The 115,343-nt window shown below is 40.6% G+C and carries 117 protein-coding genes, 2 tRNA genes and 1 pseudogene (2 of these 120 cut by a window edge); 11 read left to right on the top strand and 109 right to left on the bottom strand.

Annotated features, from left to right (window positions below; genetic code table 11):
• The 5 genes from DXB43_RS06340 to DXB43_RS06320 form a co-directional block, all read right to left on the bottom strand.
• Nucleotides 1-174 carry the start of a type IA DNA topoisomerase gene (locus DXB43_RS06340; RefSeq protein WP_117947092.1) on the bottom strand. Its footprint begins 3,021 nt before the window's first position, so 174 of the gene's 3,195 nt are visible here — the first part of the coding sequence; the start codon lies at nt 172-174; its stop codon lies beyond the left edge, outside the window.
• An 89-nt stretch (nt 175-263) separates the two neighbouring features.
• The gene (locus DXB43_RS06335; protein WP_117947091.1) at nt 264-1,625 is read right to left on the bottom strand and encodes an ATP-binding protein; all 1,362 of its coding nucleotides are present in this window, start codon (nt 1,623-1,625) and stop codon (nt 264-266) included.
• Nucleotides 1,626-1,781: 156 nt separating this feature from the next.
• Nucleotides 1,782-2,867, bottom strand: a complete 1,086-nt coding sequence (gene asd, locus DXB43_RS06330) for an aspartate-semialdehyde dehydrogenase (RefSeq protein WP_117698564.1) — start codon at nt 2,865-2,867, stop codon at nt 1,782-1,784.
• A gap of 172 nt (nt 2,868-3,039) precedes the next feature.
• Nucleotides 3,040-4,452 (bottom strand): argininosuccinate lyase, encoded by a 1,413-nt coding sequence (gene argH, locus DXB43_RS06325; protein WP_117698565.1) that lies wholly within the window; start codon nt 4,450-4,452, stop codon nt 3,040-3,042.
• A 109-nt stretch (nt 4,453-4,561) separates the two neighbouring features.
• On the bottom strand, nt 4,562-5,245 hold the full coding sequence (locus tag DXB43_RS06320; protein ID WP_117698566.1) for an epoxyqueuosine reductase QueH: 684 nt from the start codon (nt 5,243-5,245) through the stop codon (nt 4,562-4,564).
• A 117-nt stretch (nt 5,246-5,362) separates the two neighbouring features.
• Here DXB43_RS06320 and DXB43_RS06315 point away from each other — a divergent pair, with 117 nt between their 5' ends.
• Nucleotides 5,363-6,130, top strand: a complete 768-nt coding sequence (locus DXB43_RS06315; RefSeq protein ID WP_117947090.1) for an ABC transporter ATP-binding protein — start codon at nt 5,363-5,365, stop codon at nt 6,128-6,130.
• Nucleotides 6,123-6,920, top strand: coding sequence for an ABC transporter permease (locus DXB43_RS06310; protein WP_117947089.1), 798 nt, complete (start codon nt 6,123-6,125; stop codon nt 6,918-6,920). The genes DXB43_RS06315 and DXB43_RS06310 overlap by 8 nt, the downstream gene beginning before the upstream one ends.
• Before the next feature lie 78 nt (nt 6,921-6,998).
• On the opposite strand, the gene DXB43_RS06305 is transcribed toward DXB43_RS06310, so the two are convergent.
• Genes DXB43_RS06305 through DXB43_RS06295 form a run of 3 tightly spaced genes read right to left on the bottom strand, consistent with a single transcriptional unit; the run spans nt 6,999 to nt 8,854 of the window.
• Nucleotides 6,999-7,406: a hypothetical protein gene (locus DXB43_RS06305; protein ID WP_022243212.1), complete on the bottom strand. Its 408-nt coding sequence runs from the start codon at nt 7,404-7,406 to the stop codon at nt 6,999-7,001.
• Between the two features lie 6 nt (nt 7,407-7,412).
• On the bottom strand, nt 7,413-8,387 hold the full coding sequence (locus tag DXB43_RS06300; RefSeq protein ID WP_117698569.1) for a DHH family phosphoesterase: 975 nt from the start codon (nt 8,385-8,387) through the stop codon (nt 7,413-7,415).
• A 26-nt stretch (nt 8,388-8,413) separates the two neighbouring features.
• Entirely contained in the window at nt 8,414-8,854 is a 441-nt protein-coding gene (locus DXB43_RS06295) for a hypothetical protein (RefSeq protein WP_117947088.1), read from the bottom strand.
• Nucleotides 8,855-9,082: 228 nt separating this feature from the next.
• Between DXB43_RS06295 and DXB43_RS06290 the strand changes: the two genes are divergently transcribed.
• The 7 genes from DXB43_RS06290 (at nt 9,083) to DXB43_RS06260 (ending at nt 14,659) form a co-directional block, all read left to right on the top strand.
• Nucleotides 9,083-9,155: transfer RNA gene (locus DXB43_RS06290), tRNA-Thr, on the top strand.
• Between the two features lie 162 nt (nt 9,156-9,317).
• Nucleotides 9,318-9,857 carry a helix-turn-helix domain-containing protein gene (locus DXB43_RS06285; RefSeq protein ID WP_022243215.1) on the top strand — a complete coding sequence of 180 codons (540 nt, stop codon included), beginning with the start codon at nt 9,318-9,320 and terminating at the stop codon, nt 9,855-9,857.
• 9 nt (nt 9,858-9,866) lie between these two features.
• Nucleotides 9,867-10,940, top strand: coding sequence for a spermidine/putrescine ABC transporter ATP-binding protein (gene potA / locus DXB43_RS06280; RefSeq protein ID WP_117698571.1), 1,074 nt, complete (start codon nt 9,867-9,869; stop codon nt 10,938-10,940).
• On the top strand, nt 10,933-11,754 hold the full coding sequence (locus DXB43_RS06275; RefSeq protein WP_117841121.1) for an ABC transporter permease: 822 nt from the start codon (nt 10,933-10,935) through the stop codon (nt 11,752-11,754). The genes potA and DXB43_RS06275 overlap by 8 nt, the downstream gene beginning before the upstream one ends.
• The gene (locus DXB43_RS06270; protein ID WP_117698573.1) at nt 11,748-12,527 is read left to right on the top strand and encodes an ABC transporter permease; all 780 of its coding nucleotides are present in this window, start codon (nt 11,748-11,750) and stop codon (nt 12,525-12,527) included. The genes DXB43_RS06275 and DXB43_RS06270 overlap by 7 nt, the downstream gene beginning before the upstream one ends.
• A gap of 3 nt (nt 12,528-12,530) precedes the next feature.
• Nucleotides 12,531-13,580, top strand: coding sequence for an ABC transporter substrate-binding protein (locus tag DXB43_RS06265; protein ID WP_022243219.1), 1,050 nt, complete (start codon nt 12,531-12,533; stop codon nt 13,578-13,580).
• Nucleotides 13,581-13,741: 161 nt separating this feature from the next.
• Nucleotides 13,742-14,659, top strand: a complete 918-nt coding sequence (locus DXB43_RS06260) for a DUF5688 family protein (RefSeq protein ID WP_117947087.1) — start codon at nt 13,742-13,744, stop codon at nt 14,657-14,659.
• On the opposite strand, the gene glgA is transcribed toward DXB43_RS06260, so the two are convergent.
• The 23 genes from glgA to DXB43_RS06145 form a co-directional block, all read right to left on the bottom strand.
• The gene (gene glgA / locus DXB43_RS06255) at nt 14,649-16,088 is read right to left on the bottom strand and encodes a glycogen synthase GlgA (protein WP_117841123.1); all 1,440 of its coding nucleotides are present in this window, start codon (nt 16,086-16,088) and stop codon (nt 14,649-14,651) included. The genes DXB43_RS06260 and glgA overlap by 11 nt on opposite strands.
• Nucleotides 16,089-16,408: 320 nt before the next feature.
• Nucleotides 16,409-17,206, bottom strand: coding sequence for a sporulation transcription factor Spo0A (spo0A, locus tag DXB43_RS06250; protein WP_117698575.1), 798 nt, complete (start codon nt 17,204-17,206; stop codon nt 16,409-16,411).
• A gap of 221 nt (nt 17,207-17,427) precedes the next feature.
• Nucleotides 17,428-18,717, bottom strand: a complete 1,290-nt coding sequence (gene spoIVB / locus DXB43_RS06245) for a SpoIVB peptidase (RefSeq protein WP_158567198.1) — start codon at nt 18,715-18,717, stop codon at nt 17,428-17,430.
• Nucleotides 18,718-18,852: 135 nt separating this feature from the next.
• Entirely contained in the window at nt 18,853-20,529 is a 1,677-nt protein-coding gene (gene recN / locus DXB43_RS06240) for a DNA repair protein RecN (RefSeq protein ID WP_117947085.1), read from the bottom strand.
• A 33-nt stretch (nt 20,530-20,562) separates the two neighbouring features.
• Nucleotides 20,563-21,015, bottom strand: a complete 453-nt coding sequence (gene argR, locus DXB43_RS06235; RefSeq protein ID WP_022243225.1) for an arginine repressor — start codon at nt 21,013-21,015, stop codon at nt 20,563-20,565.
• Between the two features lie 14 nt (nt 21,016-21,029).
• Nucleotides 21,030-21,884 (bottom strand): NAD(+)/NADH kinase, encoded by an 855-nt coding sequence (locus DXB43_RS06230; protein WP_117698578.1) that lies wholly within the window; start codon nt 21,882-21,884, stop codon nt 21,030-21,032.
• A gap of 4 nt (nt 21,885-21,888) precedes the next feature.
• Nucleotides 21,889-22,689, bottom strand: coding sequence for a TlyA family RNA methyltransferase (locus DXB43_RS06225; RefSeq protein ID WP_117947084.1), 801 nt, complete (start codon nt 22,687-22,689; stop codon nt 21,889-21,891).
• A gap of 5 nt (nt 22,690-22,694) precedes the next feature.
• Nucleotides 22,695-24,560 (bottom strand): 1-deoxy-D-xylulose-5-phosphate synthase, encoded by a 1,866-nt coding sequence (dxs, locus tag DXB43_RS06220; RefSeq protein WP_117841130.1) that lies wholly within the window; start codon nt 24,558-24,560, stop codon nt 22,695-22,697.
• A 30-nt stretch (nt 24,561-24,590) separates the two neighbouring features.
• Nucleotides 24,591-25,478 (bottom strand): polyprenyl synthetase family protein, encoded by an 888-nt coding sequence (locus DXB43_RS06215; RefSeq protein WP_022243229.1) that lies wholly within the window; start codon nt 25,476-25,478, stop codon nt 24,591-24,593.
• Entirely contained in the window at nt 25,478-25,729 is a 252-nt protein-coding gene (gene xseB / locus DXB43_RS06210; RefSeq protein WP_117841131.1) for an exodeoxyribonuclease VII small subunit, read from the bottom strand. Before xseB ends, DXB43_RS06215 begins: the two co-directional genes overlap by 1 nt.
• On the bottom strand, nt 25,726-26,943 hold the full coding sequence (gene xseA, locus DXB43_RS06205; protein WP_117947083.1) for an exodeoxyribonuclease VII large subunit: 1,218 nt from the start codon (nt 26,941-26,943) through the stop codon (nt 25,726-25,728). The genes xseB and xseA overlap by 4 nt, the downstream gene beginning before the upstream one ends.
• Nucleotides 26,940-27,335, bottom strand: coding sequence for a transcription antitermination factor NusB (gene nusB, locus DXB43_RS06200; RefSeq protein ID WP_197420811.1), 396 nt, complete (start codon nt 27,333-27,335; stop codon nt 26,940-26,942). Before nusB ends, xseA begins: the two co-directional genes overlap by 4 nt.
• A 97-nt stretch (nt 27,336-27,432) precedes the next feature.
• Nucleotides 27,433-27,810: an Asp23/Gls24 family envelope stress response protein gene (locus DXB43_RS06195; RefSeq protein ID WP_022243233.1), complete on the bottom strand. Its 378-nt coding sequence runs from the start codon at nt 27,808-27,810 to the stop codon at nt 27,433-27,435.
• Nucleotides 27,811-27,832: 22 nt separating this feature from the next.
• Nucleotides 27,833-29,797 (bottom strand): EAL domain-containing protein, encoded by a 1,965-nt coding sequence (locus DXB43_RS06190; RefSeq protein ID WP_117947082.1) that lies wholly within the window; start codon nt 29,795-29,797, stop codon nt 27,833-27,835.
• Nucleotides 29,798-29,799: 2 nt separating this feature from the next.
• Nucleotides 29,800-30,279 (bottom strand): hypothetical protein, encoded by a 480-nt coding sequence (locus tag DXB43_RS06185; RefSeq protein WP_117947081.1) that lies wholly within the window; start codon nt 30,277-30,279, stop codon nt 29,800-29,802.
• Nucleotides 30,280-30,325: 46 nt separating this feature from the next.
• Nucleotides 30,326-31,258, bottom strand: a complete 933-nt coding sequence (metA, locus tag DXB43_RS06180) for a homoserine O-acetyltransferase MetA (RefSeq protein ID WP_022243236.1) — start codon at nt 31,256-31,258, stop codon at nt 30,326-30,328.
• Between the two features lie 78 nt (nt 31,259-31,336).
• Complete coding sequence (gene ligA / locus DXB43_RS06175) at nt 31,337-33,310, bottom strand: NAD-dependent DNA ligase LigA (RefSeq protein WP_117841135.1); 1,974 nt, start codon at nt 33,308-33,310, stop codon at nt 31,337-31,339.
• A gap of 22 nt (nt 33,311-33,332) precedes the next feature.
• The gene (locus DXB43_RS06170; RefSeq protein ID WP_117947080.1) at nt 33,333-34,073 is read right to left on the bottom strand and encodes a pseudouridine synthase; all 741 of its coding nucleotides are present in this window, start codon (nt 34,071-34,073) and stop codon (nt 33,333-33,335) included.
• Between the two features lie 148 nt (nt 34,074-34,221).
• Entirely contained in the window at nt 34,222-35,499 is a 1,278-nt protein-coding gene (locus DXB43_RS06165; protein ID WP_117841137.1) for an SH3 domain-containing protein, read from the bottom strand.
• A 138-nt stretch (nt 35,500-35,637) separates the two neighbouring features.
• A tRNA-Arg gene (locus tag DXB43_RS06160) sits at nt 35,638-35,709 on the bottom strand.
• Between the two features lie 47 nt (nt 35,710-35,756).
• A complete protein-coding gene (locus tag DXB43_RS06155) occupies nt 35,757-37,610 on the bottom strand; it encodes an ABC transporter ATP-binding protein (RefSeq protein WP_022243240.1) in 1,854 nt (617 codons plus the stop codon).
• 1 nt (nt 37,611) lies between these two features.
• Nucleotides 37,612-39,930 (bottom strand): ABC transporter ATP-binding protein, encoded by a 2,319-nt coding sequence (locus DXB43_RS06150; protein ID WP_117947079.1) that lies wholly within the window; start codon nt 39,928-39,930, stop codon nt 37,612-37,614.
• Between the two features lie 42 nt (nt 39,931-39,972).
• On the bottom strand, nt 39,973-40,491 hold the full coding sequence (locus tag DXB43_RS06145; RefSeq protein WP_117947078.1) for a MarR family winged helix-turn-helix transcriptional regulator: 519 nt from the start codon (nt 40,489-40,491) through the stop codon (nt 39,973-39,975).
• Between the two features lie 204 nt (nt 40,492-40,695).
• Here DXB43_RS06145 and DXB43_RS06140 point away from each other — a divergent pair, with 204 nt between their 5' ends.
• Nucleotides 40,696-41,727, top strand: a complete 1,032-nt coding sequence (locus tag DXB43_RS06140; RefSeq protein ID WP_022243243.1) for a 3-deoxy-7-phosphoheptulonate synthase — start codon at nt 40,696-40,698, stop codon at nt 41,725-41,727.
• A 157-nt stretch (nt 41,728-41,884) separates the two neighbouring features.
• Here the strand turns inward: DXB43_RS06140 and xerD are convergent, their stop codons facing one another.
• The 7 genes from xerD to DXB43_RS06105 form a co-directional block, all read right to left on the bottom strand.
• Entirely contained in the window at nt 41,885-42,769 is an 885-nt protein-coding gene (gene xerD / locus DXB43_RS06135) for a site-specific tyrosine recombinase XerD (RefSeq protein WP_117947077.1), read from the bottom strand.
• Nucleotides 42,770-42,970: 201 nt separating this feature from the next.
• Nucleotides 42,971-43,546, bottom strand: coding sequence for a stage II sporulation protein M (locus DXB43_RS06130; RefSeq protein ID WP_117947076.1), 576 nt, complete (start codon nt 43,544-43,546; stop codon nt 42,971-42,973).
• A 22-nt stretch (nt 43,547-43,568) separates the two neighbouring features.
• Nucleotides 43,569-44,138 carry an NUDIX hydrolase gene (locus DXB43_RS06125; RefSeq protein ID WP_117841141.1) on the bottom strand — a complete coding sequence of 190 codons (570 nt, stop codon included), beginning with the start codon at nt 44,136-44,138 and terminating at the stop codon, nt 43,569-43,571.
• 144 nt (nt 44,139-44,282) lie between these two features.
• Complete coding sequence (gene rny / locus DXB43_RS06120; protein ID WP_416390266.1) at nt 44,283-45,803, bottom strand: ribonuclease Y; 1,521 nt, start codon at nt 45,801-45,803, stop codon at nt 44,283-44,285.
• Between the two features lie 126 nt (nt 45,804-45,929).
• Complete coding sequence (locus DXB43_RS06115) at nt 45,930-46,547, bottom strand: regulatory protein RecX (RefSeq protein ID WP_117698725.1); 618 nt, start codon at nt 46,545-46,547, stop codon at nt 45,930-45,932.
• Complete coding sequence (gene recA / locus DXB43_RS06110) at nt 46,547-47,635, bottom strand: recombinase RecA (protein ID WP_117698724.1); 1,089 nt, start codon at nt 47,633-47,635, stop codon at nt 46,547-46,549. Before recA ends, DXB43_RS06115 begins: the two co-directional genes overlap by 1 nt.
• 299 nt (nt 47,636-47,934) lie before the next feature.
• Entirely contained in the window at nt 47,935-48,141 is a 207-nt protein-coding gene (locus DXB43_RS06105; protein ID WP_117698723.1) for a helix-turn-helix transcriptional regulator, read from the bottom strand.
• Between the two features lie 183 nt (nt 48,142-48,324).
• On the opposite strand from DXB43_RS06105, the gene DXB43_RS06100 reads away from it, so the two are divergent.
• The gene (locus DXB43_RS06100; protein WP_022243251.1) at nt 48,325-48,681 is read left to right on the top strand and encodes a helix-turn-helix domain-containing protein; all 357 of its coding nucleotides are present in this window, start codon (nt 48,325-48,327) and stop codon (nt 48,679-48,681) included.
• A gap of 139 nt (nt 48,682-48,820) precedes the next feature.
• Here DXB43_RS06100 and trxA read toward each other — a convergent pair whose 3' ends face one another.
• From trxA to topA, 71 genes and pseudogenes are all read right to left on the bottom strand, one after another.
• Entirely contained in the window at nt 48,821-49,132 is a 312-nt protein-coding gene (trxA, locus tag DXB43_RS06095; protein ID WP_022243252.1) for a thioredoxin, read from the bottom strand.
• An 84-nt stretch (nt 49,133-49,216) separates the two neighbouring features.
• Complete coding sequence (locus DXB43_RS06090) at nt 49,217-50,806, bottom strand: peptide chain release factor 3 (RefSeq protein WP_117698721.1); 1,590 nt, start codon at nt 50,804-50,806, stop codon at nt 49,217-49,219.
• An 11-nt stretch (nt 50,807-50,817) separates the two neighbouring features.
• On the bottom strand, nt 50,818-51,972 hold the full coding sequence (locus DXB43_RS06085) for a phosphopentomutase (protein ID WP_117947075.1): 1,155 nt from the start codon (nt 51,970-51,972) through the stop codon (nt 50,818-50,820).
• A 104-nt stretch (nt 51,973-52,076) separates the two neighbouring features.
• On the bottom strand, nt 52,077-52,787 hold the full coding sequence (locus DXB43_RS06080; RefSeq protein WP_117947074.1) for a SpoIIIAH-like family protein: 711 nt from the start codon (nt 52,785-52,787) through the stop codon (nt 52,077-52,079).
• Nucleotides 52,784-53,377 carry a stage III sporulation protein AG gene (locus DXB43_RS06075; RefSeq protein ID WP_147343670.1) on the bottom strand — a complete coding sequence of 198 codons (594 nt, stop codon included), beginning with the start codon at nt 53,375-53,377 and terminating at the stop codon, nt 52,784-52,786. The genes DXB43_RS06080 and DXB43_RS06075 overlap by 4 nt, the downstream gene beginning before the upstream one ends.
• The gene (locus DXB43_RS06070; protein WP_117947072.1) at nt 53,374-53,964 is read right to left on the bottom strand and encodes a stage III sporulation protein AF; all 591 of its coding nucleotides are present in this window, start codon (nt 53,962-53,964) and stop codon (nt 53,374-53,376) included. Before DXB43_RS06070 ends, DXB43_RS06075 begins: the two co-directional genes overlap by 4 nt.
• Before the next feature lie 42 nt (nt 53,965-54,006).
• The gene (locus tag DXB43_RS06065) at nt 54,007-55,224 is read right to left on the bottom strand and encodes a stage III sporulation protein AE (RefSeq protein WP_117947071.1); all 1,218 of its coding nucleotides are present in this window, start codon (nt 55,222-55,224) and stop codon (nt 54,007-54,009) included.
• Nucleotides 55,221-55,604 (bottom strand): SpoIIIAC/SpoIIIAD family protein, encoded by a 384-nt coding sequence (locus DXB43_RS06060; protein WP_117947070.1) that lies wholly within the window; start codon nt 55,602-55,604, stop codon nt 55,221-55,223. Before DXB43_RS06060 ends, DXB43_RS06065 begins: the two co-directional genes overlap by 4 nt.
• A gap of 9 nt (nt 55,605-55,613) precedes the next feature.
• A complete protein-coding gene (gene spoIIIAC / locus DXB43_RS06055) occupies nt 55,614-55,808 on the bottom strand; it encodes a stage III sporulation protein AC (RefSeq protein WP_022243260.1) in 195 nt (64 codons plus the stop codon).
• Between the two features lie 11 nt (nt 55,809-55,819).
• Complete coding sequence (locus tag DXB43_RS06050) at nt 55,820-56,338, bottom strand: stage III sporulation protein AB (protein WP_158567197.1); 519 nt, start codon at nt 56,336-56,338, stop codon at nt 55,820-55,822.
• Nucleotides 56,326-57,273, bottom strand: a complete 948-nt coding sequence (spoIIIAA, locus tag DXB43_RS06045; RefSeq protein ID WP_117841149.1) for a stage III sporulation protein AA — start codon at nt 57,271-57,273, stop codon at nt 56,326-56,328. Before spoIIIAA ends, DXB43_RS06050 begins: the two co-directional genes overlap by 13 nt.
• Before the next feature lie 61 nt (nt 57,274-57,334).
• Entirely contained in the window at nt 57,335-57,580 is a 246-nt protein-coding gene (locus DXB43_RS06040) for a hypothetical protein (protein WP_117947068.1), read from the bottom strand.
• A gap of 493 nt (nt 57,581-58,073) precedes the next feature.
• The gene (gene rpsU / locus DXB43_RS06035; RefSeq protein ID WP_021737899.1) at nt 58,074-58,250 is read right to left on the bottom strand and encodes a 30S ribosomal protein S21; all 177 of its coding nucleotides are present in this window, start codon (nt 58,248-58,250) and stop codon (nt 58,074-58,076) included.
• 160 nt (nt 58,251-58,410) lie between these two features.
• Nucleotides 58,411-61,074, bottom strand: coding sequence for an alanine--tRNA ligase (alaS, locus tag DXB43_RS06030; protein ID WP_330417865.1), 2,664 nt, complete (start codon nt 61,072-61,074; stop codon nt 58,411-58,413).
• Between the two features lie 18 nt (nt 61,075-61,092).
• Nucleotides 61,093-61,257 (bottom strand): vanadium nitrogenase, encoded by a 165-nt coding sequence (locus DXB43_RS06025; RefSeq protein ID WP_117698712.1) that lies wholly within the window; start codon nt 61,255-61,257, stop codon nt 61,093-61,095.
• A gap of 128 nt (nt 61,258-61,385) precedes the next feature.
• Nucleotides 61,386-62,144 (bottom strand): MBL fold metallo-hydrolase, encoded by a 759-nt coding sequence (locus DXB43_RS06020; protein WP_117947066.1) that lies wholly within the window; start codon nt 62,142-62,144, stop codon nt 61,386-61,388.
• Nucleotides 62,145-62,154: 10 nt separating this feature from the next.
• Nucleotides 62,155-63,459, bottom strand: coding sequence for an amidohydrolase (locus DXB43_RS06015; protein ID WP_022243266.1), 1,305 nt, complete (start codon nt 63,457-63,459; stop codon nt 62,155-62,157).
• A 91-nt stretch (nt 63,460-63,550) separates the two neighbouring features.
• Nucleotides 63,551-64,387, bottom strand: a complete 837-nt coding sequence (locus DXB43_RS06010) for a purine-nucleoside phosphorylase (RefSeq protein WP_117947065.1) — start codon at nt 64,385-64,387, stop codon at nt 63,551-63,553.
• Nucleotides 64,388-64,425: 38 nt separating this feature from the next.
• Nucleotides 64,426-68,946, bottom strand: a complete 4,521-nt coding sequence (locus DXB43_RS06005; RefSeq protein WP_117947064.1) for a PolC-type DNA polymerase III — start codon at nt 68,944-68,946, stop codon at nt 64,426-64,428.
• A gap of 8 nt (nt 68,947-68,954) precedes the next feature.
• Nucleotides 68,955-70,013 carry a flavodoxin-dependent (E)-4-hydroxy-3-methylbut-2-enyl-diphosphate synthase gene (ispG, locus tag DXB43_RS06000; protein ID WP_117841154.1) on the bottom strand — a complete coding sequence of 353 codons (1,059 nt, stop codon included), beginning with the start codon at nt 70,011-70,013 and terminating at the stop codon, nt 68,955-68,957.
• 28 nt (nt 70,014-70,041) lie between these two features.
• On the bottom strand, nt 70,042-71,073 hold the full coding sequence (gene rseP / locus DXB43_RS05995; RefSeq protein ID WP_022243270.1) for an RIP metalloprotease RseP: 1,032 nt from the start codon (nt 71,071-71,073) through the stop codon (nt 70,042-70,044).
• Nucleotide 71,074: 1 nt separating this feature from the next.
• Nucleotides 71,075-72,217 (bottom strand): 1-deoxy-D-xylulose-5-phosphate reductoisomerase, encoded by a 1,143-nt coding sequence (dxr, locus tag DXB43_RS05990; RefSeq protein WP_022243271.1) that lies wholly within the window; start codon nt 72,215-72,217, stop codon nt 71,075-71,077.
• 8 nt (nt 72,218-72,225) lie between these two features.
• On the bottom strand, nt 72,226-73,032 hold the full coding sequence (locus tag DXB43_RS05985) for a phosphatidate cytidylyltransferase (protein WP_117841155.1): 807 nt from the start codon (nt 73,030-73,032) through the stop codon (nt 72,226-72,228).
• A 1-nt stretch (nt 73,033) separates the two neighbouring features.
• Nucleotides 73,034-73,735, bottom strand: a pseudogene (locus DXB43_RS05980) (isoprenyl transferase); the annotation flags it as partial.
• A gap of 82 nt (nt 73,736-73,817) precedes the next feature.
• Nucleotides 73,818-74,372 carry a ribosome recycling factor gene (gene frr, locus DXB43_RS05975; RefSeq protein WP_117947063.1) on the bottom strand — a complete coding sequence of 185 codons (555 nt, stop codon included), beginning with the start codon at nt 74,370-74,372 and terminating at the stop codon, nt 73,818-73,820.
• A 15-nt stretch (nt 74,373-74,387) separates the two neighbouring features.
• Complete coding sequence (pyrH, locus tag DXB43_RS05970; protein WP_022243275.1) at nt 74,388-75,083, bottom strand: UMP kinase; 696 nt, start codon at nt 75,081-75,083, stop codon at nt 74,388-74,390.
• Nucleotides 75,083-75,940, bottom strand: coding sequence for a polymer-forming cytoskeletal protein (locus tag DXB43_RS05965; RefSeq protein ID WP_022243276.1), 858 nt, complete (start codon nt 75,938-75,940; stop codon nt 75,083-75,085). Before DXB43_RS05965 ends, pyrH begins: the two co-directional genes overlap by 1 nt.
• 21 nt (nt 75,941-75,961) lie before the next feature.
• The gene (locus DXB43_RS05960) at nt 75,962-76,945 is read right to left on the bottom strand and encodes a polysaccharide deacetylase family protein (protein ID WP_117947062.1); all 984 of its coding nucleotides are present in this window, start codon (nt 76,943-76,945) and stop codon (nt 75,962-75,964) included.
• A 186-nt stretch (nt 76,946-77,131) separates the two neighbouring features.
• Complete coding sequence (gene tsf, locus DXB43_RS05955) at nt 77,132-78,070, bottom strand: translation elongation factor Ts (RefSeq protein WP_022243278.1); 939 nt, start codon at nt 78,068-78,070, stop codon at nt 77,132-77,134.
• Nucleotides 78,071-78,175: 105 nt separating this feature from the next.
• A complete protein-coding gene (gene rpsB / locus DXB43_RS05950; RefSeq protein WP_022243279.1) occupies nt 78,176-78,913 on the bottom strand; it encodes a 30S ribosomal protein S2 in 738 nt (245 codons plus the stop codon).
• A gap of 142 nt (nt 78,914-79,055) precedes the next feature.
• Entirely contained in the window at nt 79,056-79,610 is a 555-nt protein-coding gene (locus DXB43_RS05945) for a hypothetical protein (RefSeq protein ID WP_117947061.1), read from the bottom strand.
• Nucleotides 79,600-80,265 (bottom strand): DUF6115 domain-containing protein, encoded by a 666-nt coding sequence (locus tag DXB43_RS05940; protein ID WP_117698702.1) that lies wholly within the window; start codon nt 80,263-80,265, stop codon nt 79,600-79,602. The genes DXB43_RS05945 and DXB43_RS05940 overlap by 11 nt, the downstream gene beginning before the upstream one ends.
• A gap of 19 nt (nt 80,266-80,284) precedes the next feature.
• On the bottom strand, nt 80,285-80,593 hold the full coding sequence (locus DXB43_RS05935; protein ID WP_117698701.1) for a hypothetical protein: 309 nt from the start codon (nt 80,591-80,593) through the stop codon (nt 80,285-80,287).
• A gap of 36 nt (nt 80,594-80,629) precedes the next feature.
• Nucleotides 80,630-82,225, bottom strand: a complete 1,596-nt coding sequence (locus DXB43_RS05930) for a FapA family protein (protein ID WP_158567196.1) — start codon at nt 82,223-82,225, stop codon at nt 80,630-80,632.
• A gap of 13 nt (nt 82,226-82,238) precedes the next feature.
• Nucleotides 82,239-83,009 (bottom strand): sigma-70 family RNA polymerase sigma factor, encoded by a 771-nt coding sequence (locus DXB43_RS05925; RefSeq protein ID WP_117841159.1) that lies wholly within the window; start codon nt 83,007-83,009, stop codon nt 82,239-82,241.
• 24 nt (nt 83,010-83,033) lie between these two features.
• Nucleotides 83,034-83,342: a hypothetical protein gene (locus DXB43_RS05920; protein WP_117699038.1), complete on the bottom strand. Its 309-nt coding sequence runs from the start codon at nt 83,340-83,342 to the stop codon at nt 83,034-83,036.
• Nucleotides 83,343-83,357: 15 nt separating this feature from the next.
• Nucleotides 83,358-83,843, bottom strand: coding sequence for a chemotaxis protein CheD (locus tag DXB43_RS05915; protein ID WP_022243286.1), 486 nt, complete (start codon nt 83,841-83,843; stop codon nt 83,358-83,360).
• A gap of 14 nt (nt 83,844-83,857) precedes the next feature.
• Nucleotides 83,858-84,478 carry a chemotaxis protein CheC gene (locus DXB43_RS05910; RefSeq protein ID WP_022243287.1) on the bottom strand — a complete coding sequence of 207 codons (621 nt, stop codon included), beginning with the start codon at nt 84,476-84,478 and terminating at the stop codon, nt 83,858-83,860.
• Nucleotides 84,479-84,548: 70 nt separating this feature from the next.
• A complete protein-coding gene (locus DXB43_RS05905; protein ID WP_022243288.1) occupies nt 84,549-85,013 on the bottom strand; it encodes a chemotaxis protein CheW in 465 nt (154 codons plus the stop codon).
• A 15-nt stretch (nt 85,014-85,028) separates the two neighbouring features.
• Nucleotides 85,029-87,116: a chemotaxis protein CheA gene (locus DXB43_RS05900; RefSeq protein WP_117947059.1), complete on the bottom strand. Its 2,088-nt coding sequence runs from the start codon at nt 87,114-87,116 to the stop codon at nt 85,029-85,031.
• A gap of 2 nt (nt 87,117-87,118) precedes the next feature.
• Nucleotides 87,119-88,186, bottom strand: a complete 1,068-nt coding sequence (locus DXB43_RS05895; RefSeq protein WP_117699041.1) for a protein-glutamate methylesterase/protein-glutamine glutaminase — start codon at nt 88,184-88,186, stop codon at nt 87,119-87,121.
• Between the two features lie 15 nt (nt 88,187-88,201).
• The gene (locus DXB43_RS05890) at nt 88,202-88,942 is read right to left on the bottom strand and encodes a flagellar brake protein (RefSeq protein WP_117947058.1); all 741 of its coding nucleotides are present in this window, start codon (nt 88,940-88,942) and stop codon (nt 88,202-88,204) included.
• An 8-nt stretch (nt 88,943-88,950) separates the two neighbouring features.
• Nucleotides 88,951-89,826: a MinD/ParA family protein gene (locus DXB43_RS05885; protein ID WP_117699044.1), complete on the bottom strand. Its 876-nt coding sequence runs from the start codon at nt 89,824-89,826 to the stop codon at nt 88,951-88,953.
• A gap of 4 nt (nt 89,827-89,830) precedes the next feature.
• Nucleotides 89,831-91,066 (bottom strand): flagellar biosynthesis protein FlhF, encoded by a 1,236-nt coding sequence (gene flhF / locus DXB43_RS05880; RefSeq protein ID WP_117947057.1) that lies wholly within the window; start codon nt 91,064-91,066, stop codon nt 89,831-89,833.
• 1 nt (nt 91,067) lies between these two features.
• Nucleotides 91,068-93,101: a flagellar biosynthesis protein FlhA gene (gene flhA, locus DXB43_RS05875; protein WP_022243294.1), complete on the bottom strand. Its 2,034-nt coding sequence runs from the start codon at nt 93,099-93,101 to the stop codon at nt 91,068-91,070.
• A 30-nt stretch (nt 93,102-93,131) separates the two neighbouring features.
• The gene (gene flhB, locus DXB43_RS05870; RefSeq protein ID WP_117947056.1) at nt 93,132-94,259 is read right to left on the bottom strand and encodes a flagellar biosynthesis protein FlhB; all 1,128 of its coding nucleotides are present in this window, start codon (nt 94,257-94,259) and stop codon (nt 93,132-93,134) included.
• Between the two features lie 25 nt (nt 94,260-94,284).
• Nucleotides 94,285-95,067 (bottom strand): flagellar biosynthetic protein FliR, encoded by a 783-nt coding sequence (fliR, locus tag DXB43_RS05865; RefSeq protein ID WP_117699047.1) that lies wholly within the window; start codon nt 95,065-95,067, stop codon nt 94,285-94,287.
• Between the two features lie 20 nt (nt 95,068-95,087).
• Nucleotides 95,088-95,357: a flagellar biosynthesis protein FliQ gene (gene fliQ, locus DXB43_RS05860; protein WP_197420812.1), complete on the bottom strand. Its 270-nt coding sequence runs from the start codon at nt 95,355-95,357 to the stop codon at nt 95,088-95,090.
• A gap of 20 nt (nt 95,358-95,377) precedes the next feature.
• Entirely contained in the window at nt 95,378-96,235 is an 858-nt protein-coding gene (fliP, locus tag DXB43_RS05855; RefSeq protein WP_117841165.1) for a flagellar type III secretion system pore protein FliP, read from the bottom strand.
• Complete coding sequence (locus tag DXB43_RS05850) at nt 96,228-96,626, bottom strand: flagellar biosynthetic protein FliO (protein ID WP_022243299.1); 399 nt, start codon at nt 96,624-96,626, stop codon at nt 96,228-96,230. The genes fliP and DXB43_RS05850 overlap by 8 nt, the downstream gene beginning before the upstream one ends.
• Nucleotide 96,627: 1 nt before the next feature.
• Nucleotides 96,628-96,990: a response regulator gene (locus DXB43_RS05845; protein WP_022243300.1), complete on the bottom strand. Its 363-nt coding sequence runs from the start codon at nt 96,988-96,990 to the stop codon at nt 96,628-96,630.
• Between the two features lie 20 nt (nt 96,991-97,010).
• Nucleotides 97,011-98,165, bottom strand: coding sequence for a flagellar motor switch phosphatase FliY (gene fliY / locus DXB43_RS05840; protein ID WP_117699051.1), 1,155 nt, complete (start codon nt 98,163-98,165; stop codon nt 97,011-97,013).
• Nucleotides 98,166-98,168: 3 nt separating this feature from the next.
• The gene (gene fliM, locus DXB43_RS05835; protein WP_117699052.1) at nt 98,169-99,149 is read right to left on the bottom strand and encodes a flagellar motor switch protein FliM; all 981 of its coding nucleotides are present in this window, start codon (nt 99,147-99,149) and stop codon (nt 98,169-98,171) included.
• 42 nt (nt 99,150-99,191) lie between these two features.
• Nucleotides 99,192-99,704: a flagellar basal body-associated FliL family protein gene (locus DXB43_RS05830; protein ID WP_117699053.1), complete on the bottom strand. Its 513-nt coding sequence runs from the start codon at nt 99,702-99,704 to the stop codon at nt 99,192-99,194.
• A gap of 11 nt (nt 99,705-99,715) precedes the next feature.
• A complete protein-coding gene (locus DXB43_RS05825; RefSeq protein WP_022243304.1) occupies nt 99,716-100,549 on the bottom strand; it encodes an OmpA/MotB family protein in 834 nt (277 codons plus the stop codon).
• Entirely contained in the window at nt 100,549-101,349 is an 801-nt protein-coding gene (locus DXB43_RS05820) for a motility protein A (protein ID WP_117841168.1), read from the bottom strand. The genes DXB43_RS05825 and DXB43_RS05820 overlap by 1 nt, the downstream gene beginning before the upstream one ends.
• Nucleotides 101,350-101,603: 254 nt before the next feature.
• Nucleotides 101,604-103,310 (bottom strand): flagellar hook protein FlgE, encoded by a 1,707-nt coding sequence (locus tag DXB43_RS05815; RefSeq protein WP_117947055.1) that lies wholly within the window; start codon nt 103,308-103,310, stop codon nt 101,604-101,606.
• Between the two features lie 81 nt (nt 103,311-103,391).
• Nucleotides 103,392-103,790, bottom strand: a complete 399-nt coding sequence (locus DXB43_RS05810; RefSeq protein ID WP_022243307.1) for a TIGR02530 family flagellar biosynthesis protein — start codon at nt 103,788-103,790, stop codon at nt 103,392-103,394.
• Between the two features lie 30 nt (nt 103,791-103,820).
• Nucleotides 103,821-104,543 carry a flagellar hook capping FlgD N-terminal domain-containing protein gene (locus DXB43_RS05805; RefSeq protein WP_117947054.1) on the bottom strand — a complete coding sequence of 241 codons (723 nt, stop codon included), beginning with the start codon at nt 104,541-104,543 and terminating at the stop codon, nt 103,821-103,823.
• A gap of 13 nt (nt 104,544-104,556) precedes the next feature.
• Complete coding sequence (locus tag DXB43_RS05800; RefSeq protein WP_117947053.1) at nt 104,557-106,032, bottom strand: flagellar hook-length control protein FliK; 1,476 nt, start codon at nt 106,030-106,032, stop codon at nt 104,557-104,559.
• Between the two features lie 35 nt (nt 106,033-106,067).
• Complete coding sequence (locus tag DXB43_RS05795; protein WP_117947052.1) at nt 106,068-106,892, bottom strand: MotE family protein; 825 nt, start codon at nt 106,890-106,892, stop codon at nt 106,068-106,070.
• Between the two features lie 15 nt (nt 106,893-106,907).
• Nucleotides 106,908-107,354: a flagellar export protein FliJ gene (gene fliJ, locus DXB43_RS05790; RefSeq protein WP_117698273.1), complete on the bottom strand. Its 447-nt coding sequence runs from the start codon at nt 107,352-107,354 to the stop codon at nt 106,908-106,910.
• Nucleotides 107,355-107,363: 9 nt separating this feature from the next.
• Complete coding sequence (gene fliI / locus DXB43_RS05785; protein WP_117698274.1) at nt 107,364-108,671, bottom strand: flagellar protein export ATPase FliI; 1,308 nt, start codon at nt 108,669-108,671, stop codon at nt 107,364-107,366.
• A gap of 10 nt (nt 108,672-108,681) precedes the next feature.
• The gene (locus DXB43_RS05780) at nt 108,682-109,473 is read right to left on the bottom strand and encodes a FliH/SctL family protein (RefSeq protein ID WP_158567195.1); all 792 of its coding nucleotides are present in this window, start codon (nt 109,471-109,473) and stop codon (nt 108,682-108,684) included.
• Nucleotides 109,466-110,473 carry a flagellar motor switch protein FliG gene (gene fliG, locus DXB43_RS05775; RefSeq protein ID WP_022243314.1) on the bottom strand — a complete coding sequence of 336 codons (1,008 nt, stop codon included), beginning with the start codon at nt 110,471-110,473 and terminating at the stop codon, nt 109,466-109,468. The genes DXB43_RS05780 and fliG overlap by 8 nt, the downstream gene beginning before the upstream one ends.
• A complete protein-coding gene (locus tag DXB43_RS05770; protein WP_117947050.1) occupies nt 110,474-112,081 on the bottom strand; it encodes a flagellar M-ring protein FliF C-terminal domain-containing protein in 1,608 nt (535 codons plus the stop codon).
• A 21-nt stretch (nt 112,082-112,102) separates the two neighbouring features.
• Nucleotides 112,103-112,414, bottom strand: a complete 312-nt coding sequence (gene fliE / locus DXB43_RS05765) for a flagellar hook-basal body complex protein FliE (protein ID WP_022243316.1) — start codon at nt 112,412-112,414, stop codon at nt 112,103-112,105.
• A gap of 27 nt (nt 112,415-112,441) precedes the next feature.
• Nucleotides 112,442-112,885: a flagellar basal body rod protein FlgC gene (flgC, locus tag DXB43_RS05760; RefSeq protein ID WP_022243317.1), complete on the bottom strand. Its 444-nt coding sequence runs from the start codon at nt 112,883-112,885 to the stop codon at nt 112,442-112,444.
• Between the two features lie 22 nt (nt 112,886-112,907).
• Nucleotides 112,908-113,297 (bottom strand): flagellar basal body rod protein FlgB, encoded by a 390-nt coding sequence (gene flgB / locus DXB43_RS05755; RefSeq protein ID WP_117698276.1) that lies wholly within the window; start codon nt 113,295-113,297, stop codon nt 112,908-112,910.
• A 226-nt stretch (nt 113,298-113,523) separates the two neighbouring features.
• Nucleotides 113,524-114,297 (bottom strand): GTP-sensing pleiotropic transcriptional regulator CodY, encoded by a 774-nt coding sequence (gene codY / locus DXB43_RS05750; protein WP_022243319.1) that lies wholly within the window; start codon nt 114,295-114,297, stop codon nt 113,524-113,526.
• Nucleotides 114,298-114,388: 91 nt separating this feature from the next.
• Nucleotides 114,389-115,343, bottom strand: partial view of a type I DNA topoisomerase gene (gene topA, locus DXB43_RS05745; RefSeq protein WP_117947049.1) — the 3' portion only. Its footprint extends 1,136 nt past the window's final position; 955 of the gene's 2,091 nt are visible here — the last part of the coding sequence; its start codon lies off the right edge, out of view; it ends in the stop codon at nt 114,389-114,391.

Here is a 115,343-nt window from a genome sequence, read left to right as displayed (position 1 = left end):
ATATTTTATATCATATTCTTCCGGATATACCATTTCCACCAGATGGCCAACACACCAGGTAATGGCATAATGATTGTCTTCGATATATCCGTCATTTCTGCCGGATACGCCAAGAATTCGTGCAAATTCCCGGGCAACACTTGGTTTCTCCGTGATAATTAACGACTTACCCAACCGTTATTTCCTCCAATTTCTGTGCCATTTCTATTATTTTGTCTTTTTCAATCATTTGACTTTACTGTCATTTTTAGCTTTCCGGCACTTTATAATTCCTTCATATCGATCAGGACAAATCTTTTATCTTCTTCTGCCATCTGTTTTAAATCCTCTGCAAATTCCTGTGCGGAAAACATATAAAGATATTTTGCGGAAATTTTTGCCTGTTTCAGATTATCAAGCAATGCTTCACCTGACGAGCGGGTCATATAAGGCTCTGACCAGTTACAGATTCCGACAATGCTCTCACGGACACTGTTCTGGGCGACAATATCGATATTGCCCTTCTTTCCAACCCAGGTTCCAATCCGGTGAATGTCAATCGGAAGTTTACCAATACGATTTAATAAAGTCAGATATTCCCGGCAGACCTTGACAAAATAACGGTTCATATAGTCATCTAAATCCTTTTCAATATAAGTATCATAAAATTCTTCCGGTGCCATCATATATAAGTCCGATAAATGTGGATAGACAAAACGGAACCAGAAATTCACATAAGTATTGGCAATGCGGTAAACACCCTTTTTCGTATTCTCCCAGCCACCAGTATCAAAGGAAACCACCTTTTCTACCACATCAAATGCCATCAGATTCTTCATGTAGACACTGATTTTTGCTCTGGAGAAGCCTGTCTTTAAAAAAAGGTCATTCAGCTTATTATTTCCCGAAGCCAATGCTGCAAGTATTGTATTATATACAGAAAGTTCTCTTAATTCAATGCTGATATAATTTTCTGCCTCATGGAACAGGAAGCCATCCGGAGACAAAATATGCCGACAGACATTTTCCTTAATACTCTTTTTGGAATTCCAGCGTGTAAGATAACCCGGCACACCTCCAATAATTCCATAGACCTGCACTGCCTGACTGGTTCCATATTCCGGGAAATGTCGAACCACATCAAGAAATGTCGCATCCTCCATGCGGATGGCTGCGTCTACCTTCTTTAAGTATTCACCATATTTTTCTCTGCAGTCTTCCTCTACCCATACCAGTGAAGAGCTGGTCAGAATAATCATAACAGGACCCGGATATAATTTCTTTGCTTTCAGTTTCAGAATGCTGTTCATAAAGCCAACATCTTTTCTGGCAATATACTGGAATTCATCAATAACAACCACAAGCTTGGTCGGGTCTCCACTCTTGATGCGGTTAAAGAATTCATCATAACTATAGCGTGTCAGACGAATTCCGTATTTTGTTTCCACTTCCTGCCCCATCTGCAAAACCTGTTCCCTTTCGGATGCCTGTCTGGCGCGATAGTAAAAAAACTTTTTCTCCTTACAGAATTCTTTTATCAACTGCTCTTTCTGGCAGTTATCTCTTCCATATAAAAGAACAATCTGATTGCCGGACTGTCCATATACCTCTTCTAATTTTTTTAATTCGGATGTCTGAATCATCATTGGTAATATCCTCCAAAATTTCTAATTCTAAGAAGTCACTCTAACAAAAATAATATCACATTTTAATTTTTCTATCAACGCCAAAACGATAAAAAAGCCATACTGCTTTCCTGCAATATGACTTTTCTATCTTCATTTTGTTACATATTTTGCTGCTTATTTTGCGGTAATGTAACCCTGTGCTTTTAAAAGTTCTGCACAAAGAACAGCTCCACCAGCCGCACCACGTACGGTATTGTGGGATAATCCTACGAATTTCCAATCATATACGGTGTCCTCACGAAGACGTCCAACACTGATTCCCATACCGTTTTCATAGTTAACATCCATAGAAACCTGTGGTCTGTTGTCTTCTTCTAAGTACTGGATAAACTGCTTTGGTGCACTTGGAAGATTTAATTCCTGTGGAACACCCTTGAAGTTTACTAATTTTTCGATTAACTGCTCTTTTGTAGGGTTCTTTTTGAACTTAACAAATACAGCTGCTGTATGTCCGTTTAATACCGGAACACGGATACACTGGCAGGTAATAACCGGTGATGTAGCAGGTACAATGACACCATCTTTGATTTCACCCCAGATACGAAGTGGCTCTTTTTCGGATTTTTCTTCCTCTCCACCGATGTATGGGATAATATTTCCAACCATTTCCGGCCAGTCCTTAAAGGTTTTTCCGGCACCGGAAATTGCCTGATAGGTAGTTGCTACTACTTCATATGGTTCAAACTCTTTCCATGCTGTAAGAACAGGAGCATAACTCTGGATGGAGCAGTTTGGTTTTACTGCAACAAATCCTCTCTTGGTTCCCAGTCTCTTGCGCTGGAATTCGATTACTTTCATATGTTCCGGATTGATTTCAGGTACTACCATAGGAACATCCGGTGTCCATCTGTGTGCACTGTTGTTCGAAACAACAGGAGTCTCTGTCTTAGCATATGCTTCTTCAATTGCTTTAATTTCATCTTTAGTCATATCTACAGCACTGAATACGAAATCAACTTCTGCTGCAACATTTTCTACTTCATTAACATTCTTTACTACAATATTTTTAACGGCTTCCGGCATTGGAGTATCCATTTTCCAACGATCTCCAACTGCTTCTGCATAGGTCTTTCCTGCACTTCTTGGGCTTGCTGCAATTGTAGTTACCTCAAACCATGGATGATTCTCCAGAAGAGAGATAAATCTCTGACCTACCATTCCTGTTCCACCTAAAATACCGACTTTTAATTTGCTGCTCATTTCTTTTTCTCCTCACGTTTTTATGTTCGTCTATCGCGAACAGTTGTCTTTCTGATAAATATACTATCCTATTTATACAAAAAATGCAATTCACAATTTATCAAAAATTACTAAGTGAATTGCATTTTTCTTATACATATGTACCAATTTTTTAAAATAAGCTACTTATTTTCTACGCCTCTTCCGGCAGATTCAACTCATCCTGCCAGTCCTTTGACAGATATTCCTTATGCAATGCAATGACTTTTTCCATTGCGTCTTTACCAGGCGCACCAACAGTCAGACGTTTATTAACACAGGTTTCCATGGAAATTGCTTCATAGATATCTTCTTCAAATACCGGACAGATTGCCTTTAACTCATCCAATGACATATCATCAATGGCAATCTTCTTATCCAGACAATAAAGCACGATTCTTCCTACAATACCGTGGGCATCACGGAAAGGAACGCCATGATTTACCAGATAATCTGCTGCATCTGTCGCATTGGTAAATCCCTTGTTGGCACTGTCATGCATTTTTTCTTTATTGAATTTCATAGTTGCGAGCATACCGTTAAAGAGTGCCAGACAGCCTTTTGCAGTATCCATGGCATCAAAGGAAAGCTCCTTGTCTTCCTGCATATCTTTATTATACGCAAGGGGAATTCCCTTCATTGTAGTAAGCAATGACATCAGTGCACCATACACTCTTCCGGTCTTTCCACGTACCAATTCTGCAATATCCGGATTTTTCTTCTGTGGCATAATGCTGCTTCCGGTGCTGTATGCATCGTCAATCTCTACAAACTGATATTCATTGGAATTCCAGATGATAACTTCTTCTGAGAAACGGCTTAAATGCATCATAATCGTTGATAATGCAGATAAAAATTCGATTAAGTAGTCACGGTCTGATACGCCATCCATACTGTTTAAGGTTGGTCCATAGAAACCAAGTAATTCTGCAGTATATTCACGGTCTAATGGATAAGTAGTTCCTGCCAGGGCACCGGAACCTAACGGACAGTAATTCATTCTCTTAAAAATATCCTGCAGGCGTAGTCTGTCACGGCGGAACATCTCAAAATAAGCTCCCATATGATGTGCCAGTGTAATCGGCTGTGCTTTCTGAAGATGGGTAAATCCCGGCATAATCGTCTCGGTATTTTCTTCCATAATCTTAAGAATGGTCTCAAGAAGTTCTTTTACCAGCTTGTCAGTATGCAATACTTCCTGTCTGGTATAAAGACGCATGTCCAGTGCAACCTGGTCATTTCTGCTTCGTCCGGTATGTAATTTCTTACCGGTATCTCCCAGACGGTCAATGAGCTTTGCCTCTACAAAGCTGTGAATGTCTTCGTATTCATCGGTAATAATAAGCTTTCCTTCTTCTACTTCTTTTAAGATTTCTTTTAAACAGTCTACAATATCCTGCATTTCTTTCTCTGTTAAAATGCCCTGTTTTCCAAGCATTTTCACATGCGCAATGCTGCCTTCCATATCCTGTTTATAGAATTTCTGATCAAATGATATAGACGCATTAAAATTGTAAACGAGCTTGTCTGTCTCTTTGGTAAAGCGTCCACCCCATAACTGTGCCACTCTTTTATCCTCTCTTTCCATACGGATGTCCGTACTTATTCTAAACAAAAATCCATAACTAACTTCTGAAAGTATACCTTATTTTTCATAAAATGACAACCAGAAGAAATCACTCCTGTACTGTCTGCTCACTTTCCTGCGCCGCACGTTCTCTTTTCTGTTCTTCCCGCTCCCGCTTCGAAAATACACAGCCACAATAATCCTGCCGGTACATGCCATACTCTGCCGAAATTACGGTAGAACGCTTATAGCCATCCCGTTTCTTAAAATCCGAATATAAATAGGGAATGCCATATTCTTCAGCCAGCCTTCCTCCAATCTCATTTAACTTTGCAGCATTCTTCATGGGACTGATAGACAGCGTTGTCGTAAAATAATCACAATTTAATTTTTTCGCATACTCTGCCGCTTCCCGCAGTCTTAATTCATAGCAGCGGAAACACCGTTCGCCACCCTCCCGGATATTTTCATAACCTTTTACTGTTTCATAAAAACGCTCCGGTTCAAAATTTCCTTCCACAAAGGTGACAGGATATTTCGTCGGAAATTCTTTAATAAAGCGTTTCTGCTCCGCTGCTCTGTGATAATATTCATCCTCCGGATAAATATTGGGATTATAGTACAACACCGTAATATAAAAATAGTTGGAAAGATACTCTAATACATAAGAACTGCAGGGTGCACAGCAGCTATGAAGTAAAAGTTTCGGAACTTCTCCTCTTTCTTCTAATCCGGCAATCGTTTCATCTAATATTTTCTGGTAATTTTCTTTCATCGCATTTACCTTTCCCATTCAAAATTTCTGTCGATTCTGTTCCTATTATAATCTATCCTTTTCTTCTGTCAATCCGGGTGACCAATCTCATTTTTTCACATATATTATCCTATAAACTTCTATCAGGTGAATACCATGTGCTCCATCCTTGAATTGTCCAATATAGATTATATTTATCATACGAAAGACGGCGAAACCAAGGCTCTGTCCAATATCAGTTTTAGTTTATCCAAAGGAGAATTTGTTGCTATTGTAGGTCCCAGTGGATGTGGCAAATCAACACTTTTATCCCTTATCTGTGGTCTTCTTGTCCCATCCGGCGGCAGCATTTCCTTCATGGGACACCCCCTGCAGTCAAAGGATATCTTAAATATGGGATACATGCTTCAGAAAGACCACCTCTTAGAGTGGCGTACCATCGCATCCAATGTCCAATTAGGGCTGGAAATCCAGCACAAAATGACACCGGAAAATCTTGCTTATGCCAGCCGGCTGTTAGAAACTTATGGACTTGCCGATTTTGCTGCAAAACGTCCTTCTGAGCTTTCCGGCGGCATGCGGCAGCGGGCTGCCCTGATTCGGACCCTGGTACTTCGCCCGGAGCTGCTTCTCTTAGATGAACCCTTCTCGGCATTAGATTATCAGACCCGCCTTAATGTCAGCAATGACATCGGTACCATTCTGCGGCAGGAACATAAAACCGCCATTCTTGTAACCCATGATTTATCCGAAGCAATTTCCATGGGAGACCGTGTTATTGTCTTAAGCCACCGGCCGGGCACAATCCGCTCCATTATACCCATATCCTTTGAGCCTGGTCTTACGCCTTTAGAGAAACGGAATGACAGCCATTTTAAATCCTATTTTAACTTAATATGGAAGGAATTTAATCAAAATGAATAACCCATCCTCTGCACAGCTTATGTACCTACGGCAATGCCGCAGGCATCAGCTTAAAATAAAAATCTGTCGCATCCTGATTCTTGTTGTCTTTCTATTGCAATGGGAACTCTGTGCGAAATATGGAAAAATCGACCCCTTTATTTTCAGCAGTCCCACCAGACTTATCATCTGCTTCTACCAGATGATTACCGGTCAGAAGCTCCTTTATCACATTGGAATCACCCTGTTTGAAACCTTAAGCAGCTTTTTCTTTGTTATTATTTTAACATTACTGATTGCTGCAATCCTCTGGTTTTCCAAAACCTTATCCGAAACCTTAGAGCCTTATCTTGTGGTTTTAAATTCCCTGCCCAAATCCGCGCTGGCTCCACTGCTGATTGTATGGCTGGGCGGCAATTACAAGACCATTATCATCACCGGTATGTCCGTAGCTATCTTTGGCTCTATTCTGAGTCTTTACACTGCTTTTTGTGATATGGATAAAGAAAAGATTCTTCTGATAAAGACATTAGGCGGCACCCGTAATGATGTCATGTTTAAGATTATGCTGCCGGGCTGTATTCCCACCCTGCTTTCTATTATGAAAGTCAACATTGGTCTTTGTCTGGTTGGTGTTATCATCGGTGAATTTATTGCAGCGAAAAAAGGCTTAGGCTATCTTATTATTTATGGCAGCCAGGTTTTTAAATTAGACTGGGTCATCTTATCGATTCTGATTCTCTGTCTCATTGCCATGCTGCTCTATCAGCTGATTGGAAGTTTTGAGAAGCTCTGCTTAAAGAGGAAATAAAGAAAGGCGGTATGAATTGCACCTGCTCTTCATACTGCCTTTCTCTTTCTTACTTTACAGGAAATTGCTTATGACTTTTTATGCTTCTTCGATTTCTTCAAAGTCACAGTAATCTGCTCCTGCTTCAGAAGCAAACTTAAAACTTACTTTCTCGCCCTGATATTCCACGGTAAAATCACCTTCCATATCAAGGAAAGAATGTGCCTGGGCTATATTATCCAAGAATTCTGCCATATCTGCCGGAAAGTCTTTTGCATCTGCCTCTACGCTGCACTCTTCTTCTAAGATTTCCTGCTCCACAAAGAGACGCAGGGTAAAATCATCCAAATCACTTTCATCATCAAAATCTACACCCTGAAAATAATGATTGCCGCAATTTTTAAATAAGTTCTTTACATAAGAGGTACTGGATAAAATTCTCGACTGGGATACATCCTCTGCCTCAAGATAAATATGATAGGTTATCTTCACCTGATTTTCTGCCATGGTATCTTACCTTCCTTCTTCTGCCTTGATCTGCTCTAAGAACAGCATTTCTAATTTATAATCCCGGTCCGGTTCCAACTTTTCCATATTCTTCTTTGGAATGAAACCGCCAGCCATTGCCGGATGTCCGCCACCATTTCCATAATCTGCTAATGCCTTTGCTACAACTCTTCCGGCATCTACATGATTTAATGCACTACGGACAGAAAACTTAATGCCGTCAGAACGGATTGCATAAATCACGGAAATATTAACTACATCAAGAGATAAAATAAAATCTGAAATAATTGCAATCAGCGCATCCGGACAATCAAACGGAATCGATGCAAATCCCACATCATCATAAATGTGGATATTATCGATTGCCGCACCATATGCCTTTAAATCAGAAAACTCCATTACATTTACATACATGGATTTTAACTCTTCCACATCTGCCATTGGATAGATGTATGCAAACATATCCACATCAAGCTTTGTTGTACCACGGACAAAGTCATCCGTATCCATCTTGATGCCATATGCCAGTGCTGCCGCCACATCCCGGCTCATTGGTGTATTGGTAAGATAAAAATACTCTGCAATCATTGTGGCACAGGCTCCTACACGGCGCACATCTTTATAAGCATATTCACAGGCAATTACTGTCGGATGATGGTCAATACATGCCACCTCATCCCCGATAAAATCGGTCAGATTCGCATTATATTTCTGGGAGTCTACGGTAACAATATAGTCCTCTTTCTTCATATCATCCAAATCTTCTTTAGACAAAATATCAATATGAAATGTGTCAAACATCTTTCTTGTACTCAGGCGTTCAATCTTACCATCATAACAGATATCTGCTTTAATCCCATGGTAATTTAAAAAATGCTGTAAGCCAAAGGCACTGGCAATCGCATCCGGATCTGGAAAATTATGTGTCTGAATATAAGTTCTGTGTCCTCTTAATAACTCTACTAATTGTAAGGGATCCATGTTTTATCTCCTGGTATGATTTCTTCTTATTTTAATATAGAAAGCGGATTATTTTCCTTCTGGAATTTCAATGCAAACAAAGCTGCCCCATAGCATAAAATTCCAATCAGCATAAATATTACTTTACCGGAAATTATTCCAACGACAATCTCTGCTGCTGTAACAATTCCATGCAGCCAGACAGGAAGGTTATGCAGACATGCAGCAAGTCCCGCTTCAATCAACACTACAATACATACGCTCACTACCGGAATCTTCCATACCAGTATACCCAGTACAATTTCCAATACGGCAAAAACCACAAATACACATAACATAATCAGCGCGCTGTTTTCCTTTAATTCTGCAATCGTAAACTGACTGTTCTTCTTTGCATAATTTTTCTTTGCGCTGTTAATTTTCTTCTTCATATTCTTCTTACTGTCCTCAGTTTTCTTTCCCCCTGAAACAAATTCCTTCACTTCCATGAAAAAAACTTCCTCCTTGTAATGATTTCCCTTTTCATAAGCCGGTTCATCTTTCTCCGGTTCTTACACATCTACGCCCATTATACCAAGTAACCTTTGAAAGAACAACTTTTTTCAAAAAAACATTGCAAATTTATTTTTTTCTATATATAATATTATAGTATGATTTTAATAAATAAAGGGTTGTCTGAGGAAAATATTTTATTTCGCATATAACCAGATTATTCTGCTTCCGTGGCTCAGTTGGTAGAGCGGCGCATTCGTAATGCGTAGGTCAGGGGTTCGAGTCCCCTCGGGAGCTTTTTTTGTTGTCTAAAAATAATCTAAAAATAGTATTGACATTTCTCTTTCAATTTCTCATAATACTCCTTAGTGAGTTTATTATTATTAAACTTCAAATACATTATTAGCTTCATTTTGTAAAAACTATGTAAAATCACTTTTCATGGAAAGGAAGTACAAAATGGATATTGGAAATAAAATCAAGGAGCTGCGGATTCTCTACGGTCTCACCCAGCAGGAACTGGCTGACCGTCTGGAATTATCCAAAGGATTTATCTCCCAGTTAGAGCGTAATCTTACATCTCCTTCCGTGGGTACACTTTTAGATATTATCCAGTGTCTCGGCACTACGCCGGCAGAATTTTTTGCAGATGATGAACCTGCACAGCTTGTCTTTAAAAATGAAGATTATTTTGAAAAAGAAGATGCGGAACACAGGAGCTTAATCGAATGGATGGTTCCCGGTGCCCAGAAAGATATGATGGAACCGGTACGTCTGACGCTGAAGCCCGGCGGCACATCAGACATCTATCTTCCACATGAGGGAGAAGAATTCGGCTATGTACTTAAGGGCTCCATTAAAATCATATATGGTACCCGTACTTATACTGCAAGACAGGGGGAGTCTTTTTATCTTAAGTCCAATAAAAAGCACCATATCGAAAATACCGGCAGGAAAGATGCCGTTCTTATCTGGGTTACAAACCCACCAAGTTTTTAGGAGGTTATGATGGGCAAGAAATTAATACAATTAGAAAATATTACCAAAACTTATGACGGAAATATGATTTTGGATGACTTAAATCTTTATGTAAAGGAAAACGAATTCTTAACACTGCTGGGACCTTCCGGCTGTGGAAAGACTACTACCCTGCGTCTTATCGGTGGTTTTGAGACACCGGACACCGGACGTATTATTTTTGATGGAAAAGATATTACTTCTCTTCCGCCAAATGAGCGTAAATTAAATACCGTATTCCAGAAATACGCACTTTTTACCCATATGAGCATTGCAGAAAATATTGCTTTTGGGTTAAAAATCAGCAAGAAAAGCAAGGCTTATATTCAGGATAAAATCAAATATGCCTTAAAGCTTGTAAACTTAGACGGTTATGAAAACCGCAGCATTGATTCCTTAAGCGGTGGCCAGCAGCAACGTATTGCCATTGCCCGTGCCATTGTAAATGAACCAAAGGTGCTCCTTTTAGACGAGCCTTTGGGTGCACTGGATTTAAAAATGCGTCAGGACATGCAGTACGAACTGATTCGTCTGAAAAATGAACTTGGCATTACTTTTATCTATGTTACCCACGACCAGGAAGAAGCCCTTACCATGTCAGACACCATTGCTGTCATGAATCAGGGCTATATCCAGCAAATTGGTACTCCGGAAGATATTTATAATGAGCCGGAAAATGCATTCGTTGCCGACTTTATCGGAGACAGCAATATCATTGACGGTATCATGATTGAGGATAAATTAGTCAGCTTCTTAGGCATCAAGCACGAATGTGTCGACACCGGTTTTGGTAATAATAAACCGGTAGACGTAGTCATCCGCCCGGAAGATATTGAGATTGTAGAAGCCGGCACCGGTTTTATGGATGGTGATATTACTTCTGTTATCTTCAAGGGTGTCCACTACGAAATCGAAATTATGGCTGGCGGATATGAATGGCTTGTTCATACCACCAAATATTTCGAAACCGGAAGCCATGTTGGAATGAAGGTAATTCCTTTCAATATCCAGATTATGCATAAACCGGAATCCAGTGACGAAAAGGCGGTGGAACTCGATGCATAATGCCAGAAAAAGACTTTTAGCCGGACCTTATCTGGTCTGGATTATTGGATTTACTGTACTTCCGATTCTGATGATATTATATTACGCATTCACCAACAGTGACGGTGGTTTTACCTGGGCAAATATTGCTGCAATTGCAGACCCGGTACATATAAAAGCACTCCTGCTTTCCTTAAAGCTTGGTATCTTATGTACAATTGTCTGTCTCCTGCTCTCCTACCCGCTTGCCATGATATTAAATAGTCTTCATATCAAGCATCAGAGCTTTGTGGTATTTATCTTCGTCCTGCCAATGTGGATGAATTTTATGCTGCGTATTTTAGCATGGCAGATGTTACTTTCCAATAATGGAATTATCAATGGATTTCTTTCCATTTTCGGCATTCCGAAGCTTCATATGTTAAATACCCAGGGAGCCGTTGTATTTGGCATGATTTATGATTTTCTTCCATTTATGATTATGCCGATTTACAATTCCATAGTACGTATCCGCAAAGAAACCATAGATGCGGCAAGGGATTTAGGTGCCAACAGTTTTATCACCTTCTTCCGTATCATTCTGCCGCTTACTTTGCCTGGAATTGTCAGCGGAATTATTATGGTATTCGTGCCGGCACTTACCTCCTTTGTTATTTCAGACCTTTTAGGTGGAGGTAAAGTACTTCTCATTGGAAATGTTATTGAGCAGTCCTTCATGCAGGGTTCCTACTGGAATTTAGGTTCCGGACTTTCCATTGTACTTATGATTTTTGTTTTAATCAGTATGGCATTTATGAATCGTGCCGGTGAATCAGGAGGGCATGCAGTATGGTAAAGAAAAGTTTATCAAGAATTTATCTTGCAATTATTTTCCTGTTTCTGTATCTTCCAATTGGAGTTCTGATTGTACTTTCCTTCAACAACTCCCTCTCCCGTGTAAAATGGGGCGGATTTACGACAGAATGGTACCGCAATCTTGTTTCTGACCCGACTATTATGAATGCCTTTTATACCACGATTCTGATTACCGTTGCATCTTCCGTGATTGCTACAATAATCGGAACCATGGCAGCAATCGGAATCAGTGCCATGCGGAAAAGGAACCGTCAGATTATGCTTGGTGCAACTAACATTCCACTTCTGAATGCCGATATTGTTACCGGCATCTCCCTGATGCTGCTTTTTGTCCGCTTTACAGAGCTTGGAACATCAACCGTATTGATTGCACATATTACCTTTGACATTCCATATGTCATTTTAAATGTACTGCCTAAGCTTTCCAACACCTCATCCCATACCTATGAGGCCGCCAGAGACTTAGGTGCAACACCACTTTATGCATTTTTCAAAATTGTATGGCCGGATATCAAGCCTGGTGTATTCTCCGGTTTTCTGATGGCCGTGACAATGTCCCTAGACGATTTCTCCATCACCTATTTTACCAAGGGTGCCGGTGTCAATACATTGTCCACCATGATTTATACCCAGCTGCGTAAAGGTATTATTCCTGAGATGTATGCGCTATCTACTATTTTATTCTTCCTTGCACTGGTACTTCTTCTGATTATGAATTACCGCAGTGTCAAGGATGCGAAAGGAAGGTCTTAGGAAATGAAGAAATTCTTATTTTCATTTATGCTTATTGCTGGTCTCCTTACTCTTTCCGGCTGTGGACAGAAAGAGGATGAAAATGCACTTGTTATTTTAAATTATGGAAAATATATAGAGCCGGATGTTATCCAGCAATTTGAAAAAGAAACCGGTATTACCATCAAATACGAAGAATATGAAAGTCCGGAGGAAATGTATACCAAATACAAAGCGGGTTCCATCAAATACGATTTAATCTGTACCTCCGACTATATGATCCAGAAGCTTATCAATGAAGGTGAAGTCTTAGAAATGGATTATGATAATATTCCACTTTACGAAAACATTGACCCGACCTATGTGGAATTTTCCAAGGCCTTTGACCCGGAAACGAAATACACACTACCTTATTTCTTCGGCACACTGGGTATTCTCTACAATAAAACCATGGTAGATGAAGCTGATATGGACAGCTGGAATGTTCTCTGGAATCCGAAATATAAGGGACAGATTATCATGGAAAATTCCGTCCGCGATACCTTCGTTCCTGCACTCCGGCTTTTGGACTATTCCATCAATACTACGGATGAAGATGAATTAAACGAAGCACTTTCCATGCTTTGTGACCAGAAAGATTTAGTCTACTCCTATCTGGTAGATTCTTCTGCCGATGAAATGATTGCCGGAAATGCTGCCATGGCTCTTATTTATTCCGGAGAGGCTGCCTATGCACAGGATTATAATGATGATCTTGATTATGTGGTTCCGAAAGAAGGTTCCAATATGTGGATGGACTCCTGGTTCATTCCCAAAACCTGCCAGCATAAGGATGCTGCAGAACAGTTTTTAAATTATCTCTGTCGTGAAGATATCGGTATGGAAAACTTTGACTATGTCTGGTATGCTACACCAAACACCGCTGTTTATGACGAACTGGATGAAGAGGTTCAGGAAAGTACTACTATTTTTTCTGATCAGGAAACTTTGGAAAACTGTGAAATTTTTAACAGTCTTGATGTCCCGGCTACAGAAACTTATGATTATCTCTGGAAGAAATTAAAATCTTACTAAAATATTCTGGTCTCTAAAAGATTAGAAATTTTTTAGAAAAATTTCATATTACGTTTCTTGTTATTCAAGACACAAGATGATATATTGAAAGTCCATTGGAATAATCCATGGACTTTCTTTTCTATTTATTCATTTTTACCATTTCTAACCAGGAGGTCTTTATGACATATCAACAATTTCTTACTGAAATCCAGTTACAAATTCATTCTCTGTTTGATACAGATGTTACGATTCAACTGCATAAAATCCAAAAAAATAATGGTGTTACTTTGGATGGACTCACTATTCTGCAAAAGGGCTGCAACATTTCTCCCACTATTTATCTCAATGATTATTACAAAGAATATCAGGCTGGGAAAAGTATACAGAACATTATTTTACATATCCGGGAAATTTACCGGGCTTACCGTCCCAGCAGCTCTGTCGATGTAGCATTCTTTACCAATTTTGAAAATGTACGGCACCGCATCCTCTTTAAACTAATTCACTATCAGAAAAATGAGGAACTCCTCAAAGAAATCCCTCATTTTCGTTATCTTGATTTTGCAGTTGTTTTCTATTGTCTTTTATCTAGCTCAAGTCAGGGAAACGCAACCATTCTGATTCGTTCCACTCATCTTTCCTACTGGAACGTCTCCGCAGATGCGTTATATTCTTATGCCTTAGAGAATACGCCGGCACAGCTTCCTGCTGATTTTGAACCATTAATGCCATTACTCAATAAGCTTATGCCAATGCCCTTTCCTGCCGATAGCATGGAAGAAGAATCCGAAACACCACTTTATGTATTAACCAATAAAGCCAGACTCTATGGTGCTTCCTGCATTCTCTATCCAAATCTTTTAGATTCCATTGCAGATAAGCTCACATGTGATTTTTATCTGATTCCAAGCAGCATTCATGAATTTCTGATTCTTCCTGTTCTGCCCGGAACCTGTATACAGGATTTAAATGCTATGATTCATGAAGTAAATTCCACTCAGGTTGAGGAAGAAGAAATCTTATCCGATCACGCTTATTTCTATTCCCGCTCTGAAAAGCTTCTTACTTCTATGCCAGAAGAAAGGACTACAATCTAGCATATAATTTTTCATATTCCTTTGCAGAACTGGACCAGGAGAAATTCTGCTCCATGCCACGTCTTGCGATATCCAGCCACCCGGTCCGGTTCTCATGGAATACCTGATATGCATAAAGAAGACTGTCACGCATTTCATGAGCATTATAATTGGAAAAAGTAAAACCGGTTCCGGTATGCTGATACTCATTATATGGCTCTACGGTATCCTTTAAGCCACCGGTCTCGCGAACCACAGGTACTGTTCCATAACGAAGGCACATCAACTGGCTCAGACCACAGGGTTCAAATAAAGATGGCATCAAAAAAGCATCTGATGCTGCATAAATTCTATGTGCTGCTTCTTCGGAATACATAATATTTGCCTTCAGTCTGTCCGGATACCTGCTCTCATAATAACGGAACATATTCTCATAACGTTCCTCTCCGGTTCCTAAGGCAACAATCTCAAATTTACCGGAAGAAAGCAGTTCATCCATCATATAATCTACCAGTGCAAATCCCTTCTGCTCTGTCATTCTTGAAACAATTCCAACTAACATCACATCATCCGAATACGGAAGATTCATATCCTTTAAAAGTGCCTGCTTATTTTTCCGCTTGCCCTCTTCTAAATCATTGGCATCATATAAATAAGCAATCTTTGGATCCGCTTTCGGATTATATTCATTATAATCGATTCCATTAATAATACCGCTTAATTTATAGCTGTTACTGCGAATGAGACCATCCAAGCCTTCGCCACCATCCGGAGTTGTTATCTCATAAGCATATGTAGGACTTACCGTTGTTACAGCATCTGCATATACAATACCACCCTTCAGATAATTGCCCTCTCCATAGGATTCTAATTTATCCGGTGTAAAAAGAGCATCCGGCAATCCGGTAATATCTTTTACTGCTTTTAGATTCCAGCGCCCCTGGAACTGTAGATTGTGTATCGTAAATACCGTTTTCATATTCTGGTAAAATACATTTTTCTTATAGATATTCTCCAGATATACCGGAACCAGTCCCGTCTGCCAGTCATGGCAATGAATAATATCCGGCTGGTAATTCATATGCGGCAATGCTTCTAATACTGCCTTTGAGAAAAATGCAAATTTTTCTACATCTTCGTAAATATTATTATATGGTCTGTCTCCCGCAAAATAGAATTCATTATCAATAAAATAATACTGGATTCCATCTTCCTTTGCCTCCAGTATTCCTACATATTGTTTTCGCCAGCCCAGATCTACATAAAAATGCAATATATGATGCATTTTCTTACGCATATCCTCACGGATACACATATACTTTGGCAGCATGACGCTGACTTCATATTCATTTTTTGAAAAATATTTTGGCAGTGAACCTGCTACGTCTGCAAGGCCGCCTGTTTTGATAAATGGAACTGCCTCTGATGTAACAAATAATACCCGCTTCATTTCTGTTACCCCCAAATCTGATACCCTTTTTACAAATACGCAACGCTTTCTTTCGCAGTGCATCTCGAAAACCCTTGGTTTTCTCGATGTACGGGCATTCGCCCTATTTACGCTCACACTCGCAAATACGCACTAACGTGCTCTTCATTCTGCTTCGCAGAATATTTGCTCGTTAACGCCGCAAGAAAAACAAATGTCTGCTCTGCAGCCGCTTGTTTTTCTTATGCGTCTATTATACCACGTTATGGGGGAGCAGAAAATACCTAAAATGTCTGATTCAGACACCATATTTTGCTGCCGTTTTTGTAGAAACCACCCTTTTAATACGCTTTATATTCCAGGCGGATTCTGTCTGCAATCAGTGCTATAAATTCTGAATTCGTCGGTTTACCTTTTCCATTGTTTATCGTATACCCAAACAGCTCATCAATCGTGTCCATTTTGCCACGGCTCCATGCCACCTCTATTGCGTGGCGGATAGCACGTTCTACGCGGCTGGCTGTTGTCTGATATTTTTTTGCGATTGTCGGATAAAGTATTTTTGTAATGGAATTAAGCATTTCAATATCATTTACCGACATAATAATTGCTTCACGCAAATACTGATATCCTTTGATATGTGCCGGAACTCCTATTTCATGTATAATATTTGTCACCTTACTTTCCAGATCCTCCGGTTTTGCCGAAGGCTTTTTCTCATATGCTCCGACTTTTTTTGATTCCGCAGCATTCATTCCCCGGAGCACTCTTGTACTTTTTATCCGATTGATAATCATATCATTATCGAAGGGCTTCATAATGTAATAATCCGCCCCCAGATTAAATGCATCTTCTGTAATCCGGTCCTGTCCTACCGCACTGATAATAATAAAACTAGGACATTTTCTTATGGATTTATCTTTTTTTACTTTTTCTAACAGTGCAAGTCCGTCAAGTTTTGGCATAACTATATCCAATAAAACAACATCCGGCTGTTTATGTTTGATAATCTCATATGCTTCGACCCCGTTCTTTGCCGTACCAACCACCTGCAAATCCTTATCGCTGGCTACGATTTCATCTAAAAGCTGTACCATTCTCTCGTTATCATCTGCAATTGCTACATTTAATTTTTCCATGTCAAACCTCCTGCCGTTTCCACTCTTTTGTACAAAGATGAAACTACTTGTATTTAAACACAACTTTTCTGTCGTTTCAAGCTAAAGCGTTCATCTTATTTCGACATCAATATTGCCCGGAAGACAACGGCTGCCTTCTTCCCCTTATACATTTTGTATCATAATTATATCCTGATATAAATTATGTCGAAACATGTCGTTAAATTATAAACTGTTTTTTCTTATGGATTCGACGTTTTCCCCATCTCTAACATATCCTCAATAAAAATACCATACCCCTTCTTTGCATCATCGACGAACACATGGGTAACTGCACCTATCAGCCTTCCGTTCTGGATCATCGGGCTGCCGCTCATTCCCTGTACAATACCTCCGGTGCTCTCTAACAGTGCCGCATCCTCTACTTCAAATAAAATACTTTTGTTCTCCTTATTCTTCCGATAATTAACTTCCGTAATTCTTATCTTATAATGCGCTATCGTTCCGTCGATATCACTGATAATTTCTGCTTCTCCAGGTTCAATATCCTGCTTATAACCAACCGGATAAGCTACGGCATGTTCCAGCAAATTATTTTTTTCATGTAATGTTCCATAGATTCCTCGTTCGCAGTTCTCCTCAATATCTCCCATACAATATTTTTCTTCATAATTAATGACTCCTGATAATTCACCCGGTTTACCGGATTCTCCTTTTACGATTCCCACCAGTCTGCTGTTATAAAGTTTTCCTGTCCCCACTTCCAGCATACTTCCGGTATCCATGTCTGTTACCGCATGTCCCAGTGCCCCATAGCTTCCATCCTGACTGATATAGGTAAGTGTTCCGATTCCTGACAGATCATCCCTTACCCAGACTCCTAATTTATACGTTTCTTCTTTTGACAATTTCGGCTGTATATATAATTCTAATGTTTCTCCATTTCGACGTATCCGAAGCACTAAAGATTTTCCTTCACATTTATCCACAGCATCCATTAACGCCTCCTTATTTTCAAGTTCTACACCATCTACTGCACAGATATAATCTCCACTCTTTAAAACATTCTGTGCCGGTGCATACAGTACTCCATCCATCCCTTCAAAATTTCCCGTTCCAATGACAAAGATGCCATCCGTCTGCACATAAATACCAATATTTTCCCCGCTGGCATAGACCTCCTGCTCCGCTACAATATCTGCCTGCACATCCTTTATGGGAATAATTCCAAAGAGCTTCGCTCGTAAAACAACCGTATCTGAAACCATATCTATTTCATTTCTTTCGTCACCGGCCTTGTCCATGCTGCTTTGCAGCTGCTGATTTTCCATTACAGATGTATCGATAAATCTCTTTCCGGAATCCCGGCATTCGAAGGTCACCGGCATGGAAATGTCCAGTTTACTTAAATCACCATCGATAAGTTTTACTTCATCCGGAACCATATTTAACATAAGCTGGTAAGCAAATACCAGCCAGACAATCACTATAATCTGCCATATACTTTTTATGCTTTTTCTTATTAATCTCATCCGCATTATATTTTCCTCACTACAGGCATAATAACTACAGGAAACTCTCTTTACAGCTTTCCCGCGTAAAATAAAAACAGGATATTCATTGAATATCCTGTTTTTATTATGTGTATTATTGTTTGATTCAATCGTTTATTTTTTAGCATTTTGTGCCAGGTTAAGCATTTCTCTTGCACTTTCCAATACGGTGTCTGTAATCCTCACTCCACCAAGCATTCTTGCTAATTCCGTTACCTGCTCATCCTCGGTGAGTCTTCGTATGGTAGAAATGGTTGTCTCATTTTCTACGGATTTTTCAATACAGAAATGGGCATCTGCCATTGCAGCAATCTGCGGCAGATGTGTGATGCAGATTACCTGATGATGTTCTGCAATCATATGCATTTTTTCAGATACCATCTGCGCCGTCCTTCCGCTGATTCCTGTATCAATTTCGTCAAAAATCAAGGTTTCTATTTCATCATTTTTAGCAAGCACTGTTTTTAATGCCAGCATAATTCTTGATAATTCTCCACCGGATGCTACGCTGCCAAGTGGTTTTAATGGCTCTCCCGGGTTGGTTGCAATGACAAATTCCACTTCATCAAAGCCATCTGCTCCAAAAATCTCTTTCTGTTCAAATTTCATTTCAAAACGAACATCTAGGAAGTTCAAATCTACTAACTGCTCCCTGATTTTTTCTGCCAGTTCCTTCGCATATTTTTTGCGGATTGCAGATGCTTTTTCTGACTGCTTCTGCAATGTTTCTTTTAATGCATTTTCCTGTTGCAGCAGTTTCTTATGATACATATCAAAATTTTGTAATTTTTCTGCCTTTTCCTGCTTTTCCTCTAAGGATGCTAAAATTTCATCTATCGTATGACCGTATTTTGCCTTCAGATGATTGATTTCATCCAGACGCTGTTCTGTCCCGGCAAAAGTCTCATCATCAAATTCAGCCTCATCCATATAGTCTGCAATTTCCCGGTTCAAATCATTCAAAAGATTATCAATTTCCAAAAGTTCATCTGCCATCCCACGAATTGCATCATCATAATCTGCCACAGATGACAATTCTCTATGAGCTCTTCCGGTCAGCTCCGATGCACTGCCGTCTTCCATGCTGAGTAATCCATGGGCTGCATGAATTGCTTCCATAATTTTCTTTCCGTTCAGAAGCTTCCGGTATTTTGTTTCTAAAACTTCATCTTCGCCAGCTGTTAATGCAGCTTCTTCAATTTCATGGATTTCATATTCTAAAAGAGATAATTCCCGCATCCGGCTCTCTTCATCCAGAGAAGCTTCTTCTAGCTCTTTCGTAACTTCACGGTACTTTTTATAAGTTTCTTTCAACTCACTTTTGATGTCCGACAGTTCATTTCTTGCATAATCATCAAGGATTTCTAAATGCTTCTGTTTCTTAAGCAGCGACTGGTGTTCATGCTGTCCATGAATATCAATCAGCAACGCAGAAACTGCTTTCATCTTTGATGCCGGAACACTTTCCCCATTGATTTTGGCGATGCTTCTTCCTCCAGAAATCTTTCTGCTTAAAATCAGCATATCATCCTCCGGATAAACATCAAGCCCGGAAAGTGCTTTCTTTAAAGCATCTGATTCTACATCAAAAATCAGCTCCACAAAGGCATTCTCCTCATTATCCCTTAACATCTCTTTGGATACTTTTTCTCCCAGAGCCAGATTAATGGAACCAATGATAATTGATTTTCCGGCTCCTGTCTCTCCGGTCAGGATATTTAACCCTTTTTCAAAATCGACTTCCGCCTCATCAATGAGTGCCAGGTTCTTAACATGCAGGTTTCTTAACATATTTTCTCCTTCTACTCTCTCTCGTCTTCCGTTCTAATCTTCCATAATCCGGCGAAGACGTCCCATTAACGCTGTGGTATCCTCTACGGTACGGACAGCGCACATAATTGTATCATCTCCAGCAATGCTTCCTACTATTTCATGGCAATCCATGGCATCCAATGCTGCCGCAACTGCCATTGCCATTCCGGATACCGTCTTAATCACAAGAATATTCTGTGCCATATCCATAGATACAAAACCATCCCGGAATACACGGACATACTTTTCTGTCATGTCTTCCTTATTTTCAGATAAAGCTACATATTTCTGACGGCCATTGCTCAATGCTACCTTAGTCAGTTTTAACTCTCTGATATCCCGTGAAACCGTTGCCTGTGTCACATGATATCCTTCCTGCTCCAACTTTGCTGATAATTCTTCCTGTGTGCCTATCTCATTCTTCTGAATTAATTCCAGAATCTTTGCATGTCGTCCTATCTTCATTACAGTCCCTCCTGTTATGTATAATTCTGCATCTTTTTCCGCAAAATTTCAAGGAAACTAATCTTACTCAAACGAATAATCCCTACGGATTCTTCTGCCTTATGCACTACAATCTTGTCACCAACCTTAAGTTCCACTCCGGAATCTCCATCGAAGCTCACTTCCACCTGCTCATCCCGCTGGCTTCTCCGCATGCCTACTTCAATGGTAATTTCATCTTCCGGTCCGATTACAATGCTCTTGGAATTCAACGTATGTGCATTGATTGGTGTCAACAGCAAAAGGTTGGCTTTCGGGTCCACAATAGGGCCACCTGCCGACATACTGTAACCGGTGGAACCGGTTGGTGTTGCCACAATGATTCCATCCGCCTTAAAATTATAGAGATACTCTCCATTTACATAAACATTCAGATTCACAATCTGAAGTGCTCCCGTACGATGGATGACCACATCATTTAACGCAACCCTCTGAATCTTCTCTCCGCCACTTTGTACGGTATAGCCATCTAAAAGCATTCTCTGCTCTATGGTATAACGGTCAGCCATCAATTCATCAATTGCCGGGAATATCGTATTCTCTTCTACCTCACACAGATATCCAAGCTTTCCTAAATTAATTCCCAGCAGCGGAATATTTTTCTTTACCAGATTGCGTGCCGCACGAATTAATGTTCCATCTCCACCAATAACAAGCACTGCCTCGGTTTCTGTTGGAATTTCTTTTTCCACTGATTCCGCTTTTTCTTCCTCAAAGCTGGCAAAATAATCACAGGTTCCACCCTTACGCCTGATGTAATCTATAATCTGATTGGTAAAAATAAGTTCACTGTCTTTTTGTGCGTTTACAATTATGAAAAAATGCTTCATATATCTAGGACAATGATGTATGTGCCGCCTCTACGATGGCCTCCACATCAATGGTCTCCTCCTTCTTGCTCTCGCTGTTTTTCTCAATATATACCAGATATTCAATATTTCCCTCCGGGCCCTTAATCGGTGAATAGGAAAGATTATGAACAGAAAATCCATTTTCCAACGCAAAATCAATTACCTTATGGATGACTTCCTCATGTACCTTTGGGTCACGGACAACACCTTTTTTTCCTACTTTTTCCCTTCCGGCTTCAAACTGCGGCTTAATCAGGCAGACCATTCTTCCACCGTCCCGCAGCAGCTCCCTTGCCGGTACCAGCACCTTGGTAAGAGAAATAAAAGATACATCAACGGATGCAAAATCAAGGACATCTGCAATATCTTCCGGCGTTACATAACGGATATTGGTTTTCTCCATGCAGACAACCCTTGGGTCATTTCTTAATTTCCAGGCAAACTGTCCATATCCTACATCTACAGAATATACCTTCACTGCACCATTTTGCAACATACAGTCAGTAAATCCGCCGGTGGATGCGCCGATATCCATGCAGACCATTCCCTCTAAAGAAATATCAAATTCCTTCATTGCTTTCTCTAACTTCAGTCCACCACGGCTGACATATTTTAATGTATTTCCCCGGACTTCAATCTCTGCCTCTGTATCAAAATTTGTTCCTGCTTTATCCTCTCTCTGTCCATCCACAAAGACATTTCCTTCCATAATCATAGCCTTTGCTTTTTCCCTGGATTCTGCCAGCCCTTTTTGTACCAAGAGAACATCCAATCTTTCTTTCATCGTTCTTATTGTGCCTTTCTGTCTATAATCTTACCGATAATTCCATCTGCATCGATTCCTGTTTCTTTGCGGAGAAGTTCTACATTTCCATGCTCTACATATACATCCGGTATTGCAATATTTAAAACCTCCATGGAACCATCTCCATTTGTATTCATAAATTCCAATACATGCTCTCCAAAGCCTCCGGATTGCACATTTTCTTCCAGCGTAACCAGAAGCTTATGATTCTTCTGCAGCTTAAGAAGCAGTTCTTCATCAAAAGGCTTCACAAATCTTGCATTGACAAGAGAGCAGGAATAACCTTTTTCTTTTAATTGTTCCCTTACGGTAAGTGCTGTCTTTACCATGCTTCCTACTGCCAAAAGTAAAATTTCACTTTCTTCATAAAGAACTTCTGCCTTACCATATTCTAACGGTGCCCGATATTCCTTTAATTCATCAAAGGCTTCGCCTCTCGGATATCGTACTGCAATCGGTCCGGAAAAATCCACGGCATATTTTATCATATCTGATAATTCCCACTTATTCTTAGGTGCTAAAATTGTCATATTCGGCAGACAGGAAAGATAAGATAAATCAAAGATTCCCTGATGAGTCTCTCCATCACTGCCCACAAGTCCTGCACGGTCAATGGCAAATACTACATGCAATTCCTGTATACAGACATCATGCAGAATCTGGTCATATGCTCTTTGCAGGAAAGAAGAATAAACCGCTACAATCGGTTTTAAACCGGCTGCTGCCAATCCTGCAGCAAAAGTCACTGCATGTTCTTCTGCAATTCCCACATCAAAGAAACGTTCCGGGAACATATTCCGGAATCTTTTTAGTCCGGTTCCATCTGCCATTGCCGCTGTAATGGCAACCACTTTTTCATCCCGGTCGCCCAATTTACGCATAACCGTAGAAAAAATATCGGTATAATTGGCTTTTACCCGTTTCACAAGAGGCAGTCCTGTCTCAACATCAAAGGCTTCCGTTCCATGAAAACGTGCCGGATGGCGTTCTGCCGGAAGGTATCCTTTTCCTTTTTCCGTAATCACATGTACCAGAACCGGTCCTTCCACCTTAGAGGCTTCTTTGAATAATTTCACCATGGCAGGAATATTATGGCCATCTACCGGTCCTAAATAAAGGATTCCCATATTTTCAAAGAGCATGCCCGGAATCACAAGCTGCTTGATTCCATTTTTGGTCTTACGGATTTTCTCAACAATACGTTCTCCATATTTCGGAATGCTGTTCAGGGAATTCGTAATACCATTCTTTAATCCCTGATAAGATTCTGCGGTACGAAGTCCGCTTAAATATCTGGATACACCGCCGACATTTTCCGATATAGACATCTTATTGTCATTTAAAACAATAATCAGATTTGACTTTAATTTGGATGCATTATTCAATGCCTCATAAGCCATTCCGCCAGTCAATGCACCATCTCCGATAACAGAGATGACTTTGTACTTTTCTCCGGTAATCTCCCTTGCCATAGCATAGCCTAATCCTGCGGATATGGAAGTCGAACTGTGTCCCGTATCAAAGCAGTCGCAATCACTTTCATGACGTTTGGGGAATCCGCTCATGCCGCCGTATTTTCTCAGTTCATCAAAACCGGCTTTTCTTCCTGTCAGTAATTTATGGGTATAAGACTGATGTCCTACATCCCAGATAATTTTATCCTCTGGTAAATCAAAAGCAAGATGCAGTGCCATGGTAAGCTCTACCACGCCAAGATTGGAGGCAAGGTGCCCACCGGTTTTTGATATTTTGTCAATCAAAAAAGAGCGGATTTCCTCTGCCAGAATCGGAAGTTCGTTTTTATTTATCCTTTTTATATCATTTTCATGCTCAATCTTTTCCAGCACCATGTATCTTTACTCCTTTGGTTTCTGAAGTTCTTATTTTTCCCTATGAATCAGATATTCTACCAGATGAATCAGAAATTCATTTTTTACCACCAGTGATTCTAATAAATTCACTGCATGTTTTGAATATCGTTTCACATCTTCCTGTGCTTTTTTCAATCCCTCATATGTAACATAAGTTGCCTTTTCGTTTTTGGCATCACTGCCAACCGGTTTCCCAAGCACTTCCTGATTACCGGTAACATCTAAAATATCATCCTGTATCTGGAATGCCAGACCAATCTCTGATGCCGCCTCTTCGATAATCTTCTGCTCGCTTTTCGTGGCACCTGCAAGAATTGCACCGATTAACATAGACGCTTCAATCAAAGCACTGGTCTTTAATTTATAAATAAAATCTAACTGGTCTCTGGTGACAGACTGTGTTTGATCCGTTTCCACATCTACGGTCTGTCCCCCTACCATACCATAAATTCCGGCTTTCTGCGATAATACAAGCAATGCCTTTGCCACATTAGGCGTCTGTTCCGTCTGTAATGCTGTCAATGCTGTCTCATAGGCAAAATTCAAAAGACCATCCCCGGCAAGAATTGCCATAGCTTCTCCATAGACAATATGCGTTGTCTTTCGTCCGCGGCGGTATTCATCATTATCCATTGCCGGCAGATCATCATGAATTAAAGAATAAGTATGAATCATCTCAATGGCTGCCATGAATGGCTCAATTACCTCGGATTTTCCACCAAACATGCGGTAAGTTTCCAACATCAGCATTGGTCTTAACCGCTTTCCTCCTGCAAGAAAACTATAATTCATGGCTTCAATTACCTGCTTCTGATAGCCTTCTTCCTCCGGAAGATATTTTTTTATGATGTTTTCAATCTGTTCTGTCCGCTTTGTAAGCTCTGCTGTCATATCCATTAAAATTCCTCCAGCATTCCCTGTTCATTCAACACTAACATTTTCTTTTCAATCGAATCTATCCGCTCACTGCAGTGTTTCAGCTTCTTCATGCCCTGCTCATAGCAGAGAAAGGATTCATCCAGAGAAATGTCTTCCTCCATATGTGCAATCAGCTGTTCCACTTCTGCAAATAAATCCTCTAAATTCTCATTTTCTTTTTTTTCCGTTATATTATCTGTCTCATTTTCATTGATTGTATAATCTGTCATCTTCCGATTTCCTCCTGGCATATGATTTCTTCTACTCTTGCCTTAACGGTTCCGTCTTTTACACTGATCTGCAATTGTTCTCCTTTTGAAACCTGTGAAACACTTTTTAAACCATTCTGCCGGCTGTCAGAAACATATGCATATCCCTGTCCCAATCGTTTCAATGGCGAAATATCATCGAAATGCTGGGCTAACATCCGAAGTCTTGCCTTATTCTTATCTAACTGCTGTGTCATGCCATGCTCTAAGCGAAGCTGTAATTCCCCCAGATACTGTTTCTGACTGTTCAGACGATATACAGGACTCTGTTGCATTAATCTTGCCTTCAGTGTCTCCATGCGTCCCTGTATCACAGCAATTTTACTCTTCATGCTGCGCATCAGATGTACCCGGTCAGTCTGTATCCGCTGTAACATCTGATTCCTGTCATATACCGCAAGTTCTGCCGCTGCAGACGGAGTCGGTGCCCGCAAGTCTGCCACATAATCCGCAATGGTGTAATCCACTTCATGTCCCACTGCAGAAATAACCGGTGTTTCACATTCAAAAATTGCCCTTGCAACAATTTCTTCGTTGAATGCCCATAAATCCTCTATGGAGCCACCACCACGCCCCACAATGATAATGTCCAAATGCATGGCATCCAATGCATGAATCCCATTTACAATGCTTTCTTTGGCACCCTCACCCTGTACCAGTGCCGGATATAGAATAAGCTGCACATAAGGATTTCTTCGTGCAGCAATATTACGGATATCCTGTATTGCAGCCCCGGTAGGTGCTGTAACAATTCCAATACGTCCGGCATACTGCGGAATCGGTTTTTTATACTCTTCCGCAAACATGCCCATTTCCTCAAGTTCCTGTTTCAATTGAAGAAATCTGGCATATAAATCCCCTGCACCGGCAAGTGTAATTTCTTTTGCATATATCTGATATCTGCCATCACGTTCAAATACTTCAATAGAACCTGTTACCTCGACTTTGTCGCCATCCTTCATACGAAAGGATAAACCACCCCGGTTACCGGCAAACATAATTGCACTGATGGCACTGTTATTTTCCTTTAAAGTAAAATAAATATGACCGGAGGAATGATATTTACAATTCGATACCTCACCCTTCACACATACCTGATGCAGGACAAAATCCTGGGCAAACATATTTCTGATGTATCGGTTAATCTGGGTTACCCCATATACTTTCTTTATCATGCGATTTTTGCCAATACTCCGTTGATAAATGCCGGTGAATCATCTGTTCCATATTTTTTTGCCAGTTCTACTGCTTCATTGATGGCTACTCCGGTTGGAATATCCTCTTCATATTTCATCTCATATACAGCAAGACGAATCAGGGTCAGATCAACTTTGCCCATACGGGTTGTTTTCCAGCCTTTGGATGATTCATTGATAATCTTATCGATTTCCTCTAAAACAGCAATAATCTTATTAAATTTGTCTTCAATATAACTCTCATCCGGCTTCTCAATCGGTTCATTCTCTTCGATAAACAGATTCATCTGCTCTTCGTATTCCTTCTCACTATGAAATTCCACACGGAATAACATTTTAAATATCTGTTCTCTGATTTCTCTCCTGCTCATGTTGTATCCTTTCATTATTGGTCTTCCATGTAACTATAAAAAAGAATGCTTTAACAGCATTCTTTATTATACTACATCTGCGGTTATCACAAAAGTTTTATTTCGTATTTTTCATGTCAACCGTTGCAATTCTGACATTAACAATTGCTACGGATAATCCTGTCATAGTCTCAATTGCAGATTTTACTTTCTCCTGTACCTTCTCAGATACTTCCGGAATAGAATAACCATAAGAAATATTTAAAGCTACTTCTACGCTGACCGTTTTCTCTGCCACTTCTACCTTAACACCCTTAGATAAATTCTTCATTCCAAGTTTGCTCACCAGTTCATTGGTAATATTGCCAGCCATGGATGCAACTCCTTCTACTTCTGTTGCTGCAAGTCCTGCAATAATAGCAACGACCTCATCTGCCACATGTACTTCCCCAAGGTTATCTTCTTTTATTTTAACAACTTTTCTATTATCTGCCATCGTTTTGCCTCCTACAAAAATATTATGTGGTTATTATATCAGATAATTCATTTTTTGAAAACCTTTCCGCATAATATTGTACATTTTCCCTGCGTAAAAGTTCTAAGAAATCTCTGTCCGGAATCGGCTTGGAATAAAAATATCCCTGTAGATAATCACAGTGCTGTTCTGTCAGATAATCTACATATTCCTGATTTTCTACTCCTTCTACCACAATCTCAAGCCCAAGTTCTTTAATCATGCGGATAGTATTACGCAATGCAATCATTGCCTTTTCATTTTTAAATGCTTCCCACAGAATGGTTTTATCAATTTTTACGATACGGAATGGAAACCGGAACAGATAATCCGTATTGGAATATCCTGAGCCATAATCATCCAAAGAAAACTCAATGCCCTGCTTATGCAGTATCTTGATATTGTTTTCCAACATATCACTATGGGCTGCCGCTGTCTCAGTAATCTCAAGATTGATCTGGGCTGGTGCTACATGATACTTCTTCATTATTTCCGTCAACCTCTCGGCAAGATTTTCCTGCATACACTGCACCACAGACAGATTTATTTCTATATACTGTAAGCCATAGTCTGTAAGCTGCTTTTCCCGGATAAAACGACAGACTGTCTCAAATACAAATTCTCCAATCTGCATAATCATTCCGCTCTTTTCTGCAATTGGAATAAATTCTTCCGGAGAAATGTAGCCCATACTCTGATTTTTCAGCCGGACCAGTGCTTCCGCAGATACGATTCTGTTTTCTGTCACCGAATAAATCGGCTGGTAAAAGACTTCGAAACCTTTATGGTCTACTGCATCATTCAAAAGTTTCCGGATACGAAGTTCCCTCTTTGGCCGGTCAATATCCATCTCAGCAGTCTTTAATACTACATTTCCATTTTCAGATGATATTGAACGCATATACTGGATATAGTCAATTAATCCATTCAGATTATTCGTATCACGCGGACACACAATACTGCTGATATGAATCCGGAATTTTGTCTCTACACTGCCGGAATGCCATGGCTGTTCAAACCGGTTCAGAATCTGCCGGATCAGTAAGGAAGAATCAATATCCTTCTTCTTCCGGTCTAACGCCAGCACATATACGCTCTGTGAAAACTGGTAAATACGTGAATTGTCGATAAGCTTACGAAAAAATGCCGCCATTTCCTTCAGGAATTCATTGACGGAATCATTTCCCAATGTCTGCCGCATCACCTTTAAATTATGCACTTTAATGACAAGCATCGGAAAACGCTCACTTCCTAACAGGCGTTCCTCTGACTCTTTTAAAAATGCCCTCCGGTTCATAATTTCAAGCTCCGGCACCGTATATTCCTGTGGTCTTTCCGAAGAAATCAGATATAAAAGTACACACATTGCCATTCCAAAAAACTGAAACCGGAAACCCGGAAATGCAATATGAAGCACCAGTGTAAATACACTTACAACTGCAAATACAGTCGTAGAGAATAATAATTCAAAGCTGAGCCTTTTCCGGAAACGAACCAGAAACACTTCCCCCATCAGATAAAAATAAATCATACATAGGTAGAATAACATAATTCCATTCTGTCTCTGATAGCTGCCATCCGTTTCCACTTTAAAAAGATATGGTATAAATAACTGTACTACCAGCAATGCGATTACAATCCAGGCCGGTACAAACAACCATCCCTTTTCCTTCCGGATAAAGCGTTCCACTCTTCCTGTCAGGCACAGAATATACAAAAGATAAGCTGCCGCTGCCACAACCTGTCCTAAAATACAGATATAGAGCAGGACTGTAGTTCCTGTTTTTCCAAAAGTAATTCCCTCCCAGAACAGTAAAAAGTCGCTGGTAGACACAACAAGCAGAGCATACAACATTACGCGGTATACCCTGCTTTGAAAATTGTCACTGTATTTTCTTAAATGATAAGCAACTAATGCAGTCAGAAGAACAAATGCAGCCGCAATATCGTAGTATACTAAATGCTCCATTCTTATCCCTCACACTCTGCATAAATATTATCTGAAAGATATTTTACATCACTGAACGGTTCCTGCTCTGTTGTTTCTTCTGCCATTCCTGCCTCCTTTATCTTCGTCAGTTTGTCGATATAAAAATCCACAGCCTTCTTTGACTCTTCGAAAGTATATAACGCTGCCGGGGAATTCCATTCCCTGATATAAACCTTGTTGTAGTCAATATAAGCAATCATGGCAAAATCGCCGTCTTCGGGGTTTAGAAATGTCTTCTGCATGGATGCATGCATATCACAGCCACGGATGATTTTATCCTCTTTGTTTTTCTTCTGCCCGGTTACAGCTTTTGCAGACTTCTCTCCGGATTCCGTTTTATTTCCGGATGCCTTCTTTTTCTTCTGGTCTTCTTCCACCATCCGGTCTATGGCATCTGCTGCACGATTCATTGCTTCGAAAATATCAAGTTGTCCCTCTACACCTTTTTTCTCCGTTTTCATTGTGCCCCCTGTATTTTCTTAAGCCTTTTTCCAAAAAGAAATCTGCTTATTTTCCCACAATTTTTCTGGTATTGATATAATCATATGGTGTCTGCTGATACACATAATAATTCAGCCAGTTTGCATATAACATATTACCGTGTGAACGCCACTGCAGTAATGGTTTTGCATTGATATCATTGTCCGGATAATAATTCTCCGGCATGGCAATATCCATCCCTTTCTGCAGATCACGCTTATATTCCTCATCCAATGTATAACGGTCATATTCCGGATGTCCCATCACAAAAATTTTGCGTCCCTCATTGGCAATTGCCAGAAATACACCTGCTTTTTCTGATTCTGCAAGAATGGTAATATCCTTTACCTTCTCAATATCCTCTTTACGGATTCCGGAATGTCTCGAATGCGGTGCCATAAAGCGGTCATCAAATCCCCTTACCAGTGGTACTTTGCGGTTCTTTACCTGATGTTCGAAAATTCCAAACATTTTCTCATCCAGCATATATTTTGGGATACCATAGTGATAATAGAGAGCAGCCTGTGCACCCCAGCATAAATGCAGGGTTGATGTTACGTGGGTCTTAGACCACTCCATAATATCACAGACTTCCTTCCAGTAATCCACCTCTTCGTATTCCATGGTTTCTACCGGTGCACCGGTTATAATCAGTCCGTCCAGATTCTCATCCCAGATTTCATCCATTGTCTGATAAAAATGATTCAGATGACTCATGGATGTATTCTTTGATTCATGGGATGATACCGTTAAAAAGGTAACATCAACCTGTAATGGTGTATTTGCAAGTGAACGCAGCAACTGCAGTTCCGTTTCTTCTTTTAATGGCATCAGATTCAGTATTCCAATCCGGATTGGGCGGATATCCTGATGTTCTGCTCTTCCCTCATCCATAACAAACACATTTTCCCTTTCCAGAATCTCTCTGGACGGTAAATCGCTCATTATCTTAATCGGCATATTATCTAACCTCTTTTCATCATATACACATATCTCATTTCATAATACCTTAATTTTACGAATACTTCAATATGCAATTCACTTTCCGAAACGTTCCACAAACATATCTTCAGAAATAATCGGAATGCCAAGACTCTTTGCTTTCTGATTCTTTGATGATGTGGATTCAATATCATTATTCACAAGATAATCTGTTTTCTTAGAAACACTGCCGGTAACAGAGCCGTTCTGGCTCTCCACATACTCTTTAAATTCGGTACGGTTTTTAAACTGATGGACATCACCGGTAATGACAAAGGTAAGTCCTTCACAGGTTCCTCCCTCTGTCACCTTCGGCTCTACTTCCGCAATGTTTAATATTTCTTCTAATGCAGCTACCGTATGACGGTTTTGATTCTGTCTGTACCAGTCCAGCATGGAAGTCGAACGCTCCGGTCCGATTCCGTCAATATCCTCAAATCCTTCCCCTGCATGCAGTTTCTGAAAGAAACCTCCTGTGCCAAGGGCAGCAATCATTTTCTTTCCTGCATCGGTGCCAATCTGCGGAATGCATAGTGCATAAATAAAATGTACCGGATCAACGTTTTTGCTCTTTTCAATTGCCTGCAGCATATTGTTACAGGATTTCTCGCCAAATCCGTCTAAAGAGCGGATTTCATCCGCATGATTTTTAAGTGTATAAATATCTTCAAAATAATGGATATATCCTAAGTTCATAAACTTTAGCATGGTCTGTATGGACAATCCGTCAATGTCCATGCCAGGCTTGCTGACAAAGCGGCTGAATTTTTTTACATGCTTTGCGGTACAGTCCGGATTCGTACAATGTAAAGTCTTTGTTCCGCTGTGTTCACTGATTCTGATTTCCGTTCTGGCATGGCATACCGGACAGAATTCCGGAATCGTAAAAGTTCCTTCCTTTTTCTTTACGCCGATACATTTTGGAATAATCTTATTTGCTTTAATAATATCAAGTGTTGTCTTCCCATCTTCTCCGATTCCAAGACGTTCCATTTCACTGATATTGCAAAGAGAGGCGCGGCTTACGGTGGTTCCCTCCAGTGCAACCGGCTCAAATACTGCTACCGGAGAAATGGTAGATGCCGCACAGGACCACTCTACATATTTTAATGTGGTCTCCGCAGAGACATCCTGCCATTTAAACGCATAACCGGCTCTTGACGCATGATGTCCGGTAACATTACCGGTCTGGGCATAATCATTATCTTCATAACAGATAACCAGTCCATCTACCGGAATATCCATTTCACCATCTTCTACCTTCTTTGTCCAGCGTTCTACAACTTCCTCCAACCCTTTCGCATCGGTCAATTCATGTGCTACTGTCGTAAATCCAAGCTTCTCAAGATAATCCATCCGTTCTCCCCAGGATGACATTGTTTCATCCAGATGCACCAGTGTAAATGCATAAAAATGAATATGGCGTTCCTTTACTTTATCAAGATTGCTCTTATCCAGACCTAAAGTGCCGGATGCAAGATTTCTCGGATTGGCATATTTTTCATCATCATCTTCAATGGTATCATTGATTAATTCAAAATCTGTATAGGTAATAGCCGCTTCGCCACGGACTACCAGATGTCCCTTATATTTTACAGTCTTTGGAATCCCTTCAATGGCATCCTTCATAAATGTGATATTGCTGCCGACGGTTCCATTTCCTCTTGTTAAAATCTTAACAAGTTTTCCGTTATCATAAGTTACTACCAATGTTAATCCATCCAGTTTCCAGGATAACCAGACTGGTCTTTCTCCCGCCCACACCTGTAAATCAGAAATCCGTTTCGTCTTGGCAAGGGAAAGTGCCGGATATTCATGCGCTTCCCGTTCACCATTGCTTTCCTCAAATCCGGCATTCTGTGTCGGACTTTCCGGCAGAATATATCCTGTTTTTTCTTCTAACCGGGTCAGTTCGTCAAACATGCCATCCCATTCATAGTTTGACATAATTTCATCCTGTCCATTGTAATATGCTTCGGACGCCTCATTTAACGTTTTTACCAGTTCCTCGATTCTCTTCTTCTCATCCATGGATATGCTCCTTACCCTCAATCTATTTTGGCATTACTGTTGTATTGCTGGAATTTAAAATGCGCCGGTTCAGCTCAGTCCACTCCTCCGCCGTTACTCTGCGGTACTTTCCTTTTTTGAGACTGCCCAGTTCTATATTCATAATGCGGACTCTCTTTAATTTTACTACTTTATATCCGCAATACTCACACATCCGGCGGATCTGCCGGTTATACCCCTGGGTTAATATGATTCGGAATTTACGCACATCCAGTTTTTCTACTGCACATGGTCTTGTAACCACACCAAGTTCTTCCAGTGGAACTCCCCCGGACATTTTCTTTAAAAATGCCTCCGTTATGTCATGATTTACGGTAACTTCATATTCCTTTTCATGCATATTCCCGGCACGCATCATCTTATTTACAATATCCCCATTATTTGTCAATAATATAAGTCCCTGGGAATCTTTATCCAGTCTTCCTACCGGATAAATACGTTTCGGATAATGAATATAATCAACAATATTGTCTTTTTCGTCTTTTGCAGCAGTGCAGACAATGCCCACCGGCTTATTAAATGCAAGAAGAATCATTTCCTCTTCTTTTTTTATTGTTTTTCCATCTACACACACCCGCTGTCCCGGCATCACCTTACAGCCGACAGAAAGAACTTTTCCATCTACCGTAATACGTCCCTGCTCAATCAGACGGTCCGCTTCTCTCCTGGAACAATATCCTGCTTCACTTAAAAATTTATTGATTCTGATTCCGTTTTCTTCCATCAATATTTTCACCCTGTGTAAATTTTCTCGCTGCCCGCGGAACAAAGAATGTGTCTTGGTACATCCTCGCGGAGCGTTTTTTACTTTACAGGAAAGCAATTTCCTGTAAAGTAAAAATAACGGAGGTCCTAAGACCTCCATCTATTTATTATTTTAAGAACTCTGTCTTAACATATCCTTCTTTATCTTTCCAGGTAACTTTTGTCCACCCTTCTGCATAGCTCATCTGAACAGTAACAGAATCTCCTGCATAAGCAACTCCAACCTTGGATGCGGTCTCACTCATAGAGGAACGGATATTAACCGTATTGGTTAATGTAATCTTAGTGCCAGCTGCGATTCCGCTGGTGTCTGCCGCCGGCTCCTGTGCCGGTGCTTCTGTTGAAACATAGTCACTCTTTACATATGCCGGTGTGCCATTGTAATCAATGCTGCTCCATCCATCTTCTGTCGTGCCGGTTCTTGTCAGTGCAGTTCCCTTTTCAACTGTTCCAAGCAATGCTCCGGACTCATTCGGTTCCTGTCTGACATTTACTTTATCCAGTGTATATACCGTCTCCGTTGTCACTTCCGGCTCAGCTGGTGTCTCTGGTTCCACCGGTGCCTCTGGTTCCGCCGGTGTCTCTGGTTCCGCCGGTGTCTCTGGTTCCGCCGGTGTCTCCTCTGTTGCCGGCTGCTGCTGTGCCTGTGCCTGTGCGATTGCTGTTGCCCATGCATTATATGCATCAGCAATTGTAACCGTTACCATATTAGAAAGATTTTCATCTGAAGCAATTGCTTTTTCATAATTTGCCTGTACTTCTGCCTGTAATGCAATGACATCTTCCTGTGTTTCAAAACTACTGATTAAGTTTTCCACATTATTATCGGTCGGCTGTTCTTTATAATGACGGTTAAAGCTGCTGTATAAGTTATCAATATAAAGTGCTCCCTGCTCATTCTTCTTTACATAGAAGAACTCCATACCAGGTGCTGTAGTATCTACTCCTGCGAATTTCAAATCCAGCGTTACACAGACAAGATAAGAATCTGCTTCTAATCCTGACTTAGTATAACATTTGATATTCTGATAACTCTCTGCATACTGTGACATCATGGTAATCAGGCTCTGTTCATTCTCGGAAACAGGTGTTGCATAGGTCTGTAATGTTGCCAGATCACCTGCCGCATATGCATTGTAATAATTCTGCATCAGGGTATTGATTTCCGGAACGGCATCTACCTGAAAGCTCTCTGATTCGGTACCCTGTTCCGTAGAAAGTCCATTATCTTTATCTTTATTTCCACTGCTGAATTTTATCATTACTACTGCCAATACAACAAATAATATTACTGCAGTAAAATATTTCCAGTTCTTCTGAAAGAAACTACTTATATCATTCTTTGATATCTTACTCATTTTTTCTTTGATTTCTGACGCTTTCATATCTGTCCTCCTAACCTTACCCATAACCCCCAAAAAAGTATGCTTTGTGAGCTGCCCGTGTAAATAATGAAAAACGTTTCTTATAAGTTTTGCGGGACATAAATCCCGCAAAAAAATGTGTTAATATAAATTATAAAATGCACCCGGCGGGAATCGAACCCGCATTATCAGAGTCGGAGTCTGACGTTCTATCCATTAGACTACGGTTGCAGCTTATTTATACTAACACATCTATATAAAAAAATCAAAGGTTTTATTTAAGAAGCTTCTTCAAACTGGGAATTATAAAGCTGTGCATAGAAACCATTCTTCTGTAACAGTTCTTCATGATTTCCCTGTTCAATAATATCACCATCTTTCATAACAAGAATCAGATCAGCATCACGAATGGTAGACAGACGATGGGCAATAATAAAACTTGTTCTTCCTTTCATCAGGTTATCCATAGCCTTCTGGATTCTGTGCTCTGTTCTGGTATCAACAGAAGAAGTTGCTTCATCTAAAATCAATACCCGGTTGTCTGCTAAAATGGCACGGGCTATGGTAAGCAACTGTTTCTGTCCCTGGGATACATTGCTGGCGTCCTCATTTAATTCCATATTATAACCACCCGGCAGTGTCTGGATGAAATGATGGGCATGGGCTGCTTTTGCTGCTGCAATAACTTCTTCGTCCGTGGCATCCAGTCTTCCGTAACGGATATTTTCCATAATAGTACCTTTAAATAACCAGGTATCCTGAAGTACCATGCCGAAGGCATCTCTTAGCTCCCGGCGGTTATAGTTTCTGATATCGTTACCATCTAATCTGATGCTTCCACTGTTGACATCATAAAAACGCATCAGCAGCTTCACCATGGTAGTCTTACCTGCTCCGGTTGGTCCTACAATGGCAATCTTCTGTCCCGGTTCTACCTTTGCTGAGAAATCATTAATGATAATCTGATCCGGATTGTATCCGAAATGCACATGGGAGAATTCTACTTCTCCACGAACATCCTTTAATTCCACTGCATTTTCTGTGGTCTGGTCTTCTTCCTCTTCACCTAAGAATTCAAAAACACGTTCTGAAGCTGCAGTCATGGACTGTACCTGGTTAATGACCTGTGCAATCTGCTGGATTGGCTGGGTGAAGCTCTTTACATACTGGATAAATGCCTGAATATCACCAATTCCGATTGTTCCGTTAATTGCAAGCATTCCACCGGAAATTGCCACACCTGCATAGCCAAGGTTACCGACAAATACCATAACCGGCTGCATCATTCCGGATAAAAACTGGGATTTCCAGGCAGACTCATATAATACATGGTTTGTATCATTAAACCGTTTTATGGTTTCCTTTTCTTTATTAAATGCCTGGATAACTAAATGTCCGGAATAAGTCTCTTCCACCTGTCCATTAATATGTCCCAAGTACTCCTGCTGGGTACGGAAATATTTCTGTGAAAATTTTGCAATTGCCGAAACCATCAACGCTGAAATCGGAAGAATTACTAATGCAATCAGTGTCATCAGTGGTGAAATAGAAAGCATCATCACAAGCACTCCGATAATGGTTGCCACGCTGGTAATAATCTGTGTCACACTCTGGTTTAAGCTCTGTCCCAAAGTATCCACATCATTGGTAATACGGGAAAGAACTTCCCCATAAGTTCTGCTTTCAAAATATTTCATCGGCATACGGTTGATTTTTTCAGAAATCTCTTTACGCATACGATAGCAGATTTTCTGTGTGATTCCAGTCATAATAAACCCCTGAAAAAAGCTGAATACCGCACTGATAATATATAAGCCAAGAGTAAATAATAATATCTTTCCAATCAGTGTAAAATCAATTCCGCCGGTTCCTGCTACTTTATTCATCAGACCGTCTGCCAATGCCGTAGTAGCTTTACCCATTACCTTTGGTCCTAATACAGAAAATACGGTAGAACAGATTGCAAGTATCATAACTGCAACAATTCCAATTTTATATTTTCCAATATAAGAAAGAAGTTTCCGGAAAGAGCCCTTAAAATCTTTTGCTTTTTCACCCGGCATCATTCCACCGCCCATTGGTCCTCTCGGACCTCTACGACGTGGTGCACGATAACTTTGCTCATTACTCATGTTATTTTTCCTCCTTTCCCTCTTCTAATCCCAATTCCTTTGCGGATAACTGTGACTGTGCAATCTGCTGATATACTTCACAATCCCGTAATAATTCTTCATGAGTACCTTTTCCGACAATCTTACCTTCATCCAATACAAGAATCTGGTCGGCATGTAAAATGGTACTGATTCGCTGTGCCACGATAATTACACTGCTTTCTTTTGTTTTTGACTCCAATGCTTTACGCAGTGCCGCATCGGTCTTCATATCAAGTGCAGAGAAACTGTCATCAAAGATATAAACATTCGGATTCTTTGCGATTGCTCTGGCGATGGATAATCTCTGTTTCTGTCCACCGGAAACATTCGTTCCACCCTGTGCAATCCCGCTGTCATATTTTTCCGGCTTTTCATTAATAAATTCTGTTGCCTGTGCAATCTCTGCAGCCTCTGTCATTTCTGCTTCCGTAGTTTCCGGTCTGCCAAATTTCAGATTGGATGCAATGGTTCCTGAAAACAGAATTCCCTTCTGTGGTACGAATCCGATTTCGTCTCTTAATTCAGCTAAGCTTAAATTCCGGATATCCACACCATCTAAGGTAATCTTACCGGCTGTTACATCATAGAATCTCGGAATCAGATTAACCAGCGTTGACTTTCCACAGCCGGTACTTCCGATAATCGCTGTTGTCTTTCCCGGTTCTGCTGTAAAATCAATATCTTCCAATACATCTTCATCTGCACCCGGATAACGGAAGTTTACATGATGGAATTCCACTTTTCCGGTATGTTTTTCAATTGTTTCTTTTTCTGCCTTTTCTATAATAGAAGAATTTGTAGTAATAACTTCATCAATCCGGTCTGCTGCAACACCGGCACGCGGCAGCATAATAGACATCATGGTAAGCATCAGGAATGCCATAACAATCTGCATGGTATAAGTAATAAATGCGGTCATTGCTCCTACCTGAAGCTGTCCGGCATCAATACGATGTGCCGATACCCAGACAATCAGTATGGTTACTCCATACATAATAAACATCATGCCCGGCATCATAAAAGTCATGACACGGTTGGTAAATAACTGTGTTCTGGTAAGATTCCGGTTTGCTTCATCAAACCGCTCTTCTTCCTTTTTTTCTCTTCCAAAAGCACGGATTACGGAAAGTCCCGTAAGAATCTCTCTGGATACTAAGTTCAGGGCATCCACTAACTTCTGCATTATTTTGAACTTCGGAAGTGTAATGGACATCAACACCATAACCAGTCCGGAAATTACCAGTACTGCCATTACGATAATCCATTCCATATGTGCTCCGGTCTTTAATACTTTATAAATTCCACCAATTCCGATGATTGGTGCATATAAAAGCATTCGAAGCATAATTGCTGTTACAAACTGAATCTGCTGAATATCATTGGTGCTTCTTGTAATTAAGGAAGCGGTAGAGAATTTATCCATCTCAGTATTGGAAAAGCCTACTACCTTACCAAAGATTTTCTCTCTTAAGTCTCTTCCGACTCCTGCGCCGACTCTGGATGCAAGATATCCGACTACCACTGCAACTGCCAGCATGAGTAATGACATAGCTGCCATCTTTCCACCCTCTGACCAGAGATAATTCTTCTGGATATGCTCCACATCAAGTCCTGCCTTTTCGTCACAGGATGCTGCATATGCTGTTCCCATGGCATGTAAGGTACTGCTCCCCACAGAATCTATCATATTTTCCATATATTCTCTGGACTGTGCTATACCATCCTGCGTCATTGCACCGCTTGCAATCAGCTGCTTCATCATCGGACGCATATCCACATAAGTTACCATTTCGCCATCATCATTTTCCGCTTCATATGTGGTCAGTTCCATCTGCATCATCTGTCCGATTTCTTCAATGGACATCTCATCTAAGCTTTCTTTGGTAATCTGGTTCTGCGGATTCTGCTCCAATGCTTCCGCAATCGTATTCTTAAAATCCGTTTCACTCATATTTGCCATACGGTAAGTCAGTACGATTGGTGTCAGTAGTTCATCATCCAATGTTTCTAATGTCTCTTTATCCGCAGTACATACATAAGTATCGTCTTTTTTTTCATAGACCGCTTCAAAAGTATCCTTTTCACCATCTGTCATAAAAAGTTCTGCCAGCTGATATTCTTCCTCCGGCATCTTTTCCGGCAAAATATGTTTGATTCCCTTATTCTGGATTCCTACATCGATGATATCGGATGTATATTGTGGCAACGACAAATCGCAATAAGCCTGCACTCCAAGGAGGAGAAATATTACCACGATGATATGCCAGTACGGGAGCATATTTTTAAATATTTTCCGCATCTTTCCTGTTCCTTCCTTTTCTATATTATTTATAAAATATTTCTATTTTAATTGCTGTTTCAACTGTCTTCTCTTTTCAATCTCAAGCTCTGCTATCTGCTCTAATTTATTCAGATAGCCAATCAGCCGGTTCATATCTTCTTCTCCCATTTTCTCCGTAACCGACTTTAATAATTCACTCAAAATCCGGTTGCATTCATTTAAAACCTCTTTTCCTTCCTCAGTTACTCTCACATAAACATTCCGCCGGTCACCCTCACACACCATACGTTCAACATATTTTTTCTCTTCCAGGGAACGAAGTGTCCGGGACACCGCCGGTGCTGCCACACGCATATAACGTACCACTTCCGATACCGTAACCTTTGCATCTATCGATTTGCTATCCGGCTCTTTGGCATCTGTCTCTTTGGTAGCCATCTCTTTTTCTTTGCGGCAATGCTCGATGGTCTTTAAGGTTCCCATTTCCACGGATGAGACCCCCGGCAGAATTGATGAGATTTTCAAACGATGAAAACGATTAAATATGGAAAATATTTCATTTCCACAACCCTGCATCATTTTCACCTCCCTTTCTTTACATTTTATATTTTCTATTTATTTAACATTGTTAACTATTAACATGTGAAAACAATAATAGCACCATGATTAAGATAGGTCAATTAAAAAAGTATAAAATTATTATTAAATCATATCATTGACAGTTAAAAACGAATCTTATAATATAAAAAAAGCAAGTTTTTTTTACTAAAGGAGACTAAAAATATGAGTTTTAATTTTTTAAACCAATTACCAAGTCCGGAAGAAATCAAAAAAGAGTATCCGCTTCCGGAGAAACTGGCACAGATAAAAAAAGAACGGGATGCTGCAATTCGTAAAGTCTTAACCGGCGAAGATAACCGTTTCTTAGTTATCATCGGACCTTGTTCCGCTGACAGCGAAGAACCTGTCTGCGACTACGTCAGCCGCCTGACCAAAATTGCAGAAGATGTCAAAGACCGTCTGATTATTATCCCTCGTGTCTACACCAATAAGCCAAGAACAACCGGCGAAGGCTATAAAGGTATTGCTACCCAGCCTGACCCTGAGAAAGCTCCTGATATGGTTGCCGGACTGATTGCAATGCGTAAGCTGCACATCCGTACCATTGAAGAAAGTGGTCTGACCCCTGCCGACGAAATGCTTTATCCGGAAAACTGGAGTTACATTGACGACCTGCTCTCCTACGTTGCTATCGGTGCACGTTCTGTAGAAGACCAGCAGCATCGTCTTGTAGTCAGTGGGTTTGATGTTGCATCCGGAATGAAGAACCCGACCAGTGGTGACTTCTCCGTTATGCTCAATTCCGTATATGCTGCCCAGCATCCACATCATTTCGTATATCGCGGATATGAAGTAGAGACTCCTGGTAACGACTTAACTCACGTTGTTCTCCGTGGTGCTGTAAGCAAACATGGTAACAGCACACAGAACTACCACTACGAAGATATTATGCGTCTGATTGAAATGTATAATGAACGTGACCTTAAGAATCCGGCTGCTATTGTAGATGCAAACCACTCTAACTCCAATAAAAAATACTTCGAGCAGATCCGTATCGTCAAAGAAGTGATGCATAACCGTCAGCTCTCCCCTGAAATTCACAAAATGATTAAGGGTGTTATGATTGAAAGCTACATTGAACCGGGCAATCAGAAAATCGGCGAACACATCTATGGTAAATCCATTACTGACCCATGCTTAGGCTGGGAAGATTCCGCTCGTCTTATCTATGACATTGCAGAAATGAATAAATAATAATTCCATCTACAGGAGCGTTTTTTACTTTACAGGAAAGCAATTTCCTGTAAAGCAAAAAAAGGGGGCAGCCATTTTTTAAGAAAATGGCTGCCTCCTTTTTCTATTTATACAAGTAGCAAGAAACCCGCAAAGCGTGTTTCCCGTAGTTTCTTCTTTATCCTCTTGGGTGTGCCTTGGCATATACTTCACGGATTCTGCTCTGTTTCATCTGTGCATAGATTTGCGTGGTAGAAATATCTGCATGTCCTAACATTTCCTGAACCGCTTTCAAATCTGCCCCATTGCTTACCAGATGAGCTGCAAAAGAATGACGCAGCATATGCGGTGTTATTTCTGTCTCAATTCCGGCTTTCTTTCCATAGGCTTTGATTAATTTCCAGAAACCCTGACGGCTCATTTCTTTGCCGGAACAGTTGGTGAAAAGATATTCACTGCCCTCTTCACTGACAAGATATGATCTTCCCTCTTCCAGATAATGCTGCAGAGCCTCTTTTGCTGCTTCTCCAAAAGGAATAATTCTTTCTTTATGAGCATCTTTGCAGGTAACATATTCCAGTTTCAAATTCATATCACTTAACTTCAAAGAAATCAATTCAGAGACACGGATTCCCGTCGCATAAAGCAATTCTAACATCGCATGGTCCCTTAATTCCTTCGGTGTATTTCCGTTTGGCTGGTCTAAAAGCCGGCTGGTTTCTTCCATAGAAAGAATAACCGGAGCTTTCTTCTCTAACTTGGGTGCCTTTAATCCATCCGTCACATTTTGGTTTACATAATTCTGTGCCACAAGATACTGAAAAAAGGCTTTCATGGATGCAAGTCCTCTGGAAATCGTTGCCGGTTTCTTTCCTTCCTGCTCCTGCTTTTCCATATATATTTTTAAGTGTTCCTGTCTGACATCCTCCACAGAAAGCACACCTTCAGAATACAGAAATTCCTTCATTTTGCGCAAATCCGTCTCATAAGAAACCGCTGTATTTTTCGATATTTTCTTTACTTCCTGAAGATACTTCATAAAAGCATCTATTTCCTGTGTCATAACTGTAACCACCTAACTCTTTTTCTCTTATGCCCTTCTATTCTTTTCTAAAAGGCAAGTACAATCCCTATTATAATGATTCTAATTTGGAAAAGCAATTCATATTTTCGCCTGTTTTTTGCTGATTTACATAAATCTACCACATGTATCTTATTTCTATTTTTCTACCCACAATATGTTGTAAAAATTTTGTAAAATTTTTTATATTTTTTTCAACACGAAGTGCACCATACCTGGATTCAGATATGCCTCTGTTAAGAATCCGATAAAGAACAATAATAATATAATCCCCCACAAAAGGATCCATTCCCCAAGCTTTCCATGTTCCTTTCCGCACTGGTACTTTTCTTCTAACTTTAATAACAGCAGGTATCCGGACACATAGAAAATAAATTGTGGGCATAACGCAATCATCATAAGCCAGATGGCACCTGCGCCAATATTGCTGATTGCCATCACGCACAGAAAGCCAAAAGAAAAGCCACTCCATATCAGAAATATGCTATTCACAACCCGGTACCACGGTGTCATTCCAAAGAAGATTAACGTAAGGACAACCGGTGCTCTTGCTGATAGTACATAAATAAAATAGTCATGTTTTTCTATCGTAATATATTTTAACTGCTGTATGAAATAATCATTTAATATGCCATATTGCTGCAGACGGCTTCTTCCATACAGATTGGCAGCTATAATGCCAATCACAAAACAGCCTAAAAATAACACCTCTAACAGATGAAGATGCTTTTCTCTTCTTATCCCCGATACTCTTTCCATGTATTCACTTGTCTTAATTTTCTTATTTCATATTATTCCGGTAACGGTAACAATATGCCAAGATACCAGCTACGGTTTTACTGTCCTGGATTATTCCGGCATAAATTTTTTCTAATAATTCTTCCGGGTCATATGCCCTTACTTCAATAAATTCTTCCGGATCAAGATGCTGTTTGCCCGGTTTTAAATCCGTTGCCAGATATACATCAATAAACTCATTACAGAAAGCTACGGTCGTCTTTAAAGAAAGCATCTTTTCGATATGACCGCACTGAAAGCCCGTCTCTTCCTCTAATTCCCGCATGGCACTTATTTTCGTATCCTCTGTCAGGGAATCTCTGCATCCTGCCGGCAATTCAATAGTATAACGGTCTAATGCATTCCGATACTGGCGTACCATTAAGATTTTGCCCTCCGGTGTAACCGGCACAACTGCCGCAGCTCCTTTTCTGTGTTCCACATAATCCCAGTATGCAATATTTCCATCCGGTGTCTCGATGGTGTCTGAATAAACATCCACGATTGCGCCCTGATATTTTAACTCCCTGTTAACTCTTCTGATTCTTTTTTCTTCCTGATGGTCCTGTTCCATTGTATTCTCCTTTTTTCTTACAGATTATTCCTCATTACTTGTTTTTTCTCGTAGAGCTTTTTTACTTTGCAGGAAAGCAATTTCCTGTAAAGCAAAAAAATAAGTGTCCAAAAAGCTTTCACTCTTCGGACACTTATTTCCTGCTTATTTTGCGTAATCAACTACACGTGATTCACGAATTACGTTTACCTTAATCTGACCTGGATATTCTAATTCAGATTCAATCTGCTTTGAAATATCACGGGCAAGTAATACCATTTCAGCATCACTTATCTGTTCAGGAACTACCATTACACGAATCTCTCTACCCGCCTGAATTGCAAAAGATTTATCTACACCTTTAAATTCATTTGTAATATCTTCTAACTGCTTTAATCTGTTGGAATATGTTTCCATTGTCTCGCGTCTTGCACCTGGTCTTGCTGCGCTAATTGTATCGGCTGCCTGTACCAGACAAGCAATCAATGACTCTGGCTCTACGTCGCCATGGTGTGCCTCTACCGCATTGATAATAAGCGGAGATTCTTTATATTTTCTACATAAATCCACACCAATCTGAATATGTGAACCTTCTACTTCGTGGTCTACTGATTTACCAATATCATGCAGGAGTCCTGCACGTTTTGCCAATCTTACGTCTACACCAACTTCAGCCGCAAGTAAGCCACAAAGCTGTGCTACTTCTATAGAATGCTTTAATGCATTCTGACCATAACTGGTTCTGAATTTCATTCGGCCTAATAATTTCACAAGTTCCGGATGAATGCCATGTACACCTACTTCTAAAGTAGCAGCTTCACCCTCTTCACGAATCATGGTTTCAACTTCTTTTTGCGCTTTTTCTACCATTTCTTCAATTCTAGCCGGATGAATTCGTCCGTCTACAATCAATTTCTCTAATGCAATACGAGCAACTTCTCTTCGTATTGGATCAAATCCGGAAAGGATAACTGCTTCCGGTGTATCATCGATAATTAAATCTACACCAGTCAGCGTCTCTAACGTACGGATATTTCTTCCTTCACGTCCGATAATTCTTCCCTTCATCTCATCATTCGGAAGCTGTACTACAGAGATGGTTGTCTCTGACACATGGTCTGCAGCACATTTCTGAATTGCAGTAACCACATATTCTTTTGCTTTCTTTCCAGCTTCTTCTTTTGCCTGATGCTCCATCTCTTTGATTAATTTTGCAGTATCAAGCTTTACATCTTCTTCAACAGTTTTTAATAGATATTCTTTTGCCTGGTCGGAGGTAAGTCCTGAGATTCTTTCTAGTTCCCGTACACGCTCTTCATGAAGCTTTGTAATTTCAGCTTTCTGTTTGTTCAGCTCTTCTTCTTTTGCTGCAAAACCTGCTTCGCGCTTCTCAATGGCTTCCAGTTTCTTATCCAGATTGGATTCCTTCTGTTCCACTCTGCGCTCGTTTCTCTGAATTTCGTTTCTTCTTTCCTTGATTTCCTTGTCCAATTCGTTCTTCGTACGAATCGACTCTTCTTTAATCTCAAGCAAAGATTCTCTCTTCTTCGTCTCAGCGGTCTTCACAGCTTCATCTATTATCTCACGGGCTTTATCTTCTGCACTGCCAATCTTTGAAGCAGTCTGCTTTTTCTGGTATGCATTTGCAACAAACCAGGTGATAGCACATGTGACAATAAATGTAATTACAACAGCTATAATTACTGCCTGCACAGGAGCACCTCCTTTATTCAATTTTCATTGTTCATATAACATAAATATTCATTCATCTGTCATAAATAACAATAAATAAATTTTATACTTTTTCTAATATTATGTCAAGTAGTCCGGACATTTCATTACACGTAAAATGTCTTCACTTTTATATCCTCTCCGCATCAGATATCCATACTGTTTCTGCATTTCCTTTGCATCCGGCTGCTCCGGATTATAATGTCTCTTTTTTAATATTTCAGCAATTTTTTCTGTATCATTATTTTCATAGATTTCTTCTAAGGCCTGCTCTGTAATTTCTTTGGGAACTCCCTTCTGCATCAGTTCCTGCTGTAGCCGGCGGCGGCTCTTACTGCCCTGTCGGTAACTGATATAATTTCTTGCATAGCGCATGTCATCAATATAATGATATTTCTTCACATACTCTATGGCATCAAGAATCAGTTCTTCCGGATATTCACTCTCAGCCAGTTTCCGGTAAAGCCCCTGTTCTGTCCGGTCCATCTTCTCTAAAAGTGCAAGTGCCCGTTTTTTCACCCGCTTACCTACTACTTCATAAAAGAGTTCCTGATACAGTGCCTCGTCTACGGTCTGCCCTTCCTGTAATCTGTAGCGGTGCACCTCACCTTTATATAATACAAGGTGTGTACCATCATCCATACACACCTTATATTTGTTTTTCTTATATTCTGTTATCCCTGAAACAATTCTGTCCATTACTCTGCATCAAGAACTTCCGGTCCATTTGCAGCTGAAGTCTCTGTTTCTTCTTCACTCTTATCCACTGCATAATGAGCTCTTACTTTTTCTTCGATTTCCTGGCAGACCTGTGGATTCTCTTTCAGATAAGTCTTGGCATTTTCACGACCCTGGCCAATCTTATCTCCATTATATGCATACCATGCACCGGACTTATTTACAATACCAAGTTCAGAAGCCAGATCAAGGATATCTCCTTCTTTTGAAATTCCTTCTCCGAACATAATATCAAATTCAGCCTCTTTAAATGGCGGTGCCACTTTATTCTTCACTACTTTAATACGGGTACGGTTACCGACAATTTCTCCACCCTGTTTTAAGGATTCAATTCGACGTACATCAAGACGTACGGAAGAATAGAATTTCAATGCACGGCCACCGGTTGTTGTCTCCGGATTACCAAACATAACTCCAACCTTTTCACGCAACTGGTTAATAAAGATTACAATACAGTTAGAACGGTTGATTGCTGCAGTCAGCTTACGAAGTGCCTGTGACATTAGTCTTGCCTGTAAGCCCACATGGGAATCTCCCATATCACCATCAATCTCTGCCTTTGGCACCAGTGCTGCAACAGAGTCTACGATTACAATATCTACTGCACCGGATCTGACCATAGTCTCTGTAATCTCAAGTGCCTGTTCTCCGTTATCCGGTTGTGAAATATAAAGATTATCAATATCTACTCCGATATTCTTCGCATATGCCGGGTCTAATGCATGCTCAGCATCAATAAATCCGGCAATTCCTCCACGCTTCTGTACCTCAGCGACTGCATGCAGGGCAACGGTCGTCTTACCACTGGACTCCGGTCCATATATCTCAATAATTCTTCCCTTAGGAAGTCCGCCTAATCCCAAAGCAATATCAAGACTTAATGCTCCTGTCGGAACAGTCTCCACATTCATCCGGTTGCTCTCATCCCCCAGTTTCATAACAGAACCTTTTCCGTACTGCTTCTCAATCTGGGATATAGCAGCATCCAGTGCCTTTAATTTATCTTCTTTACTGCTGTCTCTTCTCGTATCTTTTACATCTCTCGCCATGTCAATTCTCCTTCATGCGAACTTATGTTCGTTTTCTGATATTATAGTAGTATACTTTCTTCCAAATGTCAACTGCATTTTTAGAAAATATTTTTTTCTGTCCCTATACATTCTGTAAAGTGGGTATACCCGGCAGAATAGCCAAATATTTTATAGACTGTAAATATTCTCATGTAAAGAAAAAAGACTTCTTTCTGAAGTCTCTCATGGAAAGGTATCCTTATCTTAACATAATAAGATTCCGGTTACAAATTAATTTTCTATAAACAATGGAAACCTCTGGCAATCGTTCCATCTTTTTAATCATGATATTGATCCATACCAAGAATCAGGAAAATCTGTTCTAAGTACTTCTCACCAGACCGTTCTCCATAAATGATATGATTGATATACTGCGGACTGCACCCAACCGATGTTGCAAGTTCTTCCTGACTCATCTCAAGTTCTACCAGCCTGCGCTTTATTTCTTTCCCCATTGGAGTAATCTGCCGTTTTGTCTTTGCCATAAAAGTCTCCCCTTTTCTTCTTTATCATTTGTGTTTATATAAAAAATGATGTATAATATGAAAATAATTTCACAAATTACATTATAATTCATAAATATGAATTTGTCAATTCATATTTGCGTATTTTATTTTATTTTTTATTTTCTATACAATATTATTTAATACCTGATAAAGGAGTACACTATGACAATCAGCCAACGTATCTTTGCATTATTACGGGAAAAGAAGCTTTCACAAAAAGAATTATCGGAATACACCGGAATCTCTCCTGCTGCTATCAGCAGCTGGAAATCCAAGGGTACAAATCCTTCTTCTGATAAAATTGTAAAAATAAGTGAATTTTTAGATGTTGATGTATACTATCTTCTGACCGGTGAATACCAGCCGGCTTCCAACCTTCAGATTGCAGAAGAATCAGAATATCATGCTTTCCCATCCGACCCGGATGAACATTTACTGCTCCAGCTTTTCCATAAACTTTCTCCGATGGACAAAGGACGCATCATCGGTCAGTTAGAACAGAAACTTGCTGAAAAATAACTTCTATATTTTTTTATATGCAATGATATATTTTTATAGCAATATGAATCAGGCATTTATTACGCATCTATAAAAATTGTATGATAAAATCCGGACAGTATATTAAGATATACCATCCGGATTTTCTTATCAGCTACAATCATAAAGCTAAAAGCCTTAATACTTCGTCTTTATCCTGCACACCGATGCTCTTTCCCTCAAAAACACCTTTTTTCATTACAACCAGGGTCGGAATGCTCATAATCTGATATTTTAAAGCCAGTGCTGCTTCTTCATCCACATTCACTTTTCCAACCTTTACCTGTCCCTCTAATTCATCCGCCAGTTCTTCTACAACCGGAGACATCATTTTACACGGACCGCACCAGTCTGCCCAGAAATCCAAAAGTACCGGTTTATCTGACTTTAATACTTCTTCTTCAAAATTGTCATTTGTAATCTTTACTACCATTTCGTTATCCTCCTTTACTTTTATAGAAAAGCTTCTATTTTTTCTTTTTTAAGTATGTCTCTTCTTAATTTTGTTTATACCCGCTTAATTTTTACCGAATTCCGATAATACCAGACCATCATTCCGGTCAAGAGTCATGCCGACACTCCATGCATTGACAAATAACAGCAATGGATTGCCCTTAAGGTCACGGATTTTCTTCATATCGGAAGTTCCGGTAAGCTTGTCCATATCAATATCTTTATTTTCAATCCAGCGGATATGCTCATATGGAAGCTTCTCCAAGCGGATTTCCACATTGTATTCATTTTCCAGACGGTATTTTAATACATCAAACTGCAGTACACCTACTACGCCTACGATAATCTCTTCCATACCACCCTGATATTCCTGGAAAATCTGGATTGCGCCCTCCTGTGCGATCTGCATGACACCTTTGACGAACTGTTTTCTCTTCATGGTATCTACCTGACGTACCCTTGCAAAATGCTCCGGTGCAAAAGTCGGTATTCCTTCGAATTCGAAGTTGTCTTTCGCAGTGGTTAAAGTATCACCGATTGAAAAGATACCCGGGTCAAAGACTCCGATAATATCTCCGGCATATGCTTCATCTATAATCTTTCTCTCCTGTGCCATCAACTGCTGCGGCTGGGAAAGACGGATTGTTTTTCCACCCTGGATATGTTTTACTTCCATGCCGGCTTCAAACTTTCCGGAACAGATTCGCATAAATGCAATACGGTCACGATGATTCTTATTCATATTTGCCTGGATTTTAAAGACAAAAGCAGAGAAATCGGAACCAAACGGATCAATCAGCCCCTTGTCCGAATTTCTCGGAAGCGGTGATGTAGTCATGGAAAGGAAATGCTTTAAGAAAGTTTCTACACCAAAGTTCGTTAAAGCAGAACCAAAGAATACCGGTGACAGTTCTCCCCTGGACACAAGATCCATATCGAATTCTGCACTTGCACCATCTAACAATTCAATTTCTTCATCCAATTTATCCCGGTATTCCTGCCCGATTTCTGTTGTCAATGCCGGATCATTAATATCAAAATCTTTTTCTTCACCTTCCTTGGTTCCCTTCAAGGTATCAGAGAACAGCATGACTTTTTTCGTATTCCGGTCATAAACTCCCTTAAAATTCTTTCCGGAGCCAATCGGCCAGTTAACCGGACAGGTAGCAATGCCAAGTTCTTTTTCGATTTCATCTAATAAATCAAAGGTATCATTAGCATCACGATCCATTTTATTGATAAATGTAAAAATCGGAATGTGACGCATTACACAGACTTTAAACAGTTTTCTGGTCTGTGCCTCTACACCTTTTGAACCATCGATTACCATAACTGCAGAATCAGCAGCCATCAGAGTACGATAGGTATCTTCCGAGAAGTCCTGATGTCCCGGTGTATCCAGAATATTGATGCAATATCCACCATAATTAAACTGCAATACAGAAGAAGTAACGGAAATACCTCTCTCCTTCTCTATTTCCATCCAGTCGGAAACTGCATGTCTTGCAGTTGCTTTTCCTTTTACAGAACCTGCCAGGTTAATAGCCCCTCCATACAGAAGAAATTTCTCTGTCAGGGTTGTCTTACCGGCATCCGGATGGGAAATAATCGCAAATGTTCTTCGTTTCTCTATCTCTTTTCTAAAATCAGCCAAAATGGGACCTCCTATAATTCCAGCGGCTCACCCGCACATTTTTGCTTTATGTCGAAGTAAGATAATATGGTTGCGGCAATGTCTGCAAAGCTGCCTCTTGTGCCATAGTTCTTACCCGGAGTAATATGCGCTCCATACATAAGAAGTGGTGTATACTCTCTGGAATGGTCAGTAGAAGGTGTACTCGGATCACATCCGTGGTCGGCTGTAATCATTAAAATATCATCCTCCCGTAACTTTGCCAAAAGCTCCGGCAGCCGCTCATCAAAGTGTGTCAGTGCTTTTGCATAACCATCTACATCATTCCTATGTCCATACAACATATCATAGTCTACCAAATTTGTAAAACATAATCCAGTAAAATCTTTGTCCATATAGGCTGATGTTTTGTCAATTCCATCATCATTTCCGTTTGTTCGTACAAAATCTGTAATTCCGCGTTCTGCAAAAATATCTATGATTTTTCCAACAGACAGCACTGTTTTCCCACTTTCCGTCAGCTGATCTAACATGGTAACTGCCGGCGGTTCTAAGGAAAAGTCATGTCTTCCTGCAGTACGTGTAAAATTCCCCGGTTCTCCGATAAACGGTCTTGCAATGACTCTTCCCACTCCGTTTTTCCCAGTCAGCATATTTCTTGCAATCTGGCAATCCCGGTACAGTTCTTCAATTGGCACTACCTCTTCATGGGCTGCCACCTGGAAAACAGAATCTGCTGATGTGTATACAATCAGTTTTCCAGTTTCCATATGCTCTTTTCCATAATCCCGGATAACCTCCGTGCCGGAATATGGACGGTTGCAAAGTACCCCGCGTCCGGTTTTCTGCTCAAATTCTTCTATGATTTCCTGTGGAAATCCATTTGGAAATGTTGGCAGTGGATGACTGGATATCACGCCTGCAATCTCCCAGTGTCCGATGGTGGTATCTTTTCCTTTGGACACCTCTGTCAGTCTGGCAAATGCACCTTTCGGATTTGCTTCTTTTCCTCCAATGTGGACTCCGTCAATATTAAAATAGCCCAGTGAGCGCATATTTGGCATGGAAAAATATGGACTTCGTGAAGCTGCAAGTAAGGTATTGCTCCCTTCATCATGATACTCTGCCGCATCCGGCATTTCTCCGATTCCAACGCTGTCTAATACAATTAAAAATACTCTCTTCATAGGTATTCCCTCTCTTCTCATGGTTCTGTCGTTTCTTTTTCTTATGCTATTATTATACTAATTTCAGCCCCGTTTTCAAGTATCTAAGGGCGGGGCTGCTTCCCTTAATTTGTCTGTTCTGTTGTGTCTGAATTTCCGGTGGTTTCTGTTGCCGGATTCTCCTGTGCAGTATTTTTCTGAATTGGTGTGATAATGATATTTTCTGCCTCAATGCCGGCTTTTCTCTTTACAATATCCTCTATTTGGGCACGTTTGGCATCTGTTACTTCTCCCATATCAAGTACCACATCCGCTGTATTATCAGTAATGCTGACAACAACATCCGTAAATCCTTTTGCCTCTAACAACATCTCAGCTGCATTTTCCCGTTCTGCAATATCCGTCATTGCCACCATCTGATTTAAGGCATCCTGCTTTGCAGCTTCATCTATATTTGTATTATTGATAATTTCCAGCAAAGTCTCTTTGTTTTTAGAACGTACCTGTTCCCGGCCCAGTTTCATTTCTGACGCATAATCCATGCTGCTGCTTGCCATGACGGCTTCGCCCGGGTTCTCAAGGCTCTCTTCAACCACACTGTCTGCCGCTGATACAGCTTCACTACTGCTATCTTCCGTATCGGTAAAAATATCTGCTTCCGCCAAGTCATCCTCTGCCGATATCTCATAAGATAAATCTGCCGTATCCGCAGAAGCCTCCATTGCCACCTTTTCATCTTTGCCATTCTTGTCGGTAAAACTTAAGTAACCAGCCACTGCTATCATCAATGCCAATGCGGTTATAATGAGTTGATTTTTCTTAAATACTTTCTTCATTTACTGTCCTCCAGTCCGCTCATTTTTACTATTTTTATTCTATGTGCTTCTACCTGAAATAATGCCAAAACCGCCTCGGAAATATTCTGTTTCACCTTCTGGTTATCACCACCGGATGCCACAATTAAAATTCCCTCCACTTTGGGAAGAAGTTCCTTAGAAACAAAGGGGGTATTTCCAGCATCTGCTTCCTCATATACCGTACTTTCCTGTAGCTGCTGTTCCTTTGTGCTTCTTACTCCACCAGTGCTGTCACTTTCCTCTAAAGAATTTTCAGAAGTATTTTTATCCTTTTCCACCACCTGTGTCCCACTGTCCTGATAAGTAATCATCACCTTTACATCTCCGGCTCCGTCGATTTTTTCTAAAATATCTTCTAATTTCCGCTCTATTTCATCCTTAGATGCCTCCATGGTATTATTTTCCTTTGATATATTTTCTTTTGCTTCCTCTGCCTGTTTTTTTTCTTTTGTATCTGTAGGCAATGCGATAATCAGAATCAATATGCCTGTCAGGACTAAAATCAGCCAATCTGACCGTTTTAGTTTCTTTTCTTTTATCTTTTGCATAAAATCCTGCATTTTCATCATCTCACCTCTTCTATCTGAATCTGCGTCTTATCAACCAGATAATTTTCACATACAAATTTTTCTAATTCTGCATACTCCTGACTTGTATGCTCCTTTTTCTCTTCTGTTTCTTTTATCTCAATTGCCGGTATCTCAATATCCGAAACATGGACGGAACTATTTTTTTCAATGTTATCCCCAGACTTTTCAATCCCGATTGTAATACGTTCTATTTCATAAGTCTCAGTTAATGTTACCCTGCTGTATGCCACCGCATAGCCTTTCTGCCTTAGGGTATCCTCTACCTGCCCGCCACAGGCTTCTTCATATTGCAAACGATAATCTGCAGTCTCCGCACTGCTTATGGCATTTATATTTTGTACATTTTCAAGTTCCTGAAAGAACTGTGCCTGTTCCATATTCTGTATCAGCGTATCCTCATCAATTACCTTAGAAGCAATGGGCGCCATTACCGCCAGCAGAATCAGAATCCTAAGAAAGAAATGCACATATTTTTCATAAGTTTTATTCTGTACCAGATACAACAGCACATGTCCAATCAGAAAAAGAATCAGAATTCCCTTCATCCAGTTTAAAATTGCATTCATTTTATATTGTCCCTCTTCCCCTTCTTATTTCTCTTCTTTCCTCTATCCCATAAGGAATCCGGATACTGCAGTAATCATGGCAATCGTCACAAGGAAAAGTACAAGCGAAGTAAGTAAAATCCTTGTAAGCAGCTGGCAGCCCAGACAAATGCCGTTCATGCTTCCTGCGATCCTCTTATCCGATACCGGTTCGGTTACTGCCGCTGTCACTTTATACATAAGACTCAGCAAAAACATTTTACATAAGGGAAACATCACCAGCAAAAGTAAAATCAATACTCCGGCTGTTCCGACACTGTTCTTAATGACCATACCCGCTCCAAGCATCAGTTCACTGACTGCACCTGTAATATTTCCCATTCCAGGTATCATTCCAAGTGTCTTTGTTACTGTACTCATTTTCAAGCGGTCAATGACCGGAACCACCATAGTCTGTACCACATTCAGGCCAATGGTTGCCGCAATCGCACATTTTAAACACCAGCGGATAATTTCTTCCATCAGTTCACACATTCTGCTAAAGCGTTCCCCTTCTATCATATAATTCATAAATTCCATCATGATAAAGATTTTCGTCATTGGCACCAGGCAGGCAAGCATTCCCCACTGAACAATATAAACTACGATAAAAGCAATCTGATAAAATCCAGCCGCTGTAAAATTTGCCATGGAAAATGCCAGAGACATGCCAAATACCGGAATCAGCATATTCATAAAATCTACAATCTGATTCATTGCCGTTACCACAATATCACTCATCATCTGATAGGACTGCAGCAGCAGGACTGTCATCTCCATATAAATCAGGAAAAAGCAGACCTCCGATATATAAGTATTATGAAAAATATCAGAGAAATTTTTAAGAAATGCGCAGCTGATTGCCAGTAAAAGAACGGTTACCAGTATTGCCTTATTATCCTGCAATTCTCCCCACAGAATCCTTCCCACTGCCTGCGTCAGCTTTTGTCCGTCACAGGAAAAGTTTCCGGTTGCCAGCTCTTTAATCAGTTCATAGAAACTAATCTCTTCTGTAGCATCCTGTTCCTTTAAATACTGCTCAATCTCTGATAAATCCAGCTGTTCCATAAAATCATCCGTATAATCCTTATCCGTCCCTGTCCTGCTGTTATCTGATGCTGCTGATACGGAAGATGCCTGTACAAGTCCTCCTGGCATGAGCCAGAACATGAAAAATATAATGAAACATCCTGCCGTTCTTACAAACATCTTAAACGCATTTTTTAATGGTTGTTTCTTCATAAAAAAGCCCCTAACGTTTCAATAAATCCCATCAGCACCGGCATACTGATTAAAAGAATCGACAGCTTGGCAAAGATTTCAATTTGTCCGGCAATTGCCTGATACCCGGATTCTCTGCAGATATCTGTTGCAAATTCTGCTACATAAGTAATTCCAATCATTTTTAAAATCATGGCAAGATACCTTCCATCTACAGGAATCAGCTCCACCACACTATTGATGTAAGACAATACAAGCTCCAATTTTCCTATCAGAAAGATAAAGATGCAAATACATGCCACAATGCTGATTAAAATGCTGTATTCGCTTTTGTAATTTTTGATAAAAAGAGCAAGGAAAACCGCAGTGATTCCCAGTAATCCAACCTGAATAATATCCATATTTCTCCTCTACAACGAAAATAGTGACTTCATCGTTTCAAACAAATCATATATGTATGGAACAATCCAGAACAGCACAATCAAAAGTCCTGCCAGACTGGTTAAAAATGCATGTTCTTCCCGCCCACTGTGCTTTAGCACCTGGCTGATTACCGTCACCAAAATACCGACTGCCGCAATTTTAAATATCAGGTTTACGCTCATCTTCTCCTCCATTAAACCAGAATCAGCACCAGAAATATTCCTGCAGTAGCACACAGGTACATGCTGACTTTTATCCTCTCTCGCATCTCTGTCTGTTCCCTTTGAATCAAAATATTGATTCTCTCTATCAGTATCTCTGCTTCTTTTTCAAACAGCCCTCCGCTTCCCTGTTCCAAAAGCCTTCCGCACTCCAAAAACAGCTGTCCCTCATCTTTCGTAAATATTTCCCGGTTCTCCCATGACTTCCATGCCTCCTTCCAACAGCTTTTCGGACTGCTGTTCTCATACTGCATCAGTTCCTTATGAACCTGCATAAAAAAGGACTGAAAGCCTTCCGGTGCATGATGCCCCAATTCTGCAATAATATCCGGCAGCGGCTTCTTTAAGCTCTGCATATCTCCCTGTATTTTCAGCATACATTCCCGCCAGTCTAAAAGCCCTTTATAATGCCGCTTTATCTGCTGCATCCTGTCATAACCAATCCCAACTGTCCCCAAAAGTATCAGCACAACTCCTATCAATCGGACCATATTTTTTCCCATGCCCCATCATAAATCATAAAATGTCTTCTTCCACCATCATCCTTTTTTAAGATGACATACCGCTCAAAAATCTGCTGTTCCACCCATTTTCTAAGCTGTTCCTTTTGTTGTAATTCCAACATATCTGCCGCATGAATTGTCCCAAGAATACTACATCCACAATGCAATACTTCATCCACTGCCTGAAAATCTTCCATAGAGCCAAGTTCATCCACTGCGATTACATCCGGCGACATGGAACGAAGAAGCATCCGCATTCCCACAGCCTTTTTACACCGGTCTATCACATCTGTACGTATGCCAAGATTATTCTGCGGTATTCCATGGCAGCAGGCTGCTATCTCAGAACGTTCATCTACCACCCCTACTTTAAAGTGTATTCTGCTTGTCTCATCTCCGGAAATCAGACGAATACTGTCCCGGAGCAGGGTTGTCTTTCCAATCCCAACGGAAGATACGAAAAGCGTATTTCTCACACTCTGTTCTGTTCTGATAAAGGGCAGAATTTCCTTTGCACATCCAATCTTCTGATGTGCAATTCTTATGTTCAATGATCCGACATAAGCAAGCTGTTCCACCTTTTCTCCCTCCATCCGGATCTGTCCGGTTACTCCTACCCGGTGTCCACCTTCTAAGGTCAGGAATCCACTCTTTAACTCTTCTTCATAGGCATAAATGGAATACCTGCTTAAAAAAGTCAGCATCGCAGAAATATCACTTTCCTTTATGTAATAACTTCCTTCCGCCTCCACACTTAATCTGCCACTTAGCTTATCTAAAAAATATTCCTTTCTCCCATCCCAGAGAATCATCGGCTGGTTTATACGGATGCGTATTTCTTCTGTCTCCTTTAATTTATCTTTATTTGCAAGCAGCATTTTCCGAAGCTCTGCCGGGAAAATCTGAAGTACCTGTTCTAACATTGTTTCCGGGGTCACTCCCTTCTTTTATAAAAATGTTCTTTCAAAAATTATTAACCCGGCGTCATGGTTCCTCAAAAAGGAATGCCACATAAAAGTTGTAAGCGGCACTAAGAATTTTAATTAAGATATTGTTTTTCCCGGCAACCGGCGCAAATTCACATCCATGTTCAGGTTGCGCCTCGCTGTCACATCCATGTGCCAGCGTTGCCTGGTGCCCACTGAAATTCCAAGTGCCGCTAACAGCTTTCATCAGGCATCCATACTTCGAGGAACCATGCCGCCTTTTTCCCCAATCATAGAAAAACATTTTCCATATCTTCCAGACTTTTTCCCGCTACTTGCGTAACTACGAGAAACATGCGTAAAAAAGAATGTGCCTTGGCACATTCTCGCGCCTGCAGCGGTCGCTTGCGACATCTACCTTATACGCCGCAGTGTGCATCCTCGCGGAGCATTTTTTACTTTATAGGAAAGCAATTTCCTGTAAAGTAAAAAAGTCGCAAGGATTTCTCCTCACGACTAATATATGACTTGTCTTATAAAATATGCTCTAAAATTTGTTTCTCGCCTGCAGAAACTGTCATCAATAGCTTCTTATAGATAATTGGCAACCCATAAGCTTGGCAATAGAACAGAGAATGTGCCTTGGCACATTCTCGCGCCTGCGGCGGTCGCTTGCGACATCTACCTTATACGCCGCAGTGTGCATCCTCGCGGAGCGTTTTTTACTTTACAGGAAAGCAATTTCCTGTAAAGTAAAAAAGTGAAAGCTGCCACAAATGTGACAGCTTTCTATCTTATTAGTTGTACTTACGTTTTCTTGCAGCTTCCGATTTTTTCTTACGTTTAACACTTGGTTTCTCGTAATGCTCTCTTTTACGGATTTCCTGCTGGATACCAGCTTTCGCACAGTTTCTTTTGAATCTGCGTAAAGCGCTATCTAACGTCTCGTTTTCTTTTACGATTACATTTGACATTGTCTCACACCTAACCTCCCTCCAGTTGCGTATTGTGCATATTCAACTGTTTGGGTAATTTTATTGCACTACCAAAGATTATAGCATAATTTTCCCGTACGTCAACCGTTTTTTTGCTGTTTTTCCAATTTTCCGGAAAATATTTTTAATTCAGTATATTTTATGCTAACTGCTGTACAAGAACAGTCTTTGCTTCTGTCAAAGCATCTTTGATGCCAGCCGGATTCTTACCACCGGCCTGAGCCATATTTGGACGGCCACCGCCGCCTCCGCCAACCTTCGCAGCAATTCCCTTGATGAGGTTACCGGCATGTGCACCCTTGCCCATTGCTTCCTCAGTTGCCATTGCAACAAGATTTACTTTGCCATCACAATCAGAAGCTAATACGATAACACCTTCGCCAAGCTTCTCTTTGAGCTGGTCTCCTAAGTCTCTTAAACCATTCATATCTACACCGGAAACGCTGGTTGCTAAAAGTTTCACACCAGCTACTTCCTCCACCTGATTCATAACATCACCTAATGCATCCTTTGCCGCTTTGCTCTTTAAGGATTCATTTTCAGACTGTAATGCTTTTACTTCGCCTAATACATGATTTACACGCTCAACAAGATTTGCAGGTGTCGCTTTTAATAATTTTGCAGCCTCTTTTAAGGTTTCTTCTAACTGGTCATAATATTCAAATACACCTTTGGATGTCAGGGCTTCAATTCTTCTGACTCCAGCCTGGATTCCAGCCTCGGAAATAATCTTAAATGCCTGGACTGCACTTGTATTGCTTACATGGGTACCACCGCAAAGCTCGGTAGAAAAATCTCCCATTTTTACAACACGGACGTTATCACCGTATTTCTCACCAAATAATGCCATTGCACCGGTCTTCTTTGCATCCTCTAAAGACATTACTTCTGTTATAACAGGAAGTGCTTCTGCAATTTTCTGGTTTACAATGTCTTCCACTTCGGTAATCTCATCTGCTGTCATTGCTGAGAAATGTGTAAAGTCAAATCTTAATCTGTGCTCGTCTACATAAGAACCGGACTGCTGTACATGGGTACCAAGTACTTCTCTTAAGGCTTCCTGAAGAAGATGTGTTGCACTGTGGTTCTTTCCGATGGCAAGTCTTCTGTCTGCATCAATGGAAAGTTCTACTTCATCACCGGTCTTAATCATTCCCTTGGTAACTTTACCAATATGTCCGACTTTGCCGCCAAGCATCTTTACGGTATCTTCTACTTCAAAGACAAAGCTTCCGTCCTTGCTGCTGATAACACCGGTATCTGCTACCTGTCCACCCATGGTTGCATAGAATGGAGTCTTCTCTACGAAAATAGTTCCAATCTCACCATCGGATAAAGCTTCTGTGATTTCAGTCTCGGTAGTCATTACTGTAATCTTGGAAGTATAAGTATTGTTCTCATATCCGACAAATTCAGTTGTAATACTTGGGTCGATGGATTCATATACGGTAACATCTGCACCCATGTAGTTGGTTACTTTTCTTGCTTTTCTTGCTTTCTCTCTCTGCTCTTCCATTGCAGCCTTAAATCCGGCTTCATCAATGGTAAATCCTTTTTCTTCTAAGATTTCCTGGGTCAGGTCAAGAGGGAATCCGTAAGTATCATAAAGCTTGAAAGCATCCGCTCCGGATAATTCTTTCTTTCCTTCTTTTTCCAGCTTGTCCTGCATCTCTGCTAAGATAGCAAGTCCCTGATCAATTGTTTTATTGAATTTTTCTTCTTCCTGGGATAATACCTTGAAGATGAAATCTTTCTTCTCCTCTAATTCCGGATAACCATCCTTGCTCTCACGAATAACAGTATCACTGAGTTTTGCCAGAAACAGTCCATCAATTCCAAGTAATCTGCCATGTCTTGCAGCACGACGAATCAGTCTTCTTAAAACATAACCTCTTCCTTCGTTACTTGGCATAATTCCGTCGGATACCATAAAGGTTACAGAGCGGATATGGTCTGTAATCAGACGGATAGAAACGTCATCTAATGCATCCTGCTGATAAGTCTTTCCTGATAATTCACAAATCTTATCACGGATTGCTTTCATAGTATCAATATCAAATACGGAGTCTACATCCTGCATAACAACTGCCAGACGCTCTAATCCCATTCCGGTATCAATATTTTTCTGGGAAAGCTCGGTATAACCACCTTTGCCATCTCCTTCAAACTGTGTAAATACGTTGTTCCATACTTCCATGAAACGGTCACACTCACATCCTACTTTACAGTCAGGACTTCCACAGCCATATTTTTCTCCACGGTCATAATAGATTTCAGAACATGGTCCGCAAGGTCCTGCACCATGCTCCCAGAAGTTATCACATTCTCCGGTTTCCGGGTCACGATAGAATCTGGTAATTTTCTCTGCCGGAACACCGACTTCTTTAGTCCAGATTTCAAATGCTTCTTCGTCTTCTCCATAAATAGATGGATACAGACGCTCCGGGTCAAGCTCTAACACTTTTGTTAAGAATTCCCATGACCATGCAATTGCTTCATGTTTGAAATAATCACCAAAAGAGAAGTTTCCAAGCATCTCAAAGAAAGTAAGATGTCTTGCTGTCTTACCTACATTTTCAATATCTCCGGTACGAATACATTTCTGACAGGTTGTCACTCTTCTTCTCGGCGGAATCTCCTGTCCTGTAAAATATGGCTTTAATGGAGCCATACCAGCATTGATAAGCAGAAGACTGTTATCATTATGTGGTACTAAAGAAAAGCTCTTCATTGCCAGATGTCCTTTGCTCTCAAAGAATTCAAGATACATTCTTCTTAAGTCATTTACTCCGTATTTCTTCACAATAATTCCTCCAAAAAACTATTTTTCTTCCTTTTTATCTTCATGTAATGCCAGTTCCTTTGCATCTTTCCGTTTCCGCAGTGCAATACCTGTGAATACACCGAGAACTGCAATTGCAACCAGAATCACAAAAATAACTACATACTGTAAAAAACTGCCTCCAAATGCGAGAAAATTATCCATACATTCTTCCTCCTGTTTTTAACTACGGGAACCACTTTTTACCGATTTCCCGTGTAACGAAATAGTTTCCTTCCCCTAAGCAGGAAACGTATTAAGTATAGACCAATTAATGGCATAATTCAAGAATTTCATTTGAGATTGTCCATATCAAATACCTGATTTTCTTTTTCGATATCCATGATGCGGTCCGTATACAAATGATTATCACATTTTTGCTTGTATTTTTCAATGGCAGAATAATCCTGCCACATATGCATCGGGAATACATAATCAGCTTCCACATTTTTCATGAAATAAGCCAAACCAAGTTCAGTATACTCACCAAGTCTCGGGTCTAAAACCACAAATGCCACATTGATATGCTCACCTTCTAACTTGCGTATCTGGTGTCTGTAGTCCCGCTCCATCTTGCCATTAATCAGCTCTCCCACATGCTCCATCTTCCAGTTATGAAGGTCTCCTGCATGATAAATGGTCTTGCCACAGGTCTTTACCAGAAACGCCACACCGGCATCCGTGGAACGAAGGGTTTTTACCTTCACTTTTCCGATTTCATATTTCTTATCCGGAATGACATATTCGATACATTTCTTTGCCCGCTCCGGAATACCGTGTTTTTTCATAAAATTCGGACTCATTTTTGTATCTTTTGACAAAATAAAATGAATGTCTTCATAATCCTCTGCCAGTTTTAAAATATTCATATCAAAGTGGTCCTGATGCTTATGGCTTGCAAAGAAATAAATGGATTTGTCTTTGTCAAATACCGGAAGCACTCCGGTAAAAGTATAACCGGTTACACGGTTTCCTTCAAAATAATCAAATATCAAAACCACATCTTCCATTTCCACCACAAAACAGCTATGATGCACAAATATTACTTTCATATCGTTCCTCTCATTTCATTCTGCCAATAATTTCATTTGCTTTCCGGTATATTTCTTCCGGTTCAAATCCAATCTGAAATGTGTTATCTTCATAAAGAATTTGTCCATTTACCATGGTAAGCTTTACATTCTGTTTGCTTCCGCTGTATACAATATTCCTGACGAGATTATTTTCCGGCTGCATATTCGGCTGTTTTAAATCAAGCATGATTAAATCTGCTTTCTTTCCCTCTGCCAGACTATCGCATTCATTTAATCCCATAGCAGCAGCTCCTCCTGTCGTTGCCATATAAAGTACTTCTTCTGCACCAACACAGGCTGCATCCTTTTCTCTGACCTTTGCCAGACCGGTAGTTAAAAACATTTCCCGGAACATATCAAGGCAGTTATTACTTGCCGGACCATCTGTTCCGATAGCAAGATTAATTCCTTCTTTTATAAAGCGGTCAATCGGTGCGATTCCGCTTGCCAGCTTCAGATTCGATGCAGGATTCGTTACTGCCGTAAGATTTCTCTTTCGAAAAATTTCAAAATCCTCATCTTCAAAATATACACAGTGATAACCACCGCCGCCATATTGAAACATTCCAAGCTCTTCCATCAGCCGGGTCGGTGTCATTCCATAACGCTCCTTACACTGTTCTACTTCAAGTGCAGTCTCGGAATTATGGAAATATACCGGTGCATGCAGCTTTTCGGATAATGCTGCCACCTGTTTTAAGTGCTCTTTTGAGGTGGTATATTCCGCATGAAATCCCGGCACATAACCGGTTAAGTCACTCATTTCATTGACTTTATGATAAATTTCTTCCATCTCTTCAATGGAGCTTGTAAAATCATTGAAGCTGCTGACCTGCATGGTCCGGAATCCACAGTCTATGGAAGCCTTTGCAATTGTCTCCGGAAAGAAATACATATCAAAATTTGAAGTGATGCCACTGGTCAGATATTCCATGATGCCTAGTATGCTGAGCCAGTATATATCATCTGCCGTAAGCAGTGCCTCTTTTGGAAATACCTGCTTTGTCAGCCAGTCCTGTAATGGCAGGTCATCCGCATAGGAACGTAAAAATGTCATGGCCGTATGGGTATGGGCATTTTTAAATCCCGGCAGCAGCAGGTTTTTCTCTGCGTCAATTTCCCTGTCCCAAAGAATCATTCCTGCCGGCTCTTTTTCAAAAACACGTTCCGTATCAAGGCCATCCCCGATATAGATAATCTCATCCTTCTTTACCCACAATTCCCCGGTTATCACCTGAAAAGAATGTCCCTCTGACGGCGCTAAGATTCTGGCATTGTAAAAACGTATATTCATACGCAATCCCCTCCTTATCTTCTACCTTCTCCTGATAGATATCTGCCTTTTATATTTAATTTCTATAGCTGCTTCCCCCTATATCATTTTCTTACAGAAATGTTTTCATACCGGTAATAGAATCGGTCACCAGCTTTTTAAACAATGGTGCAACACAATCTGCTGTCTCCTGAACTTCACGGTGTGTCAGGGAAAATGGTGAAATTCCTGCCGCGAGATTTGAAATACAGGAAATACCGCAGATTTTCATCCCCATATGATTTGCTGCAATGGCTTCACAGGCTGTACTCATGCCTACCGCATCTGCCCCCAGTACGCGGCACATGGAAATTTCCTGTGGTGTCTCAAAATTCGGTCCTGATAACTGCAGGTAAGTGCCTTCCCGAAGCGGAATATCTGCTTCAATAGCAGCTTTTCGGATTATTTTCTGCAAATCCTCATCATAGATATGGCTCATATCCGGGAACCGTTCCCCCAGTTCATCGATATTTGCCCCGATTAAAGGAGATGGTACAAAGCAGCCAATCTGCCCGGTAATCATCATCAGATCTCCGGCTTTCATTCCCTGCTGTATTCCCCCTGCAGCATTGGTAAGAAAGAGTACCTTTGCGCCCATCATTTTCATTAATCTTGTTGGCAGCACAACATCCTGCATGGAATAACCTTCGTAATAATGCACACGTCCCTGCATACATACTACCGGCACATCCCCTACATAACCGAATACGAAGCGCCCCTTATGCCCCGGTACCGTTGATACCGGAAACCCTTCGATATCGTGATAATCAAGCACTGCTTCCACCTTCATATTCGTGTCAGCATAATCTCCTAATCCGGAGCCTAAAATCAATGCTGCCTGTGGTTTAAAATCAATCTTATCTTCAAAACATGCATAACATTTTAAAAGCTTTTCATATACTTCGTTCATGCTCCTCACTCCTTTTAACAATTATACCTTCCTATGTATTAAAAATCAAATAAAGAAAGCTGGTTCGATTCCGGCAAGTCCCCGAATAATCCAAGGTCTCCCATCAGATCAATTACGGTCTTACTAACTTTGGTCCGCTGTCTGAAATCATCCTTGGATAGAAATGGACCATCCTTGGCAGCCTCTACCACTGCCTCTGCCGCCTTCTCGCCAAGACCATCTATCGTACTTAAGGCAGGCATCAGTCTGCCATCAATAATCTGGAAACGGGATGCCTGGGCTTTATATAAATCAATGGTCCAGAACTCATAGCCTCTTGCATACATTTCCTGCACAATACGCATATCCTTATAGGTATCCTGCTCCTTCTTCGATAGTGAATCCTTTCGTTTCTCATAATCACGCATGAAGTAATTCAGCTTATCCTTTCCCTGACACATAAGCTCATAACTGAATCCGGTTGCACGGATGGAAAAGTATGCTGCATAATATGCCAGCGGATAAAATACCTTACAGTAAGCAATACGCCACGCCATCATAACGTATGCCGCCGCATGGGCCTTCGGGAACATATACTTAATCTTCTTACAGGACCAGATATACCAGTCCGGTACGCCGTGGGCAGTCATTTCTTCCTCCCACTCCGGTTTTAAGCCCTTTCCCTTACGGACAGACTCCATAATGGTAAAGGATTCCTCACTGTCAAGTCCCATACTGATAAGATAAATCATGATATCATCACGGGTACAGATTGCCGTAGAAATGGTTGCTTTTCCCTCTTCAATCAATGTCTGGGCATTTCCTAACCATACATCCGTACCGTGTGACAGACCTGCAATTCGAATCAGATGGGAAAAGGACTGCGGGTCTGCGTCAATTAACATCTGCATCGCAAAGTCTGTTCCAAACTCCGGAATTCCAAGTGCTCCAAGTGTACAGTTTGTCAACATATCCGGTGTAATACTCAGTGCACTGGTATTCTTAAATAAGGACATGACGGACTTATCATCCAACGGAATCTTCTGGGCATCAATTCCGGTTAAGTCCTCAAGCATACGGATCATGGTCGGATCGTCGTGTCCGAGAATATCAAGCTTTAATAAGTTGTGATCAATGGAATGGTACTCAAAATGCGTCGTAATAATATCGGTTGTCATATCGTTGGCAGGATGCTGAATCGGTGTAAAGGAATAAATCTCTTCCCCCACCGGCAATACTACGATACCTCCCGGATGCTGTCCGGTGGTCCGGTGGATTCCCACGCAGCCCTGCACAATCCGGTCTATCTCACAGTTTCTCTTATGCACACCATGCTCTTCATAATAATTCTTTACATAACCGAATGCGGTTTTATCTGCCAGCGTACCAATGGTTCCGGCACGGAAGGTCTGTCCCGCACCGAAAATTACTTCTGTATATTTATGGGATTTACTCTGGTAATCACCGGAGAAGTTAAGATCAATATCCGGCTCTTTATTTCCCTTAAATCCAAGGAATGTTTCAAACGGAATGTCAAATCCTGCTTTCACCAGTGGTTTGCCGCAGTTCGGACACCGCTTATCCGGCATATCACAACCGGACTGTCCGCCATATTCCTTTACTTCCGGCGAATCAAAATCACTGTAATGACAGTGGGCACAGTAATAATGTGGTGCCAGCGGATTTACCTCCGTGATTCCGGACATGGTTGCCGCAAAAGAAGAACCTACGGACCCACGGGAACCTACCAGATAACCATCCTCATTGGATTTCCAAACCAGCTTCTGGGCAATGATATACATTACCGCATAACCGTTTCCGATAATGGATTTTAACTCCCGCTCCAACCGCTCCGATACGATTTCCGGCAAATCCTCTCCATACATCTCATGTGCCTTGTTATAGCAGATATCACGCAGCATCTGATCGGAATTTTCAATTACCGGCGGACACTTATCCGGGCGAACCGGAGAAATGCGCTCGCACATATCTGCGATCTTATTGGTATTATCGATAACAACTTCTTTCGCTTTCTCACTGCCTAAATAGCTGAATTCCTCCAACATTTCTTCTGTGGTACGAAGATATAGCGGAGCCTGCTCATCGGCATCCTTAAAGCCTTTACCCGCCAGAATAATCCGGCGGTATACTTCATCCTCCGGGTCCATAAAATGCACATCACAGGTTGCCACAACCGGCTTATGGAATTCTTCTCCTAATTTTACAATCCGGCGGTTAATGTCCTTTAATTCATCCATGGTGGAAATCGGTGCTTTTTCATCTTTTATCATAAATGCATTATTTCCAAGAGGCTGGATTTCAAGGTAATCATAAAACTTCACCAGACGGATAATCTCTTCCTGCGGCCGTCCCTGTAAAATTGCCTGATAAAGTTCTCCCGCCTCACAGGCAGAACCAATCAGTAAGCCTTCCTTGTGTTTTAAGTATTCGCTCTTTGGAATTCTCGCCCTCTGATGGAAATAATCAAGGTGGGATAAGGATATCAGCTTATAGAGATTCACACGTCCCAGATCATTCGTTGCAAGAATAATAGCATGATGGGTCGGCATCTTCATAACGGTCTCTTTGCTGACATGTCCCTCGGCATTTAATTCATCCAGTGTATTGATGCCACGGTCAGCAAGCATTTTTACAAACTTTTCGAAAATTTCAGCGGTACATGCCGCATCATCTACCGCACGGTGATGATTCTCCAGCGAAATATTTAATGCCCTTGCTACGGTATCCAGCTTAAAACGGTTCAGGTTCGGCAGCAGCATTCGTGCCATGGCAACGGTATCTGCAATGGTAAAATCATAAGGAATGCTTAAACGGTCACAGTTATATTTGATAAAGCTCATATCAAAATCAGCATTGTGTGCTACCATAACAGCACCATCACAGAAGGCTAAGAACTTCGGCATAACTTCCGCAATCACCGGTGCCGTAATTACCATATCATCTTTGATTCCGGTCAGATTTTCAATGTGGAACGGAATCGGCACTTCCGGATTAACAAAAGTGGAAAAACGCTCGGTTATATTCCCCTTTTCTACTTTTACCGCACCAATTTCAATAATTTTATTTACCAGCGGTGAAAATCCGGTGGTCTCTATATCGAATACCACATAGGTATCCTGCAGAGACTGATTCTTTGAATTTTCTACAATGTCCTTCAAGTCATCCACAAGATAAGCTTCCACACCATAGATAATCTTAAAGTCCGGGTCATCCGGCAGTGCATGGTTTGCAATCGGGAATGCCTGGACATTTCCATGATCGGTAATCGCCAGTGCCTTATGTCCCCACTTATATGCCCTTTTTACCAGATCTCCTACATCAGTAACACCATCCATGTCACTCATCTTGGTATGGCAATGAAGCTCTACTCTCTTTAACGGGCTGTTGTCCATTCTTATTGTAGTAAAATCAGGGATTTTCTTAATTCCGACAATGGAGCCGATGGTCAGTTCACTGTCAAATTTATCAATGGTCGTTACACCCTTAATTTTAAGAAATGCTCCCTTTTTCAAATCTCCCATCAGTTCCGGTAGATTCTCATTTTTTGTAAAGATTTTAAGCACAATGGAATCCGTAAAATCCGTTACTGACATAATGATAATTGTCTTTTCACCACGGATTTCTCTTGTATCTAATGTCATTATCTGTCCACGGATGACAACTTCTCCCATTTCACCTACGATGGTCTCAATCGGAATTGCATCCTCTTCAAAATCACGGCCATAAATAACATCCGGATTGTCTGATTTTTTAACAAAATCTCTTCTCTGGAAGGAAGATTTTCCCTTAAAATCCTTTCCGCCGGAAAAGTTATTCTTTCCAGCAGCAGGTGCTGCTCCTGCACCTTCTGTGCCGGTAGTCTGTTTTTTCTCCGGGGCAGCAGGTGTTTTTTCCTTTTCTGACGCTCTAGCATCCGGCTGTGCGTTTGCTTCATTGGTAGCAGGCTGTTCCATGCCATCTGCATTCTGCGTTCTTGCAGCAGCGGTTCGTGCCACGATATGGGCAACCTCTGTTTCAATCTGGCTGTCAGCACTCTTTAAATAATCATTTTCTGCCGGCTTCTCATACTGTGGCTCAATCATTAATTTTAATCCACAACGTTCGCAGATGATTTTTTCTAAGATATCAATCAGTTCATTGCTCCGCTCTGTGGCAACAATGGTATCCTCTAAGGTAAGAATCATATGGTCTTCCCGGTCAAATTCCATTTTGCTGCAGCGCATCAGATTATAGAGCAGTACGCTGTAATTGCGAATCTCTTCTAAAATACTCTCCCGGTATACCGCCATCAGTTTTTCCGGTGTATACTGGCTGGATAAATTAAATTTTTCTATGATTTTAACAGCTATCTCCTTGTGCGGAAATAGCTGTTGTCTGATTTCTTGTTCAATATGATAGATTTCCGGTTTTGGAATTAGCCTTGTACTCTCTAAATAAATCCGCAGTGCATTCTGTGCGGAATTCGATGCCACTTTTGTAATCTCTGTTTCTTTCAAAAGTGCACTTATCTCCCCGGTAATCTTTAATGTTGGAAAAACTTCAAAAAACAGTTTTGCCATAATTTTTCCTACTCCTTATTCCAGTTCAAAAGTTCCTTTCTCAATTCACTTAAGAGCTGATTCTCCGGTACTTTACGGTCTATCTGACCATGCTTTATAATTAGTCCTTCTCCCACACCGCCTGCAATTCCGATATCGGCTTCCTTTGCTTCTCCCGGTCCGTTGACTACACAGCCCATAACAGCAACCTTGATGTCTAAAGGAATGTCCGCTACCATATTCTCTACCTGATTTGCCAGTTCGATTAAGTTGATTCTTGTTCTTCCACAGGTCGGACAGGATACAACCTCAATGCCACCCTTGCGGAGTCCCAAGGTTCTTAAAATCAGTTTTGCTGATTTGATTTCTTCTAACGGATCTCCGGTTAATGAAACACGAATGGTATCTCCAATCCCCTGATTTAAAATCAGTCCCAGTCCAATGGAGGATTTAATATTTCCGCTGATAATCGTTCCTGCCTCTGTAATTCCCACATGCAGGGGATGATCGGTTTGCTCAGCAATCAGTTCATGGGCTTTTACACACATCATAACATCTGAAGATTTGATACTGATAACGAGATTGTCATATCCCATATCTTCAATAAGATGCACTTTATCCAAAGCACTTTCTACAATGCCTTCTGCAGTAACACCATGATATTTTTCTACTAAATCCTTTTCCAGTGAACCGCTGTTGACTCCCACACGGATTGGAATATTTCTTTCCTTTGCTACGTCTACCACAGCCTGCACACGCTCTTTGCTTCCGATGTTGCCCGGATTGATTCTGATTTTATCTGCTCCATGCTCCATGGCAGCAATAGCCAGCCGGTAATCAAAATGAATATCTGCAACCAGTGGTATTGCTATCTGCTTCTTAATCTCAGTCAATGCTTCTGCGGCTTCCATTGTCGGCACCGCACAGCGGATGATATCACAGCCTGCCGCTGCCAGACGGTTAATCTGCTCTACGGTTGCTTTTACATCCTCTGTCTTTGTATTGGTCATTGACTGTATCAGGATTGGATTTTTTCCACCGATGATACGGTCTCCTATTTTTACCACTTTCGTATCTTTTCGTTCCATGATTGCTTTTCCTCCTGTGCAGGATTATTTAAAATAATTTTCGAATATCGTTAAACATAACAAGCACCATCAATGCCAGAAGCAGCATCAGTCCGACAAAATGAACCATGCCCTCTTTGTCCGGATCCACCCGTTTCTTTCTGACGGCTTCTATAATCAGAAATACCAGTCTTCCTCCGTCTAATGCCGGTAATGGAAGCAGGTTCATAATTCCAAGATTGGCAGTCAGCATTATGGAATAATTAATTAATGTCAATACCACCGATAGCGTTCCCGCTGACTTGCTCTCGTCATAAGTATCACCAATATTCTTTACAATACCTACCGGTCCCGAAAGTTCATTGACACTGACTCTTCCGGTCACTAACATCTTCAAGCTGTCCATGGTAACTTCTATCCAGTATTTCACTTCATATACGCTATATTTTATGGTCTCAAAAATATTACCCCGCTCACGCATGGTATTTCCATAGATTCCAAAGAGATTTCTTCCTGCTTCTTCATTATATTTCGGGCTGATGGTACAGGTATATTCCTCTCCATCTCTTTCATAGGTCACTTCCAGATTCTCATTGGAATGAAACAGCGTGTAAACACTTACTTCACGATAAATATGAATGTTCTTTCCATTGATTTCTTTAATGATATCTCCAGCCTGAAGTCCTGCTTCCTCTGCCGGATATCCTTCCATAACACCTTTTACCTCCGGCCGGTCAAATCCGGCTGTCCCGATAACAATCAGTGCCAGAAGGAATGCCAGAATAAAGTTAAAAACCGGTCCTGCCGCTACAACTGCTATTCTCGCCCATACGGACTTGCTGTTAAAGGAGCCTTCACTTTCCGACTCTCCGTCTTCGCCTTCCATCATACATGCTCCACCAAAAGGCAGCAGTTTTATGGAATATTTTGTCTCTCCCTTTGTAATTCCAAATAGCGTTGGTCCAAGTCCCAGACAAAATTCATTTACTTTGATTTTATTTTTCTTTGCCAGCAAAAAATGTCCCAGTTCATGAAAAATAATAATAAAACTGAACATTAAGATTGCAATGATTATTTTCAATCTACCACCTGCTCTCTATATACTCATACGCGGCCTGCTCTGTTGCAAGGATTTCTTCTACGGACGGACTGGCAATATAGGTACACTGCTCCATACACGCCTGTGCAATTTCCGGAATCTCCAAGAAACGGATCTTTCCGTCTAAGAACATTGCTACCGCTCTCTCATTTGCTGCATTAAAAGCAGTCGGAATGTTACCGCCCTTTCTGCAGGCTTCATAAGCCAGCTTCAATCCATAAAAAGTCTCCATATCCGGCTCTTCCAATGTAATTGCCTTCATTTTCCAGAAATCAAGCCGGTCTCCACTTAAGTGTAACCGGTTCGGATAATACAGGGCATACTGGATTGGAAGCCGCATATCTGCTGTTCCAAGCTGTGCAATGACTGCACCGTCTTCATACTCTACCATAGAATGTATGATACTCTGTGGTTGTACTACAACCTGAATCTGGTCTGCATTTACATCAAACAGCCATTTTGCTTCAATGACTTCAAGTCCCTTATTTATCATAGTTGCGGAATCAATAGTGATTTTACGTCCCATGCTCCAGTTCGGATGCTTCAATGCATCTTCCACTTTTACCTGTTCTAATTCCGCCCGCTTCTTTCCACGGAATGGTCCGCCGGAAGCTGTCAAAAGTATTTTTGCAATTTTATTGTCTCCGGCTCCCTGCAGAGACTGAAAGATTGCACTGTGTTCACTGTCCACTGGAAGGATTTTCACATTACATTCCTTTGCCAGCGGCATAATAATATGTCCTGCGGTAACTAAAGTCTCCTTATTAGCTAGTGCAATATCCTTTCCTGCTTTCATAGCGGCTATGGTCGGACGGATACCAAGCATACCCACAATGGCAGTTACAAGAATCTCTGCTTTCTCTTCCGTTGCTACTTCTAAAAGTCCTTCCATCCCGGAAGCCACCTTTACCTTCAAATCTGCAACCCTTGTCCGAAGCTCAATCGCATCCTCTTCTGCCCATACAGCAACCAAAGCCGGATGAAACTCCCGGATCTGTTCTTCTAATTTTGCAATATTATGTCCTGCCGCAAGTGCAGTTACTTCAATATCTCCATGTTCTCTTACAACAGAAAGTGTCTGGGTTCCAATGGAACCAGTGGAACCTAAAATTGCAATCTTCTTCATGTTTCCTCCTACTTGCCAATCAGATATAATGCAAGATAATAAATAATTGGCGCTGTAAATATTACACTGTCAAAACGATCTAAGATTCCACCATGGCCAGGAATCAGTTTGCCATAATCTTTAATGTCATAATTACGTTTGATTGCAGATGCAGTCAGGTCTCCAATCATAGATATGATTGCCCCAATCGCACAAATCATGCAAAGCATAATGATATCACGGTTGGTGCTTCCCATAGAGCCCTGGAAAACAAAGCAATAAATCAGGGTTAATAATGCTGCTCCCACTACTCCGCCAACAGCTCCTTCCCAGGATTTCTTCGGAGAAAGCACCGGTGCCATCTTGTGTTTTCCAATCAGCACACCCACGCAGTATGCACAGGTATCGCAGCCCCAGGAGCATAAGAAAATTAACCATACAATATAAGCTCCACCCGGTAGCATTCTGGTCTGATATACATAAGAAAGCATCACCGATACATAAAATACACCAAAAAATGCTGCTAACATCTGCTCGGTATGATATTTCGGATAAGAAAATACATATACAAACATCAGCACTACCAAAAGTGCGATGACAAATAACATCATATCCGGAATAAACTGAAATTTCAGATTGCAATAATATACAATCGTTGCCAGTCCGCCGACTACACCGGCACAGCTTTTTTCAATTTTAAACACACGATACAGTTCATATAATCCAATCAAAGAAATAATTCCGGTTACTGCCAGCAGCAAATCATTTCCGGTAATAATGAATACCAGTGCCAGAATTACCAGCACGATTCCACTTAATAATCTTGTCTTAAACATATTACTCCTCCTCTATCTTTCCATATCTCCGGTCTCTTCCGCTATAATCCTCTACTGCTTTACGCAGTTCTTCCGGTGTAAAGTCCGGCCATGGAACCTCAGTAAAATATAACTCACTATAAGCAAACTGCCACAGCAAGAAGTTGGAAAGCCTCTGTTCTCCACTGGTGCGGATCATAAGATCAGGATCCGGGATATCTTTCGTATCAAGATAGGATGCATATTTCTCTTCGGTAATCTCCTCTGCCGAAATACCATCCTGCCACATTTTCTTCATTCCACGGATCATTTCATCTCTTGCTCCATAATTAATGGCAATCTGTAAATTCAGTCCCGTATTATGGGCAGATTCTCTTTCCAATACAGCAATCTGCTGCTGGAATTTATCATCCAGCCGGCTGGTATCCCCGATTACACGGACTCTCATATTATTCTTGTCCGCTGTCTTTATACAGTTCTTAAGATAACTGCTCAAAAGCTTCATCAAAGCATCTACTTCATTCTGTGGACGGTTCCAGTTCTCTGTGGAAAATGCATACATGGTTACGTATTCTATGCCCAGATCATGCGCTGCTTTACAGATAACTTCAACATTCTTTGCCCCCATAGTATGTCCATAGTTTCTTGGCATTCCTCTTTTCTTTGCCCAGCGTCCGTTTCCATCCAGAATAATTGCAACATGTTTTGGAATCTTCATCTTTGTTCTCCTTTTTACAGATGTTTACAACATAAAAGGGGACACGGCAATCGAGCTATGTCCCCATATGTGTCGTACATGGATAAGATTATACCGTAAGGATTTCCTTTGTCTTTTCCTCTACTGCACCATCAATTTTTGCAATATATTTATCCGTAATTTTCTGAGTATCGTTTTCTAATTCCTTTAATTCATCCTCAGATACTTCATTTGCTTTGTTCTGTTTCTTGAATGCATCATTAGCATCCCTTCTGATATTACGGATTGCCACCTTGGCATTCTCACCTTTTTTCTTAATATCCTTTGCCAGTTCTTTACGTCTTTCCTCGGTAAGCTCCGGGAATACAAGACGGATTACTTTACCATCGTTGGTTGGATTTAAGCCTAAATCAGATGTTAAAATTGCTTTTTCAATCTCTTTTACAAGGGATGCTTCCCAAGGCTGGATCTGAATCATTCTTGGCTCCGGAACATTGATATTTGCAACCTGCTGTAACGGGGTCGGTGTTCCATAATAATCTACAGTAATTCTGTCTAAGATATGCGGATTCGCTCTTCCTGCCCGGATAGTTGCATATTCTTCCACAAGATTCTCGTATGATTTCTGCATTTTCTCTTCATATGGGGTTAATCTGCTATCCATAAATAATCTCCTTTATTATACAGTCACTTTCGTGCCGTTAAATTTTCCGCTCATTGCATTTACAATGCTGTCCGGCTCATTTAATCCGAATACATACATTGGCATTTTATTTTCCATACACATAATAGATGCGGTTAAATCTACTACTGCAAGCTTCTTATCAATCACTTCCTGAATGGATACCTCATCATATTTCTTTGCTGCCGGATTTACCTTCGGGTCACTGTCATAGACACCGTCAATGGCTTTTGCCAGGAAAATGCCCTCTGCATCCATTTCAATGGCACGGAGTACAATTCCGGTATCTGTTGAGAAATAAGGATGTCCTGTTCCACCTGCAAAAAATACTACCATTCCTTTTTCAAAATATTTATTGGCACGGTCTTTTGAGAAAAGTTTGGTCATGCTGCCACACTCAAACGGAGTCAGAATCTGTGTCATCATTCCAACAGAACGGAAGATTTCAGATACATAAATACAGTTCATAATCGTTGCAAGCATACCAATCTGGTCTGCTTTGGTACGGTCGATAGTCTCGCTGGAACGTCCTCTCCAGAAATTACCGCCACCAATTACGATTCCAACCTGGCATCCGCCATCTACAATCTGTTTTACCTGGCGGGCAACTTCTGTTACGGTCGGCTCATCAAAACCTGTTTTCTTTTCTCCTGCAAGTGCTTCTCCACTTAATTTTAAAAATACTCTCTTCATTATTTATTCTCTCCAAAAAGACTTTCCACATCAATATCAGCATAGCACTGGGAACAGAAACCTTCGATAACTGCACCATTGTTAATCTGAACAGAACGGGATTTGATGTTACCCATAACAACTGCAGAAGTATCTACAACTACAGGTCCCTGAACATCGATATCGCCCTTGATTGCTCCTGCGATAACTGCAGAGCTTGCGGTAATATTTCCAATAATGACAGAACCAAGTCCGATTTTAACAGTTCCGGTGCTTACTACTTCACCTTCTACTTTTGCAGCATCAGCGAAGAATTCAGCAGAATTGCTGTTTCCATTGATAGTTCCGGTAACAACCAGCTTGCCATTACACTGAACATCACCATTAATATTTCCACGGATATCTAAAGAACCAGTAGATGCCATATTACCGGTAATGGATGTTCCTTCTGTGATTACAGATACTTCATCTGAAACTTCATCTGATGTCTGAACCGGAGCAAAATGCGCCGGAGTTGCCGGCTGTACCGGTGTTACTGTCTCTTCTGGCATTGTCATGGTTTCATTTGCTGTTGTCTCACTCATTTTACTTTCCTCCTGAATATGTAAATCTTCTTTTTCTTCTGCAGCTGGTGTCTCTACTTTTGTTTCTGTTTCCTGTGCCGGTGCTTCCTTCTCTACCGGAGCATTGGCATCCTTGGTAACCTTTTCTAAAAGTCCGTCCAATTTGGATAATTCAGACTCCACATCCAGTTCATCTTCCAATGTATTGACTACTACATCGTTATCCTGCTCTGCTGCCTCTGTTGTGTCTTCACCCGGTACCAGTTCGTTCACTGCCTGCGATAAATCCTCTTTAAAATCTTTAAAAAAGCTCATTCTTAAAAACCTCCATTTTTTCTATTGAACACTGTCTGCACTAATATGCTGTATTACAGTTGTATCCTCAGTAATCGGAAGTAACTCTACTCCCTGTGCCTGTAGTGCCTCAATCATCGGACCTAAGGCTTCCACCGTTGTCTCCTTCGTATTTGCATCATGAAGTAACACAACCGATGTTTTATATTTTACCACATCCTCTAACACATTATCTACCAGCTCGTCCGCTGTATATGCCTGTGATGTAGCATCACCACTGGTTACATTCCAGTCAAAATAAGTAACATCCTGCTCATTCAGATATTTTATAAACTCTTTCATATCAGTATTACTGACCTGATTGCTGCTTCCACCCGGGAAACGATAATAATGGCAATCCTCTCCCGTTATATCATAAAGATAATTTTGTATTTTGGTAAAATCATCCTCAAAATTTTCAAGCGAATCGTAAATCACACTGTATTTATGGGAATAAGAATGCATTCCCAGTGTGTGCCCCTCATTTACAATTCTTTTATACATCTCCTGAGACTCTTCATCTTCTTTTCCTACAACAAAAAATGTTGCTTTCACATTATACTGCGCCAATGTATCAAGAATAGCTGCCGTATTGGAACTTGGTCCATCATCAAAGGTAAGATATACTTTAAGCTGATCTCCCGGCTGTGCCTTGTTGCTTTCATCCTCTGCCACCAATGGCTGGACAATCGAACTGTCTGCATTCTGATCCTGATATTCTGTGTCTGTCTGTAATTCCGTTCCAGTAGACATTTCTCCTTTCGACTGGTTCTCGTCCTGCTGTACCTTTCCGGAAACAATACCGCTTGATACCAGCCTGTCTATCTGGTTCTGTAAAGAAATTACCCGGCACAACAATACCACGCACAAAATAATCGATATCAGCATCCAGGCGAAGATAGATGTTATAATCCCCGTCTTCATGCGATTAATGCGTTTTCGCCTTTCCCGCTGTTCCTTTAACCCCTTCGTGGTCTTCTCTTCCATGTAGTGACCTCCCGGTCATAAAATCTCTTTTCTATTGTAACACACTTTAACAAAATATCACTATAAAAAATAATTTTAATTGAATTACTTCTTGAGATTTTTCTTTCTTTTGTCAGAAAATTCCCCTGCAGAAATCACTCTACAGGGGAATTTTATATACTTTTACAATTTGTGCTAAGCTTTTGCTTAGTTTCCTGCTATCTGAGCAGCAACTTCTGCAGCAAAGTCTTCATTTTTCTTCTCCAAACCTTCACCTGTTTCGAAACGTACAAACTTCTTAACAGATACAGGAGCACCAACTTCTTTGGAAACCTGCTCTAAGTATTTTCCAACTGTCTGTTTTCCATCTTCTGCTTTTACATATACCTGATCTACTAAGCAGATTTCTTTTAACTCTTTGCTGATACGTCCTTCGATCATTCCATGGATAACCTTTTCCGGTTTCTGGGACTCTTTCGGATCATTCATAATCTGAGCTAAGAGAATTTCTTTCTCATGTGCGATGTAATCTGCACTTACTTCATCTCTGGAAACATATTTTGGATTTAAAGCTGCTATCTGCATTGCAATGTTGGTTAATGCTTCTTTTACTGCATCATTTACAACAGTTGTGTCAGCATCAACGATAACACCGATTCTTCCGCCGCCATGGATATAAGATACTACACAACCATTCTCAGCTACAACCTTTTCGAATCTACGAATCTTTAAGTTCTCTCCGATAACTGCAACTTTCTCTACTAATGCATCTTTTACTGTCTTGCTTTCATCTGCATTCCATTTTTCTTCCATGAATGCATCCATGTCTGCTGCGTCAGAGTTTACTGCCTGTGTTGCAACAGCCTCTACAAACTCACGGAATGTATCATTTTTAGCAACGAAGTCTGTTTCGGAGTTAACTTCAACAACTGCTGCTGTCTTATCATCTTTTACTACAACAGTACAAAGACCTTCTGCTGCAATTCTTCCAGCTTTCTTCTCAGCTTTTGCCTGTCCGTTTTTTCTTAAATATTCAACAGCCTCATCCATGTTGCCGTCTGTTTCACCTAATGCTTTTTTACAATCCATCATTCCTGCGCCGGTTAATTCACGCAGTTCTTTTACCATTGCTGCTGTAATAGCCATCTTCATTTTCCTCCATTTATTTTTTCTAAAGGTAAGGACAGGCAATTACTGTCTGTCCTGTTTTATACACACGTTGTGTGTTTCTTATCGTTTAAAATACTGTTCTTATGCCTCTACAGCTTCTTCTGCATCCTCTGCAGCTTCAGTGTCAACATCAACAGTTCCCTGATTTGCTTCGATAACAGCATCTGCCATTTTAGAAACGATTAATTTAACGGCTCTGATTGCATCATCGTTACCAGGAATTACATAATCTAACTCTTCCGGATCACAGTTTGTATCTGCAATACCAATAAGTGGAATTCCTAAGGAATGAGCTTCCTGAACGCAGATTCTTTCTTTCTTAGGATCTACGATAAAGATAGCATCTGGAATCTTCTTCATTTCTTTAATTCCGCCTAAGTTCTTCTGTAATTTATCTAATTCTTTCTTTAATTTGATAACTTCTTTCTTAGGAAGAACATCAAATGTTCCATCCTCTTCCATAGTTTCGATTGCTTTTAATCTTGCAATACGGCTCTGGATTGTCTTGAAGTTAGTAAGCATACCACCTAACCATCTCTCGTTTACATAGAACATGTTACAACGCTCTGCTTCTGTTTTGATAGCATCCTGAGCCTGTTTCTTTGTTCCTACGAAAAGAATAGTACCACCATCAGCAGCGATATCTGCCATAGCTTTGTAAGCCTCATCAACTTTGCCTACAGATTTCTGCAGGTCGATGATGTAGATACCATTTCTCTCTGTGTAGATGTATGGAGCCATTTTAGGGTTCCATCTTCTGGTCTGATGTCCAAAATGAACACCTGCTTCTAATAACTGTTTCATTGAAATAACGCTCATTGTTTTTCCTCCATTTGGTTATTCTTCCATATACTTCTTATTATCAGACAACCTTGCGGCACCAATCTGACAATCGGTATATGTGTAAATTTATCGCAACGCATGGATTATATCATACTCAGCCATGCTATGCAACCTTTTTTTAATGATGAATCGTTTTATCCGTAAGTATTCCGGCAATTTCTTCATAGCCAGCCCCTTCTGGAATCGTTACGGTTCCGGGCAGGACAAAATTGGCATAATTATTATCTACCATATATTTATTAAATGCTTCTGCATTGTCCACAAGACCTTCTTCCTGCAGACGCTGTGAAACCGCATTAGAAGAATCTCCTACTTCTACGGTAAATTCCTTCTGTACCATATTGTTTCCATCTTGTGACGGTGGTACGGCATCCGCTCCATCTGTTCCCACATCCTGCGATATCTCCCCTGAATCAGTTGTTCCCGGCTGCATATCTGCCTGTTCTGTATTAAAGCCGCCCTCCGTGCTCTTTGGAATCTCATCTTCTGTTTCTGTAGCTTTTGGTATGGTGTCCTTTCCGGTATCTTCCATTACCATTCCAAGTTCTTTTGCCCTTGCAATGATTTCATCATCTGAAAGGTCATTTTTCTTCATTGCAAATGATATGGATAAGATAATCGTGCTTATCAGAATACCAATTCCCAAGCCTCTCAGATAATACTTAAACTTCACTTGTATCTACTCCTTTATACAATCCTACAACCAGTCTCACTTCACCCTGTCCAAGACCCAGTTCCTTTGCTATCTCTACATACGATTTTCCCTGACTGTATAGGGCAAGGATTTTTTCGTTATGATTCGTCTGCTCCGGCTGTTCTTCCATCTCTCCGGTTGCCGGTTCCGCTTCTGTCTCCACCGGTTCCTCTGTGGCTTTTACTTCTTCTGTTTCTTTAACTACAGACTCTTTCGCCTCTTCTAAGCTCTCACCGATTTCGGCTGACATCTCGCCAATTTGTCCTGCAAGCTTTGTCAGTTCTGTGTGCTTGTCATTTAGCATGCTGTATAAAAACATAATCTCATTATGGGTCTGATTCATCTTCTCCATAACGGTATCCGAATATTCACCGATTGCCAGCATTTTTTCATTGGTCTCTTTATCCAGTGCCCGCTCCACCTTATCTGTGGAATCTTCAATTGCATGGTCAATCTGGTCTTCTATCGCAGCTTCTGCATCTTTCAACTTGTTTTCCAGTATTTTTTTTATCTCATTCTGACTCAGTTCCGCAATACGGTCTAATTCTGCACCGGATAGCTTTTCTGTTACCATAAAGCTTCCTATCATCATAACCAGACCAGCCAGAATCAGGATGATTTCCACGCCTGTCATCTGTCAGATACACTCCTTTTTATATTTTAACATCAAAGCCGCCAATTGCACCTTTGATAACCACACGGTCTTCTTTCTGTTTCTTTTTCCGTTGTTCCTGCCGCTGGTACTGACCCTTTCCCTCTTCCTTTGCATCAAAACGATGTTCTTCCATCTGGGAATCATCTTTCCTGGTCACCTGCTCTGATTGGCGGTATTCTTCTCTTTGCACTTCCATCTGTATATTTTGCTGATCCACCATAGGTTTCATATCCTGCTGTTGTTTCAGTGTTCCAACATCCTGTGTTCTCTGAATAACTCCATTCATATCTACCGGACGAATTGACATATCCACACACCTCCAGCCTGTCTCAACCATATGTCATTACATATTTGAGATTTTTACTTCACCCTCATCCTTATAAAGCTGGCAGAAACTTCTGTCATCCTTTACAACAAGGCTTACATCGGTAATATTTACAATTACTCCCGCATACAGTATCTTTGATACTTTCACCCTTGCATTGCTACTGCCATTTAATATACTCTGCAGCCTTTCGTATTCATGCTCTAATGGTGTACGCTGAGCTTCCTTCTCCTTAAAAGCACGCATAAGCTGTTCAATATACTGGATTTTTCCCTGATCCAGTTTTTCTTTATTCTTAAGCTTCTCTCCATAGGTAGTAAGAATCGTCCGAATCTGCTCAATGGTCTTATTCAGCTGAAGCAGTTCTTCCTGCACTTTCACATAACGTTCTTTCTTTTCCGGATCCACACCAACTTCAATACGTGTTCCTGCTCCAAGGCTGGAACCAATGGTCTGGGCCTCTACCAGACTGCCCGCCCGGATAACGCCACCTGTTATGAATCCGTTCTTACCACTTACGCGAACCTCCGTTGCTGCAGATACCTTACTATGTAAAATAGAATCTGTTTCAACATAACCTCCGGAAATGATGGTTGCATTTTCAATAAACTTGCAGATAACATTTCCCTGTGCCTGAAGTATTCCTTTGGTCATTCCATGAATTCCGCGTTTTACAATGATCTGACCACCCGCCTGTATCAGCGCATCTTCTACCACGCCTTCTACTACTACATCACCTTTTGCAATAATTGAAAAACCACCTTTTACATTACCTCTTACGGTAACGTTTCCCGGATAATCAATATTACCGGTGGAATTATCCACATCAGCCGGCACTTCATAGACATCTGATACAAATACTTTACCATTTACCAGACTTGCATGTCCGGTTACTTCAGAGTACAGTTCTGTTTTGTCTTCCGATACCCGGATATTATTTCCATATTCTAACTGAAGGGAGCGTACCTGTTTTGGTTTAATTTCTTTTCCCTGTACATCATATCCTTTGATTCCATGATCTTCTGGAAATAATTTTGCCAGAAGGTCTCCTTCTTTGATATGGCTGATTACATTCAGTTCACGGTAATCTACCGAACCATCTTCATTTTTCTTCGGCTTTAAATTAACATCTGTATTAAAATAATATTCAATTCTGGCATCCTGACCATCTACCGGTTTTTTTCCTTTTGCCAGCACAAAATCGGTACAATATTCCCTATCCTGGAAAAATTTCAAAATTTCATCCTGATCAACCCCTGCTTTGACACCTTTTGCAGTTAAATCCCTTAAGATTTCCTGCACATTCATATTCGTGCCGCCTGCAGCCGGATAAAACCTGCACACCGCCTCCATGGCATCTGCTGATACTGTTACGGACATCTCTTCATTTATCTGAATCGGATAAATATCTCCGACCATAATCTCTGTCATCTCATTGCTGTTAATTGCTGCAACCAGTTCCTTTAAATTATAATCCGGGCAGCCATGCCTTTCCAGATACTCTGTCAGTTCACCAATTTCAATAACATTTCCTTCCAGAGCTGCCGGGAAAAGCTTAATATAAGTCGCATGTTCCTTTATCACAAATTGAAAATAAGCATTTGCCTGTCCCATAGCTTCCCTCCTTTTAACTTTCATCAACCAATATATCCATATAACTTCCCATTTTCTTTTTCATCTTTGCCAGAGCCCTGGTATGAAGCTGGGATATTCTTGATTCAGATACTTCAAGAATACTGCTGATTTCCTTCAAGGTAAGTTCTTCATAATAATAAAGTTCAATTACCCTGCGTTCCTTTTCCGTCAAGGTCTCAAGGCTTTGTGCCAAAACTTCTTTCAGTTCGCTTTCTGCCACCACATCTTCCGGTTGTGCAAAATGGGAATTTTTTGTCGCATCCATCGCAGGCTCTGTTCCCTGCTCCACAAACTCATTTAAAGAAACAACATTGGTAACTTTTAACTGGGACTGCCAGTTCAGGTATTCATCCTCTGATACCCCGAGTTCGCTTGCAATCTCTTCATCCAATGCCGTCTTTCCTGTCTTCATTTCTATATTTTTTATTGCTTCGTCAATCTTTTTCTGTTTTTGGCGAACAGCCCTCGGTATCCAGTCCATTTTACGAATCTGGTCTAATATTGCCCCACGGATTCGAAGGCTTGCATATGTCTCAAATTTAACATCCTTGCTTCGGTCAAATTTATCAATTGCATCAATCAGTCCAAAGATTCCATAGCTGACCAAATCTTCATATTCTACATTATATCCAAGATACATACTCAATCTGCCCGCTACTAATTTAACTAACGGAGCATATTCTATGATAATCTGTTCCCGTATTTCAGATACTGGATTTTTCTGATAGCTTTCCCACAGTTTTTCTCTGTCCACTGTTTTCATGCCATAGCCTCCGGTTTCTTATAATTACTCTTCTTTCGCTCTTTTCTCTTCCTCTTTTTCTGACTTTTCTGATGTATCTTCTTTTTTCTCATCAGCAGACTCTTCTGCATCACCATCTGCTTTTTCTTCTGTACTGCTTTCTTCATCCTTTGCAGCTTTAAAATTCTTTTCCAAGATATACGCTGCAATGCCCCCAAGCAGATAGAATATAATCAGTACCAGCAATAATGTCTTTGTAAAGGCAAGCAATTCCATTTTCTGAAAAATTGCCACAATACAGGTAATAAATCCTGCGGTCAACATTACGATTGCAGGAATCGGTTTTGTCTTCATCTTTACATCCTCAATCTAAATAATTTTCAATTCTTTTCCAACAGACTTAATATAGAATTCTCCGGTATCGCAATGTAATTCTACGGTACGTCCATAATTCAGCCCGGTATCCTCTGCCAGAAGCGGAATACCAAGCTCCTTCAGTTTCTGTCTGGAAGCTTCTGCATTTCTTGCTCCAATATTTCCCACTTCAGAGTTGCCACTTACCTCGAACATTCTGGCTCCGCCTGCAATCTTTGCTACAAGCCTGCTCTTTGCCGCCCCTGCTTCTGTCATCCGGCGAACCAGCTCTACAATTCCTGTATCTGCGAATTTCGCTATATTCGAATTATTTTTCATCTTTGTACTGTCTGGCAGCATAATATGTGCAAGTCCGCCAATCTTTGTAACCGGGTCTAGCAATGCTATTCCTATACAGGAACCCAGTCCTAATGTGGTAATTGTATCCGGAGCCTTGCAAATATTTAAGTCTGCCATACCAACTTTTATTACTTCACCCATTGATACCCTTCTCCTTATAAGGTAATTCCCAGAGATTTCAGAATCTTCTCATAAGACTCAAGGTCAGGTAACAGAATAAAATATCCTTCTATCATCACTTCATCTCCGAATTCTGTCGTAATCATAAGTGCATTGTCTCCAATTTTACCAAACTGTATTGCCGGAACACTTAAAATAGCTCCCGCCATATCAATTGCAATATAAGGAACCGATGGTGCAATAGTAAGCTGCGTCATGGCAGAAAGCGCGTTCAGATAAGAACCGGCAATGATATTTCCTATTTCTTTTAATGCAGACATATCCATCTCATCAAAATCTTCCGCATAATCTGCCGGACGTCCCATTAGTTTATTTACCAGATAATGTGCAGAATCAAGTTTCATAAGAAACATCATGCTGCCGGTAATATCATCTGTTACTTCCAGATAGATTCCTACGATTGACTCATCTTCCGGGCAAATTGCAGAACCCAGTTCCTGAAAGGTCAGTAATTCAACTCTTGGTACATCCATATTAATCCGGATATTCAACATATTTGCCATTGCAGTTGTTGCATTTCCGGCACCAATATTTCCAATTTCTTTTAAGACATCCACATACATGTCATTTACCTGGTTCAAAGTATAATCCGCCAATTTTATCCTCCTGCTGTCATTTCAAGATATAGAATATAGTGAGGCATTTGCCTCACTATATCTATAACAATTACGCATTTTCTTTTTCTTCTATAATAGAATGAATATCCAGAAGGGAAATTAATTCATCTCCGTTTTTACCGATTCCATCGATAAAAGATACCTTGGCATTCTTCATATCGCCACTCACTTTATCAATTTCATTGGTTCCTAATGTAACAACTTCTTTTACTTCATCCACGATTATTCCCAGTGCACTCTGCTGTTCAATTTTTAAAATTATAATACGGCTGGCATTGGTAAATACATCTTCTTCCAGTTCCATACGTATTCTGAGACTCATAACCGGTACGATTTCTCCACGAAGATTGATAATTCCTTTAAAGAAATTCTGTACTCTAGGTACTCTTGTAATCTTCTGCATACGGACAATATTGTCTACATAACTGATATCGATTCCGTACTGCTCATTTCCGATTTTTACAACAATATACTGTTTTCTGATATTTTCTACTGTTTCAAGTTGCTCTGCCACTCTGCACACCCCCTGTTAAATCAATGTATTTGCATCCAGGATTAATGCGACTTCGCCATCACCCAGAATTGTTGCACCGCTGATTGTCTTATTATTATTAATATACTTACCAAGTGATTTAATTACGATTTCCTGCTGTCCAAGAAGATTGTCTACAACAAGTCCTGCATAACGGTCGCCTTTTCTTACGATAACAACAGTAAGGCTTTCTACTTCTTCATCCTTCGGTGGAATATCAAGTATCTGATCCAGCCGGATGATTGGAATAACAGAACCACGTAAATTAATTACTTCCTTGGATTCTACATATTTAATATCTTCAACCGGAATATCCTCGATAGTCTGAATTGCGCCTAACGCAATTGCATATTTTTCATCGCGGATTTCTACCATCAACGCCTGAATGATTGCCAGTGTAAGTGGCAGTCTTACTACGAATTTGGTTCCAACGCCAAGTTTGCTCTTTACCTCAACATCTCCGCCTAATGCTTCAATATTGGATTTAACAACGTCAAGACCTACACCACGTCCGGAAATATCGGTAATCTGTTTTGCCATAGAGAAACTCGGCATAAATAAGAAATCGATAATTTCTTTCTGGCTCAGCTTTTCTGCCTGTTCCGGTGTTACCAGACCACGCTCTACTGCTTTTGCTTTAACCTTCTCTGTATCAATTCCGTTACCATCATCACTTACTTCAATGATTACATTATTTCCTTCCTGGAATGCATTCAGATTAATGGTTCCTGTTTCTGGCTTACCGCGTTCCTTACGAACTTCTGCACTCTCAAGACCATGGTCAGCAGAGTTACGAAGCAGATGCTGCAACGGGTCGCCAATCTGGTCAACTACAGTACGATCAAGTTCTGTATCTTCACCGGTCATGCACAATTCCATCTTCTTATTCAATCTTCTGGAAAGGTCACGAATCATACGTGGGAATTTGTTTACAACGCTCTCAATTGGAACCATCCGCACTTTCATAACCGATTCATGAAGACTGGTTGTAATTCTTTCCAGATACTCAATCTGCTCATGGAATGACTGATTCTGGAAATTGCCTCCTTCCTGGGAGCCAATGGATACCAGACTGTTTTTTGCAATAATCAGCTCACTCACCTGGTTCATCAGTGCATCCAGTTTTTCGATATCCACACGCACGGTACGGTTTGTAACCGGTTTGCCTGCCGGTTTTGACTTAGTCTGTGCCGGTTTATTCTCTTTATGTACTGCCTGCTCTGCCGGCTTTGCTGCTGATGTATTTGCCGGAAGATTTTCCTGTACATTTCCCTCATGGAATAGGGTTGCCGTCTTCACTTCTTCACCAACGGCATCCGCAATTTCAGATACATTTTTAACTGCTTTTAAAATATCATCTAATGCAGCATTGGATGATAAGAACAAACTGAAGTCCAGTTCAAAACGTTCATCCTCAATATCCTGGGAACTTGGACTGTAAACAACAATCTGTCCAAACTCTTCTACTGCTTTAAATACAAGGAATGCTCTTGCCGCTTTCAAAAGGCAATCTTTCTGTACTTCTACTGTAATTCCGTAAATTTTGTTTCCACTTTCTTCAGCTGCTTTTAACGCATCTTTATCTTTGGAAGAAAATTCTACGCTTAAGTATTTCTTTTTACCATCACCGTTTTCCGGTTCTTCTGCTTTCTTTTCTTCTTTTTTTTCTTCCTTTGCAGGTGCGGCTGCTCCGCCGTTCTCTGCATTCTCTAAGAATTTGTTCAAAGCTGTAATCAGTGCTTCGTTGTCTTCTGTACCTTCATCTGATGTACTCTTGATCGTATCGAGGTAACTTTCAATTGCATCCAGACACTGGAAAAGAATATCAATCATTTCACTGGTGACTTTTACTTTGTCACTACGAACTTCCTGGAATACATTTTCCATATCATGAGTCAGATGCTGCATTCTCTTAAAGCCCATGGTTCCTGCCATTCCCTTTAAAGAGTGTGCTGCACGGAAAATTTCATTAATGGTATCTTTGTTTTCCGGCTCCTTTTCCAAAGTCATAATGCAATCATTCAGGCTCTGGATATGCTCACTTGTCTCATCAATAAAAATTTCTAGATACTGGCTTACATCCATCTTTAATTTACCCCCACATTCTTTAGAATTGTGTCCGCAACACTTTCTAATGGTACTATTTCATCAACAAGTCCTGTCTCTGCAATTGCCTTTGGCATTCCATATACCACAGATGTTTCTTCATCCTGAGCAATTACGTATACATTTTTTTCTTTCTGGAGTTCTGAAATTCCCTTTGTTCCATCAGCACCCATTCCGGTAAGAACTACACAGGTAATTTCATCATAGCCGCTGTCCATCAAAGACTCATACATCAGATTGGCACATGGTCTTAATCCACCAATTGCCGGTGCATCACTTAAAACAATACAGTGCGTTCCATCTGCTAACCGCTGTACCAGTAAATGTTTTCCTCCCGGTGCCACATAAACATGTCCTTTTTCCAAGACATCACCTTCGTTTGCCTCTTTCACATCCAGCGGGCTGAGTTCATTCAGCCGGGCTGCCATGGATTTTGTAAAACCAGCCGGCATATGCTGAACCACAAGAACCGGTGCATCCATATTGGATTTCAGCAATGGAATCACACTCTGTAAGGATTTTGGACCGCCTGTGGAACATGCAATTGCAACAATCTTGCTCCGGGCTGCATCCTTCGTTCTAATCTTCCGGACAGCTGCCGGTTTTACCACATTCGTAATTACTTTTTTCTGATACGTCTGTGTGCTTCCTGCTGCAGTTATTGTTGCAAGAACTTTTATCAGTTTTTCCCGGAAACGCTGTCCCTTTGTCTCTATCAGATTATTTGGTTTCTCGATAAAGTCAATTGCACCACGTTCCATTGCCTTGAGTGTAACTTCAGCTCCATCTGTCGTTAATGTACTGACCATTACTACTGTTGCTTTTATATTTTCTTTTTGTAATCTTTCAAGTAGTTCCAGTCCGTTCATTCTTGGCATATTTACATCTAAAACAACTGCGTCATATGCTTTCTGACACAATTTTTCATATGCTTCCAAGCCATCTCTGCATGTATCCGTTGCCTGAAAACCACTATCTGAATTAATTATATCACAGATAACTCTTCTCATGAGTGCTGAGTCATCAACAACCAGAATATTCTTTTTCATTCTATTAATTTAACCCTATCCTTTTCCTCTCTGTCTTGCTTTTCTTTCTTCTGCAAAAATATACCTGATAATTTCTTCCCTTATTTTATCATCACGAATAATAAATTTCAGTCGGTTTTCATACATATTATCACGATTTAACAGCTTCGTACTTCGCAGGATATATCCTGGAAGATAATATTGTTTTTCACCGGTCTGCGTCTGTAGCATCACAATAATCAGAACAGCTTTTCCCTCTTCTAACTGCTCATTCGTTACAAAGCGTACACCACCTCCACTGATATCAACAATAGTGCCCTTTTTCTGCTTTTTATAAAAATTATCATCCCTGAGACTTGCGATGATGTCTTCCGTCTGTTCCATTTCCGCTTCTTCGTCTGTCAGATGGAAATACCCCATATCAAGGACACATTCCATACGGTAATATTCCCGCCTCTGATATTTGCTCAGTGGTGTATTTAATACAATCCGGAGCAGGTAGCGGTTCTCCGTCTTATAACGTTCCCAGATCTGACCAATGCTTTTATACAATCCATTCGGTGTATAGAATACAAATTCATAGCGAAGTCCCAGTGGAAGTAATATCAGTTTTCCACTCTGAATCGGCATCATTATCTCCATTTCACCATTTTCAAACAGTTCAAAAATCTGACTCTTGTAAACTGGTGCAGCCTTTTCTGCAGATTCTGACCTTTCCGTCTGGTTCACTATATGAATATCAATTTTCATTCCTTCCCGTAAAACATTTGAAATCATTCTATCACCTATCTGTTATTAAAAAATTCAGCAAACAACTGGGCAAAGCCCCGCTTCATCAACGGAATATCATGCGCACCTTCTATAAGATTATTTGCAAGTATCTCAAATGCTTTTGCAGACTTGGTCTCCGGTGCATATAAAGATACTGTCTGCTGCTGGCGTATTGCTTTTTCAAACATGGAATCCTGCGGTATCATGCCGAGATATTCAAGATTACCATTTAAAAACTGTGACACAACGGTATTTAATTTATCATATACTGCCTGTCCATCTTCCACAGAATTTACACGGTTGGCAACCACATGAATCTGCGTTCCGCTTTTGGCAAAATTCGGATTCCGGTGCAGTGCCTTTAACAGAGAATAGGAATCGGTCAGTGAGCTTGGTTCCGGTGTTGATACCAGAAGGACCTCCGGACAAGCCATAACAAATTCCAATACGCTGTCTGCAATTCCTGCTCCGGTATCCACCAGTACAATATCAGCCATTTCATCTAACTGTGCCAGATTACGTACTAAAAAAGTAATCTGATCCTTGGACAGATTATTCATTCCCACAATGCCGGAGCCGCCTGAGATAAAGCTTACTCCTGCCGGTCCCTCTGTTATAATCTGCCGCATATCCATTCCCCGGTATATAACATCACTCAAATTATGTTTTGGTATTGCTCCAAGCATAACTTCTACATTTGCCAGTCCCAAATCAGCATCAAAAATAATAACTTTCTTATTCATTTTCTGAAGCTGGATTGCCAGATTAACTGTAACGCTGGATTTTCCCACGCCACCTTTTCCACTGGTAACCGTAATTACTCTTGCTTTCTGGGGAAGCTTCTGGTTCTTTAATTTAATTACATTGCGCAGCTTTTCTGCCTGATCCATATTATTATCTGCCTCCCAATAACTGTTTTACAATTTTCTGTGACTGGAAAATTTCAATATCATCTGGCACATTCTGCCCTGTTGTCACATAGGAAACATCCGCACCAGAATACATGCGAATATTTAACAGACTACCATAACTACTGGTTTCATCTAATTTAGTAAAAATAATCTTATAATCCGATATCTCATGGTATTTATCTACAATTTCCATCAAATCGCGGTATTTTGTAGTTGCGCTTAATACCAGATAAACATCCTTCTCATATTTGTCATCCAGACTTTCTATGAGGTTTCTCATATCTTTTCTCTGATCTTCATTCTTATAAGAGAATCCTGCGGTATCTACCAGAACGAGATCATAATCCTTTACACGCTCTATGGCTGCATTCATTTCTTCCGATGAATAAATAACTGTCAGCGGTGTATCTAAGATATTCGCATAAGTACGTAACTGTTCTGCCGCAGCAATCCGATAAGTATCTGCTGTTAAAAGTGCTACTTTTTTGCCATAATCCACTTTAAATCTGGAAGCCACTTTTGCAATGGTTGTTGTCTTGCCAACACCGGTTGGTCCAATAAAAAATACGATTTTAGGCTGTCCCGGTACCAGTTCAATCTTTTGAGGCTGCCCGAATTTTAATACCATTTTCTGGTAAACATTGGATAAGATAATATCCATGCTTGCACTGCCTCTTAAATTCTTCTCCACATCATCTAATATCTGGTTGACATATCTTTCATTCACTTCATTATCCAGTAATGTTTCATAAATCATGCGGATACAACGGAAAGTCTCAGACTGCTGATGCTTCATATCCTTTGGAGCATCAGTTTCCTTTTCCGGCTTTTCCTCTTCTTTTGGTTCTTCCTCTTTTTCCGGTTTTAACTTCTTTTCTAATAAATTAGAAAGACTTTCTATCTTTTCTTCCAAATCATGACTGCTTTCCGGATGAATGGCTGCTGGTTCCAGTGCCGGAATTTCAATTTTTTCATTTGCTGCAAAATTTATGCTGTCATGCATCTTTAATGGAGCATGTAACGCAGGAAGAGGATTAACTGTCTGTTCCTTTTCCTCTAATGCTGCCGTCACTTCATAAGTTGTGCTCTTTAATGCCCGGAATAAACCCTTCGGTTTGATTTCCTTTACATTCATAATCACAACTGCTTCTCCCATTTCCTTTTTCGCCTTATCAACTGCCTCTTCTCTTGTTCTGCCCTGAAATTTATTAATCGTCATTTTATGCTGTCACCATCCCTACTGATTGTAATTCCACATTTGATTCCACTTCATTATAAGACACCACAATGAGGTCTTTGAAATAGTCCTCAGTGAGTTTCTTAAAATACATCCGCACAATTGGCGAAGTAATGACAATCGGATTCTTTCCAATATTCTCTAACTTCGCCACTTCCTGCTTCAAGGATTCCATAATATTCTTGGTCTTCTCCGGATCTAAAGTCAGATAAGCCCCCTGCTCAGTCTGTTTTACAGAACCCATGATTTCCTGTTCCACCTTCGGATCTAATGTTACCACGCTGGTTGTCTCATTTGCCGGAAAGTATTTACTTGAAATTGCACGTTTTAATCCCTGACGCACATATTCTGTCAATACATCGGTATCCCTGGTTGTTACCGCATGGTCTGCTAAATTTTCAAAAATCGTAAGCAGATCACGGATAGAAATGCCCTCCTGTAAAAGATTCTGTAAGACTTTCTGAATCTCACCAATACTAAGGAGCTTCGGTGTAAGCTCGTCCACAAGTGCAGGATTGTTTTCCTTGATATTACTAATAAGATTAGATACATCCTGTCTGGTAAGAAGTTCTGCAATGTGGGAACGGATTACCTCTGTCAGATGGGTGGCAATAATAGATGGCGGATCTACTACGGTATAGCCAAGACTCTCCGCACGCTCTCTCTGTCCCTCTGTAATCCAGATTGCCGGCAGATGGAAGGATGGCTCAAAGGTCGGAATACCGGTGATTTCCTCTTCCACATATCCCGGATTCATTGCCATATAGTGGTCAAAAAGGATTTCCCCTTCTGTTACCTGAATTCCCTTTATCTTAATAATATACTGGTTAGGATTTAACTGAATATTGTCACGCAGACGAATAATCGGAACCACTGTTCCAAGTTCCAGTGCAATCTGTCTGCGGATCATTACTACACGGTCCAAAAGGTCTCCACCCTGATTTACATCTGCCAGTGGAATAATACCATAACCAAACTCCAGTTCAATAGGATCAACCTGAAGCAGTGAAACCACATTCTCCGGCCGCCGGATTTCTTCTGCCGCCGTTTCATCTGCATTGGTTTCCTCTTCGATTTCTTCCACCTTTACATCCTTTTGTATCTTCCGTCCGGCAGCTAAAAATGCAATGCCAAGCGCACAGAAAAGTACCGGATTCAGCGGAGTTGCAATTCCAAGAAAGGTTATCGTTGCACCTACAATATACAATACCTTGGGAATTCCAAAAAGCTGTTTTACCAGCATGGATCCAAAATCCGCTTCACTGGATGCTTTTGTTACCAGAATACCTGTTGCCAGCGAAATCAAAAGAGACGGAACCTGGCTGACCAGTCCATCACCAATGGTTAATATACCATATTTCTGAAGTGCCTCCATGGCAGACAGTCCGCCATTCATGACTCCCATAATTGTTCCACCAATCAGGTTGATGAATGTAATAATAAGGCCGGCCGTTGCATCTCCTTTTACATACTTGGTTGCACCATCCATAGAACCAAAGAAGTTAGATTCCTGCTGAATCTTAGTTCTCCGTTCTCTTGCTTCCTTCTCTGTGATGGCACCAGTATTTAAATCTGCGTCAATTGCCATCTGTTTTCCAGGCATTGCATCCAATGTAAAACGTGCAGTTACCTCAGATACACGCTCAGAACCTTTATTGATAACGATAAACTGTATCAGAATCAGGACAATAAATACAATTGCTCCGATTACAAGATTACCACCACCTACAAAGCCCCCAAAGGTCTCTACTACATTTCCTGGTTCACCGGTAGATAAAATCAATCGGGTGGAAGAAACATTTAATGAGATTCGGAATATGGTGGTAAACAATAACAGTGTCGGGAAAAATGACATATCCAGCACTTCTTTTGCAAATAATGCATTAAAAAGAATAATCATTGCCAGTGAAATATTAATCGCCAGCATGACATCCAATAAAATAGAAGGAATCGGAATAATAAAGAATATGACTGCAGCAAGAAGATAGATTGCTACACCAAAATCCGCTTTTTTCATTCCGGTTTCCTCCTTTCATTTAAATTCGTATTAATTTCTGCCTTTTAGATTGTAAACCATCGCAAGCACTTCTGCAACTGCCTGATACAATTCTGGTGGAATTTCTGCTCCGACATTTACATTTGCATAAAGCATACGCGCCAACGGTTTATTCTCTACAATTTCCACCTGATTTTCTCTTGCCACTTCCTTAATCTTTGCAGCCAGAAAATCTTCACCCTTTGCAACCACAACCGGTGCTTTGGATACTTCCGCATCATACCTTATCGCAACTGCATAATGGGTCGGGTTCGTAATGACTACGTCTGCCTTCGGCACATCCTGCATCATTCGCCGCTGCGATGCCTCACGCATTCTCTGACGCTGTCTTCCCTTAATCTGTGGGTCTCCCTCAGTATTCTTATACTCGTCCTTTACTTCCTGTTTGGTCATCTTCATTTCTTCTTTGAATTTATGTTTCTGATAAATCAAATCAGTGATTCCGACAATCAGGTAAACCAGACTTATTTTTAAACCCACATCCACAATAAGTCCGGCAATCAATGCAACTGCCTGCAACAGTTCCATATCATAGATAACAAATAATTCTCCCTGCCTGTCCCTAATCTCGGAATACGCCACATACATGACCAGTGCCACTTTGACAATAGACTTTACAAGTTCAAACAGAGAATCTTTGGAAAACATCCGTTTAAAACCATTGATAGGATTAAACTTTGATAATTCCGGTTTTAATGGCTTCCCACTTATTTTCCAGCCCACCTGAAGCACGCTGACTAAAAACGTTACCACCATTCCGATTAAAAGAAACGGTATCATGACCTTTATCATTTCAATCACAGCCTGCGACATTAGCATATGGCTGGATTTTACTGTCATGCCCGTCTTATTTTCTAATAAAATATCCGGGATTTTCCGATAGAAACCTGAAAACTCATTCATTAAGTTTTCTGAAACATAGCTTCCAAAAATCTTCAATCCCAGGAATAAAACAATTAAATCTACTGCTCCGGAAAATTCCTTGCTTTTTGCAACTTTTCCTTCTTCTCTTGCATCTTTTAATTTTTTTGCAGTTGCCGGCTCTGTCTTTTCGCCGCCAGGTCCCTCTTTTGCGAACCACTGCAGATTATATTTCAGAAGTAAATCTCTTTCCTCCATATAAATCTCCTATTCATGTACCAGCTTATCCATGCATTCCTGATGCAATTCCGGTAACCATCCGTTTCATCTCAGTAAACACAAAATCGGATACATACGGAAGCAGCTGTATCGTCAAAAACAAAACCAGAAATCCAAGCAATATCTTAAGCTGGATACCAACAGAAAACATATTCATCTGTGGTGCAATCTTTGCCATGATTCCAAGAATACAGTTCAATATCATTAACACTGCAAAAACAGGAAGTGCCACCCGGAAACCAAGCACCATGGAATCCGTCATATAAGAAACCATGGTCTGAAGCAGGGAATCCCACATAAAATTCTGACCATTTACCGGAATCAGAGTGAAAGAATCAACAATTGCCTGTAAGATATACTGATACATTCCACTGGACATGAGCAATAACATGACCAGATAATTATAAAAATTACCTGTTATCGGAGAATTTGTTTTACTTACCGGATCATACTCGGTCGCCATGGACAAGCCCATATTTAAATCCATAATATTACCCGCAAATAAAACAATGGAATTACAAATATTTGCTCCAAAACCAATCAGCAATCCTGTAATTCCCTCTTTCACGACAATTGTGGCATATTCAATTACTCCTCCATATTCTATCGTGCTTTCAGGTAATACTCCAATCAACAGGATGGATACAAATACTGAGAAACCAATTTTGACTCTTCCCGGAGTATTCGACATGCTAAAAAATGGAGCCGAAAAAACAAAAGAAGTAATCCTCACCAGAACCAGCAAAAAATATTCAAATGTAAGCAGTGAGAAACTATAATTAACCATGTTTTATCTCTACCTGTATATCAACTGATATATAAACTAAAATCAGACCACAATCTCGTCATAAAATCAGTCATATTATTCAGCATCCACGCTCCAAAGAGAAGCATTCCTGCAAATACAGCCAGAATCTTCGGTACAAAGGTAAGCGTCTGTTCCTGAATAGATGTAACCGTCTGAAAAATACTAATAATCAAGCCTACGATAAGTGATATTAAAAGCAATGGAGCCGAAGTTAAAATAATATTATAAATAGCGTCCCTTGCAATATCTAAAACTTCTCCCTGTGTGATCAATTTCTACACCTCTTTCATCAGTAAAATGTCTCTACCAGTTCCCTGATAACAAGATTCCATCCATCAGCAAGCACAAACAGCAGAATCTTAAACGGAAGAGAAATCGTAGTTGGCGGAAGCATCATCATACCCATCGACATAAGGACAGATGCTACTACCATGTCAATTACAATAAACGGAATATATATAACAAATCCAATAATAAATGCCTGTCTCAGCTCACTTAAAATAAAGCTCGGAATCAGCACAGTATTGGATATATCATCCTGTGTCTCATAAGTCACGCCGGCAATGTCACAAAATGTATTGATATCCTTTGCCTGTGTCTGTTTAAACATAAATTCACGGATTGGCTCCATTCCTGCCTCAAAGGCCTGTTCCTGCGTGATTTCACCGGCATCCAGCGGTTTCAATGCATTTTCATTAATCTGTGAGAAAACCGGGTTCATAATAAACAGGGTAAGGAACAACGCCAGTCCAATCAACACCTGATTTGGCGGAACAGTCTGCGTTCCAATTGCTGCTCTTACAAAATGAAGCACAATAATAATTCTGGTAAAGGAAGTCAGCATAATAAGAATAGATGGTGCTAACGCAATTACAGTCAGTACCAGAAAAATCCGAACTGTCCCGGATAAATTTCCCTCTCCATTATTAATATTAACAGAAAGTCCATTATTACCAGAGGATGCTGTTCCATCTGGACCATTGCCATTTTCAGTTGACTGATTACTATTACTGCTGTCAGTTACCCCAGGTATATTTACAGATGCCGCATACGCTTTCTGTGGTACAAATGCCACCAGTGTAACAACAACTGCAATAACCGCAAATATAAAAGATACCAGACAGTATTTCTTCTTAAAATTACTCATCCTTATGCCTGCTCTTCGGTAAATGTTCTTTGAACTGTTTCATAATGTTAGAGAAACTTTCTCCTGTATTCTGATATTTCACCGTATCTTCCAGCGAAACATCATTTAACTGTTCCCTTGTAAGCTGTGCTAACATCGTCACTTCATCTTTTCCGATTCCGATTACGAGATAGGTCTCTCCCACCTCTATAATCTGAATATACTTATTTGTAGTGAGTTTCATAGTCTCCACTACCCGCATATTCTTCTGAAAATTATGTTGCTTCTGATATCCGGCAATCCATTTTGTTACATAATATGTAATTGCAAGCACAAAAACAAATATCAGCAATACACCTATCAATTGGAAAAAGCTTTGTACGCCCGATGTTCTGCTACTCAGTAATATCATATTAACCCACTACTTTTTTTACTGCTTCAAGAACACGTTCTGCCTGAAATGGTTTTACAATAAAATCCTTTGCACCAGACTGGATTGCTTCAATAACCATTGCCTGCTGGCCCATTGCAGAACACATAATTACACATGCATTTGCATCTGCTTCTTTAATCTTTTTTAATGCCTGAATTCCGTCCATCTCCGGCATGGTAATATCCATCAGTACCAGGTCTGGATGTACTTCATTATATTTTTCGATTGCCTTTACTCCATTTTCTGCTTCTCCGGCAACTGTATATCCATTTTTGGTAAGGATATCCTTAATCATCATTCTCATAAAAGCTGCATCATCACAAATTAAAATACTCTTTGCCATATTAGTTATCTCCTTGCTAATTATTTAATAATCTCTGTAATTCTTACACCAAAGCTTTCTTCAATTACAACTACTTCACCTTTTGCAACGTACTTTCCATTTACCAGTACATCAATTGGTTCTCCAGCAATCTTATTCAATTCAATGATTGTTCCCGGAGCAAAATCCAATATATCATGAATGGATTTACTGGTTCTTCCCAGTTCCACGGTTACTTCCAATGGTACATCCATAATAAGATCAATATTTTCCTTTGGAAATACCCCATTCATATCTCCAGTAAAATTTTGGAACTGAGCCGGCTGTACATTTACCTGCTGGTTTGCATACATTGCCGACATATCTACAGGTTGTCCCATCATTGGCTGCCCCATCATCGGCTGTCCCATCATTGGCTGCTGATTTATCATTGGCTGAGGCTGTGGTGCTGGCTGGCTTGCCTGTGGTTGTGGTGCAGGAGCCGGTGCCGGCTGTGGTGTTGCTTCCTGTATTGGTTCATTTCCACCTGTCATGGTCTCCGTAATACTTTTACACATCTCTCTCGCAAAAGATACCGGATACAGCTGCATGATTTCACTGTCCACAAGATCACCAATTTCCATTTTAAAAGAGATTTTCACAAATGGCTGTGTCAGGAAATCATCAATTGCTCCCTCATCAATATTTCCTGTCAGATCAATCAGATCTGCAACAGGCGGGCTGATATCAATCTTTTTATTCAGCATGGATGATAATGAAGTAGCTGCAGAACCCATCATCTGATTCATTGCTTCACTGATTGCGCTTAAATGAAGCTCTCCCAGTTCCACGTCTGTATTGGTTCCGTCTCCTCCCATCATAAGATCTGTAATGACCTTAACATCATGCTCCTTTAATATCAGGATATTGCTTCCATCCAATCCAACGGTGAATCCGATTCGTATAAATACACACGGACGCTCATACGCCTTTACCACGTCGTCCCAGTTTGCCATGGTAACAACCGGTGTGGATATTTCCACTTTACGGTTCACCAGCGAAAACAATGTCGTTGCTGCGGTACCCATACTGATATTAGCAATTTCACCGATTGTGTCTTTTTCTGAATCACTCAGCTGTCCATCTGCCGTATCTGATGATGCACCCGGATTATTTAGCAGGGCATTGATTTCTTCTTGCGATAGTACTCCATCCATCACTTACTGCTCCTCTCTAATTACTGACATTACTCTTACTGCATAGTCATCACCCGAAGCTCCCGGCAATGCAGTAAACTTACGAATGTTTCCAACGTAAACATCCAGCTCCTGGTCCACTTTCGTGTCCAATCTAACTATATCACCCACCTGTAAATTCATGAAGTCGTTTACCGATATGGTGCTGTTACCTAAAATTGCTTTTACAGGTATCGGTGCTTTTGAAATCAAAGTTTCAATTGCTTCCGTATAACGCTGTTCATCTTTTTCCTGCATGGTAGAATACCAGTATTTTGTATTCAGCTTGTCCATAACAGGTTCCAAAGTAAGATACGGAAGGCAGATATTCATCAGACCTTCAACATCTCCTATTTTTACATTAATTGTAACAATTGCAATCATTTCACTCGGAGAAATAATCTGGGCAAACTGTGAATTTGTTTCAATACGTTCCAGTCTTGGATGTAAATCCACAACATTTTCCCACGGTTCCCGGAGCAGGTCGACGCAGACTCCCATAATTCTTTCTATAATCAGCAACTCTATTTCTGAAAAGTCACGGACTTTCGCTAATGGTTCTCCGCTTCCACCAAGCATACGATCCACCATGGCATATGCAAGATTTGAAGCAATCTCCAGAATAACCGAACCTTTCAATGGAGAAAAATTAACAATACCAAGAACCACCGGATTAGAAAGTGCATTTGAAAACTCAGAATAGGTAACTGCTTCAGAGTTCATCACCTCAACCTGAATATTTTTTCTTAGATAAACCGGAAGATTTGTGGATATCAGTCTGCCATAATGTTCAAACACAATCTCCAGTGTTCTTAAGTGTTCTTTTGAAAACTTGGAAGGTCTGGCGAAATCATAATTCTTAATCTGCTTCTCGCCATTGTCCTTCATTTCTTCTACATCCAGCTCGCCGCTGCTCAATGCCTGAAGCAGGTTATCTATCTCATTCTGAGATAAAACTTCGCTCACGGACTCTCACCACCTTATATTTCATGCTTACTATTTTTAATCCTATACTACAGTTACTTCCGAGAAGTTGACTGCAATGATAAAATCTGAACCAAACTGCTTCTGTAGTTCTGCCAGTATAGCGTCTTTAACCGCCTGCCGATCCGCATTAAATTCATCCATTGTATAGGTATTAATTACGCTATTAATGGTATCTTTTAAAATTGTTTCACGATCAGCCATATCTTCGCCATAGGTTTTATATCCATCGTTCTTGCTGTCCATGGAAATGGATGCTGTAAGCTTTACATAATGAGTTTCGCCATCTGCACCTGTTTTTAAATTGATTGTCATGGCATCTTCAATTTTATAGGTCACAATCTGGTCCATTGGAATGCTGGCAGACTCAGTTCCATCCCCACTCTCCAGCTCCAGATCAATTGCACTGCATACCTTGTTTACCAGCTCATTGGATTTCTTTGTTTGCGGCAGGATTGTTATTGTAAGTATTCCTGTCAAAATCAGGTTCACCAGAACCAGTGCCAAAATAAGCACTGACATAAGGTTCTTCTTCATCTCATTTCCTCCTATTCTGTAGCGCCGCCGGAATTATATGAATTATATACCTTAATTTCAACACGACGGTTTCTTGCTCTGCCTTCCTCTGTAGTATTATCTGCTACAGGAACATATTCCCCTCTTCCTGAGGATTTAATCAGTGCCGGATCCAATGTGGTATTATCCCGGATAAAATCCGCCACAGAAAGTGCCCGGTACATGGACAGTACATTATTGTTTTCATATTTTGACGAATGGATTGGCACATTGTCGGTATGTCCTTCAATTTCAATCACATTGCTGTCATAGTTTTCCAGGATAGTTCCTATTTTAGCAATCAGCGGCTGGGCATCTTCCCGGATATTTGCCTTTGCCGAATCAAATAATATTGCTCCATTTAATGTAAGTTTTACATACTCGGCATTAAAATCTACTTCCACCTGATTCTGTAATCCACCCGCCTCTATCTGCTGCTCGATTTGTTCTGCCATTTGTTCTGATTCCGCCAATGCCTGTTCTTTATACTGCTCTGCTACATCTGTCTCAGTCTCAGTCTCTTCTGTTTTGCCACCCTGGGAATCCCCATCCTCTCCTGAGGACGTTTCAAAAAAAACATCAATATTCGGCAACTGGCTGATTCCGTTGCCCACCATTTCTCCCTCGCCAATACTCATACTGCCTGCCGGCATAATACTTAAGCTGCTCTGCAGCGAGGCTATCACCATCTGAAACTTCTCTGCATCAACGGTAGACATGGAAAAAAGCAACACGAAAAAGCACAGCAACAGATTCATCAAATCACTAAAGGTGGTTATCCAGCCAGCCGCCGGCTTTGCTTCCGGTTCCCGCTTCTTTCTCGCCATTATTCTTCACCTCCGGCTTCATCTTGTGCATTATAAGCCTCTCTTGCCTGTGGTGACAGGAATGATTTCAGTTTTTCTTCTATTACACGAGGGTTTTCTCCTGCCTGAATAGACAAAAGTCCCTCAACGGTAACCTCTTTCATTATAATTTCTCTGGCATTATTATCTGACATCTTTGATGCAATCGGATTACAGATCCAGTTAGATATCAGCGAACCATACAATGTTGTAATCAAGGCAACTGCCATATTAGGTCCGATGGAAGATGCATCCTGTAAATCCTTCAACATATTAATCAGACCAATCAGGGTACCAATCATACCCCAGGCCGGAGCTAATTCTCCCCACTTTTCCCAGAAGCCGATTACTTTCTTATGCCGGTCCTCAATGCAGCCCAAATCTGTTTCCAGAATTCCACGCACCAGTTCCGGGTCAGTTCCATCTACTACCAGCATAACTCCTTTTTTCAGAAAGTCATCATCAATATCATTCGCTGCTTCTTCCAATGCAAGAAGCCCCTCTTTTCTGGCAATATTTGAAAGATTAATGATATTTCCAATAATCTCACTCGGGTCATTCTTATGTAACTTAAAAGCATTTCCCGCTGACTTAAAGCCATTAATGAAATCTGCCATACTGTTACATGCCAGAACACCAGCAATAGATCCTCCAATCGTAATAACAGCGGATGGGAAGTCCATATATGTATTCCATATTGCTGATACGCCCGCACTCTGAATAATTCCAAATAATACCATTGCCAGCCCCATCAGGGTACCAATAAGTGATGCTATATCCAATTTATCCACCTACATTTCTATAAAATTATGGGAACACCATTCTTCTGAAAATGGTCCTTGTTACCCACCTTTTTGTATTTTCATTTTCATTTCTATATCATCTTACTAAACTTTCATCAAAATGTCTACTTTTTTTACAATTATTTTAGAAACAATTCCATTTTCTATTATACCATATATAGGGGAACTATCAAATATAGTTCCCCTATATGTACTGTTTTTATATTATTTTTCGCTATATCTGACTATTTTTATTATCGTTTCAGATTAATCAACTCCTCAAGAAGCGTATCGGATGTAGTAATTACTCTTGAGTTTGCCTGGAAACCTCTCTGCGTGGTAATCATCTCGGTAAATTCAGAAGCCAGGTCTACGTTGGACATTTCCAGTTCTCCGGAATTCATGGTACTTCCGTTTGAAGTAATTTCGACACCAATTCCATCAAATTCACCGGAGTTTAAAGTAGTACGGTAGCAGTTATCTCCTACTTTTTCAAGTCCGGCTGCATTTGCAAAGCGGGCAGATGCAATCTGGCCCAAAAGAACAGTATTACCATTATCGTAAGAACCGTAAATTTTACCATTGGTATCTACAAATACACCGGTTAATGCTCCAAGCTTCTTACCTGTTCCGGTTGTTCCATCAATTGCTCCCGCATCCATTCCAACAGTAGATGTTCCACCATTATTAGAATTCTTACACTGTGTAAAATCAATGGAAATATTTTCAAACTGGTCGCCTAACTGTTTCATGTTCAATGTGACTGAGCCGTTAGTGCTGTCACCCACGGAAACAAATTTACCTTTTCCAGTACCAGTATCAAACTTCAGTTCGTAATTTACTGCTGTTGCTTCAATAGTAGGTGGATTACCATCAGTAATGCTGTTGATGGTTGCACCAGGCTGTAACCCGGTATAAATATCAGAAAGTGATACGTCCGTTACTGCTTCGTATCCTTTTACTACACCACCGGCTGAAGTAATTGCACGATATACTTTGCTGTCATACTGTCCGGTAGCGGCATTCTGTGTTGTATTGATATAGTACATTTCACCACTGCTGTTACGGAACTGATGATATGTATTTCCGCCAAAGGAATTAGATGCTCCGGTATCTGTCCACTCTGTACTGATTGCATTGTAAGCAGTCTGTGCATTAGTAATTCCACCGCTGGCATTTGCTCCAAATACATCAGAAAGATTTCCACCGTTTGCCAAAAACTCCTCTAAGATATTCTTATTGGAAGAATCATAAATAGCACTCAACTCAACAGTATAAGTTCCGGCATCGGTATCTACACCTTTGACTGCAAATTTTGCTGTATAGGAATATCCCAATGCATCAAAGAAATTCAAATTCATGGCATATCCGCTTTCGCTGGTTATTTCTGTACTGTTTTTATCTACAATACCACCACAAACTGCATTCGTTGTTGCTTCTGCCGGAGAAGTAAGATTGCTTTCCTGCATGATGCGAAGTGCAGATACCTGGTCTTTTTTAATCTGTCCGGTGGTCGGGTCTACCTGCCATCCCATAACATTGTATCCGGTAGATGTCATGGCAAGGTTTCCTGAGCCGTCAATATAGAAAGAACCTGCCCTGGTAAAAAGATTTTCAGTACCATTACTTACAACAAAGAAACTTGTTGTATTACCCTTATCTGTAATTCTTAAGTCAAATGCTTTTCCGGTTGTCTGGGCTGCTCCACCGGAAGTAATGTCGATGGAAGTAGAACCTGTTGTTACACCAAGACCAATCTGCTTAGCATTAATTCCACCGGTTCCGGTTGTTGCATTTGCTCCGGATGCACCGGAAATTGTCTGATACATAATCTCGCTGAATGTTACACTGGACTCTTTAAATGCCACGGTATTTACATTGGCAATATTGTTACCGATAACATCCATCTTTGTCTGATGTGTCTTAAGTCCTGACACAGCAGAATACATTGATCTCATCATAATGAAATGACCTCCTAAATTTGATATCTGACGCAGAACCCATCTGTCAGTCAGGGTTCTCACAGCCTCCATAAGGTCCGGCTATGCTATTACTGCACCATCAATATTTGTAAAAACATTATTTTCTGATTCATTCTGGTCCATTGCTGTTACAACTGTCCTGCTCGGTACATTTACAATGAATGCCAGCGAATCAACTACTACTAAGGATTCTTTGATTCCTTTCTTCTCAGCCATCTCCACACCCGCTTCCAAGCGTTCACTCTGCTGGTCTGAAAGACTGATATTCCGGGTAGACAACCGCATGCTTGCATGCTTCGAAAATTTCACTTCGGAAACATCTGCTGCTTTTTGCTTTTCTTTTAATACCTCCGCAAAAGAAGCTCCCTGCTCCGGCTGCGTTTTATTACTCTTCGAAGGATTGAGATACTGGTCTGCTACCTGTTCAATGGAAGTGAATTGATTTGCTATCTTATTCATGCTTTCATCTCCCTAATAACCTTCCGTGGTTTACTCTGCTTTCCCTGTTTCTTCTGTATCTTTTTTGTCTTCTGTACCACCGTTACCTTCTGTCTTATCACCGTTTCCTCCGGCAGCAGCCTGTAACTGTTTCATTTTCTCTTCCAGTTTTACAAGTTTATCGATATCACTCTGTTTAATGAATGACTTCTGATAACTGGTCATGCTGTCATATGCTTTCCGAAGGTTAGTCAGTGTACCTGCATTATCCAGTGTAAGTTCATCTGCTGAAGGCAATGATGCAATTGCAAGTGAAAATGATTTTGCAAGGCTGATTGCATCCATGTAACTGTCGTCCATAACAGAATATAAATCGTCAATGGAGTAAAGGTTGTTATTTACCATAAGATAAGTCTTATTGTTCTCATGGATTACACTGTCTACTGTTCCGGTAACATCGGATGTCTCGCCTGTTGCAGAAGATGTAACACGAAGTACTACCTGTTTTCCCACCAGTGAATTTGCTTCCATCTCCTGTAAGGATGCCTGCATATTCTGGGTTTCCTCTAACTGTGAGAATGTTGCCAACTGTGAAATATACTCTGTATTATCTGTTGGTTCCAATGGATCCTGATATTTCATCTGTGCTACTAACAGTTGTAAAAACGCATCTTTATCCAGACTACCTCCGGATTTTTTGGAAGTAGAGGATGAGGAATTTGATTCTGCACTGGTATCCACAACCTCTCCATTTTTTATAAGCTGTGTTATCATTTTGTGCTCCTTTCTACGCTGTTACATCCATGGTATTTCCATGGTCTTTCATAATCTGGGCTGCCAATGCTTCTTCTTCATTCATAAGCCCGGATAACTCGTCCAATTCTCCACGGAACAATCTTCTTCCGGCTGTTCTTCCAGATTCTTCTCTCTGACTGCCCTGCTGTTCTTCTCCAGATGCATTCTGCTCCAAGTTCCGTTCAAATTCATGACTTGCTATTGTAACTTCGACTGCATCTACTTTGATTCCCTGCTGGTTTAAACTGGTTCGAAGGTCTGCAATCTGTGCTTCCAAAGCGGTCTTTACTGTTTCACTGCTTACTGCCAGTTCTGCAGTTATATTTCCTTCTTTGGTTGCTGCAATGTGTAAATATACTTTTCCGAGATTTTCCGGATTCAGCTGCATCTCAATGGATGAATTTTCTGGGGAGAGATTCACTTTTGCGAATTCTGTAATCTGGTTCATAATATCCTGCACATCAATGGTTGTACGGGATGCCACCTTATTTACCTCTTCCGGTGCTACAGTCTGCTGTTCTGCTCTTACCTGAAATTCCATATTCTGCGCATGTTCATTTACACTGCTCTCTTTCGTTTTCTGTGACTGGGCTGCTGGCTCGCCCATTTCACCGGACGCATTCTCTGATACATTGTTTTCAGTCTGTGCATCCTCTGACGCATTCACCTGAATTACCGGCGCTGCATCTTCTGTCTCTTCTTCCGGCTGTACATTCTGTGTTTCTTCTGTAGTATGGGTCATCTGAACTGTAGCTGCCATTACTGTTGTATCCTGTGAAGTAATTGTCGCATCAGTCTGTGGAGCAATTTCCTGCACGCCGCCATCTGCCATATCCACTGTTTCGTTAAAATCCGCTGTCAGTTCTGCCAACTGATTCTGTAATGCTACCCACTCATCCTTAGAAATTCCAAGTGTCTCACTTAAGCTCTGAACCAACGCATCTGTATTCTGCATAATATTTGTGAATTCTTCACTCATAAGCAGTGAACAGGCATCCTCAGTTCCTGTCAGTTGTGTCACAAGCTGTGAAAGGCTTGCCGGGTTCAGTAAATCCATCCACTGCAATCCCAGTATAGACATAGCATCTTCTACCTGCTCATCCGAAACGCCAAGTTCATCTTTCAGAATTTCTTTTACACCAGTTTCAAATGCATCCTTTGTGTCTTCCAGCTGATTCTGCAGTTCTTCCACTTTCTGTGTAGGAGAATTCTCCTTTACATTCAGTTTCTTTGTGCTGTCTGCTACAGCTGCCGGCTGTGTGGCTGTTGCTGCAGGTTCTTTTCCTACCGGATTTTCACTGGTAAGCTGCTGGTTTCCATAACCGGATGTTTTCTGTTCCATCACAGAAGCAAAGCTTGCCTGTGCAGTTGCACATAACCCTTTTTCCACAGTGCCCGTCACTTTGGAAAGTCCTGTGTCTAAAGTTCCAGGGGTTGATACCATTCCCGAAATCTTTGCACTCGTCATGTATTCTTCCTCCTTTCTTCTTTATTCAATTTTATTTATTCTGAAGGATTCATGATTTCTGTCACCTTTGCGGCTGTATCAGAATTCATTTTCCCTAGAATATCAGCTCTTGACTGCGCATCCATATTTTCCAATATCTGTGCCACCAGATTCAGATTATCTGTCATGGTGTCAAATATGGCTGCTGCTTCCTTCGGTTTCATCTGGGAATAGCCCTTAACATAATCAGATATCTTACTGTCTGTCTGCTGCTGTTCCACTACCTGTTTATACAAAAGTTCCGCATTATCCGGATCAATACTCTCATAATATTCCTTATATTGTTCTATATCGGGTGCCTGGTCCGAAAAAACAACCTCATTATAAAATTTTTCTTTTTCTTCTTCAAAAGCAGCCTCATTTGCTTCATATTCTTTCAGCTTCTGGGACTGTGCTTCCAAATCCGCGATATAAGCACTGTTTTCACTGCTCCCCTGCTGTGCCTGTGCCAGTTCCTGCTCCAGTTCTTTTATGTAAGCTACCGCTTCATCCATATTCTTATATGGATAATCCTCTTCCGTAGAAAGATCGTCCTCAGAGTCCGGTAAAATCCGGTTAACATACGGAATATCTTTTAATAGTGGACGCATTACCGTAGAGCCAAATCCTCCAACATCCCATTTAATCAGCAGTGCCAGTATTGCCAGCCATACAATAATGATGACCAATGTTACCAGAGCAACTGCCAGTTTTGAAGAACCGCCTTCCTCTTCTTCTGTATTTTCCAAATCAGTTTCCATGTTCTTTGCAGTCTTTTTTTCTGCCTTCTTTCTTGCCTTCTCCGCTTTCTTTGCTGCTTTCTTATCCATTTCTTCTGCCATCGTTACACCACCTGTCTATTTTTTCGGTCTGCCATAGCTATAGCTTACCAGTTCGTCTACTACCTTGTTATCTTCCTGCGCCAGTTGTTGTTTGAAATCTTCAAAATCCTTTTCCCGTAGTTTTTCCTGCGTCTTTCGCTCTTTCATAACTTCTTCCAGTTTCTGCCTGGCGGCTTCCACATTTTTCTCTGCTACCTGCACCTGCATCATCTGTCTTCGAATCAACACCTTCATGCTTTCAATTGCCTGTCTGCATTTTTTTATTTCCAGCAAATCTATTTTGCCTTCAACCAACTCTTTTGCCCGGTTATCATATGCATTCTTCCGCTCAAAGAGTTTTAAAAGCTTTGCCTCTTCTTCCCGGAGTGCTGCATTTGCCTGGCTGTATGCAATCTTTGCCTGACTTTCCAGTTTTAATTTAATATCTAAAATATTCTGCATTCGGTAAATAAATTTTGCCATATCTCATTCCTACTTGAATACATCTTCCAACAATGTCAATTCTTCTTCAAATGTAAATTTTTCATCAGTCCTCTGACACAGAAACTCATTGACCGCTTTTATCTTAGAAACCGCATAATCAATTTCTTCATTGGAGCCGCTCTTATAAGCGCCAATATTAATCAAATCTTCTGCTTCCTGATAGGTTGCCAGTACATTTTTCAGCTTTCCTGCCACCGCCTTATGCTCCGCCGAAACAATGGAACTCATTACACGGGAAATACTCTGCAAAATATCGATTGCCGGATAATGATTCTTATGTCCTAATTTTCTGGATAACACAATATGTCCATCCAGAATACTTCTTGCTGTATCGGTAATCGGCTCATTAAAATCGTCACCGTCTACCAGCACCGTATAAAGTCCGGTAATAGAACCTCTTTCTGCTGTTCCTGCCCGCTCTAATAATTTCGGCATTTCCGAATACACGCTTGGTGGATATCCACGGGTAACCGGTGGTTCCCCGGTAGCAAGTCCGATTTCTCTTTGTGCCATGGAGAATCGGGTCAGTGAATCCATCATCAGCAGTACATCTTTTCCCTGATCCCTGAAATATTCCGCTACAGCTGTTGCAGTTTTGGCTGCTTTATTACGAATCAATGCCGGTTTATCTGAAGTTGCCACAATTACCACCGAACGGCGCATACCTTCTTCGCCAAGGTCCCGTTCAATAAATTCTCTCACCTCTCTGCCCCGCTCTCCAATCAGGGCAATTACATTGATATCCGCTTTGGTATTTCTTGCAAACATACCAAGCAGGGTACTCTTACCAACTCCGGAACCCGCAAAAATTCCAATACGCTGTCCCTTTCCAATGGTAATTAATCCATCCACTGCTTTAACTCCCAGTGGTAATACCTCACTGATGATTTCACGCTTCATCGGATCTGGTGGCGGGGCTTCAATCGGATATTCCTTATCGGTATGAATCTCATCCACATCTGTCGGTCGTCCAATTCCATCCAGAATATGGCCTAAAACCTCATCTCCCACCAAAACAGACAAAGGATGTCCCGTATTTGCTACGATACATCCAACACCCAGACCTTCAATACTGTCAAAAGGCATCAATAACAGCCGGTTATCCTTAAAACCGACTACCTCTGCCATGACATATTCTTTTTGCTCTCTATCCCGATATATTTTACACAAGTCATTCAGTTTTGCTTCCGGTCCGATAGATTCAATGGTAAGACCTACTACCTTAGACACTCTTCCAAGGCAGGTATAATATGTCTTATCCGAAAGTAACTGATATTTTTCCAAATCACATGTCACTCTTTTTTCCTCACATACACAATGACTGTATATCACGAATCAGATTATCCAGCTGGACATCCATTCCACACTCAAACACTCCTGTATCTGTCTCTATGATACATTCTCCTTCAGTCATGGAATGAATGGTAACTAAATCCAAAGTTGCATTCTGTCCCACGCATTCTAACAGCTCCTGTTTATGTTCTTCCAGATATGCTGCCTGTTTCGGACCTGCTTTGATTGTAAATTCTTTCGGTCCGTCAATGGATTCCATTGCCCGTTTTACAAGATAAAGTACAATCTCATCCTTATCATGGAACTGCACATGGAAAACATGGGAAACCACATCTGTAATTGTATGTACAAGCTTCGGTTCCAGTTCCCGCATCTGTTCCAGATAAGAATCCTGCAGCTGCTGTTCCCTTTTTCCAATGCTCTCTAACTTTGCATCATAAACCGCAGCACCTTCCTGCATTCCCTGTTCCAAACCTTCTGCCTGTCCCTGTTCCTGTGCCTGCTTACGAATTTCGTCTGCTTCCTCCCGGGCTGCTTTTCGGATTTCGTCTGCTTCGGCATTTGCCTGTGCTAAAATTTCTTCTGCTTTTTCCTTTGCCTCTGCTTCATAATCAATTGTTTCCACCTGCGGTGCAGTAATTCCTTCTACAAATCCACCTGACTCTGCCTGTGGCTGTTCCGGTTCTCTTGTCTTTGCAAGAGCCCGGGACTGTTCTTCTAAAATACGATACGCCAGCGTATTGGAATTAATCACGCGGCTCTCAGATTCATTCGTGATAAAACGCTGTTTATATAAATTAGACAATAATCTCATCACCTCCGCCACGGGAAATTACAATTTCTGCGGAGTCTTCCAGTTTACGAATAATACCAACAATCTTCTGCTGTGCTTCTTCTACATCCTTCATTCTTACCGGACCCATGAATTCCATATCTTCACGAATCATGGCAGCAAGACGTTTGGACAGGTTCTTAAAGATAACATTCTGAACCTCTTCGTTGGCACCCTTCAGTGCAACAGCAAGGTCATTGTTGTCCACATCACGCAGCACACGCTGGATTGCACGGTCGTCCAGCAACAGGATGTCTTCGAACACAAACATCTTCTTGCGGATTTCGTCTGCAAGTTCCGGCTCTTCGATTTCTAAGGATTCCATAATATGTTTCTCTGTTCCACGGTCTACCGTATTCAAAATACCAACGATAGCATCTACACCACCCACAATTGTGTAATCCTGATTGATCAGGGAAGAAAGTTTTCTCTCTAACACACGCTCTACCTCTTTGATTACATCTGGTGAAGTCCTGTCCATCTTGGCAATACGTTTTGCAACATCTGCCTGTTTCTCCGGTGTCAGGGCTCCTAAAATCATTGCAGACTGTGCCGGTGACAGATATGACAAAATCATGGCTATGGTCTGTGGATGCTCGTCCTGAATAAAGTTCAACACCTGACTTGGATCTGTCTTCCGTACAAATTCGAACGGACGAACCTGAAGGGATGCTGTCAGTTTTGTAATAACCTCCTGTGCCTTGTCGCTGCCTAATGCCTTATCCAGGAGTTCTTTGGCATAGCCAATACCACCTTCTGCAATATACTGCTGTGCAAGGCATACCTGATAGAATTCGTTTAATACGCTTTCTTTGGTCTGTGGTGACACGCTTCTGGTATTTGCAATCTCCAGTGTCAGTTCTTCTATTTCATCTTCTTTTAAATGTTTGAAAATACTGGCCGACTTCTCCGGTCCTAATGCTATCAGCAATATTGCCGCTTTCTGAATGCCATTATATTCTTCTGTTCCCATTTATTCCCACTCCTCATTCAGCCAGTTACGAAGCAACGACGCAACAGCCTCCGGATTTTCATCTACGAATTTTTCAATCAGGACACGAATCTCTGACTTCTCATTGTAACCAATATCTTCCAAATCTTCCTGTTCTGCCTGCTTGGTTGTCTCAAGCAACGATTCTACAGAAAGTTCCGGTTCAATCTCAGTTTCTTTTTCTTTTCTGGTACTGCGGAATACCACATATCCTAACAGTGCAAAAATCAGAACCGCAAGAATAATCTGCAGGTAATCCTGAAAGCCCCTGCCGCTGCCCTTAGAATATTCAAACATCGGAATATCATAGCTGACAATCGAAATATTAGATGCCGGGATACCGGTTGCATTGGATACCATAGTATAAAGATCCTGATCTACCGTTCCCTTTACCCGGTTGTTATTCTGTGTTACAAATTCATCAAAGGTCATATTGTCCAGAGTACCATCTGCTTTTAAGGTATCCTCATTATAAGTCACATAACGGGCTACCGTTACAGATATGGATGACTGGTCATATTCTATATCTCCTACAGAGCCAATGGTCTGGGTGTTCTTTTCATCCAGTGCACGGTCAATGGAATCATCTGTAATAGAGCTTTCTGATGTGCTTCCATCCGGAAGTACATAAGTTGTTCCATCTCCATTAGAGTCTGTTCCCGGCGTTCCCGACGTACCACCGGTTGAGTCTGACTGATAACGGTCCTCATGGGTAATCAGTCCTTCATCCCTGTCTCCCTGCGCAGAATAATTTGTCTCATTAGTCGTAACCTGATCAAAATTCAGCTTTAAATTTAATCCTACATCAATCGTATCATAAAGGTCTGTTCCCTTAATCACATCTGTAACAGCCTTCTTCACCTGTGTTTCTTTCTTTGTCTGATAGCTGAGCTGTGTGCTGGCAGTTCCGATTGCTGTACTCTCTTCTCCACCCGCAAATAAAAGGTTGGAATTAGAGTCAATAATCGTAATATTATCCGTGGAAGAATTGCCAATCTCAGTTGCTATATATCTTGCTAAAGATGCCGCCTGGTCTTCGGACATCTCTCCGTTCAGTTCCAGCTTAACGCTGGCATAGGACTCCTGATTTCTTGTAACTAAGGTTCCATCATCTTCCGGAATATTTAAGTTAACATCTGCCGACTTAATCAAATCCATATTTTCCAGTTCTTTTGCAAATTTATCTTCCAAAAAAACCTGATACCGTTTACTCTTATCAGCTTCCGTTGTGCTGATACTGCCGCTTAATGCATCATCAATGGTAAATCCGTTGGTCGGAATACTGTTTGAACCAAGCAAAATATTTGCATCTGCCTGATTCTTTGCATTTACCGAAAAAGTCATTCCATCAGAAGAAACCTCATAATCTATGCTGTTTCCATCCAAAAGGTCTTTTACAGATGATGCCTGCGTTGCATCCTCACAGGTTATCAGCTGAACCATCGTAGGTTTGGTCATCACGACAGCCAGTATCACCAATGCAAGAATTACTACAGCCGTAATACTGATAAGAAGCGTCTTCTGCTTTGTTGTAAACTTCAGCCACCACTCTTTTATTTTTTCTAATATTGCTTTCAATCTGTCTGGCATAATCTACTCATCCTACCTATACTAAATCTGCATGTTCATAATTTCTTTGTAAGCATCTATTACTTTATCCCTTACTGCAACTGTATAGGATAATGCAATGTTTGCCTTTTCCTGTGCCACAAGCAATTCATGGGTATTGGTTGATTCTCCCAATGCAAATTTAATTTCCTCTTCCTCTGCATTGTTCTGATAATTATTTGTTTCCTTCACCATGTTCATTGCCGTTGCAAGAATATTATCAAAGCTTTCCGCACTGTTTGACTGCTGTGTTGCAGCTGCATTCTGTGTATTAAAAACATCTGACGAAACTCCTGTTAATACATTAACATTCATCGTTTATCTCACCTTTCCAAATATCTTTTATGATTTACCAATCTGTAATCCCGCCTGTGCAATCTGTTTGCTTGCATCAAAAGCTGTTACGTTCGCCTCATATGCTCTGCTGGCATCAATAAGATTTGTCATTTCTGTTACTATATTCACATTCGGATATGACACATAACCATTTTCATCCGCATCCGGATTGGATGGGTCATATTCCATAGTAAAATCAGTAGAATAATCTTCTGTCACTGAAGAAACCTTTACTCCGTTTCCCACATAGCCTTCCCGGGAATCAGAAAGCACTTTGCTGAACGGAGTTACACCTTTTTCCGAAAAAGTTACAATTTTTCTGCGGTATGGTGTTCCATTCTCTGTACTGGTTGTATTTACATTTGCTACGTTCTCAGAAATGGTATCCATACGAAAACGCTGCGCCGTCATACCGGACGCACTGATATCAAACGACTGAAATAATGCCATTCTTTATTCCTCCCACACAATTTTATTTAATAACGGTTTTATACCGTGATATTTCCTGACTGATACTGTTGGTCAATCCCAGATAACGGATTGTTTCTGAGGCAAGCTCTACATTCTCCTGCTCCGGGTCAACATTGTTGCCGTCCAGACGGTAAGAATAAGAGGCATTGTCGATATATGTCTTTGCATTCAGATGGTCCATATGGATATTTGCCACCTTGTCATCCAGTGAAACATATTTGCTTTTGCCCAGTTCGGATTCCAATGTACTTTCAAAATCCAAATCCCGGCGTTTATATCCAGGTGTATCAGCATTTGCAATATTATTTGATATTAACTGTTCTCTTTCCCAGCTCGCACTTGCGGCCTTATTCAGCACATTCATATAGTCAAACGCATTTGAACTTATCATACTGCACCTCCATAGTTATCCATATTGTTATCGCATCATATTTTATTATAAATAATCTTGTAAAAAACACAAGTATTTTTTTCTTATTTTTACATTATCTAGTGTTTTTTTCCAATTGGCTACACAATATAAAAGGGATTTACAGCTTTTTCCCACTATAAATCCCTTTATCCGATGCACCATCCGTGTGCTCTTCTTTATATTCTGTTTGTTTATATTTCTATGGTTAATCTGCCTTTCGTATTCTGGCAAGTTCATCAAACACCACATCATTTACAACTTTGATATAAGTTCCCTTCATTCCGGAAGAACGGGATTCGATGACTCCTGCACTTTCGAACTTACGCAATGCATTTACAATAACGGAACGTGTAATTCCTACACGATCTGCAATCTTGCTGGCTACAAGAATACCTTCTGTTCCGTTTAACTCATCAAAAATATGAGTAATTGCCTCTAACTCTGAAAAAGAAAGTGTGCTGATTGCTGAACGCACAATCTGTACTTTTCTGGTCTCTTCCGCATTTTCCTCATTCACAGAACGCATCATTTCCAGTCCGACAACTGTTGTTCCATATTCACTGAGAATAATATCATCAATGTCATACTGGTTATCATAACGATATACAAACAATGTTCCTAACCGCTCACCAGCAATATCAATCGGTGTAATAATTGCAGAATATTTCTTAATATCTGATTCAAATCCTAATGTTTCCAGATTAACGTTTTCCTTTGTGGAAAGAATTCCAAGCAGTCTTTCATTCAGCATAGAATCAATAAACCCGCCTACTTCATCAACAATCAGTTCATGAATCTCATCAATTCCACGGCACTGGCTGCTTCCGAGTACCTTTCCTTTTTTACTGATAACAAGGATATTGGAATCCAATATCTCTGTCAAAACCTCACAGATATCATTGAACACAACCTTTGACGAATTATTATTGTGCAAAAGCTTATTTATTTTTCTTGTTTTATCCAACAGCTGAACGCTCATACTTATATCCTCCACGTTATATTCAGAATAACTAGACTGTTTAATATTTTATCATGTTTATTCTGATAATTCAAGGATTTGAATTGTACTTTTAATTCTTTTCATCCTTTTTTGGTTTTTCCTCTGAAAAGCCACACTGCTCATTGGCACAGGCAAGCTTATTGCCCTTTTCTACCATATAACTTCCGCACTTCGGACATTTCTCAGATGACGGCTTTGCCCATGACATGAAATCACATTCCGGATTATTCTCACATCCGTAATATCTTCTGCCTTTCTTGGTTTTACGTAGTACAATATCTTTGCCGCATTTCGGGCAGGCAACACCAATCTTCTCAAAATACGGTTTGGTATTACGGCACTCCGGGAATCCAGGACACGCCAAGAATTTACCATGCGGACCGTATTTGATTACCATATTTCTGCCGCACTCTTCACAAATTACATCGGTCACTTCATCCGCTATCTGCACTTTTTCCAGATCTTTTTCTGCCTGCTTTACTGCCGCATCCAAATCCGGATAGAAATTGCTTACTACAGTCTTCCAGTTTACGGTTCCTTCTTCCACGCTATCCAGCAGCGACTCCATATTAGCGGTAAAATGTTCGTCCACGATACTGGAAAATGCTTCTGTCATAATGGAATTTACTGCTTCACCAAGCTCGGTAACATAAAGGTTTTTATTTTCCTTAATCACATATCTTCTGGCAAGAATGGTGGTTATGGTCGGAGAATAGGTACTTGGTCTTCCAATTCCACGTTCCTCCAATGCCTTTACCAAAGATGCCTCGGTATAATGAGCAGGCGGCTGTGTAAAATGCTGTTTTTCATCCCATGCATCAAAACTTAATTCTGTATCCTTATCAATGGACTTAAGCATTACATTCTGTGTGCCCTTTTCTTCATCTTCATTGGTGTATACAGACATAAATCCTTCAAATACAAGCTTGGATGCTGCTACGGTAAAACAGTATTTTCCAGCACCGATTTTTACGGATGTTGTCTCATATTTTGCATCACTCATACGGCTTGCGGTAAAACGGTTC

Source organism: Roseburia sp. OM04-10BH (assembly GCF_003462605.1).
Classification (GTDB): Bacteria; Bacillota; Clostridia; order Lachnospirales; family Lachnospiraceae; genus Roseburia_C; species Roseburia_C amylophila.
This window is presented reverse-complemented; position numbering and strand designations above follow the sequence as displayed.

Excerpts from the sequence above, each read along its gene's own strand:
- DXB43_RS06335 (WP_117947091.1), bottom strand. The coding sequence starts at position 1,625 with ATGATGATTCAGACATCCGAATTAAAAAAATTAGAAGAGGTATATGGA.
- asd (WP_117698564.1), bottom strand. The coding sequence starts at position 2,867 with ATGAGCAGCAAATTAAAAGTCGGTATTTTAGGTGGAACAGGAATGGTA.
- DXB43_RS06320 (WP_117698566.1), bottom strand. The coding sequence starts at position 5,245 with ATGGGAAAGGTAAATGCGATGAAAGAAAATTACCAGAAAATATTAGAT.
- DXB43_RS06315 (WP_117947090.1), top strand. The coding sequence starts at position 5,363 with ATGTGCTCCATCCTTGAATTGTCCAATATAGATTATATTTATCATACG.
- DXB43_RS06310 (WP_117947089.1), top strand. The coding sequence starts at position 6,123 with ATGAATAACCCATCCTCTGCACAGCTTATGTACCTACGGCAATGCCGC.
- DXB43_RS06305 (WP_022243212.1), bottom strand. The coding sequence starts at position 7,406 with ATGGCAGAAAATCAGGTGAAGATAACCTATCATATTTATCTTGAGGCA.
- DXB43_RS06300 (WP_117698569.1), bottom strand. The coding sequence starts at position 8,387 with ATGGATCCCTTACAATTAGTAGAGTTATTAAGAGGACACAGAACTTAT.
- DXB43_RS06295 (WP_117947088.1), bottom strand. The coding sequence starts at position 8,854 with ATGGAAGTGAAGGAATTTGTTTCAGGGGGAAAGAAAACTGAGGACAGT.
- DXB43_RS06285 (WP_022243215.1), top strand. The coding sequence starts at position 9,318 with ATGGATATTGGAAATAAAATCAAGGAGCTGCGGATTCTCTACGGTCTC.
- potA (WP_117698571.1), top strand. The coding sequence starts at position 9,867 with ATGGGCAAGAAATTAATACAATTAGAAAATATTACCAAAACTTATGAC.
- DXB43_RS06275 (WP_117841121.1), top strand. The coding sequence starts at position 10,933 with ATGCATAATGCCAGAAAAAGACTTTTAGCCGGACCTTATCTGGTCTGG.
- DXB43_RS06270 (WP_117698573.1), top strand. The coding sequence starts at position 11,748 with ATGGTAAAGAAAAGTTTATCAAGAATTTATCTTGCAATTATTTTCCTG.
- DXB43_RS06265 (WP_022243219.1), top strand. The coding sequence starts at position 12,531 with ATGAAGAAATTCTTATTTTCATTTATGCTTATTGCTGGTCTCCTTACT.
- DXB43_RS06260 (WP_117947087.1), top strand. The coding sequence starts at position 13,742 with ATGACATATCAACAATTTCTTACTGAAATCCAGTTACAAATTCATTCT.
- glgA (WP_117841123.1), bottom strand. The coding sequence starts at position 16,088 with ATGAAGCGGGTATTATTTGTTACATCAGAGGCAGTTCCATTTATCAAA.
- spo0A (WP_117698575.1), bottom strand. The coding sequence starts at position 17,206 with ATGGAAAAATTAAATGTAGCAATTGCAGATGATAACGAGAGAATGGTA.
- spoIVB (WP_158567198.1), bottom strand. The coding sequence starts at position 18,717 with ATGAGATTAATAAGAAAAAGCATAAAAAGTATATGGCAGATTATAGTG.
- recN (WP_117947085.1), bottom strand. The coding sequence starts at position 20,529 with ATGTTAAGAAACCTGCATGTTAAGAACCTGGCACTCATTGATGAGGCG.
- argR (WP_022243225.1), bottom strand. The coding sequence starts at position 21,015 with ATGAAGATAGGACGACATGCAAAGATTCTGGAATTAATTCAGAAGAAT.
- DXB43_RS06230 (WP_117698578.1), bottom strand. The coding sequence starts at position 21,884 with ATGAAGCATTTTTTCATAATTGTAAACGCACAAAAAGACAGTGAACTT.
- DXB43_RS06225 (WP_117947084.1), bottom strand. The coding sequence starts at position 22,689 with ATGAAAGAAAGATTGGATGTTCTCTTGGTACAAAAAGGGCTGGCAGAA.
- dxs (WP_117841130.1), bottom strand. The coding sequence starts at position 24,560 with ATGGTGCTGGAAAAGATTGAGCATGAAAATGATATAAAAAGGATAAAT.
- DXB43_RS06215 (WP_022243229.1), bottom strand. The coding sequence starts at position 25,478 with ATGGATATGACAGCAGAGCTTACAAAGCGGACAGAACAGATTGAAAAC.
- xseB (WP_117841131.1), bottom strand. The coding sequence starts at position 25,729 with ATGACAGATTATACAATCAATGAAAATGAGACAGATAATATAACGGAA.
- xseA (WP_117947083.1), bottom strand. The coding sequence starts at position 26,943 with ATGATAAAGAAAGTATATGGGGTAACCCAGATTAACCGATACATCAGA.
- nusB (WP_197420811.1), bottom strand. The coding sequence starts at position 27,335 with ATGAGCAGGAGAGAAATCAGAGAACAGATATTTAAAATGTTATTCCGT.
- DXB43_RS06195 (WP_022243233.1), bottom strand. The coding sequence starts at position 27,810 with ATGGCAGATAATAGAAAAGTTGTTAAAATAAAAGAAGATAACCTTGGG.
- DXB43_RS06190 (WP_117947082.1), bottom strand. The coding sequence starts at position 29,797 with ATGGAGCATTTAGTATACTACGATATTGCGGCTGCATTTGTTCTTCTG.
- DXB43_RS06185 (WP_117947081.1), bottom strand. The coding sequence starts at position 30,279 with ATGAAAACGGAGAAAAAAGGTGTAGAGGGACAACTTGATATTTTCGAA.
- metA (WP_022243236.1), bottom strand. The coding sequence starts at position 31,258 with ATGCCGATTAAGATAATGAGCGATTTACCGTCCAGAGAGATTCTGGAA.
- ligA (WP_117841135.1), bottom strand. The coding sequence starts at position 33,310 with ATGGATGAGAAGAAGAGAATCGAGGAACTGGTAAAAACGTTAAATGAG.
- DXB43_RS06170 (WP_117947080.1), bottom strand. The coding sequence starts at position 34,073 with ATGGAAGAAAACGGAATCAGAATCAATAAATTTTTAAGTGAAGCAGGA.
- DXB43_RS06165 (WP_117841137.1), bottom strand. The coding sequence starts at position 35,499 with ATGAAAGCGTCAGAAATCAAAGAAAAAATGAGTAAGATATCAAAGAAT.
- DXB43_RS06155 (WP_022243240.1), bottom strand. The coding sequence starts at position 37,610 with ATGAGTAATGAGCAAAGTTATCGTGCACCACGTCGTAGAGGTCCGAGA.
- DXB43_RS06150 (WP_117947079.1), bottom strand. The coding sequence starts at position 39,930 with ATGCGGAAAATATTTAAAAATATGCTCCCGTACTGGCATATCATCGTG.
- DXB43_RS06145 (WP_117947078.1), bottom strand. The coding sequence starts at position 40,491 with ATGATGCAGGGTTGTGGAAATGAAATATTTTCCATATTTAATCGTTTT.
- DXB43_RS06140 (WP_022243243.1), top strand. The coding sequence starts at position 40,696 with ATGAGTTTTAATTTTTTAAACCAATTACCAAGTCCGGAAGAAATCAAA.
- xerD (WP_117947077.1), bottom strand. The coding sequence starts at position 42,769 with ATGACACAGGAAATAGATGCTTTTATGAAGTATCTTCAGGAAGTAAAG.
- DXB43_RS06130 (WP_117947076.1), bottom strand. The coding sequence starts at position 43,546 with ATGGAAAGAGTATCGGGGATAAGAAGAGAAAAGCATCTTCATCTGTTA.
- DXB43_RS06125 (WP_117841141.1), bottom strand. The coding sequence starts at position 44,138 with ATGGAACAGGACCATCAGGAAGAAAAAAGAATCAGAAGAGTTAACAGG.
- DXB43_RS06115 (WP_117698725.1), bottom strand. The coding sequence starts at position 46,547 with ATGGACAGAATTGTTTCAGGGATAACAGAATATAAGAAAAACAAATAT.
- recA (WP_117698724.1), bottom strand. The coding sequence starts at position 47,635 with ATGGCGAGAGATGTAAAAGATACGAGAAGAGACAGCAGTAAAGAAGAT.
- DXB43_RS06105 (WP_117698723.1), bottom strand. The coding sequence starts at position 48,141 with ATGGCAAAGACAAAACGGCAGATTACTCCAATGGGGAAAGAAATAAAG.
- DXB43_RS06100 (WP_022243251.1), top strand. The coding sequence starts at position 48,325 with ATGACAATCAGCCAACGTATCTTTGCATTATTACGGGAAAAGAAGCTT.
- trxA (WP_022243252.1), bottom strand. The coding sequence starts at position 49,132 with ATGGTAGTAAAGATTACAAATGACAATTTTGAAGAAGAAGTATTAAAG.
- DXB43_RS06085 (WP_117947075.1), bottom strand. The coding sequence starts at position 51,972 with ATGAAGAGAGTATTTTTAATTGTATTAGACAGCGTTGGAATCGGAGAA.
- DXB43_RS06080 (WP_117947074.1), bottom strand. The coding sequence starts at position 52,787 with ATGAAGAAAGTATTTAAGAAAAATCAACTCATTATAACCGCATTGGCA.
- DXB43_RS06075 (WP_147343670.1), bottom strand. The coding sequence starts at position 53,377 with ATGATGAAAATGCAGGATTTTATGCAAAAGATAAAAGAAAAGAAACTA.
- DXB43_RS06070 (WP_117947072.1), bottom strand. The coding sequence starts at position 53,964 with ATGAATGCAATTTTAAACTGGATGAAGGGAATTCTGATTCTTTTTCTG.
- DXB43_RS06065 (WP_117947071.1), bottom strand. The coding sequence starts at position 55,224 with ATGAAGAAACAACCATTAAAAAATGCGTTTAAGATGTTTGTAAGAACG.
- DXB43_RS06060 (WP_117947070.1), bottom strand. The coding sequence starts at position 55,604 with ATGGATATTATTCAGGTTGGATTACTGGGAATCACTGCGGTTTTCCTT.
- spoIIIAC (WP_022243260.1), bottom strand. The coding sequence starts at position 55,808 with ATGAGCGTAAACCTGATATTTAAAATTGCGGCAGTCGGTATTTTGGTG.
- DXB43_RS06050 (WP_158567197.1), bottom strand. The coding sequence starts at position 56,338 with ATGGTCCGATTGATAGGAGTTGTGCTGATACTTTTGGGGACAGTTGGG.
- spoIIIAA (WP_117841149.1), bottom strand. The coding sequence starts at position 57,273 with ATGTTAGAACAGGTACTTCAGATTTTCCCGGCAGAGCTTCGGAAAATG.
- DXB43_RS06040 (WP_117947068.1), bottom strand. The coding sequence starts at position 57,580 with ATGTTTTTCTATGATTGGGGAAAAAGGCGGCATGGTTCCTCGAAGTAT.
- rpsU (WP_021737899.1), bottom strand. The coding sequence starts at position 58,250 with ATGTCAAATGTAATCGTAAAAGAAAACGAGACGTTAGATAGCGCTTTA.
- DXB43_RS06025 (WP_117698712.1), bottom strand. The coding sequence starts at position 61,257 with ATGGATAATTTTCTCGCATTTGGAGGCAGTTTTTTACAGTATGTAGTT.
- DXB43_RS06020 (WP_117947066.1), bottom strand. The coding sequence starts at position 62,144 with ATGAAAGTAATATTTGTGCATCATAGCTGTTTTGTGGTGGAAATGGAA.
- DXB43_RS06015 (WP_022243266.1), bottom strand. The coding sequence starts at position 63,459 with ATGAATATACGTTTTTACAATGCCAGAATCTTAGCGCCGTCAGAGGGA.
- DXB43_RS06010 (WP_117947065.1), bottom strand. The coding sequence starts at position 64,387 with ATGAACGAAGTATATGAAAAGCTTTTAAAATGTTATGCATGTTTTGAA.
- DXB43_RS06005 (WP_117947064.1), bottom strand. The coding sequence starts at position 68,946 with ATGGCAAAACTGTTTTTTGAAGTTTTTCCAACATTAAAGATTACCGGG.
- ispG (WP_117841154.1), bottom strand. The coding sequence starts at position 70,013 with ATGGAACGAAAAGATACGAAAGTGGTAAAAATAGGAGACCGTATCATC.
- dxr (WP_022243271.1), bottom strand. The coding sequence starts at position 72,217 with ATGAAGAAGATTGCAATTTTAGGTTCCACTGGTTCCATTGGAACCCAG.
- DXB43_RS05985 (WP_117841155.1), bottom strand. The coding sequence starts at position 73,032 with ATGTTTAAGACAAGATTATTAAGTGGAATCGTGCTGGTAATTCTGGCA.
- frr (WP_117947063.1), bottom strand. The coding sequence starts at position 74,372 with ATGGATAGCAGATTAACCCCATATGAAGAGAAAATGCAGAAATCATAC.
- pyrH (WP_022243275.1), bottom strand. The coding sequence starts at position 75,083 with ATGAAGAGAGTATTTTTAAAATTAAGTGGAGAAGCACTTGCAGGAGAA.
- DXB43_RS05965 (WP_022243276.1), bottom strand. The coding sequence starts at position 75,940 with ATGAGCTTTTTTAAAGATTTTAAAGAGGATTTATCGCAGGCAGTGAAC.
- DXB43_RS05960 (WP_117947062.1), bottom strand. The coding sequence starts at position 76,945 with ATGGAAGAGAAGACCACGAAGGGGTTAAAGGAACAGCGGGAAAGGCGA.
- tsf (WP_022243278.1), bottom strand. The coding sequence starts at position 78,070 with ATGGCTATTACAGCAGCAATGGTAAAAGAACTGCGTGAATTAACCGGC.
- rpsB (WP_022243279.1), bottom strand. The coding sequence starts at position 78,913 with ATGAGCGTTATTTCAATGAAACAGTTATTAGAAGCAGGTGTTCATTTT.
- DXB43_RS05940 (WP_117698702.1), bottom strand. The coding sequence starts at position 80,265 with ATGACAGGCGTGGAAATCATCCTGATTCTGGCTGGTCTGGTTATGATG.
- DXB43_RS05935 (WP_117698701.1), bottom strand. The coding sequence starts at position 80,593 with ATGTCAATTCGTCCGGTAGATATGAATGGAGTTATTCAGAGAACACAG.
- DXB43_RS05930 (WP_158567196.1), bottom strand. The coding sequence starts at position 82,225 with ATGGGACAGGCAAATGCTTATTTTCAATTTGTGATAAAGGAACATGCG.
- DXB43_RS05925 (WP_117841159.1), bottom strand. The coding sequence starts at position 83,009 with ATGAAAACAGTGGACAGAGAAAAACTGTGGGAAAGCTATCAGAAAAAT.
- DXB43_RS05920 (WP_117699038.1), bottom strand. The coding sequence starts at position 83,342 with ATGAAGACAAAACCGATTCCTGCAATCGTAATGTTGACCGCAGGATTT.
- DXB43_RS05915 (WP_022243286.1), bottom strand. The coding sequence starts at position 83,843 with ATGGGTGAAGTAATAAAAGTTGGTATGGCAGACTTAAATATTTGCAAG.
- DXB43_RS05900 (WP_117947059.1), bottom strand. The coding sequence starts at position 87,116 with ATGGATGTAAGCCAGTATCTAGAAATTTTTATTGATGAGACAAGTGAG.
- DXB43_RS05895 (WP_117699041.1), bottom strand. The coding sequence starts at position 88,186 with ATGAAAAAGAATATTCTGGTTGTTGATGACTCAGCACTCATGAGAAGA.
- DXB43_RS05890 (WP_117947058.1), bottom strand. The coding sequence starts at position 88,942 with ATGATTTCAAATGTTTTACGGGAAGGAATGAAAATTGATATTCATATA.
- DXB43_RS05885 (WP_117699044.1), bottom strand. The coding sequence starts at position 89,826 with ATGGATCAGGCAGAAAAGCTGCGCAATGTAATTAAATTAAAGAACCAG.
- flhF (WP_117947057.1), bottom strand. The coding sequence starts at position 91,066 with ATGACGATTAATAAATTTCAGGGCAGAACAAGAGAAGAGGCAGTTGAT.
- flhA (WP_022243294.1), bottom strand. The coding sequence starts at position 93,101 with ATGAAAAAAGCGGATTTTGGTGTAGCAATCTATCTTCTTGCTGCAGTC.
- flhB (WP_117947056.1), bottom strand. The coding sequence starts at position 94,259 with ATGGAGGAAAGAGATTTACTTCTGAAATATAATCTGCAGTGGTTCGCA.
- fliR (WP_117699047.1), bottom strand. The coding sequence starts at position 95,067 with ATGGTTAATTATAGTTTCTCACTGCTTACATTTGAATATTTTTTGCTG.
- fliP (WP_117841165.1), bottom strand. The coding sequence starts at position 96,235 with ATGAGTAATTTTAAGAAGAAATACTGTCTGGTATCTTTTATATTTGCG.
- DXB43_RS05850 (WP_022243299.1), bottom strand. The coding sequence starts at position 96,626 with ATGATATTACTGAGTAGCAGAACATCGGGCGTACAAAGCTTTTTCCAA.
- DXB43_RS05845 (WP_022243300.1), bottom strand. The coding sequence starts at position 96,990 with ATGGCAAAGAGTATTTTAATTTGTGATGATGCAGCTTTTATGAGAATG.
- fliY (WP_117699051.1), bottom strand. The coding sequence starts at position 98,165 with ATGGATGGAGTACTATCGCAAGAAGAAATCAATGCCCTGCTAAATAAT.
- DXB43_RS05830 (WP_117699053.1), bottom strand. The coding sequence starts at position 99,704 with ATGAAGAAGAACCTTATGTCAGTGCTTATTTTGGCACTGGTTCTGGTG.
- DXB43_RS05825 (WP_022243304.1), bottom strand. The coding sequence starts at position 100,549 with ATGGCGAGAAAGAAGCGGGAACCGGAAGCAAAGCCGGCGGCTGGCTGG.
- DXB43_RS05815 (WP_117947055.1), bottom strand. The coding sequence starts at position 103,310 with ATGATGAGATCAATGTATTCTGCTGTGTCAGGACTTAAGACACATCAG.
- DXB43_RS05810 (WP_022243307.1), bottom strand. The coding sequence starts at position 103,790 with ATGAATAAGATAGCAAATCAATTCACTTCCATTGAACAGGTAGCAGAC.
- DXB43_RS05805 (WP_117947054.1), bottom strand. The coding sequence starts at position 104,543 with ATGATAACACAGCTTATAAAAAATGGAGAGGTTGTGGATACCAGTGCA.
- DXB43_RS05800 (WP_117947053.1), bottom strand. The coding sequence starts at position 106,032 with ATGACGAGTGCAAAGATTTCGGGAATGGTATCAACCCCTGGAACTTTA.
- DXB43_RS05795 (WP_117947052.1), bottom strand. The coding sequence starts at position 106,892 with ATGGCAGAAGAAATGGATAAGAAAGCAGCAAAGAAAGCGGAGAAGGCA.
- fliJ (WP_117698273.1), bottom strand. The coding sequence starts at position 107,354 with ATGGCAAAATTTATTTACCGAATGCAGAATATTTTAGATATTAAATTA.
- fliG (WP_022243314.1), bottom strand. The coding sequence starts at position 110,473 with ATGGGAACAGAAGAATATAATGGCATTCAGAAAGCGGCAATATTGCTG.
- DXB43_RS05770 (WP_117947050.1), bottom strand. The coding sequence starts at position 112,081 with ATGCCAGACAGATTGAAAGCAATATTAGAAAAAATAAAAGAGTGGTGG.
- fliE (WP_022243316.1), bottom strand. The coding sequence starts at position 112,414 with ATGAATGTTAATGTATTAACAGGAGTTTCGTCAGATGTTTTTAATACA.
- flgC (WP_022243317.1), bottom strand. The coding sequence starts at position 112,885 with ATGGCATTATTTCAGTCGTTTGATATCAGTGCGTCCGGTATGACGGCG.
- flgB (WP_117698276.1), bottom strand. The coding sequence starts at position 113,297 with ATGATAAGTTCAAATGCGTTTGACTATATGAATGTGCTGAATAAGGCC.
- codY (WP_022243319.1), bottom strand. The coding sequence starts at position 114,297 with ATGAGCGTTCAGCTGTTGGATAAAACAAGAAAAATAAATAAGCTTTTG.